Below are 114017 nucleotides of genomic sequence, written 5' to 3'. Positions count from 1 at the left end.
ACCTCGGCGTGCCGGTAACTCTCCGTCAGGAAGATTTGCGCGACGCCGCCGCAGATGCCGCTGGTTATCAGAAGCAGGGTCTGCGTCACTGTCAGCACGCTCCAGCCGAAGGGAACGCTGATGAGCGACAGCAGGGTGGCGGTGAGCGAAAAATAAAGCACGATGGTTGGCGTCTTTTCCGTTTCCACCAGTTGCCGCACCTGGATCATCGCCAGCCCGCCAAGGGCGGCACCACACAGCACGGCAATGGCGCCCAGCCCCTCACCCGCGGCAAACCCGCCTTCCCTGAGAAGCGTCATCTTCGGCCAGAGAATGACCAGCACGCCGATCATTCCCACGAAGACTGCACTCCAGCGATAAATGCGCACCTTCTCATGCAGGATAAAGGCGGCAAAAACCACGGCGAGAAGTGGCGAGGCATAACCGATGGCGATGAATTCCGGCAGCGGCAGCATGGTCAGCCCGTAAAAGCCGCAGGCCATTGAGAGGATTCCAAGAAAACCGCGCTTGAAATGGCCGAGGAGATTGTTGGTGTGCAGCGCACTTGCGAGCGCGTGAAGCCAGGCAAGATAAACGACAATCGGAATGATGGCGAAAGCCGAACGAAAGAAGGTGATCTGGCCGGCCGGCACATCCCCCGCGGCCTTTATACAGGTCTGCATGACAAGAAAAAAGCCAACCGAAATCAGCTTCATGCTGATCCCGCGGAAGGGATTCATCGGTTCGGCGTTCATTAGCAGTTACTCATATCGGCTGCGCAGACACGCCATCGGGAGGTTTCATGCGGGGGAGACGACGCGGGGAATTGGATTTGCGCAAGGCTAGAGCATTCCTCCGGCGCTTTACAACAAAAAATGTGATTTATCCCTGAATTCAGTTGATGGCGTGGAGAAATCGAAGCCTCGCAAGGCAGGCGCGAGGGCAAAAAGTGGCACGCGCTAAAATTTGAAGAAAATAAAATATAATTTCAGCAATCGTTCAACATTTGCTGCGATGGTCCGTTGGTCCGGCAGCGGGGAGGATCGTCTGCATGGCCGGCAAAGCCTTCCATGGCGGGACAGAATGTCCTCCGACGCGCACATGATCGTGACGAATATTCTACCCATTTTACATCCGGGCCTTATGACGACATGATGCCGGGAAGACCACGCAAAGTTATTCAGGGACAGTCATGCGAACAGACACGGGCCAGATCGTTCACCTGGCGGATTACCGCCCCACCGATTTCGTTCTGGAGCGGGTGGATCTCACCTTCGAACTCGACCCTAAAAATACCAAGGTCGAAGCCCGTCTGATCTTCCACCGGCGCGAAAGCGCCGACCGGCATGCACCGCTGGTTCTTGATGGCGACGAGCTGAAGCTTTCCAGCCTGCTGCTCGACCAGGTGGAGCTGCCCGCCGCTCAATATGAGGCCACACCGGACAGCCTGACCATCCGCGACCTTCCCGCTGAATCTCCCTTCGAGATTTGCGTCACCAATTACATCAACCCGCAGGTCAATACGCAGCTGATGGGGCTTTACCGCACCAACGGCGTTTATTGCACCCAATGCGAAGCGGAAGGTTTCCGCCGCATCACCTATTTCCCCGACCGTCCGGATGTTCTGGCGCCTTATACGGTGACGATCATCGCGGCAAAGGAAGGTAATCCGCTGCTGCTCTCGAACGGCAATTTCCTGGGCGGCGGCAATTACGACGAAGGCCGTCACTTCGCGGCCTGGTTCGATCCGCATCCGAAACCGAGCTACCTGTTCGCTCTCGTTGCCGGCGATCTCGGCGTGGTGGAAGATACTTTCACGACCATGTCCGGACGGGAAGTGGCGCTGAAGATTTATGTCGAGCACGGCAAGGAGCCGCGCGCTGCCTATGCCATGGATGCGCTGAAGCGTTCGATGAAATGGGACGAAGAGCGCTTCGGCCGCGAATACGACCTCGACATCTTCATGATCGTCGCCGTGTCGGATTTCAACATGGGCGCGATGGAGAACAAGGGTCTCAACGTCTTCAACGACAAATTCGTGCTGGCCGACCCGGAAACTGCCTCGGATGCGGACTATGCCAATATCGAGCGCATCATTGCGCATGAATATTTCCACAACTGGACAGGCAATCGTATCACCTGCCGTGACTGGTTCCAGCTGTGCCTGAAAGAAGGCCTGACGGTCTATCGCGATCAGGAATTTTCCTCCGACATGCGCTCGCGGCCGGTGAAGCGCATTGCCGATGTGCGCCACCTGAAGTCGGAGCAGTTCCCGGAGGATTCCGGTCCGCTGGCACATCCGCCGCGCCCGGATACCTATCGCGAAATCAACAACTTCTACACGACGACCGTGTATGAAAAGGGTGCCGAAGTCACCCGCATGATCGCCACGATCCTCGGCGCTGAAGACTTCAAAAAGGGCATGGACCTCTATTTTGAACGCCATGACGGCGAAGCGGCAACGGTTGAGGATTTTGTCAGGAGCTTTGCCAATGCCAGCGGTCGCGATCTATCGCAATTCTCGCTGTGGTACACCGAGGCCGGCACGCCGCTAGTCTCCGTTTCGTCCGCTTACGATGCCGGCAAGGCCACTTTCAGCTTGACGCTGGAACAGACGACCGCGCCGACCCCCGGCCAGCCGGTGAAGCAGCCACGCCACATTCCGCTTTCGCTGGCGCTGATCCTCGATAATGGTCAGATCGCCGAACCGCAGGCCGTCGAAGGCGGCGAGTATCGCGACGGCGTACTTCATTTGACCCAGCGCAACCAGACCTTCTCCTTCTCTGGCATTTCCTCGCGGCCGGTGCTGTCGATCAACCGCAGCTTCTCCGCGCCGATCAACCTGCATTTCGAGCAGAATGCTGCCGACCTGGTGCAGATTGCCCGGCATGAGACGGATATGTTCGCGCGTTTCCAGGCGCTGACCGATCTCGCCCTGCCCGTGCTGATCGCCGCCACCAAGGCGGTGCAGAAAGGCGAAGACGTCCGCACCGATGCCGACCTGATCGCGACGCTCATCGAAATCATCGGCGACGACGCGCTTGAACCAGCATTCCGGGCGCAGGCACTCGCCCTGCCCAGCGAGACCGATATCGCCCGCGAACTCGGCGGAAACACGGATCCCGATGCCATCCACAAGGCGCGCAACGCCACGATCATGGCGATTGCGACAGCCGGCCAGGACACACTGCGGCGGCTTGCCGACGATGCTGCCAATGGCGAGGCCTACAGCCCCGATGCCGGAAGCGCCGGGCGGCGTTCACTGCGCAACGGCGCGCTGACATTCCTCGCCTTTGCCGAGGGAACGCCGGAGCGGGCGGCGAAGGCCTATGCCGGCGCCACCAACATGACCGATCTCGCCCATGCACTCAGCGTGCTGACGCAGCGCTTCCCCGACAGCGCGGAAACGAAGGAAGCGCTTGCCGCTTTCGAAAAACGCTTCGCCGACAATGCACTGGTGCTCGACAAGTGGTTTTCGCTGCAGGCCGCCATTCCCGGCGAAGGCGCGCTTGATCGTATCAAGGCACTGATGAAATCGAAACATTTCATCGCCACCAATCCGAACCGGGTACGTTCGCTCGTCGGCACGCTCGCCTTTTCCAATCCTACCGGCTTTCACCGTGCCGATGGCGCCGCCTATCGGTTCCTCGCAGAGCAGATCATCGCCATCGACAAACGCAATCCGCAGCTTGCCGCCCGCATTCTCACGTCCATGCGCTCCTGGCGCTCACTTGAGGCAAGCCGCGCCGACCATGCGAAAGCAGCGCTTTCCACCATTGCCGAGGCGAAAGGCCTCTCGACGGATGTGAGCGATATCGTCGGGCGTATCCTGAAGGGCTGACTTTCCGCCGACGCTCCGACATTCCGACCCATTCCGCGACGCCGTCTTGATTTCCATCAAGGCGGCGTCGTGCATCATGCAGCATCTTTCGTGCGAAGGGCCGCGGTTGGCCCGGGATCAGACAGGAACCTCAGATGACGGATATGTCCAGAACAAGCGCTTCGTTTCAGCGTTTCATCAGCGATGCTCCAGACCATAAGGCGGCGTGGTTTCAGGCCGTGCAGGCTCTCGGGGCCGCGTCCACGCTCGACGTGAAGACACAGAGCCTGATCTACATCGGCATTCTTGCCGCCCTCCGCCTGGAAAGCGGCATCGGTTTTCATGTGATGGAAGCCAAGTCCCACGGTGCGAGCCGTGACGATATCATCAGCGCGGTGCTCACCGGTCTTCCTGCCGCCGGAAATGGCGTGATCAGCGCGCTTGGTCCTGCTCTCGATGCCTTCGACGGAGCCTGAAACGTTACACGCGGCATTCCCAAGCAGCCGGAATTGAAGCGCTGGCTCACTGTATTTCTTCATGAATCCCGCTTTTGCCGAAGCGGAAGCAGACTGTCCCGAAAAAATACGGAGTCGGTTCAAGGGGTTAAAATTCTTTTAACTTTTGCCTCTGGACAGGGCGAATCGCATTTGATTCATTAGAGATATTCGAGCGGCGGCGCTTCGAATCACGGGGACATCTAAAAGGCGGGACAATGACGAACGTGCGGCGGGCGACTGCGGGCGATGAGCGGCCGTATGCCAAATTTTCTGATCTGGCGGCCTGGGGCGAAAAGCTTTCCAGTGACCTGATGGGTTTGATGAGCGGCGCGGAACGGCCCATGCCGCAGGTCGAGACCCTGCTGAAGCGCCTCATTCCCATTCTCATCCTCGCATTTCTGGTGGTCGTGGCGGCCTCGCGCATGCTGGGCATCGTCGCCGAATACAGCCGCATGGAAGAAGCCGCCCGCCACTCCACGGCTTTGACGGCGCTGACCGCCAAGGCGGCCCTGCTGAACGACGGCACTGTTTTCACCTCGCAGGACCGCACCCGCGCCGAGGCAAGCCTTGTCGCCGCGTTGCCGCAGGGAAGTCTTGCCGATGGCACCATGGTGCTGCTGTCGGGCAGCAACGGTCGTATTTTTGCCGGTTCCGGCAAGGAGGCAATGCTTTACATTGGCACCTCCCTGCCTGCCCTGCTGCCGGAAATCGCCATCGTGCAGCGTTTTCCCGGCGCTCCCGGAACCATCGAGACCAATATAGACGGCCAGCAGCATTACGCGACGATGATCCCCTTCGGAAACGATGGTGCCATGGTCATCGCGGCGCGGTCGCTGCAGCCGATCCGCTCGTTCTGGCGCAGCGAAATCGCCATGAATGTCACGCTGTTCGCGGGCATTTCCTCCATCCTGCTCGTGGTGCTCTATGCCTATTACATGCAGGTGAAGCGCGCCCGCGATGCCGACGACATCTTCGCCGAATCCAACCTGCGGGTGGAGACGGCGCTCTCGCGCGGCCGTTGCGGCCTGTGGGATTTCGACCTTTCCACCCGGCGCATGTTCTGGTCCGGTTCGCTTTACGAGATTCTCGGTATGCCGCCCAGGGCGACACCGCTCTCCTTCTCCGATGCGGCGCGAATGATGCATTCCGAAGACGGCAATCTCTATGAGCTCGCCCGGGCTGTCGGCTGCGGCAACCTGCGCCAGATCGACCAGATCTTCCGCATGCGCCACACCAAGGGCCATTATGTCTGGTTGCGCGCCCGCGCCCAGGTCATCCGCACCAATAATGGGCCGCGCGTCATCGGCATTGCCATGGATGTCACCGAACAGCACCGCCTTGCGCAGCGCTATGCCGAGGCCGACCAGCGCCTCGCCGACGCCATCGAATCCACGTCCGAAGCTTTCGTGCTGTGGGACAAGAACGACCGTCTCGTCATGTGCAACACCCATTACCAGAAGGCCTATGGCCTGCCGGACAGCGTGCTGGTGGCAGGCACGGAGAAATCCACGGTTTATGCCGCAGCAGCCCGGCCGGTCGTCGAACGTCGCGTTGCCGATCCCGATCAGTCCGGCCTGTCCCGCACCACGGAGGTGCAGCTTGCCGACGATCGCTGGCTGCAGATCAACGAACGCCGCACCCGCGATGGCGGCCTCGTCTCAGTCGGCACCGACATCACGCTTCTGAAGCGCCACCAGGAACGGCTGCGCGATTCCGAGCGGCGACTGATGGCCACCATCGGCGATCTCTCCGCCTCGCAGCACAAGCTGGAGCGCCAGAAGACCGAGCTTTCTGACGCCAACGCCAACTACGTTGCCGAAAAAGAGCGCGCCCAGGCCGCCAACCGGGCGAAATCGGAATTCCTTGCCAATATGAGCCATGAGCTGCGCACGCCGCTCAACGCCATCCTCGGCTTCTCCGAAATACTGCTAAACGAGATGTTCGGCCCCGTGGGTTCTCCCAAATATTCCGAATATGCGCGCGACATCCATGACAGTGGCAAACATCTGCTCAACGTCATCAACGATATTCTCGACATGTCGAAGATTGAGGCGGGCCATATGCGCATCAACCGCGAGACCATCGATCTCGCGCCGCTGATCGAAGAAACGCTGCGTCTGACCGCCATCCAGGCCGAACAGAAGAACATCACCGTGCAGCAGAAGGTCTGCGCCGGCCTCACCATGCAGGGCGACCGCCGCGCCATGAAGCAGATCATGCTCAACCTGCTCTCCAATGCCGTGAAATTCACCGGCGACGGCGGCAGCATTGCGCTGCGCACCCATGTGCATGAGGCTGCGATGATCCTCACCATCGCCGACACCGGTATCGGCATTCCGACACAGGCGCTGGAAAAGATCGGTCAGCCCTTTGAGCAGGTGCAGAGCCAATATGCCAAGAGCCAGGGCGGCTCCGGTCTCGGGCTTGCGATTTCCCGCTCGCTGGTGAAGCTGCATGGCGGAACGATGAAAATTCGTTCCTGTGAGGGGCGTGGCACGGTGGTGACGATTATTATTCCGCATGCGGCGGGGGTTTGTGGGACGGTGCATTGAGTTGGGCGTCGGACGCGCTGAATGTGCTGCGATACGTTAAGGTCGAATGCGCGACACCCCCCTCTGTCCTGCCGGACATCTCCCCCTCAAGGGGGGAGATCGATATGAGGCCAGCTTTCGACCATCTCAACGGTCAAGGATGAAGTGGCGAGAGGGCGTCCTGCCGATCTCCCCCCTTGAGGGGGAGATGTCCGGCAGGACAGAGGGGGGTGAAGCCAGACTCACCAGCGCAAATGGCGCACGCCACACCCACCACATCACCCGTTCTTCACCACCGCCACAAACGCCTTCCGCACCGCCTTGGATAACCGCTTCACCTCTCCCTCAAGCGTGGAAATGTCAGGGCAATTACCTGCCCGGCACACAAGATCGATCAATCCCGCCGGCGCTTCCTTGGGGTTGAACGTGCCGTCGATGCACAGCCTTACGATCTGCGATATCTCGGTATAAAGCCCCATCGCCGCCATGCAGTCATCGAGGGCCTGCGGCTCCATGACCGGAGCGGCGAGCGCCTGGAGCGCTTCTGCCGTGTTGCGCCCCGGTTCGTGCGCGGCAAGCCCCTTCGCAGGCCCTACCAGCGCCAGATTTTGGGCGATGAATTCGAGGTCGATCAGGCCGCCATTGATGAGCTTGAAGTCCCAATTATTTTCCGGCGGTTTTTCCTGCTCGATGAGGCTGCGCATTTCCAGCACATCGGCCGAGACCTTGGCCACATCCCGCTTTTGCGACAGGACGGAAGCAATGATGCGGCGCGCATCTTCCATCAGCGAGGCATCGCCGCAGATCAGGCGGGCGCGCGACAGCGCCATGTGTTCCCAGGTCCAGGCCTCCTCACGCTGGTATTTTTCGAAGGCGGAAATGCGGGTCGCCACCGGCCCCTTGTTGCCGGAGGGGCGAAGCCGCATGTCGACCTCGTAAAGCACGCCTTCTGCCGTCGGGGCCGACAGGGCGGCAATCAACCGCTGGGTGACGCGGGTGAAATAACGCACCACATCGAGCGGTTTTGCGCCGGTCGATTCATGGGCGGCATCATCATAATCGTAAAGCAGGATGAGATCGACATCCGATCCGGCCGTCAGCTCGAAGGAGCCGAGCTTGCCCATTCCCATCACGGCGACACGGCCGCCGGGATAGGGCCCATGTGCCGCCTCCATCTCCGCCAGCACCGCATTCAACGCCGCCTCGATCACCAGATCGGCAAGATGGGTGAAAGCACGGGCGGCGACTTCGCCACGGATCGCGCCGGTCAGAAGCCTCACGCCGATGAGGAAGCGCTGCTCGGCGGCAAAGATACGCAGCCGGTCGAGAATATCCTCGTAATGGCGGGCATTGGAGAGGAAACTGCCCATGCGGTGAGCGAGATAATCGCGTGTCGGGATGTCGCTCATCAAAGCCGGGTCCAGCATGCCGTCAAAGACATGCGGGCGGGCGGCGATGATTTCGGCCAGACGCGGCGCGGAGGACATGATCGTTACCAGCAGGTCGAGCAGCGCCGGGTTGTTGCCGAGCAGCGAGAAAAGCTGGATGCCTGCCGGCAGGCCGGAGAGGAAATTGTCAAAGCGCAGCAGCGCCTCGTCGGCCCGCTTGCTCTCACCAAAGGCGCGCAGCAGGTCCGGCGTCAATTCCGTCAGCCGCTCGCGGGCCTCGACCGACTGCGTCGCCCGGTAACGGCCATTGTGCCAGGTGCGGATGACGCGGGAGATATCCTCCGGCCGCTCGAAACCGAGGGCGGAGAGCGTCTTTAACGTATCGGGATCGTCCTTCTGACCGGTGAACACCAGATTGCCGGCCTCGCCTGACAGTTTCACTTCCTGTTCGAACAGCGCCGAATAACGCCGCTCCACCAGCCGCAGCACCTCTTCCAGCTTTTCCGAGAAGGCCTTGGTATCCTCGAAACCCAGCATGAAGGCGATGCGCTTCAGTTCGGCTTCGGTATCGGGCAGCACATGGGTCTGCTCATCGCGCACCATCTGGATGCGATGTTCCACCTCGCGAAGGAACCAATAGGCATCCGTCAGGCTGTCACGGGTCTCGGCGTCGATCCATTTCGCCTCGGTCAGCGCCGCCAGCGCCTCCTGCGTTGCGCGCACCCGCAGCGCCGGCATTCGGCCGCCGGCGATCAGCTGCTGCGTCTGGGCGAAAAACTCGATCTCGCGGATGCCGCCGCGCCCGAGCTTGACATTGTGGCCCTTCACCGCAATCGCGCCGTGGCCCTTATGGGCGTGGATCTGCCGCTTGATGGAATGAATATCGGCAATCGCCGCATAATCGAGATATTTGCGGAAGATGAAGGGCGTGAGCTCGCGCAGGAAATTCTCACCCGCCTTGATATCACCCGCCACCGGCCGTGCCTTGATATAGGCAGCGCGCTCCCAGTTCTGGCCCCTGCCCTCGTAATAAAGCAGGGCCGCTTCCACGGGGATGGCGAGCGGTGTGGAGCCCGGGTCTGGCCGCAGCCGCAGATCGGTGCGGAAGACATAACCATCGGCCGTGCGCTCCTGCATGATGCGGACCAGACGGCGCATCATGCGTCCGAAATTCTCCGTCGCGTCATAGGGGTCGTCCATGATCCCGGCGGAGGGTTCGAAAAACACCACGGCGTCGATATCGGAGGAATAGTTGAGTTCGCGGGCACCGAGCTTACCCATGCCGAGCACGATGAGGCCCGATCCTTCGCTGGGGGCGGCAACATCCTTCAGTTTCAGCTTGCCACTCTCATGGGCCGACAGCAGAAGGTGATCGATGGCAGCGGAGAGTGCTGCATCCGCCATGTCGCTCAGCCAGCGGGTCGTGTCACGCGCAGTGAAGATACGGGCGAGATCGGCAAGTGCCGCGACGAAGGAGAGCCGCCGTTTGGCGATCCGGAGCCTCGACATTACCTCGTTTTCGCTCGGTATGCCGCCGTCCTCTCCCGGTTTCCAGCAATCGCGCGCCTGACGCACGAGATCGGCGAGCAGTGGCTCCAGAGGTTTTGAAATGGCCAGTGACAACAGCCCCTCATCGGCCGCCGCCATGTCGCGCAGGTAGGGGGAGAGCGTGAAGGCCGCGGCAACGAAGTCTTTCAGGGCGCTTTCGTCGGCAAGCAGCGCGGCCACCGCCGGCTCGATTCTGCCGATGTCTTTCAGAGTGGAGAGCACGGATTTCAGCTCGGTCTGCGTATAGGGGCGGATCACGCCCGCCAGCACGTCGTTCAGCCGCCTTTCGGCGCTTTCCGGTTTCGTCAATGCTTCTCTCCCTCTCCCGAGCCCGTTTGTCCTTCGGCCATACCGGATTTTCAGGACGGGCCGCTCTCCCCACGCTAGCCATCCTGCCGTTGCATCACCGAAGCCTGCAGGCACATATCACCTGCCTTGTAACAAATGCGGCGCGCTTTGCGATCAGGAAAACCGCTTTTGCCGAATTTTCCGAAACCCTGCTGGCGCGACCACGGTTTCGCCGGCACATCGCAATGCCGCGTAATGTCTCCGCAATTGTGCCCACGTAGCGTTCTCCTCAACGAAACCCGACTCCCCGGTTTTCAAACACGCGGTGCTGCAACGGATATGATCATGAAACAGATTTTTACAATGAAATGGCAAAAGAGCCTGTGCGCCATGGCGCTTTGCCTGACGGCGCTGCCGGTGGCACAAGCGGTCTACGCGCCGGTTTTCGCCGCCGATATGGGCAAATCGGACCGCATGGCCGATCCGCAGGCCGGTTTCGATAATTCCCGCTACAGCAGTTCCGGCGACTGGAAAATCACGCTCGGTGTCGGCGCCGCCTATGCCCCGAAATATGAGGGGTCGGACAAGCTGGAGGCCGGCGCCGTGCCGCTGGTCTCCGTCGCCTATGGGGACATGTTGAGCATTGATTTCAGCGGCGTCACCGTCAACCTGCTGAACAGCAACGGTTTCCGGCTGGGAGTGAAAGGCGGCTGGGAGCCCGGGCGCAAGGAAAAGGACGACAGGAAAAACCTGCGCGGGATGGGCGATATCAAGGCAGGCGGCGTCATTGGCGGCGTTATCGCCTATGACGCTGAACCCTTCGAAATCTACGCCAAGGTCGACAAGACCATCAATGGCAGCGAGGGCCTGACAGCCACGATCGGCGCCAGCGTTTCCCATAAGGTCGACCAGTTCATCCTCGGAGCGGACCTCTCCGCCACCTGGGCTGACGACAAGCACATGAAATCCTATTTCGGTGTGACCTCGGCGCAATCCGCCCGTTCGGGCCTGCGTCGCTTCGACGCCAAATCCGGCTTCAAGCGCGTCGACGCCAGCGCCTCCGTCACCTACCTGATGACCGAGAACTGGTCGATCACCGGCACCGGAGGCGTCGGTTTCCTGCTGGGCGATGCCAAGGACAGCCCGCTGTCCAAAAAAGATATCCAGCCGTTTGCAATGGTGGGCCTGGCCTACACGTTCTAACGCGAGGATTGTCGTCTGGCGGGGCACAACTCCCCGCCGGAATACGCTCGCCGGCTCTCTTCAGCGGCTATTGTCTGGAAAAACCATGGAGACTGTCAGCCCCGGGCAGGCGGTGTTGGAGGCGTCGGTGTCCGAAAGCTCCAGCGACCCGCCATGCAGTTCCATCACCGCCTCCACCAGCGACAGGCCAAGGCCCGTGCCGGGCTTGGAGCGGCTTTCATCCAGCCGCACGAAGCGTTTCAGCACCTCGCCGCGCTTGTCGGCAGGAATACCGGGACCATTATCGGCAACGGAAAGCAGGATTGCGCCAGGGGCCTTTGCCAGACGAACGACGAGTTTTTTGTCACCCTCGCCTTCGCAGGCATATTTCATGGCGTTGTCTATCAGGTTCGAAAGCGCCTGGCCGATCAATTCGCGGTTGCCCTTGACGATGAGGCCCTGTTCGATTTCGGTTTCCAGCGCGAGCCCCGCATCCTCGGCCACCGGCTCGTAGAGTTCGGCGCTGTCTTCGGCAATCGCCGAGACGTCCACTTCAGTCATTTCGGCGGCGATGGAACCGGCCTCGACACGGGAAATCATCAGCAGCGCATTGAAAGTGCGGATGAGCTGGTCGGACTCGGCGATAATGCCTTCAAGGGCTGCGCGGCGTTTCGTTTCATCATCATCGTCCAGTGCCGCGGCGGCCTTGTTGCGCAGGCGCGTCAGCGGCGTCTTCAGGTCATGGGCGATATTGTCGGAAACCTGCCGCAGGCCTTCATTCAGCTTCTCGATGCGGCCCAGCATGGCGTTAAGCGAGCCGGACAGCCTGTCGAACTCATCGCCGGAGCGGCCCTGCGGCAGACGCTGCGAAAGGTCGCCGGCCATGATCTTCTTGGTTGCCGCCGACATGCGGTCGATGCGTTTCAGTGCATTGCGGCCGATGCCGAACCAGATCAGCAGGGCGCCGCCGCTCATGATGGCGAGCGCCACCATCAGGGCATTACGCACCAGGGCGCGGAACTTGGTCGGCTCACCGAGGTCGCGGCCGATCAGGATGCGCAGCCCGTTGTCCAGAACGAAAACATTGGCCGTGGCAAGATGCTGCACGCTGTCGCCGCTCTCGGAATAACGCTCATAACGGAAGGGAAAGCCGGTCCAGCCTTCCTTGTCGAAAACACCGGGCTGCACGGAGGCGACGTTGCCGGCCAGAATTTCACCATTCGGCCCAGCGATGATGTAAAGGCTCGCTCCCGGCTGGCGGGCACGGCGCTCCATCATCCTCAGCAGCGGATTGATACCGCCGCGATTATAGATGCGCTGCACATCCGAGACTTCCTGCAGCACAGCGTCACGCGTCTGCTGGTTCAGCAGCCTTTCGGAAAGCGCAGTGACATAAAAAACAAGGAACGCCGCGCAGAGCGCAAACAGCAGGATATAGAGCGCCGAAAGGCGCACCGCTGTCGACCTGAACAATATTCTGAGGCGGGCCATTTTCGGCAATCAGCCCTCGTCCTTCATCATGTAGCCCGCACCGCGAATGGTCTTCAGCAGCGGCTTCTCGAAGTCCTTCTCGATCTTCGAGCGCAGGCGGGAAACATGCACGTCGATGACATTGGTCTGCGGATCGAAATGGTAATCCCAGACATTTTCGAGAAGCATCGTGCGGGTCACCACCTGACCGGCATTCTTCATCAGATACTCCAGCAGGCGAAATTCGCGCGGCTGAAGGAGGATTTCCTTGCCACCCCGGCGCACATCGTGGGACAGGCGGTCCAACTCGAGATCGCCGACGCGATAGATCATGTCCTGCTCGGGCTTGCCCTTGCGGCGGCCAAGCACTTCGATACGGGCGAGCAGTTCGGAGAAGGCATAGGGTTTCGGCAGATAATCGTCACCGCCGGCACGCAGGCCGGTCACGCGGTCATCCACCTGCCCCAGCGCCGAAAGGATAAGAACCGGCGTCTCGATGCCGCGGCGGCGCAGTTCGCTGATGACGGAAAGCCCGTCGCGGCGCGGCAACATCCGGTCGATCACCATGACGTCGTAGACATTCTCGCAGCCCATGAACAGGCCGCTTTCACCATCGCTGGCGTGGTCGGCGACGATCCCGGCTTCGCGGAACGCCTTGGTCATATAGGCCGCAGCCTCGAGGTCGTCTTCAATGACAAGAATCTTCATGTGCGGGACAATAGCGCCCTCGCCCTTTTCCGCACAACCGGAAACAGATGCGACAGACATTTCCTGAACCTTGTTTTCCATGAGGTTTCCTCCGCGATACTGCCCGGACCGGCGTTGCGGGTCCTTTCTTCTCCCCGCCGCGGAGAAGGTGGCCCGAAGGGTCGGATGAGGAGGCAAGCGCGCAGTCTATCGCTACCCTTGCCCCCTCATCCCGCCGCCGCGACCTTCTCCCCCTCGGGGAGAAGAAACAAGTGGCACGCGCTCACTCCATATGTTCTGCCTCGTCCTATAGGCGAGACACATTCCTTAGCGACGCCGGCTCCCGAAAGAACCGGCATCGCCTTTCAGCCTATCAACCCTGGTCGATATCCAGGGCGATGAAGCGGCTGCCGTCATCCGTCTGGATCTGGAACAGCGCCTTGGAGCGTCCGTCCTTTTTCGCCTGCTCGAGGATCTTCTCGATATCGGCGGCGGATGCGACCTGCTGGTTGTTGACCGAGGTGATCTTCTCACCCGTCTTCAGGCCACGGGCAGCGGCATCGCTGTCAGGGTCGACATCGGTGATGGCAAGCCCGTTGCCGTCATCGGCGGGGGCCACCGTCAGGCCGAGGCTGGACAGCACCTTCTCGCTGGAAGACTGACCGCCCTTGTCGTCGTTCTGGCTCGGGGTCGCCTTGGAGGCATCGTCGCTGGCGAGATCACCGAGCGTCACCGTGACCGACTGAGACTTGCCACCGCGCCACAGCGAGATTTCCACCTTGCTGTTCGGCGCCATGCCGCCGATGCGGCGTGACAGGTCGCGGGCATCCTTGACGGGTTCGCCGTTGACGGCGGTGATGATGTCACCCTGCTTGATGCCTGCCTTGTCGCCCGGCGAGCCGGACTGCGGCGAAACGACCAGAGCGCCCTTGGCTTCGGAAAGGCCGAGCGATTCGGCGATGTCCTTGCTGACGGGCTGGATCTGCACGCCGAGCCAGCCGCGCTCTACCTTGCCGTCCTTCTGCAGGTCGGCGATCACGTCCTTGGCGACCGATGCCGGAATGGCGAAGGCGATGCCGACATTGCCGCCCGAGGGCGAGAAGATGGCGGTGTTGATGCCAACCACTTCACCGTTGAGGTTGAAGGCGGGACCGCCCGAGTTGCCGCGGTTCACGGCGGCGTCGATCTGCAGGTAGTCGTCATAGGGGCCGGAGCCGATATCACGGCCACGGGCCGAGATAATGCCGGAAGTCACCGTGCCGCCAAGGCCGAAGGGGTTGCCAACGGCGACGACCCAGTCACCGACGCGGATCTTGCTGTCATCGGCAAACTGAACGTAGGTGAACTTGCGGTTCACATCGACCTTGAGGAGCGCCAGATCGGTGCGCGGATCGCGGCCGACGAGCTTGGCGTCGAGTTCGGTGCCGTCATTCATCACGATCGTATAGGCGGAGCCGTCATCGACGACGTGGTTGTTGGTGACGATGTAACCATCTTCGGAAATGAAGAAGCCGGAGCCCTGAGCGACGGGGCGCAGCGGACCCTTGCCGTCACGGTGGCGATTGGGGCCGCGGTCGGAGCGATCCTGGTTCGGGCCGCCGAATTCCTTGAAGAAGCGCTTGAGCGGATGGTCATCCGGAAGCTGGTCAAGGCCACGGCCACCGAAATTAAAGGAGAAATTGCTGGAATCATCGGAAGCGGGCTGCACGTTCGACTGAACGCGAACGGAGACGACGGCGGGCGACACCGCATCGACCACATTGGCGAAGCTCGGAACCTGCGGCGCAGTCACCTCGACGGGGGCGGCAAAAGAGTGGAGGATAGGTGCGGCAATGCCGGTGGAAAGCATCAGCGCCGCAAGGCCGCCAACCGTCGTGGCCTTCAGGGCTGTCTTCAGCGAGGAATGGCCGTTTTGCGAATGAGACATGGTGTACCTTCTTTCTTCATTCAGACTGGAACCCGTGTGACCGGGGAAGCGGTGGATGATGAAGATATAGGAGGCGACACCTTACGGCGAAGTGTCTGAGGAATGAAAAATCCGTAATGTTGAAAAAGAACCGTGGGAAAAAATGAAAAACAATTATTTTTCAATGAGGTTGCGAATTCTTTCTTCTTCATCCGCGCTCAGTTTTTGTGGCTGTTCAAGGGTGGCGCGGCGACGCGAAAAGACGAAGACGGCGAAAATTCCCACAAGCGTGAGGCCGATGGGTGCGCCCCACAAAAGCACGGTGCGCAGGCTGAGGCGCGGTTTGAGAAGCACGAATTCGCCATAGCGCGACACGACATAATCGATGACCGCCTTATCGCTGTCACCCTCGACCAGCCGTTCGCGCACCAGAACGCGCAGGTCACGCGCCAGTTCGGCGTTGCTGTCATCGATCGACTGGTTCTGGCATACCATGCAGCGAAGCTGAGACGTGAGGTTGCGAGCGCGCTGCTCCAGCGCGGGGTCCTTCAGCACCTCGTCCGGATTGAAGGCGGAAGCGGGAAATGCTGAGACAAGCACAGCGAAGAGAAGCAGAAAACCCGCCAGCATCCGAGGCAATCCCGAAAGAGTGCGGCGCATTTCTTCTCCCCGCCGGGGAGAAGGTGGCCCGAAGGGTCGGATGAGGGGGCCCACGCCAGCCATAACTCTCAGTGTATGCGGCTTCCCCCTCATCGCCTCGCTTTGCTCGGCACTTCTTCCCGTGGGGGAGAAGAAACCTGCCGCACGCTCCACACTCATTCCGCCGCCTCCGGCATTGCAGCCTGCGCCGGCTTCGCCTTGCGATTCGGCGCCCCCACTCTCAATCGCCTGTCCGAGAGAGAAATGAACCCGCCCGCCATCATGAACAGCGTGCCGCCCCAGATGCACAGGATGAAGGGTTTCCACCAGATGCGCACCACCATGCCGCCATCGGCCATGGGGTCACCAAGCGAGACATAGAGCTGGCTGAGACCGAAGGTCAGGATGCCGGCTTCCGTCGTCGGCATGCGCCGGGCCGTGTAAAGCCGCTTGGACGACCAGACATCCGCAACTTCCACGCCTGCCTTGCGCACGGTGAAATGGCCGCGATCCTCGGTGAAGTTCGGTCCGACGGCGTGGCGGATGCCGTCGAAGGTCAGGCTGTAGCCGCCCGCTTCCGCCGCCATGCCCTCTTTCATTTCCAGCACGGTCTCGGTCTCATAGGTGGTGACGATGACGATGCCGAGAACGGTGATTCCAAGACCCATATGCGCCAGCGCCGTGCCGAAGGCCGAGCGCGGCAGGCCTTTGAGGCGGCGAAACGCAATACCGAAAGCGAGCTTGCCGAAATTGGCGCGATACCAGAGATCGGCAAATGCGCCGAGGATCAGCCAGAAACCGGCAGCGATGCCGAGTGCGGCCAGTACCGGGCCGCCATTTTCAATGTACCAGAGCGTCAGTCCCGCCAGAGCGGCGAGCGCCGCCGCCACATAGAGCCGCTGGAATGCGCCCAGGAGATCGCCGCGTTTCCAGGCGAGCATCGGCCCAAACGGGGTGACGATCAGGATCGGGATCATCAGGAGGCCGAAGGTGAGATTGAAGAAAGGCGCGCCGACCGAGATTTTTTCGCCTGTCAGCGTTTCCAGAATGAGCGGATAGAGCGTGCCGATCAGCACGGTCGCGGTGGAGACCGTCAGGATCAGGTTGTTGAGAACCAGCGATCCCTCACGCGAAATCGGCGCAAATAGCCCGCCGGCTTTGAGCGACGGCGCACGCCATGCAAAGAGCGCGAAGGCGCCGCCGATGAAGACGGTCAGAATGCCGAGAATGAAGATGCCGCGGCTCGGATCGGTGGCGAAGGCATGCACGGAGGTGAGAACACCGGAGCGAACGAGGAAGGTGCCGAGCAGCGAGAGCGAAAAGGTCATGATCGCCAGAAGCACGGTCCAGATTTTCAGCGCCTCGCGCTTTTCCATGACCAGCGCCGAATGCAGCAGCGCGGTGCCGGCAAGCCACGGCATGAAGGAGGCGTTTTCCACCGGGTCCCAGAACCACCAGCCGCCCCAGCCGAGTTCGTAATAGGCCCAGTAGGAACCCATGGAGATGCCGGCGGTCAGGAAGGTCCAGGCGGCGAGCGTCCATGGCCGCACCCACCGCGCCCAGGCGGCATCGATACGGCCTTCCAGCAATGCGGCAACGGCGAAGGAGAAGCAGACGGAAAAGCCGACATAACCGAGGTAAAGCAGCGGCGGATGAATGGCGAGGCCGAAATCCTGAAGGATGGGGTTCAGATCCTGCCCTTCGGCCGGCACCGGCTCCAGCCGCAGAAACGGATTGGAGGTGAGCAGGATGAACAGCAGGAAGGCGACGGAAATCCATGCCTGCACGGCAAGAACATTGGCTTTGAGCGTTTCCGGCAGGTTGCGGCCGAAGGTGGCGACGAGCGCGCTGAAAAACACGAGGATGAGCAGCCAAAGCAGCATGGAGCCTTCGTGATTGCCCCATACACCGGTCAGCTTGTAGATCATCGGCATCAGCGAATGGGAGTTTTCCCAGACGTTGCGCACGGAAAAATCCGAGACGGCATAGGCCCGCGTCAGCGCCGCAAAGGACAAACCAACGAGCAGGAACATCAGCACCGAGCCGAGCGAAGCGATGTCCATTAGCGCCCGGTCGTTGCGGCGCGCGCCGATGACTGGCAGCGTGGACACGATCAGCCCCACGCCAAGCGCCAGGACCAGAACGTAATGGCCGATCTCGTTGATCATTTGGTTGCTCCGGTCTTGTCAGTCGAAGCCGTGCCGGCGGCCGGCGTTGCGGCCGCGGGTTTCTCTCCCTCTGCGCCTTGCTGCCACAGACCCTTGTCCTTCAGCCGGTCGGCAACTTCCTTCGGCATGTAGTTCTCGTCGTGTTTGGCAAGCACGCTGTCGGCCACGAAACCGTGGGTCGCGGCATCGAACATGCCTTCGGTCACCACGCCCTGCCCTTCGCGGAAGAGATCGGGCAGGATGCCGGTATAGCTGACCGGCACAGTCGCTTCGCCGTCCGTCACCGTGAAGCTCACCGTGCGGCCCTCGCCGCGCTTGATCGACCCTTCCGCCACCAGCCCGCCAAGGCGGATACGCGTGCCGGGGTTGACGGGCGTTTTTTCCAGATCGGCCGGCATGTAGAAATAGGCGATGGACTGGCCGAAGGCGAACATGACCAGCAGCACGGCCGCCACGATGAAGCTCATGCCGCCGCCGATGATCGCGAGTCGTTTCTGTTTGCGGGTCATTGTGTCACTCCCTGCGGCGCGGCATCCTGTTTCCCGTTCACACGGATCGGTCCGGCGGAAACGCCGAGTTCCTTCGCCAGCGCCAGAAGCTGCCTGCCCTGCTCACCCTCCGGCGGAAAAGCTTTCAGCCCCGCCCGCAGCGCCTCTCCGGCCTTGGCTTCGTTCTTCAGCACGGAATAGGCACGCACGAGCCGCATCCACCCTTCGAAATCGGCCGGGTTATCCTTCAGCTTGGCGTCGAGGCTCGCCACCATACCTTCAATCATCGCCTGCCGGTCGGTCGCCGTCATGTCTTTTGCCGCCGCCATGTCCTCGGTCGTCGGGCCGGGTGCGGCAGGTTTCGTTTCGCCGCCAGTCCGGGCAATATGCTCGCGCACCAGGGGCAGCCATGGCGCGCCAGCCGGGGCGTCTGCCGCCAGCTGAGTGAAGGCCGCGCGTGCTTCCTCCGCCTCGCCGGCCTGTTCCAGCGACAGCGCGAGATAGAAACGGGCACGCGGGTTGCCGGGTTTAAGCTTTTCCGCCTCGGCAAATGCATCCCGCGCCGCCTCGATGACGATACCGTCATTGCCGGCCACGAGCGTTTCGCCAAGGCCCGTCAATCGTTCGGCGCTCGGGCCCAGAATGCGAAGCGCATTGCGATAGGCGAGCTCGGCGTCGCCAAGCCGCTGCATCTTGAAATAGATCGGCGCCAGAATGTCCCAGCCCGCGCCATCATCCGGGTTCTGCGCCAGATGCCTTTCGGCCCTTGCGACCAGCAGATTCATGTCGTTGCCGGGCTTTTCAAGGCGTGCCTCGAGCGGCATGTCCGGCACCTCCGGACTGCCGTTCCAGATGTAAAGACAGAGACCCAGCGCCGGCAACAGAATGGTGATCAGGCTGGCGGCGAGATTGTGCCGGCGCGGCCGGGTTTCCTTGCCGGGTTGCTCTTCCGCTTCGGCGGCGGCAAGCAGACGGCGGCCGATTTCGGCGCGGGCATAATCCGCCTCGGTCTGCCCGATCAGGCCGGCGGCGCGCTCGCGGTCCAGTTCGGCCAGCTGGTCACGATAAACGGCAACCTCACCGTCACGGCGCGTCTGCGGCGCCTCGGTCTTCCGCATCAGCGGGTACATCAGGACGATGGCAACAGCCGCCGTCAATATCGCAACGACAATCCAGAACATAAGGCTCAATTACTCGAATGCGCGGCACATGGAAACATGAAGCGCAGGGATGACGCGAATTTGAGACATCACGCCGCACCGCAGGCCGTTCCCCCGGCTGCACCGCCATGCCTCTCTTGTCATCGCAAAGGGCCCGTGACCTTGATTTGCGTCAAACCGGTTATGTCAGCGGCGACCAGCTTCCATCGGCATTGCGGCAGGCTGCGCCACGCGCCCGGGTTTCGCGTCCGTCTACCGTCAGGGTGTGCGAATATTGCCGGCAGTTCTGGTTGCCAACCTGATAGGGCGCATTGGCGACCACCTGGCCCCTGGCGTCATCGCCCGTCCAGGTGACAGGCGTGCCGACCGGGGCCGTTTCCAGCGCCTTATATTCGGCCTCCAGCGCCTTTGTCTGGTCACCCCTGTCAAGCTGCACGCCGCTTCGCCCGACAATGCCGCCTTCCAGATTGGCAAGGAAGGGCGTGGAGGGCTGTGACGAACGGCCGAAAAGACCGCCGCCTGCCGGGCGGGTGCCGGTGGTGGTGCAGGCGCTCAGCATGGAAACGCACAGGATCGAGAGAAGTGCCGGGCGTGACACCAGCGAACGCATCGTCACGGAGCGGCAGCCATCATACACGTCAACCAAACCCTGTCCTCTTTCCTACCGCATTGCATCAATATACCAGCGTTGAATTTCTTGCCTTTTTTCTCGGCTCACGCAAGCTCTTTCGAAAGGCCGGGCAAAATCAGATCTGCCTTCAACCCGCCGATGGCGCTGCGCGACAGCGAAAAGCGGCCATGGTACTCTGACACCACCTCTGAAACGATCGACAATCCGAGGCCCGTGCCGGGGCGGCTCTCATCCAATCGCCGCCCACGCTTCATCGCTTCGCTGATCTGTTCCGGCTCAAGTCCCGGCCCATCATCCTCCACCGTCAGCTCCACCCAGGCGCGACGGGCGATTTCGGCGTCGGAGGATGGGTGCGTACCGGTCGCCAGCGTAATGACCACACGCGTCTGTGCAAAACGCGCGGCATTTTCGAGAAGATTGCCGACGACCTCTTCCAGATCCTGCTGCTCCATGCCGAGTACCGCGCCCGGTTGCTCGAAATTCAGCACGAACTGCTTGTCGGGGTTCAGGCGGCGCATGACGCGCACCAGCCGTTCCAGCGCCGGTTCGGCCTCCACGCGGGCAAGGATGGAGCCGCGCTGGGCGGCGATGCGGGCGCGGGAGAGATAGGATTGCACCTGCGCCTGCATGGCGTCCGCCTGCGCCCGCACCAGATCGCCGTGCTGCGGATCGAGCGTGCGGGCTTCGTTCAGGAGAACGGCAATCGGCGTCTTCAGTGAATGGGCGAGATTGCCGACCTGCATGCGCGCGCGCTCCACAAGCCTTCGGTTGCTATCGATCAGTGCGTTGACCTCGTTGGCGAGCGGCTGAATTTCGCGCGGGAATTCGCCTTCGAGGCTTACCGCCTCTCCGCCCCTGATCTTGCCAAGTGCGACGCGAGCCTGATCGAGCGGCCGCAGACTGTAGAGAATGGCAAGACCATTGACGACAAGACTTCCGACACCAAAAACGGCAAGCGCCAGATAGAGGCTGTTGGAGAAGTCCCGCACATCGTCTTCCACGACGTTCAGATTGCCGGAGACACGGAAACGCGCTGCACGCCCCTCGCCATCCAGCACGACTTCGGTTTCCGCCACCCGCACCTGATTGCCGGCCTCGTCGGTGACGGCATAAAAGCGCTCGTAGCGGTTGTCGAAGGGGGCGTCGAGAATGCTCGGCACCGGAAGGGTGGAAACGCCGAGCGAGGAAGAGACCAGCGGCGCGGTCTGGAAATTTCCGAGCGGCTCGACAACCCAGTACCAGCCGGTATCGGGCTGCGAAAAGCGCAGATCGCCAAGCTGCGGGCTGCCGGCCAACGTATTTTCGTTGGAAATCGTCACGGAATTGATGACGTTATAGAGCTGTGCCCTGAGAAGATCGGTGAAGCTGCGCTCCACGCCCTGGCGGTAAAGCGTCGAGATCACGACGGCGATCACCACCAGCGCCAGCACCGACCAGAGCGAGGCGAGCAGCAGGACGCGGGCGGTGAGAGAATTACTTCGCATCTGCCGGCGCTTGCATCCGGTAACCGAGACCACGGATCGTCTCGATCAGATCAACCCCGAGCTTCTTGCGAAGACGTCCGACAAATACCTCGATCGTGTTGGAATCGCGGTCGAAATCCTGATCGTACATATGCTCGACCAGCTCCGTGCGCGATACGACCTCACCCATGTGATGCATGAGATAGGACAGGAGCCGGAACTCGTGCGAGGTGAGTTTCAGCGTCGTGCCGTTGACGGTCGCCTTGGAGGACTTTGTGTCGAGCCGGACCGGGCCGCAGACGAGTTCGGAAGAAGCGTGGCCGGCCGCGCGGCGGATGAGCGCGCGCACGCGGGCAAGAACTTCCTCGACATGGAAAGGCTTCGTCACATAGTCATCGGCGCCGGCGTCGATGCCCGCCACCTTGTCGCTCCAGCGGTCGCGGGCGGTCAGGATGAGAACAGGCATGGCCTTTCCGGCCGCGCGCCATTTTTCGACGACGGTGATGCCATCGAGTTGCGGCAGGCCGATATCAAGAACGATGGCGTCATAGGGCTCGGTGTCACCGAGATAATGGCCTTCCTCGCCGTCGAATGCCTGATCGACGACATAACCGGCCTCCTTGAGAGCATCGGTCAGCTGACGATTGAGATTGGCATCGTCCTCAACAACGAGAATACGCATTGTCCGCCCTTTCCTGTTCCCGGCCCGCGTGCGTGGCCGGTCATGCTAGATGTCTCGGATCGTTTTCCGATATTTCGGCGATGCGGGCAAGCTACATCGGCACGCGCATCGTCACCTTGCGCGGGCGCTCGCCATTTCCCTGGACGAGAACGGTGACGACACAGGACTGACCGTCGCCGGAAGGATAGACAGAAAGAAGCTGGCCGCCGGTTTCGCGTACAACGCGGGCCACGGCCGCGCCGCAGTCGCTGGCAGCGAGAATGTAGTGGCCCTGCAAATCAGCCTCGGGCGCCGTGAAACCGGAAAGCCCGGCTGCAAGCGTCGCGATGATGAGAGGTGATGCCATTCTACAAACTTCCACAAAAAAAACGGGTGCGTCTTGAACCGTATTGTGACCGAATATGTAGCGCAAAGCGTCTGAATGGCAAATGAATGCCGCCCCCGCAGCGGGAAGACGGAACGGGAGCGGCGCTTGCGCGGGCTGCGTCAGCGGATCGCACGGGTCGCCGAAAGGCGGCCGTAAAGCGCGATGAGACCGCCAATTCCGCCGGCCACGGTCATCAGGCCGTCGGCCAGCTCACCGTGAAGTCCGGCGGGCAGATCAAAGCCGGCAATGGTGAAAAGCGGGGCGAAGACCGCAATCAGCGCGCCCCATATCGTGCGGGATTGATACCACGGTTTGGTACTGTCCATCTTGTCGTCCTTTGCTTTGTTTTCAGGCATTTATGAAAGCGGGAGAACGGCCTGTGCCGCCACTCCCAGGGGCACCGCGCGGCCGAGCTGGCGGACTCGCACGGAAATGTGATCCCGCAGCGCCGGAAAATCTGTGAGTTCGGCTGTTGCTGGATAAAACCAGAGGGGTTCCGAGACGTCGGCGGTACGCCGCACCTCGTCGCCGTCCAGCACCTCCACCCGATAACGTTCGAAAGCTTCATCCAGCGGAATCTCGCTTGCGTCCCAGCCATCGGCGTCCATCCGCCCCCGGCGTTTCCAGCTGATGAGAACGCCATCCGTTTTTCGCAGGCCGGCAAGATGCACCGGCGCAAGCGGCGTCAGCGCCCGAAATCCGATCTCGACGGAGAAAGGCCCGACCGGCGCACCGGCCTGTTCCGCTGCCTCGACAATCCAGTTCATTCGCCGGCCACGCTCTCCGGCGAGCAGACCGAGCGGCTGTACCGCGGTATCCAGAACAACCACGGGCGCCCCTGCCGGCGCACCGGTGGCCAACGCGTCTTCCGTGCCGGCAAGGCCGCGCAGGAGAACAGAAAGCCGCCAGCGCGACCGCGCGGTTTCCTCTGCCTTCGCGAAAGCGACGATTTCCCAGACACCATTCGCCGCCCTCACGGCGATGCGGTTCTCGCCGTTCAGCACCGAAAGCGGTTCGGCCGATGCAACTTCGCCGAAAGGCAGATCGAGCACGATGGTATTTGCACGGTCGAAGCGACCGGAGGGTCCAGGCTTCAGCGGCATTGCCAGCGTTGCGATCCTGGCCGGACGGTCGAGCACGACGCGCTGGCCGTATCCTTCCGTGCCTGATGAGGCCGAGACGACGATGTGCCGCCAGGGTTTCGCAAAGGCGGCAACTCGCGCCGACTGCTCGGCCGCCGCACCGTCCTGATACGGCAGATCGAGAAACAGCACTTCCGGCGCGAAACCCTCGCTGCCGCTTGCGCCATGGGCACGTCGCTCATCCGCCACACCGGCAAAAGTTGACAAGGCCGGAAAAAAGGCCCGCGCCTCCACCTGCCGCACTGCGCCATCCTCGATACGGCTGACCATGAACCGACCTGCGGGCGCCTGCGGAAAGGCGTTCGTGGAGAGACGGATGCAGTCGCCCGGTTCCAGCGCAATCTGCCCCGGCGGCAGGGCAAAACGCAGGCTGCGCCGTGCCTGGCGGCTGTCGCGCAAGGCCGCCTCGATCGCCGCTTGCGCCGTTTCCGAAGATAGAGCGGCGTTGAGATCGAGGCGCATGACACGGCTGCCGGCATTCTCCACGCGCCGCGAACGCACGCTCGCCTGCTCGTAGTCCAGAGCCGGGTTGAACGAGGTCAGAACGGCTTCCGCGGGGAAATCGCTGTCGTGGCCGCGATTTTCCGACCACAGCGGTTCACCCTCCAGATCGGCGAGAATGGAAATATCCCGAACGGGCGTGACAGCTCCGTTGCGGGAGCGGAAACGCAGGGTGCCGGCATCCTCCACCACATCCAGCTGAAATGCCGCGATCAGCGGCTCCAGCAGGCTGCGGGCCGAAGTTACCTCGCCTTGCACATAACCGATCAGATCGCCGCTGATGGCGGAGACGTCGAAAGCGGAAAAGCCGTGATCCGTCAAAATGGCGGCGACGGTGTCGGCAAGCGTCGCCGTTCCCAGCCGGCCGTTAAGCCAGTGGCCCGTGCGCCAGTAGTTTTCACTTATTGATCTAATAGGTGTGATGTGGTTCAAAGTGTAGAAGAGCTGGTAGGCATGGCTTTTTAAGCCATACGAGGTCGAAGTATGCGCACTCCTATAAGAGCGGCACCTAATCGCATACCGAGTTGGTCAAATCTCGAAAAACTTTACGGCGTAACATTTTGCGCTGATGCTCGGACTGTTGCATCCGACGTGGCAGATTCCCGTTTCAGGAGATTCCTGACTTGGGCGGGGACAGCGCCCGCTGAACTGCGGGATCCGTTCATCTCCCTAATTCGCTATGGTCGATATCCGGAAAACTCACCTGACGCAGCGACATCTCAGCTTTCTATGACTATCTCGCGGTACTTAGAATCGAACGCTGCTTACTTCGGAAAAGACTGGCCGAGGCGAACTCAGGTTCACATTAGCGAGGTTTTTACAGCCCTCGGAAATTTGCCGGACCGGCCCTATCCTCAGTTTCACAGAAAGATAATGCCAACACCTAACGCACCCCCACAGGTCGGGATATCGTTGGGAGATTTGGACCTTCAAAAACTTCGAGGGGTACCAGCGGCCAAGCGAGATGAGGCCGCTTTACAGTTGCTCCGTGACGACGCGCTCTTGGTTTTCCAGAAATGGGAGTCGGTGTTTAAAATCGGGCAGACCATTCTTCGAGACGAGCAAACGCCTAGAGCGATAGGCAAATCGTGGAGCCTTGTTCGAAACCTGCTTTTTTCACTGAAACGAGAGATTGATTGCGGTGCAGCACCAACTCACCGACATCCTCACCACGGCTTGCACTTTCCCGCTGTCTGGCGGGAAGCTGGATTCCCGGTTGTGACAAACGATAGAGCCTTTACCACCAAAGAGCTTTATCAACACGCATATGGTTGCCTCGGCGCGAGCGTACCGTGCACAATCGCGGTCAAGATACTTTTCTGCATAGCAACCGGCTGGAACAAGGAGCAAATCGATCTGCTTCCTGCGGAGCCATACGCGTTTAGAACTGGCAGCAAAAGCGCAATGGGTGACCAAGCATTTCTTGCAGCGTTCAAAAATCGCGCGGACCATTACGTGGCCGCCCATTTGGAACGAGGCTTCAGGCGTTTTGACCTTGACCAAGACAAATTGGATTTCTTGTGGGAAGCGCAAATATCAGATGAGCAAACTTCTGAAAGCGCAAATTCCTGTGTGATCGAAGATAATACGACTCTTGCCATTTTCGACCGATATCAAGAATTAGTAGCTCCTTTGCGCAGATTTGACTTGGGGCGTATCCAGGACCGTTTCTTTTTAGCGATTTCGCAGAGTGGGATAACTTCAGCGGAGGGAGATATTGCTGGCTATAAGCTAGGCGAAAGCTTGAGCACCAAAGGCATAGGCTATCAGACCATCAGACAGTCATATATCAACTCCAAGAGGCGGAGCCTCCGGTCCGTCAGTCTAGCCAGCTACGCCTCAAACCACTCTTCGTCGCGTACAATCTTAACTCACTACGACGACAAGGTGCAGCAACAAGAGCTAAACGAGGCACAAGCATTCTGGCAAAACTGCATCCAAGCTGAGTTGGTCGCAAAATCACCTGAACTCGCAGTTAAATTTCGTGTACCGGCTGGTGACCTAGAATGGTTTTCATACATGTCAGTCGTGTCTGGGATCTCAGCTTCGCTAACCATCGCCCGCAAATCTCAGACGGTTACCGACACAGAATACCTTACCTTTGAGCCTTCTTTAGAACGGCTGATAGAAATATATTGTATAAAACTCTCTTTGATAAAATCGAGGAAATTTATCGGCCCGCAGCGCTGGCAAGTCCAGGGCGTTCCTCTACTGGCATCCATAAAAGCGATCAGGAAGCACGCGTTCGACAGCGGATTTGGTGACGTTTATCGAGAAGGGGTAAGGCAAACGCGCTGCAAACTCAAAAGCGGCGCGATTTTGCTTCCTCGAATCTTGGATATATTCCGATGAGCGCCTTTGATTTGAATTTTTTTATCCGCGTCTATGAGGATGCGCTGTCCCGGACATTGATTCCAAGCTGCATTGTCGGGACGTCGTCGGAGACAATGTACTTTGAAGGTAATGCTGCGGCTGGCAGAAGGGACCTGTTGCAGGTGAATTGGCTGGTACGGGATGCCGACCCACTTTTAGTTCGTGGAGCCGAAATTCCAGTCAGCTTTTCGGACTCCCTCGCCTTCATCCTAGACCGCACTTATGAGTCGGAGTATCTCACAGCGCTCAGGCGCCGGTTTTTTTGTTTAGAGGTACTTTCCGGGACAGGAATGATGAGGAAGGCGTCTCCGAAGAGCGCTCTTCGAAGAATGGATCGCGTCGATGACCTCCTACGGTGGTGCAACGCCAACGCTGTGCAAAGTTTCGCAGCCTTAACGACAAATCACTTCGATCAGTTCGCACACGACGTCAGGTCTGGCGACATTGTCGACTTTCTCCCGGTAATATCGTGGCTTGATGAACTTCTTGAACTTCCGGGTTTTGAGCTACCGAAACTCACACACGGGCGTAAATTTCGCCTTCAATGGGCAAAAATCGCGTCAATCCTAGGTGTCACAGCGAAATCACTCGCTCATTCCTCGCGCTTTGAAAATGCATTCAAAAAGCGTTTCCCGTTGTTCATGGAAAAAGAGGGTATCGATCCGGAGATTGTCGCGATACGGGTTAACGACCTTCGCCATACTAACGGGCCGGCAAATTCTGGTGACAGGTTTCGGGGATGGGAGACACTAGACAGGCTTACTGTTAAGAATATTCTTCTCGAACCGGGACTGAATTTCCACCCGGAATTCCCGGTGTTCAAATTTAGCAGCAAGGGAAAACGAACGTCCGCGTTATACCCGCACGACATGATGCGTCTACTTTCCGCTGCCGCCCAGTGGGTGATTACTTTCAGCCCGTATATCTTGAGAGCGCTCGAGCTTCGGTCAAAGTCGGTAAGTAACGCTAAGGACTACGCGTCCCGCATCGCTTCGTTACATCGACAGCTAGACATCGACTGGCCGGAAGAGTTGCCAAAACTCAGCCTAGTACTCAGTTCTAAGATTGACGTTGGTGAACGCTTGCCTCTTAGCACTGCAGTGTCCATGCTGTACGTCGCTTGTGCAATGGTCATCGGTATCTTTACGGCCAGGCGCCGTGGTGAAGTAGAATCGCTGACCGCTAATTGTCTTTCGACCGGTCCGACTGGGCTTATGTTCTCTATCTATATCGAGAAAACTATCCGCGCGGTCGACGCGATCCCCGTCCCTGATGCTGTACGATGCGCGATCGAACTACTTGAGAAGCTATCTGAACCTGTCCGAATGGCGTCTAACAGCCCCTTCCTTTTCAGATTTAAGAGCGACATGGGCGACGGCAAGACCATGCTCGTGGATACTAGATTTGCCAACCGTCTCGTTGAATTCACGACCATTGCGGGCGTCCCTCCTCCTGCTGACAGCCATGTGTGGCAGTTGAATTTCCATATGTACCGAAAAGGCTTTGTCATAAGTTTCTATCACGGCAATCTCTGGCGGTCGTTCGATGCAACAAGCTGGATGCTTAGGCATAGCTCGGCCGATATGACCGGCATCTACATGGATGACGATGAAAACGGTGCCGTTCTTTGGCTCAGGACTGAAGTGCAGCGGCGCACGGCCAAGACAATTGCCGAAATGTCCGAACAGGAACGAAAATATTTGGAAGACGCGCAAACGGCGCTCAAAGACCGAGACGAACTCTCAAATCTCTGGAACGAAGTCAGGCAAGAGTTTTTCGTCAAAACGATGATGGACATTTACGACGGCTTCGAAAAACCCATCGGTAGAGGCGCAGCTCGCTTGCTCGACGCCCTCTCTGACATGGAAAGTACCGCATATGCACGAATCCGGATGTCGGCCATTCCTACTAATGGCGAAGAAGGGGCGCGCGCCGACGTCATCGCTCAAGTCACCAAGTTCGTCGCATCCAATTTCTTAGAGCCGGTACCGGGCGTACCCGTGTATTGCAACTTCAAGCGCGGCTCCGCCGTAGACGCGGCGGCAGCGAACTGTCTTGCTGCATCTTCCCTACACCCCCAGAACAAGGGGCACGAGAGCACGCATCAGGAAAAAAAGCCGAACTACGCCTTTAGTGGAGCCCATCCATGCATTGGCTGTCCCCTCGCGATTCTTTTGAGCGCAAACCAGGCTGAAGTAAAAATCAAGATCGAGGAGATGCAAAGCGAGGTCAAATTTGCTGCGACACCTGGTCTCGCAGCAGGGGCAAGCAAGATCGTTGACGATATTCTTACGTCCTTGAAGCAAGCGGAGGCAGCCGTCGATGGCAAGCAGCGTTATAATTAAAAGGTACGAATTCATACCATATCCGACCGGTGAGCGCTGGGATCGCGATATGACGGAGGATGAGTTCGACACCCTAAGCGGCCCTGAGAAAAAGCAACGGTGCTTAGTATCGCTGACCCGCAAAGTTGCGCTGGCTCAATCTGCGGCCGAGAACCCTGGCAAACTTCCGAATAACCTGTCCATACCACCTGACCGCAAGCGACTTCGGGAGTGGTACGCCCCCTCGCTTGGACTATGGACATGGTCATACGTAAAACTAGACTACGAACACGGTGTCAACAAAGACCTTATTACAGCTTTCTACCAAGCATTGTCAGACATCAATGATCTTACATCGACTAATAACTCACAACTCAAGCGCCAGATAAAGGAGCAGAGCCTTATCATCGAGCGGCTCGAATTACGAACCGTACACTTGCTTCAGCGGATCAGCCGGATCCATGTCGCGTTGAAAGAAGCTGGCTTCCGTGATGAAGACATACGTAACCTCTGACTTCAAGCTCACGTTTGCTGATGAGAATCTCAATTGGGCATCCGCTCCGCGACCTGGTCTTCCCATACTAAGGTGGCCTGACCGAACGATATGCGAGCCAGCCATGTACTATTTTGGCTACTCTGCCGAAAACAAGCGGGTCAAGATAAGCTCTATGAAGCCAGAGGCCTATGCTCTCCGGGAGTGGCTTACCTTCCTCGCAAATAACGGACTTTGTCTCTTCGACGTAAGCGACGATATACTAGAAAGATGGCGGACCAGCCAAGGGTGGGTTGTAATAGAGAAGAACGGACGGCGAAAAATCCATCCGGCTCAACGGGCGACTAATCATCGAATATCGAAAAAAATTCATTGCGTTTTCGAGTTTTACCGGGTCATTCACAGGGCAATGCCTTTCGGAGCAGACGGCGATAAGACACCAAATTTTGTGAGCCCTTCAGGTAATACCCCTTTATCCAGTAAAACCGCGTGGAATGGCCGGCTGAAGAGAGAATACCCTGTTTGGAGTAGAGCCGAAGGTTTCAAGCCATCTCCCAAGGCGCCTCGCTCTCCACAGGAAAGCGAAGTTTTGAGACTGTATTCTTTTCTCCGCGGTAAGGCCTTCAGAACGCAACAGAAGCTCAAACTTTCCTCCCCACCAGAACACGAAAAGCAGGTCGCTGATCGCAACTGGCTGATCGCTCGCACAATGGCTTTAGGAGGTCTGCGATGCGACGAAGTAGGAAATGTCAACGTTGACCAAATTGCTCATGCTCTTCTTGAAAACGGCATCACCAGAGAGTTGATCGACCTTGATAGCATCGCTGATGTCAGGCCACTTCAACAGTCGATAGTTGGCAAAGTCCTTTCTTTAAAGAAAGGTACAGAATATGCATTCATGCGCGTGCTCGTAAAGGGCAAGGGTGACAAGGAAAGGTGGGCGCCTTTTGATCCGCAACTGGTGTGCGATATCTTAGAGAACGGTATTTGGGGTATTCGCGCGAGCTATCTAAAACAACATGAGGCTTCCCGCGCGGGTCTCGAACCAAGCCGGCATCTCTTTCTGTCCGAGAAAAAATCAGGTGAACGCTTAACGGCCAAAGCAATCGGCGACATTATTGGCGCTGGATTTAGATGCCTCGGGATCAAAAGCAGCGCACACAAGCTCAGGGCTTACTACGCCACGAATACTGCTGCGTCATTGTGGCGCGAGTACTTTTCAAATAACCGATATAATTTCGACGCCTCTCTAGTAAACAATGTCCTTCAAAATTTGGCTAGCGCCCTTGGGCACAACAATGTGACTACTTCGATTAAATACTACGTAAACGCGCCTCTATTTAAGCACTTGACGAAAGTTGGCACTCCAGAAGCGGAATTATTCCGAAAGCTCTACGACATTCTAATTCTTAAAACGAACAGTCTTAGTGTAATGCGACAGGGGCTTCTCCTTGAAACTGCAGAACTCCTTGTCAAGCATCAGGATAACTCGATGGTTGTCAAAGCACTCCAATTGCTTCTCAACCATCCGGATATCAGTCCAAAACAAAAATCATCAGGCCCAACCCTCGTAGCTGACAGCACAGACTGAGCCATCGGAGTTACCCAAGGCGTGCTGTGACAGAGATGCGAAAAACTCAGCGGTATTTTCTGCAATTATTCATGATATCAGACATTTAATCTGGCTGCGGTTCGGACGCAATTGATAAGAACGTTAGCCGCCATCGATCAAGCGTGGCATCCTCGCCACTGCGGCGTCCGCGCCTTTCAATAATGTCTTCGACATAATCGGGTATATGTTCTGACACCAGCGGCACGTGGTCGAGTGAGACGAATTCGTCCTCTTCTTGACGAGATTTCGTTTCAGATACAACACCTCGAGCAGCCATGTCGGATATCAACAAAACGCGCCTTCGGACAGTATGCGGATCAGGCGGCATTGGAACGCCCACACTCGGGCGACCGCCGATTTGTTGTACCAAGAACACCGTTGGTGATGTTCCGAGATATGCCGCAGGTGAAAGCGGTAGTGTGACAGGCGGGCAAAACAACAGCGAAAGCGGATTTAGGACCGGCGCGATCGCCTTTAGGCTTCTGTTGCGAGTACGGAGCCGCTGCCCGTTTGCAGTCCTAACCAAGTGCTCTATGAAGAAGCCGTCTGCTATGTTGACACCTTGGATATTCATAACGCCGGCTTTCTGCGCCAGCGATATTGTCGAACTCGGATGATAAAAGAGGTACAGAGGGTAGCTGGACGTTCCTGACGTCCGAGCAGCGTTGCACAGGGTGTGTGCTTGCGGCTTCGATCCGGACACGTGATACAATTCGCGGTAGTTGTGGCGCGACCAGACTGTGCCCGTACCATAGGCCTGTTTCGCCTGAACGAGAATCTGGAAGAACGTTCGCGACCGGCGGTCGACAAAGTTCCATTCCATGTCGGCGCCTGTCGCTGGCTCGTCCGGAAATTCCACGATGAGCTTGCCTCCCGAAGCGGCCATAAGGTTGCCCATCATGAGATCGGTGATTGTCTCTTCACGAAAGCGGCGCCGGAGGCTGCGTCCCTGATCAAGGAATGCCGCCACGAATTCTGGAAACGTTGTCGAAAAATTGCAGAGCATTCAACTACACGAGGCTTTCTATAGGGATTGGATTTGCAATCAGGTCATCGAGAAGAAAGCGCACTTGGCTCTCTAAATCCTCTAGGTCTTAGGAGCGGAATTGCCGAATTGGCCATCGCAGGCGCGCTGCTCGGAAAACCTTGTGCTTGCTACCAAAGATTCCGACATCATAGGGCGTCTTCGCCGATGATGTTCTCCATGGCAAAAAAGCCTTTAGCAGCGACCGCATCGCGTGCAGCCGAGACATCCGGAACGAACAGAACGACCGCCAGGTCCTGAACCGCGCGGGAGCAGCAGACATAGAACAGGCGCCGTGTTCGACTGACGACCGAGTCCTTCCCATCGGCGATGTTCGCCTTGTCCGTTGGCGATAGCTCCGTGATACCAAAGTACTTGCCATAGGAAAACAAGGTCTGGCCTCTGCCTTCTTCGTCATCCAACAGCACCATGACCCTATCGAACTCTGCTCCTTTGACGCCCTGCTGCGTCGCAAACGGTGACAAGTCCTCGATATATTTCTTGTATTCCCAAAGCTGTATCGCAGGACTTTCAAGGAATGCAGCAAGTGCCGGCCGCTCCGGGTCCATCTCATCCTGCGGTGCTGCGGGAACGGCGAGATGCCGTGACAGTCTTTCATCTGCGACCATCAATGTGGCCGCGATCGCGAACGTGATCACCTGCCTCACAGTGGTCGCAGGATTTGAAAGAAGCCTGTTGAGTTCGATCGTCGCCGCCTGAAGCCCCACCAAAATATTTGCGACGTCCTGAAGGCCGGCCGGATTGGAAAGCGGACCTCGATCGCGAAGAACCGCCACCACTTCGAAATCGTCTTCAGCCCGAACGGCAGCCGCCAGCGGAAGAAGGTACGTCATGAACGGTCGAAGGGGCCAGGCGGTGCCATCGACGACGCCGTCTTTAAGGCTCTCGGGGGCGTCGTCGTTGAGAGCTGCGTATAGATCTGGGAATCCAAGCCGCGAGGCAGCCATCCGATGAACGACGACGAGCATTCGGACGTCTGCAGCCTCGGCATCACTCTCCCAGAGCGGGTCGTCATTGTTCCGGCTTAAATATCGTCGCACTTGGCCCACACGTTCCGTCCGCTTCCCGTCAGCCGGCAGTAGGAATAATCTAGCAGTTCCCTCGACGGGTACATCTCGTCCATCCTGACGTATTGTGCGGCCCCGTATCTGTTCCAATCGATCGTCTTCGGCTCGGATGTTATTGATAACCCTCAGAACACTCTGCGGGCACCGGAAATTCTCAGGCTTCTTCAACTCACGCCAGCCTTCCTCAAGGGCGATAGCTCCCGCGCCGGCGGTGTAGATCTTCTGCATGGGGTCCCCGAAGAAGCCCAGGCAGAAGTCATGACCTACAGTCCTAGCCACCATGCGAAGCGCTTCGATGAAAGCCGGGGTGGTATCCTGGCTTTCGTCCACGAACAGGACCGGATACCGGGCTGCAAGGAGATCCCGCAGAAGCTGCTTCTCCTGAAGCAGCGCTGGCACCAGCTTCAGAATATCGGAATGCCCCAGAATCCCGTGCGAGTAGTCACTGCCGGTTCCATAGGTGAACCTTTCGAGCCCGGCCACGATTTCCTTTTGGTGGTTGTACCTGACCAGCGATGCTTCGATCTTGGGCCGTGACGCCGCTCTTGTCCTGGGATTGTCGAGCCGCGCAGATTCCTCCAGAATTTTCTCGCCAATGCGGGTGATCACCCAATCCCGGATGTCTGTCTGGAAAGGTTGGATCAAGGACCAGAGGAAGCTATGGATGGTGGAGACATGGCACAGGGCGTCATCGCCTACATCGCCCCGTATCTCGGTCACGGCTACGTCCGTATACGTGATGCACGCGACCTGCTGCCCTCGCATCAGCAGCTCCCGCCCTCGTGTCCGCGTGAGGTGGGAAAGCGCCTTGATCAAGGACGTTGTTTTGCCAGAACCTGCTCCAGCCACGACGACAAAGTTTTCCGGCGGACGCTGGTCAAGCAGCTCTTTCAGATCGACATCGGCTTGTGTATCGGGCTTACCTAACCGGCTGGTCATCCAAATAAGCCCTCGAGTGCAGCGTGCCTCCCTGCGACGTCGTCCGCCATCACAACTTCGTCCGGGGGTGTCACCTCAGCCTCGAGCCAGCGCAAGCCGTCCGCGATATAGCGAGGCACGACCCAGGCTGCCGGCTCCTGTTCGAGCAGCGCAAGAGCGAAGTCTGTCTTGTGGAAGTTCGCGCCGGCCACCTTCCGGTGAACCCTCGCAGCGACTTCCGCCAGACCAAGCTTCGTGGCGCCGCGTACGCGAAGTTTGAGGCTCTTTCGCCTGATATCTTGGCACCAAATTAGGTTCTCAAGTGCGAATGCCTCCTCCAGCGTCCGGCCGGCGAGCACTGCGTTTTCAGTCTTCCAGACAACGTCCACCGCCGTCTGATAGGACACGCGAACAAGCGCGCCGCGAGCATGCACTCGCTGTTGGATGCGGTCAGCCTCCTCGCAAGCCAGGAGATCGGAAATCGCTCGTCGACGAGGCAGCCAACGGACAAGCGTCTGGTTCGAGGTCACGGCGCCGTCGATAGACACCATGCATGCCGTGCCTGGCTTGGGCTCGTCGTCCCCGTCGTCCGGGTCTTCGTCATGATCCTCGTTGTCGGCAGGCGCCTCGTCGGCTACGAGTCCTTCCTCATCGTTGCCAACCAGGTCCTCGTCGACGTCGGCCGCCACATCGCCGGCGCTCGGCAGGACGCTGTCGATGTCAGTAATGATGAGCGTCGTAATCCCAAGAAATTCGATCAGCGTCTTGAAACGATGCCCGAATGCACCGCCGATTTCGAGCACGCTGAGATAGGCCGAGCGAAGCCTCGGCGCTGCAGACGCAATCATCTGCGGCAATAGAAGGCGCTCGACGTTGCCTTCGACCAATACCGCGGCGTCGGCGAAGAACAGGTCGCAATGGGTCAGCTTGAGGTATCGCTCTAGGAAATTCCGTGTCGGTGCAGAAGTAGTATGATAGAAAGAAGACAGGTTTAGAACATCGGACGATTGCGACGCGGCACCGGCAACTCTCCGGAAATAGCGGATCGGTCTGAACCCCCGTTCGTAGAGAATGTGCGACGAATGCGTCGAGATCACGAGCTGGCTCGTGTAGTGCTGCGCGTCGGCACCTTCAATCCGGAGAATGTCCAGCACCTTGCGGACGAAAACCTGCTGAAGCTGGACGTGCAGGTGGGCTTCAGGTTCCTCGATGAAGACCAGGTGCAGAGGCGGCCGGCTCTCCTCGACCTCCAGCCACCTTGCATGAAGGTCCAGCAGTTCCACTACCATGTAGATCAGGTTCTTGAAGCCGAGACCGTTGTATCGGTCCGGCAGCGTCGGCAGGACGCCGTTCTGGTCGACGTCACCTAGCGCGTAGTGGACCCTCGTACCATCCTGTGAGCTCAAGATCGTCGCAGGATTTAACGCGGTCTTGATAAGCAGGCGCGGGTTGCCAAGCCCTGGATATCCGAGCTCCGACAGCCGGTCGAGTGTCGGGCCGAAGACCCGGCTGAGGTGGTCGTTCAGCATCGCTTCGGAATCTGCCAGGGCCTGCTGGGCGCCGAAGTCGGCAGATCGCTGTTCAAGATTGCGCTGATAGAACCGCCCGAGCACACGAGAAAGCTCCTCGGCGCGGGTGCCTCCGGATGAGTCGGACAGGTGACGTTGGGCGTGGAGGAAATCGACCTTAACAAGGCTGGCCAGAATATCCTTCCCACCGCGGCCCTTGTCTGGCGAGATCAGCCGAGGGACATATCCGCCCAGCTCGCGCAGCTCAGCGTCGAAACGAGAGCGATCGAGCACGTAGTACCGAAGCTCGAATCCTTGTCGAAGTCGAATCCCGCTCTCGTCACGAAGGTAGTCGCAGAGGGTTCTAGGTGACGGATGGTAGTCGGGTGCTCCATCGACACCAGCCCGCACGTTCGCCCGCGCGATGGCATTCGCAGCCCGGAAGGATTCGAGAAGCACGGAAGGGTCAGAGGCGCCGTACTCTACTCGGATCCCTACGGTACTTCCCGTGAAAGCCAGGCTCGGAAGCAGGTCCACGATACGATGCAGGTTCGCTGGCTCGACGTTGAACCAGATGTCCATGGAGATCACCGGCAGGGTCGCACCATCTATTCCAGCTCCGAAGCTGTCGATTGCCTCCCAGCAATCGGAGCTGAAGTCATGGATCGAAAAGCGATCTCTCGAGGCCGAAGTGAAAAGCTGCAGCGCATGCGTTGCTGACGTCTTGCCGCTGTTGTTGGCGCCCACGAAGATCGAGATATCAGATGCCAAGTCGATGAGGACATCCTTGAGACGACGGAAATTGCGGATTCGAATGGATTCGATATGCATTATGCTATCCGGACTAAGTGCTCTCAAAGATTGCATCTAAACACCGCAGCAGCGATTCGTCATTCTATTCCGTCGCTTTCGAGCGGACGTCTGGCACTACAGACAGCCGTTGTGCGCCGGCATGCCGTTGCAAGTCTATGAGGACGGCGACGAAAAGCGCGAGATCACGCCGAGCGATTCAGCGGGACGTCACCCGGTGCGAGACAGGACGCCGGTCATCGGCGAAAGCCTCCCTCTCCGATATTGCCCTGAGCGACCTGACCGGCCATGCGAAATCCGGAGTGCTCGGCCTCCACGTCGCTGGTTTCGAAGACTCAAAATTGTCTGCTAGATACTGTCTTCGCGATGAGAGGCGTGTAAAAACGCCAAGTATGGGTTGAAGCGCCGTGTCTGTGACGAGAAACAATCACTATGTGCCCCAATGGCATCAGACACGTTTTCTCCAGGGTGGGAGCAATACGCTCTCATATCTCGATTTGAAGCCGACTATGCACACCCGAGGCGACGGTACTCTGGTTCCTGGAAAATCGCTGTTTCAGACGCCTCCAGTGAGGGCATTTTGTACGCGAGATCTATACTCGACGTTCTTTGGAACCGACGTCAACGATGAGATAGAGCGGCGACTGTTCGGGGATATCGATGCTCGCGGTGCCGAGGCTATCCGGGCGTTTTCCGGCACGGATCAGACGGCCTGGCACGACAATTTCGAAAGCCTATTCCAGTATCTCGATATTCAGAAACTACGCACGCCCAAAGGATTGGCGTGGCTGCAAACACAGTATCCCGAACTGTCGCAGAATGAGTTGATGCTGGAGATGCAAAGTATCCGAATGCTTAACGTCGCCACTTGGACTACCGGCGTCCGCGAGATTGTTTCGGCGGAGAACTCACCGACAAAATTCATACTTACGGACCATCCCGTCACAGTCTACAACCACGCGGCGCCCCTCAGAGATCGTCGCAATGATTTCCCTGCCGACCCCTCTATCGCGCTAAAGGCGTCTCAGACGATTTATCCGATGGGACCGGATCACTGCTTGATCCTGACGAATCTTGAGTATGCGAAGGATCCTACCACCAATCCTTTGGAAAAGAGGACGTTCGCCAGGAGTTTCCAGCGCGCTCTGGTAAACACCATCAACTTCATCCGGACACGCCAGCTAACCGAGACGCAGGTGATCGAGATCAATTTCATCGCCAAGTCGCGGGCCAACCGATACATCGCCGCCGGTCAGAAGGAATGGCTCTATCCAGAAGCGTCGGTTACAAAATCTTGGCAGGATCTCCGCACTACTTTGCTGCCTCCTGAAGACGAACTTTTCCATTTTGGCGGGGAAATGTTCGTCGGTTACGAAGGCGGTCGGGTGCACTATCAAGATGAATTCGGCCGAGAAGAGGAGCCGCGCCCCTGGTTGACCAAGACCTTGCCGGAGGCGTCTCCGAAAAACAGGGACATCTGCCCTTGCGGTAGTGGTCTTAAGTTCTTGCAATGCTGCAAATTCAAACCAGCCCATCTCAGAACAAGCTGGAGCGAAAAGAGCATCCGAGAGCGGAACCTGATGCTCATGAGGGGCATCGAGAACCTGCTGGAGCTGGACGGCAAGGATTGGGATGATGTCCGATCCGAGATGACCGACGAGAAGATTTCAACGCTTTATAAGATCTATGCATCTCTCTGGCCTCGCGAAACCGATCTTCTATCGCTACTGCCCAAACCCGATGGCACGTTCAGATCGGTCTACACGGGCTCGCTGCACCCCAAGCTTATCGGCGAATTTGCCCTCGGATCGGCACTGTATTTTGGCGAGATCATCATCCAGCACCCGTTTACCAATCCCATGTCGCTCCGCGAGGAAAGACGACCCACCAACGATCCGAGCGCATACCGTGGTGAAGTCTTGAAGTCGCTTTTGACCTTCATCAGTATCTTCCCATTGGTGGAGCGCGGTTTGGTGCACCTCGTCCCCGATCCATGGGATTTCGACCTTCACCTTCGCGACCAGACGATGAATATGGCTGAGAGGCGCCGCGGAGATATCCGGTTCGACCGCGGCCTCGACCCGCGCATGGATGCGGTCTTCAAGGAAGATGCGCAGCGCATGATCATGGGGTTGCCGGACGAAGCTCTTTTGTCGCAATTCGCGAAAGTGCCAAGTTTGGATTCGTCGATCAATCCCGAAGATCTCATTATGCACGTGAGAGAGATGCGCAGGCGGGATCCACTAGGGGTACTCCAAGAGAATACCGTCGGCGACGGCGGTCAGCTCAACATGTTAAAGATGGCGCCGAACTTTGAAATGGCGATGTATCTTGCCCAGGCTACGGGCGCACAAATTCTCACCGACAGCGCCTTCAGATGGCTGGAGCTGCAAGGCGCATTGAACCGCCGCCATCTCGGCATCGCCCCGGCATTAGAGGAACTGCGAACCATGATACGCTCCAGTGCGATCCGGTTTCCGGTCGGCTTTTCTCCGATCGTTGAACTCCAGAGCGGAGGAGCATTTAACGGAGTCTCCTCGGCTCTCAGCAGTGCTTATCGATATCTCTTTAAAATTATGCCCGGTGCCTCTAAGCCCAATTTCGAATCTCAGCTCGCGGCTCGGTTTGAACGCGGCAGACGTCAGGCTGATGCCGCGATCGATAGCGCTAAAGTTCCGTATGCACTTGGGCGGGTGAGCAGCATCTTCCGGCTTGGCGGCCTTCAGGACAACACCATCAATCGCCTGCTTCTCATGTCGAGCTCGGAGCATCATCTTCAGTCTGTACCTATGGCCACCTACATCAGCCGTTGGCCGCAGGGAGATCAGAGATGACGTCAGGTGTTTCACAATCAAGCCACCGATTGCAGGAAGGGTCGTCTCGGATTCCAAATAACGGCTTCACGAATCCTAGTGAAATTCTGCTTTCTCGTAGCAGCTAGCTCCGATCAACTGCCAGATCTGGCGACGAAACGCTTAAGTTCCACCCTGTCCTCCGCGAGTGCGTGAAACCACCGGCTTGGATATTCTGTGCCGTATTCGTCGCCCACGCGCCCACTATCGATCAGCGGTATAATCTGCGCTATGGCCGGGTTGAAGCGTCTGAGAGGCCAGCCAGTTTCCGCATGAAGGGCGCCGACGTCGACAGCATCCGGACCAGCAAGGATACTCTCGGCCAATTTTGCAGCGTCCGCCACGGGGTCGTGCTGCTGTGTATGTGGGTCGAATGTTGCGAACAGGTCGGCAGTCGTCCGGACGCGTGGAACGTTGCTGCTGTAGTGTGTCGACGTAACGTACCCGTCTGCCGCAAGTTCTGCGATAGCCAGTTCCAGGTCGGCGACGGACTGGTCCTGAAACGCCTCACGGATGTCATCTCCTTCGATGATCGTGTCGTATCCGGTTTCGGACTGGCTTGATATCCATAGGCCAACATCGACTGCAAGTGGGCCGAGACCGGCTACCTGCAACGCTGGAGGATGAGATACCTCTGGCAAGGCGTCAATGATTGGTAGGCTCCCCGCTGGTCGGGGCGCATGGCCGTTGGCAAGCCAGCCGTCGGTACTGTCCACGACCATTTGGCAGACGGCACCGAACTGGAGGATATCCCGAGCAACCAGAGTTATGGTCTCGCCCAGCTTCGCATCGGCAGCGTGCTGAGCGAAGCTGGCGTCGGCGACACCGAGATTGTGTCCGATCACGTGACGCTTTTGGATGTTGAGCGTGAGAACTGCCAAGGTTGCCGTGTCCAGCGCGGAGAATGGATCAAAGCCGAATTCAGCAAACCGTTTCTGCGCCTTCTCAATATTTTGGAATGCATTGCCAACCGACTTCATAGGAGGCGAGCCGGCCGGACGACCAGATACCTCGTGGAGATAGGCCGTCTTGAGGCTCGCCTCGAATGCGGTCAGGACATCCTCATGGGCATTGCCTAGCAATCGATAGGCAAGCTCACCTTGCTCCGGCTCGAGGCGCTCTGCCAGTTCGACTTGTTGCCTCACGAGGTCAATTTCACGTGCGAAATGCAGGTGCAGGTTGGGCGCGCCGCAGTCAGGACAAAACAGCGAGATTGCGAAGACGCCGTAATCACGGCCGCACTCGTCGCAGACTATTTCACGCAGAAGATCCTTTCGTGCAAAGCGGGGCTTGGGACGGGGAGATTTCCGTGGACCAGCCTTTATCCCTACATGCTTACTGTTGGCGAATTTGCGCCCGAGGTTCGAGAACATGTCGTGGAAGGCCGCAGTGACGTCTTCCATTGCCGCATGGCGGACGGTGTCGATCGCCGCAGCCTTGTCGTCAGGGTGTGTGAATGCGTCGTCGTCCTCAATCACGCCGCTGTAGGGGCAGACCGTTCCGGGCTGGCCCGGCATATGCGTCATGCGAGCGGACATGGTCTCAGGAACCGGGAAGCCCGGCAGCCTGTTGCCCAAAACGAAGTGTCGTGGGAAAGCCCGCTCGTTTGGCGAGTATCGGTAGGCGCGGCCATCAGGCGTCAGCGGAACTGGGATGCCGAGCTGCATTTTCGCCGACGTGCCCCCGGTTCGGTAAATCTCAAGGTTCTTCATTCGCATCGATTTGCTCTGTCCCTCTACGGCAGCCGCTTGAAACGGCGTGAAAGTATCCGTGAATTTTTTAGGCAAATAGACTGTGACCCATAAGGTGCCCCCGGCTCCCGCGTCGAGAGCATCATAGCCCGGAGCACCACGAAGGAGCACTCGTTTGGTAAGGATTGTTGTGGATATTTGATGCCAGCAGCGGCGCCGGCTCCGTCATGTCGGTGGATGCGTAGGCCTTCTCGTCAATTACCCCCCTTCGGCGCCGAGAATTTGGAAATCCTCCAGCGTTACGCCGTAGACCTGTCTGAAGCTATCGTTACCCCATTTGTTCGCGCGGTCCTGATCGTAGCGCTCCGCGAGCCATCTGAAATCGCAAACGAATGGTCCGTCCTCGAGAATCCACTGGCGCGTCAGGTCGTACAGCGCCATGGATCCGTAGAACCTGTTGAAGGTCTCCATGACCGCTTTCTCGCTGCGGTCAGGCCATTTTCTAGGATAGACCCCGTTCCGATCGCCACGATCGCTGAATAGCGAGAGGTGCCTGAGCCACAAGGTTCGTGCTTCTGGCTTGTGCCGTTGTCCGGACATGTAGATGCCAGGCCAACAGAAGAACTCCGGATGGGCGAACTTGTCCTGACAAAATGCCACAAAATGCGACAGGAATACCCGGATAGGCACATTCACGGGAGAATATTCAAAGGTGCGGTATTCCTCCATCAGCGCAGCTAGGTCGGGCAGCTTTCCTGACCAGCCGCGAATGGCGTCCAAGGCTGACATCGGATGGTCGTAGCCGGTCAATTCCGTCAGCTCGTCTGCGACTGATAGATATTGTTCTCTGGAGAATTCGGTGATCGCCGTCTGTAGGTGCGGAAGTTCCCTCACTGCCTGGCAGATGCGGGTAAACCTGAGGCCTACATCCACGTCTGTGATGAATTCCTCGAAGTTTTCGATCTCTATCGGCATCCCGCGTGTCGGGTTTATGGCTAGATCGCAGACTAACAGAAACAGAGCGACCAAGGGATCATCGAGTCTTTCCGGCCACTCGGCGCCCGAAAGTTTCAGAAATGCGTCGAACGCCTCCACGTAGACGCCCGACAGGTAGCCTCGTTCCCGCCAGTCGCTCATGGTGAGCCGTTCTGATGAGCTAGCGCCGTCCAGAAATTGAAGCTGAACAAATCGAGCCTGGCCCTCATATACCGCCCGCATCCCCACGGCAGGGAGCTTCACCCGTGAGCGCCAATAGTATCCCTCGACCTTTTCTTCGCTAAGACGCGCGATCTCAGCATCCCAGCTATCGATGTCGGGCAGGACGCTGAATTCCTGATCGATCGTGCTGGCCAGAAGACCGACAAGCTGGCCGTAAACGATGAAGTAGCCATGACCTACGCACTGGAAATGCTTCTCCTCGATCATCCATCTGATGTTTTCGCGCGGGGACAAAGCATAGTGCTTGTAATATTCCACATCCAGGGCGTTGTTCACGGCAGTGTTTGCGGAGGCGAGCTTGGCCTGCGCGGCGTCGCCTTCCTGCATCAGCACTCGATCCGTGTAGGCCTTCAAAGGCTTGATCGGTCCGTTGGTCGCCAAGACCTTGCGCAAGTCTTCGATGCTGGAATGCGACTGGGCTAGATAGCTCAGGCTCAGAAGAAGCCCGGACGTCGATCCGACGTGCTGCCACCAGTGGATCGTCTCATGGATGTAGGTGGAGTAAGCCTGGATCGCTTCGGACGAGACGGGCACGGATATCGACTGATCCGTTTCGAACTGTTCAATCAGCGAATGGTTGAGCGGGCTTAGTCGCAGCACAAACCTCATGGTTTCGTACATGCCGTGGGCGTTCAGGCATGCAGCGAAGGCCGGCGTCAGTTCCCGCTTATCCGCGTTGGAATCCAGAAGCTCATGACGTAAAGCCATCGTATCGAGCAAAATCTTGTCCTCCGGCGGTCAGTGGTCACACCCTGGCGCCATCATGTAACATCTGCAACCGAAAATGGAGGCTAATCTCCATCAGGGAACAGGTGCCTTGAATTACCGGCCACTGAAACGGTTATCAGCAAAGTCGTAAGCAATCCAAACCGGCGGGCCGCGAGCGCCCTTAGCCTTGATCGCCCGCTCTGCAGAGTTTTCGCGCTTCTGCTGCACATAATCCGCATAGGTTCAGAGGCAGTTGACTTCAACCATATATCCATTATTCTGGATATATGGAAAGTAACACTGCGATAGCGGCCCTTGCGGCCTTGGCACAAAACACTCGCCTCGAGACGTTTCGGTTGCTCGTACGGCATGAACCGGATGGCATTCCGGCTGGCGAGCTCGCTCGGCTCCTCGATGTCCCGCAGAACACGATGTCGGCGCATCTTGCGACGCTGTCCCGTGCGGGGTTGGTTAAGAGCGAGCGCCAAAGCCGATCAATCATCTACCGGGCCGACCTGGACGGCCTGCGCGACCTGACACTATTCCTGCTGAAGGACTGCTGCGGCGGATCGACGGAGCTTTGCGCTCCCCTGATCGCAGAACTGACGCCATGCTGCGCGCCGGGGGCGAGCCCATGTTGAGCGCGATCGCATTGCACGAAGTGGGCGGGAGCGACGCTCGTCTCCGCGAAGCGCTCCGTGCAGCGGATCTCCCGACCGATGACATTGAAGACGATGGCCGCACTTTCTTTGAAGCAGTCGCAGGCGACGGCCAAACGATCGGATATGCCGGCCTCGAACGCTGCGCCGGCGATTATCTGCTGCGGTCTGTTGTCGTTCTGCCGGCACATCGGAGTCATGGGGTCGGACGAGCCATCGTCGAGGCAACCCTGCGTGACGTCGATGGCAATGTCTTCCTCGCGACCACAAGCGCCGCCCCGTTCTTCTCGGCCATCGGGTTTTCCGAGGTTCCGCGGGCCGAAGTGCCGGCTGCGGTGCTCGCGACCCGTCAACTATCATCCATTTGCCCATCGTCGGCGACCATCATGAAGCTCAACAGGCCTCCGACTTAACCACGGACCACGACCATGACTGACAAGACCTATAACGTGCTGTTCCTCTGCACGGGCAATTCCGCTCGCTCTATTCTCGCCGAGTCCATCCTCAACAAAGAGGGCAGCGGCCGGTTCAAAGCCTATTCCGCCGGCAGCCAGCCGAAGGGCGAAGTCAATCCGCACGCGCTGAAGGAACTGGAAACGCTCGGCTATCCATCGACGGGTTTCTCGTCGAAGAGTTGGGACGTGTTCGCCGAGGCAGGTAGCCCGGAGATGGATTTCATCTTTACCGTCTGCGACAGCGCAGCCGGCGAAGCGTGCCCGATATGGATCGGCCATCCGATGACCGCACATTGGGGCGTCGAGGATCCCGCGGCCGTCGTCGGATCTGAAGTTGAGATCCAGCGTGCTTTCGCCCAAGCCGCACGGTTTCTGAAGAATCGGATCACCGCCTTCATCAACCTGCCCATAGCTTCGATCGACCGCCTGGCCCTCGAACAGCACGTTCGCCAGATCGGTTCATTGGAAGGCGCATCGGTCAAATCCCCGAGGGCCGAGTAAGATGTCAACATTTGAACGATACCTGACCGTCTGGGTTTTCCTTTGCATCGCCGTCGGCGTCGCCCTCGGTCACGTGATGCCCGGCGTCTTCCAGATCATCGGGGGCGCCGAGATCGCCAAGGTCAACATCCCCGTCGCGATCCTTATTTGGCTAATGATCATCCCGATGCTGCTGAAGATCGATTTCCGGTCGTTGGCGCAGGTCGGCTCCTATTGGCGCGGGATCGGCGTCACGCTGATCATCAACTGGGCGATCAAACCGTTCTCCATGGCTTTGCTGGGATGGCTGTTCGTCGGCTGGCTCTTCCGGCCATATCTGCCCTCGGATCAGATCGACTCTTATATCGCAGGGCTGATCATCCTTGCCGCAGCACCCTGCACGGCCATGGTCTTTGTATGGTCGAACCTGACGCGAGGCGAGCCGCTGTTCACTCTGTCGCAGGTCGCCTTGAACGACGCCATCATGGTCGTCGCCTTCGCACCGATCGTCGGCCTGCTGCTCGGTCTCTCAGCCATCACCGTTCCCTGGGCAACGCTTGCCCTGTCGGTCGCGCTCTACATCGTGGTTCCGGTCATCATCGCCCAGGTGCTGCGGAGCTACTTGACGGCCGACGGCACAACAGGCGCGCTTGATCGCTTGCTTGCGAAGCTGCAGCCGGTATCGCTTGTCGCGCTGCTCGCCACGCTCGTGCTTCTCTTCGCCTTCCAGGGCGAGCAGATCATCGCCCAGCCGGCCATCATAGCGTTGTTGGCTGTGCCGATCCTGATCCAGGTCTACCTAAACTCTGGACTGGCCTACCTCTTGAATCGCATGGCAGGCGAGCGCCACTGCGTCGCCGGGCCGTCAGCGCTCATCGGCGCCAGCAACTTCTTCGAACTTGCAGTTGCCGCCGCCATCAGCCTGTTCGGGTTTCAGTCGGGCGCGGCACTCGCCACCGTCGTCGGTGTCCTGATCGAGGTGCCCGTAATGCTGTCGGTCGTCTGGATCGTGAACCGCTCGAAGCATTGGTACGAGACATCCCCGGCCGTTTCCCGCAATACCATCATCGAAAGGCCCTGACCATGGACGCCACCATCTATCACAATCCCGCCTGCGGCACGTCTCGCAATACGCTGGCGCTGATCCGCGCCGCCGGGATCGAACCCACCGTCATCGAGTATCTGCAGGACCCGCCTTCGCGCGAGCAGCTCTCGAAGATGATCGCAGATGCCGGCCTGACGGTCCGCGAAGCGATCCGTGAGAAGGGCACGCCCTATGCAGAACTCGGCCTCGACAATCCGGGCCTGATGGAAGAGCAATTGCTGGACGCGATGATCGCCATCCCGATCCTGATCAACCGACCACTCGTCGTCACGCCGCTCGGCACCAGACTTGCCCGCCCCTCGGAGGTCGTCCTCGACATTCTGCCGGCAGACGCCTTCAAAGGACCGTTCACCAAGGAAGACGGCGAACAGGTCCTCGACCAGTATAGCGCGGCGATTAGGATGAGACGCGGGCGACAATCTGGATGAGATTCTTAGGTCGCGGTCGGGGTCAGATTATCATGCTGATTGTCGCTGACAAGTTCTTCGTCATTTTCTGATTGCCGCTCCGCGACAGACAGCGTTGAGGTCCTGATTGTCGCAAACGAAGCGGGTCGGCCTCGCTGGCGCTTTTCCTCAAGTGCTGCTCTGCGGCGATAGCTTTCGACATTCATCTCGAAGATCGTGGCATGGTGCACGAGCCGGTCGACTGCGGCGAGTGTCATGGCAGGATCGGGAAAGACCCTGTTCCACTCTCCGAACGGCTGATTGGCGGTGATCAGGATCGACCTGTGCTCGTATCGGGCCGAGATCAGTTCGAAGAGCACACTTGTTTCCGCCTGGTCCTTGGTGACGTAGGCGAGGTCATCGAGGATGAGCAGGTCGTATTTGTTGAGTTTGTCGATGGCTGATTCAAGCTGGAGTTCTCGACGGGCAACCTGAAGCTTCTGCACAAGATCGGTGGTTCGGGTGAACAGGACCCGCCATCCGTTCTCAATCAGCGCGAGACCGATGGCAGCAGCAAGATGGCTCTTTCCTCCGCCGGGCGGACCGAACATGAGGATGTTCGCTCCCTTGGCGAGCCAACTGTCGCCGGCGGTAATTGCCATGACCTGGGCCTTCGAGATCATAGGTACAGCGTCAAAGGCGAAGCTGTCCAAGGTCTTTCCAGGCGGCAGGTGCGCTTCGGCGAGATGCCGTTCAATCCTGCGATTTGCATGTCAATCGGCGTCGTAACGGGACCCCTTATCGGCTCCCAAAAGGGACCCCTGCCTCTAGTTGCATCGGGTCAGCGCGCGTAGGCCCGGGGCTCTCCATTTAGCGCAAGGGCCTGCGGGCGCGGGTTGTTTGTCTTTTCGGCTTTAGCTTTGAGAGCGGTTTTTAAAGCGCCAGGATTCGTTCCCGGTTTCCACGATCTCGCAATGGTGGGTGAGCCTGTCGAGCAGAGCGGCGGTCATCTTGGCGTCGCCGAATACGGCCGGCCACTCGCCGAAGGCCAGGTTCGTCGTGACGATGATGGACGTCCGCTCGTAGAGCCTGCTGATGAGGTGGAAGAGGAGCTGGCCGCCCGCCTGGGCAAATGGGAGATAGCCCAGTTCGTCCATGATGACGAAGTCGAGCCTGGTGATGAAGTCGGCCAGCCGTCCCTGTTTGCCGCTACGTGCCTCCGTCTCGAGCCGATTGACGAGGTCGACGACGTTGAAGAAGCGGCCGCGTGCGCCATTGCGGATCAGAGCACGAGCAAGGGCGATGGACAGGTGAGACTTTCCCGTGCCGGTTCCGCCGACCAGAACGATATTGTGCTGCTCGGCGAGGAAGGCCCCGGTTGCGAGTTGGCGCACCAGGCCTTCGTTGACCGGCGTGTCGGTGAAGTCGAAGTCGTCGATGTCCTTGGCCAGCGGCAGCTTGGCGACGGTGATCTGGTATTTGATGGAGCGCGCTTGCTTCTCGGCGATCTCCGACTGAAGCAGGTCACCGACGATGCGCGGCGGTTCGTGCTGTCGCTTGATGCCGGAGGCCATGATCTCGTCATAGGCGCTACGCATGCCGAACAGCTTCAGCGTGCCCATCATGTCGAGGATTTGGGATCGTTCCATATCAGCTTGCCCTCCTCAGGCTGTCGTAACGGGCGCAGTCGGCCAGAGGCTCATGGGTCAGGCGAAGCGCATCGGGGATGGAAAGGATGGCGGCCGGCTGCGGATCACGCTTGCGGGCCAGAATGTTGATGATGACGGCGGCCGAGAACACGCCCTGATCGATCGCCTCCTGGCAGGCCGCTTCGACGGCGGGGAGCCCGTCCAGGCCCACGCATTCGAGGATCGACACCATCTGCCGGTCGCCGTCATGCATTGCCTTCAGCCGGCGGCGCACCTTCTCCATGGCGGCGGGCAAAACCCAGTCGTGGAACGGCGCACCGTTGCGCAGTGCTCCCGGTTTGCGGGTCAGGACCGGCACGTAATGCCAGGGATTATAGATCGTCTCGCCACGGCCGAAGCAGCGATCGTGTTGGCCGATTTCCACGCCATCCTGCCGGATGACGATGCGATCTGCATAGGCATGTATCTCGGCAGGGCGGCCGACTGCCGTAGACAGTACCGAGTATTTGTTGTTGTCGAAACGCACGAGGCAGGTCTTGCCGATCGAGGCCTGCACAGCGTGGAAGCCGTCGAATTTGCCGGGATAGCCGACCAGGTGCGGCCGCTCCGCATCGAACACCTCCCAGATCGTGCGCTCCGTCTGATCGACGTGCTTATGAGCGCGGGCGTAACTGATGCACTTGTCCAGCAACCAGCCATTCAGTTCATCGTAGGATTTGAAGCGCAGTCGCGGCGTGAAGAAGCGTTCGCGCACCAGATTGACCTGGTTCTCGACCTGGCCTTTCTCCCACCCCGACGCCGGCGTGCAGGCCACCGGTTCGATCAGGTAATGGCTGCACATCTGTAGGAAGCGGCGATTGTATTGCCGTTCCTTGCCGACGAAGACCGTCTCCACCGCGGTCTTCATATTATCATAGATGCCGCGCGTGCAGGCCCCGCCGAAGAAAGCGAACGCCCTGTCATGGGCGTCGAAGACCATCTCTTGCGTCTCGCGCGGATAGGCTCTCACATACATCATCCGGCTGTGGCAGAGCCGGATATGCGCAACCTTCACCGTCGTCGTCACGCCGTTCAGCACGACAATCTCGTGGCTCCAGTCGAACTGGTAGGCCTCGCCCGGCGCGTAATAGAGCGGCACATAGGCTTGCGCCGTCACGGACCCGCGCTCCTTCGCCCATGTTCGGGCGTAACGCCGGACTGTGTCGTAACCGCCCTCGTAGCCGAGGTCGCGCAAGTCCTCGAATATCCGGATCAGTGTCAGCCGTTCGCGAGAAGATTTGGCCTCATTGGCGAGGAGCATTCCATCGAGCTGACCGCGCCAGGGGCCGAGCTTCGGCTGAGGTTGACGGGTCCGTTCGTATTTGAACTCCGTCTCATCGGTGCGCAAAACCTTCCGCACCACTTTCCGCGATATGCCCAACTCCCGGCAGATCGCCTTGATCGACTTGCCCTGAACATGGGCTAGCCGCCGTATCTTCAGAATTGTTTCCACAATAAGCATCCGAACAAAAAGCCTCCGATGAAACCGGAGGCTGTTGTAACCCCATTGCAAATGGGGGTCCCGTTTGGACGCCGATCACCCCATGTGCGGGGTCCTTATTCCATGCCTAATCACACTTCGAATCCTTCGTAGCGCCTGTCGTTCTGGCAGCGATCTTGGCGACGTCGTCCTCGCCAAGCTGTTCCTTTTCCAGCAGTTCGTCAGCGAGTTCGTCAAGGAATGCTGAGTGTTCGACGAGGATAGCGTAGGCGCGCGCATACTGCTCCTGCAGGATTTCGTTGATCTCTTCCATGAACTCCACGGGCAGTCGAGACAACCGCTTCGCGTCTACATGCCGGGATTCCATCAAGAACTGAAGCCGCTTCCCCATTCCATACGATGCGACCATTCGGGACGCGACGACGGTTGCGAACTCCAAGTCGCTTCCCACGGACACGGCGAAGCCGTTGGATCGAGACCCAAGCCTAAATTCTTCCGCCGCTCCGCCGGCCAGCGCGCGGCATATTAAATCCCTGAAATCGGCGGGCGTCGATGGCGGATCTTCGTCCCCTGGGTAATCGTACTCCGCCAAGCCGGGCGGCATATCTCGCCTACTGATATCGCGAACCCTCCGCCGTATGCGGACTTTAACTCTGCACGTTGGATTGAGAGCGGTGGCGACAACGGCATGACCAGCTTCGTGGAAGGCGACACGACGGGCATAGGCTGATGACATCTCTCGTACAGGCGGAAGAGAGTCGATCAGATCGGCAATCGCCAACGCTTGGCCTCGTGCTCTGCTTCGTGCCTTCGCTTCTCTCGAAAGCATTTCCAGGTCCGCACCTGTCCAACCGCCGAGGTCAGCAGCAATGTCGCTGAGTTCAGCCTCGGCGTCCGCTAGTCCCAAATGGAACTGGAGGATATCGGCTCGTTCTCTGCTATCTGGGAGGTCGATCTTGATGTGGCGTTCTATGCGACCGCTGCGTAGAAGGGCAGGATCGATTGCCTCCCGGAAATTGGTTGCTCCGATCACGAAAATCCTGTCTCGCCCTTCTGCTCCATCGATCAACTCCAACAGGAAATTTACGACCTGTCGGCTGTATCCGACATGCTCTCCCGTAAACTTCTCCCGATCACCGATCGAATCGAGCTCGTCGAGAAAGATGATCGACGGCTGCTGCGCTCGTGCTCTCTCGAAAGTTTCGCGCATTGCTTTCAGCAGATCGCCGAGATGACCGGCCGACTGCCAGCGCGAGACCGACGCCGAGATCAGTGGCAGGGATGCGGACCGGGCGAAAGCCTGGGCAAAAAGCGTCTTGCCGGTGCCGGGCGGGCCATAGAGAAGGACACCACGCGGGATAGTCGACCAGTCAATCCCGCCCGTCTGAAAATGGCGAATGTCGGAGATGAACCTTTGGGCCCAGATCTTAGCTGACGTGTAGCCTGGCAGTTCCTCCAGCCGGGGCCCGGCGCCCACCGATCCCTGGGCTGAGGCTGACAGCAAGTTCCGGACGTCAATTTCGGAAATGCTATGTTTGCACGCGACCGGCACGAGCAGTTGGAAGTCCAAATTGATGATCGCCCGCGCCGTGTTTTCGCTGACTGGAACGCGCCGGAGCATCCGCCTCACTGCGTGAACGTGTTCAACGGTGGGGGGCGCAAGGTCGACGGTCGCATCAGCGACCAGCGCCAAGTCGGAGGTTATCTCGGACCGGCTGCGAGCCAGGATGACGATGACATCGCGCTTGCCGAATTCTTCCATCAACGAGTTGTCGTCTTTGGACTTCTTCTTGTCGGTAGTGTCCAAGATATGAACAAGTGCCTTTCGTTCAAATCGGCGAAGCCTTGATCTGACATCCAGCGTCCCGGCAGCAAGCATTTCCGCTGCCTTGCGATGACTATCAGTCGCGGCGCTGCCACCCATGACTACGATGATGGTTGCAGGAGCGCCTTGCATGAAGCCATGCTGCGACCGCAACGATCGACGAAGGGCCGCATACGCCAGGACGAGCGCAGGCGATTTGCGTATGATCTCGAGTGCACTCTCTTTCCTCAGTCCGACCAGGGTGCGAAGCGCCGCGGCCCTACCTGTCATCTGGATGGCTCCAGGCCTTCAAGGTGTCTGCAGCCCATTCGCTCGGATTTCCGAGCCGATACCAACGAAGCATGGAACGAGCGACATTTTCCTCGACGGACAGGAGCTCCAGCGGCGCGGTGAAGCTGAGCCATTCCGAGGATCTCGGGTCAGGGTTCTTTGGATCGTGTATGTAGCCCGTCAGCATGGGTGCCGGGTAATTCTCGATCGCCCACTCTTCGATGATCGGCGTCTCGAACGGGTCAAGCACCGGCATGCAACGCTCTTTCAGTATCCGGCGCAAGTCGGATGAAAGCAGATTCGCGGCGTCCGCGCGGCGCCTTATCGACCGCAAGGTGGAGTTCGCGTCTTTCTCCCCAAAACGAAGTATTCGCATCCCGCTATCCTTCAAAACCGGAGCCAGTGGGCTCCTTGCGCTGTTTAGTGATCTGGTTCGGAGAGCCAAGTCGATACCAGCGGCTACGGGTCCGCACGAAATGCTCGTCCTCGGAATGAAAGTGAGCGAAGAGTTCGCTGGTCATAATCCTATCGCCATTTGGAAGGGATGGATGCCCTTCGACATTGCCATCGAGGCTCGGGACCTTTCTGAAGCTGTAAGCCCAGAGGTCAAGAATGGGGACAGCCATAATGGACGGCGCCGACATTGAGCCACTCTGCAGGCGTCCGAGATCGGCCACCAGCCGTATCAGTTGGGAAATATGTTCTTTCATTTTTGAATGCATGATTCGCTCTGCTCCCGACCGTGGCGCGAAACCGCAAGGATTCGCGACTCATTTGGCGACATTTTGACGCCAATAGCGCCATGTAGAGCGGAATATCTGTTGGGCGTCAACATTTGTTGACAACAGCTTTTGCCTAAGCTGCGGAAGCGTGCTTATGAATCCTTATGCCGCAAGTCCCCGCGATTATGATGAAAGCAGCCAGGGAGTTTCTCGGCCTCAGTCAGGACGACGTCGAGGCAGTTTTTGGCATGTCCCGAAAGACGATCCAGCGAATGGAGAAGCGCATGGAGGTAAGCGAACAATACGTCGCCGCTCTTCAGCGTTTCTATGAGGAGCAGGGCATAACTTTCGTTCCACCCACTGATGAAAGAGGGTGGGGAATGTACAATGCGAACTTGAACGGCGTAGAGCAATCGTTGAACAAGCTCGAAAGCGTCCCGATGCCGAAGCGCAAAAAGGCGCACGTATCGTCGGCCACAACACACGCCCAGTCAGCTACAGATAATGAAGCGGGCGGGACGCCTGAAGACCCCCCTTACGTCAAATCTTAGTGCAGAGTGTCAAAGCCTACCTCCGCTGCGCGTCGGCAGGTACATGAAGCGGACGGGCTTCGCCCGACATTTGTTTTGTATCCAAGCCCGTCCGGCTCTTAGCGATTGATGGCTGAGCCTGGGCTTGGATACGAACAAGGACATAAGGAATCTGCCTGCGGCAGATACTTCTTTTTTTGGTGCGCATATGCATGCGCCAGCGCATTGCAACGGGAATGCCTGCTAAAAAGACAATGGATTCTCCTGCTCCTAATTTGCCCGAATTTCGAAAATAAGTGAAAACAGTTAGCGCCATCGCTCCACGTCGCACCGTGTTGCGGAAAAGCCGGGAAAGGTCGCGCATCCCAGGTCCACAGATAGATCCGGCTCGTATCCACCATCGCGGTATCGCCATTTTCCCAGTGCCCCAGATGCGCCTCCAGAAAACGCCGCTGCTGGCTGTCCGCCCTGCCTTTGCGGGAAAAATGGGGAAAGGCGTTTTCCGTCGATTTCGGATCGGGAAAGACATTGGGGCGTGTCGCGCTCTTGTCCACCGCCGGGCAGCCGAGTTCCGTAAACCAGATGGGCTTCGAGCCCGGCCTCCATGCGGTCGGCGTGGTGCTCTCCTTCCCGCCGGGCCGATCGTAATGGAGATTTTCCCACCAGTTTCGAAGGTCCTTGTAGCGGAATACCCCTGGCTTTGCCGTTGTGCCATCGGCAATGGGGGTTCGCCGCCGGGCCGTGCGGTCGGCTTCGCTTGCATAAAACCAGTCGAAACCCTCGCCAGCCGTAACGGCGCGGCGGAAGGCCACAGCGTCATCCGGGCCGGTCATGCCATCAGGATTGCCGTTTGCGGCATCTTCGTCGCGCCAGTCGGAGAGCGGCATGTAGTTGTCGATGCCAATGGCGTCGATGTCGGGGCTCGCCCAGAGCGGATCGAGATGGAAGAACACGTCCCCAGAGCCGTCGGCCGGCTGGTAACCGAAATATTCGCTCCAGTCCGCAGCATAGGTGAGCTTCGTCGCCCTTCCGACGACAGCCCGTACATCGCGCGCGAGCCGCACCAGCGCCTCCACGAAGGGAAAGGCGCCGTTGTCGTCGCGCAACCCCGTCAGCCCCCGCAGTTCGGAACCGATCAGGAAGGCGTCGACGCCTCCCGCTTTTACCGAGAGGTCGGCGTAATGCAGCACCATGCGTCGATAGCCCTCGGCGCGGGAACAGAAACGATCGATCTCCAGCCGCGCACCCGCGGTACGATCGGCCGATCCGGGCCTCCCGGGTGCGGGAAAGCAGGTGATGCGCCCCCGCCAGGCATAGGCGTCCTGTTCGGCCTTGCCATAGGGATCCGGCAGCCCGTTGCCCGCCGGCACGTCCATCATCACAAAGGGATAAAGGCAGACCTTCAGGCCCCGCGCCTTAAGGTCGGCTATCGCCTGCAGCACGCCTTCATCATTCGGCGTGCCGCCATAGGCGGGACCGCCATGATGATGGCTGACCGGATGCGCCCCGGCGCGTGTGAGGCCGGCAACGGACCACGGCGCCGTCTCCCCCTCCCGGTCCCCCACTTCAACACCCGGCAGGATGCGGCATTCGCCCGCCCGCATATCCGTGCCGAACCAGCTCACCACCAGCGCCACGCTTTGAAGAGCGGGGCAAAGCGCCTGCAATTCATCGATGGCAGCGCGCCAGTCCGTCTCGGCCGTCAGGCCGTTACGGTTCATCACGCGGCTTTCACCCATGCCCGTATGCTCGGAAACCGGCACGGTTGCGTAACCATGTTCGGTTGCGCCCGGAATGACGGTCACGGCGCGGATCGATTTCTCCAGCCCGCCGACCGGCCGCACCACCTCGAACTGCATGAGCGGAATGCGGTTGCCATAGGCTTCAAGCGGCAGGCGCTCGATGACGACATAAGCGAGGCCGCGAAAGGCGGGAGCATTGCCGCTCCCCTGTTTCGCCTCGATCAGCGGATCGGGCAATTGCGTTGCGCTGCCGGGATAAAAGCGCATCTCGATGCCGGTCAGGTCAATTTCGCGCCCATCGGCCCAGACGCGCCGCACGAGGGCCGCCTCCCCCTCGCAGAGACCGATGGCGAGATTGGCGAAATATCGATAGGTCTCCGTCCTTGGGCCGCGGTTGCCTTTGCCACCACGTCTCTGCACGACACGGCTTTCTTCGAAACGTGTCGCCCAGATCAGGGTGCCGCCGATCCTCGCCGTACCGTAAAGCCGGTTTATCGCGGCGCCTTCATCCGCACCGGGAATACGCGCGGCCGAGAGCCGTGCCCCGGACACGGTGCGACCGTCTGAAAGCAAGGCGCGATCCACGGCGTTGCCAGCCAGCGCGCCGGCCGCACGCCCGATGATCGCTCCCACGGGCCCGAAAATACCGCCGAGCGCCGCACCTGCTGCCTGAAATAGTATGGTTGCCATGCCTGCCTCAAAAAATCTCAGGGATCGGGAAAGCGGAAAATGCCGGCGATGCGCCGTTTCCAGCATGGCACCAAGGCGGAACGCACCACCGCCGCCTGCTCATAAGCGTGGATGAAATGCCGGGATTCCGCGAGGATGCCGAGATGTTTGGCCGCCGCATCGGCCCGCCAGCGGAACAGCAGCAGGTCTCCAGGCTTTGCCTCGTCCAGGCCCGAAACGCCGGGAAAATGCCGTTGCACGGCCGCCATCAGCCGGTCCTCACCACAGCGCTCGGCCCAGTCAGGCGCATAGGGCGGCGGAAGTTCCGGTTCGCTGCCGTAGAGTTCGCGCCAGACGCCTCGGATCAGGCCGAGACAATCGCAGCCAACGCCCTTTAGCGACGCCTGATGCCGATAGGGTGTGCCGATCCACGGCTCGGCCAGCGCCAGCACCTTGTCTCCCGTCTCGCTCATGGGAACAAGGCCCCGCCGTCGTGGGTGTGACCGCCGCTGGCATAAGAATAGGCGAAATCCGCCCCTGGAAGATGGGGAAAGCCCCTGAAATTCAGCTGATTGGCGAATGTATGCCTGCATGTGGCGAAGCTCTTGTCGCAACCGGCCGTGACGGAAAAGCTGTCTCCCGGCAACGGCGCCTCATCCGGTGGAAGCTAGAAAGAAAGAAGCACGCCGCCATTGCGCTGCTCATGGCCATCGAGATCGAACCCGCGCCCTGCAAGCGGACCGGTGAGAAAACGCACCTTTCCCCCGTTGAAAAAACCATCCGGGAAAGCATCGAGCCCGGTTGCGACGAGATTGCCGGCCGCGTCCACCGCCACCACCCGGCCATTGCCGGTGAACCGCGCCAGAGCAACGCCGCAGCGTGCGTCTCCCAGCGCGGCATCGCAGCGCCGTCCATAAACCCGCCCCTGCGGCTGGTTGAGGCGATGGGCGAAACTGCGCAGCTCGGCGCGAAAGGACCCGCCCGCCCGGGCTACGTCGCCGATCTCGCGCAGGGAGAGAAGCACATGCTCTTCCGGAGCCTGCCAGTTGACGAGGTAAAGCTCCACTCTCGCTCCGTCGAAACGGCCGGCGGCAAGATCCTCTTCCGAAATCGCCTCGCTGGAAAAACCGCCTGCCACTTCACCTGCGCCGGCGCCGAGCCCGGTTTCGCTGTCATTATCGCTGGCCGAAAAACCGCTGGCGGCCAGAAAGGCCGTGCCGGCGAAGAAAAGCGCCTCGTCATGATCGGTGAAGCCGATTTCGGCGCCATCCTTCAACGTCACTTTCCAGCAATGGCAAGTGGTCGTGGCATCGCTTTCAAGATGCCCGGCAAGGGCGGGAGCGATCGTTTTCATGGCAGGATTTCCATCAGCGGAATGGCGGGAATTCGCCCGGCTTCGAAGGCGGTGAGGTTGATGTCGATGCGGTCGGTCGCGAACCGTACCGGTACATCGAATTCATATCCGGCACGGACCACCGCACCGGCGGGCGGAACCTTTCCGGAACCGAATGTCACCATACCGGTCGCGTAATCGCAGGACACATCCGAAGCGGATACGGGCACACCCTCGACCGATACGAGGACGGAGCCCTCGGCAGGCTTTTCCACCCGGCGGGTGAAGAAGCCACCCGCATCGGCATAGGTCTTGACCAGTTGAAACCGCACCGTGACGCCATCACCCACGCCGATCCTCTGATCGGTCGATGCCGGCGTGTCTCCCGGCGGGCAGGATTTGAAGTCCACGGGATCGCGAAAACGAAAGCCGTAAAGCTCGCCGCGCCGCGCTTCGAAAAAGGCCAGCACCTCATAGAGATCGGTGAGCGAGCGGATGCCCGAGCCGGCGTCATAGGCACGCCTGGCATTTCGCCAGCGCTGATTGCGGCTTTCCCGCCCATTGGAAAGATTGACGATGTCGGTCCGTCTCACCGGGCCGCCGCTCACACCGAGCGCCAGCCGCAGCGGAAACCGCACTTCATGAAATGCCACCATGTCGTTGTTCCTGGATTCATTTCGCTGTTCGGGGTGTGCCGGCCGCAGGCCCTCATCCTTCGCGGTTTGTCCACGCTCGGCAGGCTGGTCGGGACAGGGACAAGGTCTGCATATTACAGTCCACGCTGGCCGCGCCCGACGCTGCGCGCCAGCATTGCGGCAATCTGGCCTTCGCTTTTGCGGAAGCTTGCCGCATCCGTCGCCGTGACGTTGAAAATGATCTGGGACCCGCCGCCGGCGGAAGGCGCCGCGACACCGAGTGCACCATCCGGGCCGCGCTTCAGAGGCAATATGGCTTCCGCCCCTGCTTCTCCCATCAGGCCAAGCCCGCCGCCCATGGGAAAAAACGCCGGGCTGGAGACGACACCACCCTCGGCGAAAGGCGTGACGCTGCGCCCCGGCATCCCGCCGTCGGCGAAGGCGAAGAGCGAGCCGCCGCCGTTCAACAACCCGCCGACGGCATTGTCAATCATGGCCTCAAAGGGTTTGAGCCCGGCGGAGAGCGCGATGCCCGACAGCCGCTGCCCAAGGCCGCGCAGCACATCGTCCAGCCCTTTGCCGCCTGTCGTTGCCGCCTGCAGTGCAGACGTCAGCGCCGCTCCGAACCGTTCGGAGCGGCGTTCGAGATCGCCCATCACTTCGGACAGGGCTTCCGCCTCCTCCCGATTTTCCGCGATCGATCCTTCACCCGCCATCGTACCTGCCTTTCCGATTCAAACTGGAGCTTCAAGTATCTGAACTAAAAGATCTTCGCGAAACGATGATCGGATGCGTCCCTGTCGGGAAAACGCCGCATCATCGCTTCCATCTCCTGTCGATCCGGGCCGTGTGAACCGGAGCGCACGCCGCCCGTCATGGCGAAAAACTCTCTGGGCGTCAGCCGCCAGAAGACTTCGGAAGAAAGCCGCAGCAGGCAGAAACCCGCATGGAGAACCGCATCCCAGGGAAAGGGGCGCGGCGTCGCATCGCCTGCTGCGGCATTCAGGGGTCCCGCGGCGTCTCCCCTTTCAAACCGCCAAAGGTGGCGGTCAGAAGTTCGGCGACGATGGCGGCATGGCCGGCAATGCCGCCCTCCACCGTGGCGCTGGCAACATCCTCATCCGAAAAAACATTGCCGGCGCCCCGCAACCCCGCGCCGATCACCCGGATCATGTCGGTGGCCTTCATGCGTCCGCTCGCAAAACGTTCGGCGAGCGCTGTCAGGTCATCGACTTCGAAGGCGGTTTCGAGCTCGGCAAGCGCGCCGAGCGTCAGGCACAATATGCGCCTTTCGCCGTCGAACAGCGCTTCGATCTCGCCGCGATGGCGGTTCGCCCGCCCGTAACGCAACCCTTGCGGCATCACAGCGCTCCAAAGGTCAAAAGACCGGCCGATTCCAGCGCGATCTCAAATTGCACTTCGCCATCGTGACGGCCGGAATACTCCAGCGCCACGATCTGGAACGGCCCGATAATCGTGCCGAAATCGGGTATGACGATCTGCCAGCCGGGAATGGTGCCCGCGAAAAACGCGCCGCGCACGAGCGCATCGCTCGCCGCATCCTTGAATATGCCTGACGCCGTCAGCGCGGCCCTTTGCACGCCGGCACCCGCCAGCAACTCGCGCCAGCGCCCGACGCTTTCCCCATCGGTAACGTCCACCGCCTGGGCGTTAAAGGCCAGCCGCCGCGTTCTGAGCCCGGCAACAGTGACATATGTTCCGGCATTGTTGAATTTCAGCAGAAAATCCTTGCCCTTCTGCGCCACCATCCTGTTTCCTTCCGTTTCGATTGCGGTTGCAGGGTGTTGCGGGCCTGCGACCAAAAATGTTCCTTGCCCTCGCATTGTGCGATCTTGCCATGTCCGATGCTGCTTCCCCGACGTTCCGTACACGCCTTATCGGCGTGCTGGCGCTTGGGCAGGTCGTCAGCTGGGGTTCCGGTTTCGACATGCTGGCCATTCTCGGTCCACGAATGGGCAGCGAACTCGCCATCGCCAACGAAGTCGTTTTTGCGGGCCTGACCGTGATGATGACCATCAGTGCGCTTTGCGGGCCGCTGCTCGGGCGGATGCTTGTGCGCCACGGCGCAGCGCCGGTGCTGGTCAGCGGCACCCTGCTTTTTGCCTGCGGCTTTGCGCTGCTTGCTTTTGCAGGCGGCGTGACAAGCTATCTGCTGGGCTGGGCGGTGATGGGCTTTGCCGGCGCGTGCGGGCTGACAACGGCGGCACACACCGCCGTGGTGGAGCGCGTCGGGGCGGAAAGCGGTCGATCCCTGACGCTGCTGATGGTCTTTACCGGCCTTTCGGCGGCCGTGTTCCTGCCCGTTACAGCCTTTGCGGAGCAGCATCTCGGCTGGCGCGGCACCCTCATCCTCTACGGCTGTCTGCAGCTGTTCCTGCTTCTGCCGCTTTACCTCTTCGTTCTTCCGAAGAGAAAGGGCGGCAATCCAGGCCAGCGCCCGCATCCTGGTGAAATCCCGGCCTCGCCGTTGGATACGCGGCGCGCCTTCCTGCTTCTGGCGGCAATGACCACGCTCAGTGCCTTCACCGCCTTTGGCTTCTCGCCGCTTCTGCCTTTGCTTCTCGTGCATTCAGGCGCATCGCAAGCGCTCGCAATCCAGCTGGCATCGGTGCGCAGCGTGCTGGCGATTACCGCGCGCGGGCTAGATTTCCTGCTGGGAAAACGCGGCAATCCCTTCATCACCTGCCTGATCGGCCTCTGTCTTCTGCTGACATCCTTTCTGGTCTTGCTCGTCTTTTCTCCGGCCATACCAGCCTTTGCCGGCTTCATCGCCCTGTTCGGGTTTGGCGCGGGTGTGCTGACGGTCAGCCGCGCCGTTCTGCCGCTTGCAGTGTTTTCTCCGCAGCAATACGGCCTTCAGGCCGCACGGATTTCGCTTCCGCAAAATCTCGCCATCGCCTTTGCACCTGTCATTTTCAGCATGGCGCTCGATCGCGGCGGTGTGGCGGCGATGCTTGGCATCGCTTCCATCCTGATCACCCTTTCGCTGCTGCTGCTGATCCTGCTGTGGAAAACCGTGGCCGGCCAGAAAGCGTAAGGCCCTTCATTCCGTTACCGCCCTGAACCGCATTTCAAGGACGAAGTTCCGTGACTTCGCCTCACGGCGGGAGCGGCTGGACAGCATGTGCATGTTGACGAGCGAAAAGCCGACGAGCGGCAGTGCGGCGTCATCAAGCAGCGCTTTTACCCTTGCGGCGATCTCACCCGTGGATCTGCGACGATTGGCATCACCCCAGATTTGCAGCGTCAGAAAATGCTCCTCCGCGCTTTCCGTCGCCGTCGAATAATCGCGGGTCTCGACCTCGTCGAAGACAATACATGGCAAAAGGCCACGCGTCAGAAGCCGGTCGACGATGCCGCCGGGGTTGAGGTCTGCCAATTCGGCATCGCCAGCGAGCTTTGCGACGATCGCCTGAAGAAGCGGGTTCGCGGCGCTCATCGGTCTTCCTCTTCGCAACGGCAGACGATGAAGCGGCGGGTTTCGTCGGGATCCATCGCCGTTCGGATGTTGAGGATGCGCGACCCCTTGCGAAAGCGCATCCCGGTGCCGATGTCGATGTCGTTGCGCCAGGCGAGCCAGACACGATGGGTAATCGTCGCCCCCTCGGCCGAAGCCCGCTCGTGCGAGGCTTCGGAAACCGGTTCGATGGCGCCCCACAACGCGCGCACGGCCTTCCAGCTTTCGGCGGCGCCGCCCTGTCCATCGGGCGTTTCCGACCGCACTTCCAGTTCCAGTCGCGCCGTCAGCCTGCCGGGATCAAGAAAGACGAGGTTCATGGCCTAAAGCCCCAGACGGCAGAAAGGAGACACCAGCCGCTCGTAACCAGCCGGAACGGCGGCCGGCTGGTTTTCCGGCGCGACGGCGCCGCGAAAGGCGAACATCTGCGCCACATGCATCAGCATGGCGCGTTTCAGCGTATCGGGCACATCCGTCGCGGCCTCGCCATGACCGGCGGTGAAATCGATCTCGATGCCATTCAGCTCCCGTTCCGGGGCCGGCGGTTCGCGCAGCCAGAGCCGTGCCGGCCGCGCCGCGCCGTCGAGCAGCTTTTCGGTGGCGGTGATGTCTGCCGCGTGCCCCTGCCCGTCGAAAACCAGAATCGTTTCGATGGCTTGCACCGGCGTCTTGCCAATCAGAATCACGCCCGTTTCGGGCCACCGATCAAGATAAAGCCGCCAGGTCTGGCGCAGGAGGCACAGCCCGGTGGTGCGTTCCAGATGCTCGCGGGCCGCGCGTATCAACGCGGCAAGCAAGGTGTCCTCGTCACCGCTGTCGAGACGCAGATGCGCCTTGACGTCGGCAAGGGTCAACGGCTCCGCCTGCGGCGGATGGATGAGGGCATAGGTCATGGGGTCTCCGGAGATTAGGGCGAGCGGCTGCGTCTTTCGCCTTCTTCCCGCCGGGAGAAGGTCGCGGCAGCGGGTTGAGGGGGCATGGGTGGGGGTAAACCGTGAGCTTGCCCCCTCATCTGCCCTGTCGGGCATTGGCGGGAAGAAGAAACGCGCGGCACCGTCAAGGTTCAATTCACCCCGAACTTCACCAGCTTGATCGCCTCGAAATTCTGCACGCCGCCGCCCACGCGTTTGGTGGTGTAGAAAAGCACATAGGGTTTGGCCGAATAGGGATCGCGCAGGATGCGGACACCGGTTCGGTCAACAACGAGGTAACCGGCGCGGAAATCCCCGAAGGCGATGGCGAAGCTGTTGGCCGCCACATTGGGCATGTCCTCGGCTTCCGTCACCGGAAAGCCCATCAGCGAGGCGGGCTGACCGACGGCAGCCGGCGGATGCCAAAGATAGGCGCCGGTCGTGTCCTTGAAGCGTCGAAGCGCGCCCTGCGTCTTGCGGTTCATCAGGAAGGTGCCGTTCTGGCGATGGCCGGCTTTCAACGCATAGATGGCGTCGAGCAGCACGTCCATGGGACCGGCGGAGGAAAAGCCCGCCGATACGCCGGTCGCGACATAACCGATATTGCCCCAGCTCCAGTCGTTATTGGCAACGGTCGTATAGGCGAGGAACCCCCTGGGCTTGTTGATGCCGTCGCCGCCAACGAAAGCCGCCGCCTCCTGTTCGGCGAATGCGATGTCCACCTCGGATGCGATCCACGCCTCGATATCGACCGCCGCGTCGTCCAGCAGGCCCTGGGTGGCGGCAGGCATGGCATAAAGCTCCATGGTCGGGAAAGAAAGCTCCGACAGTTTCGGCGTCGCCGTTTCCGGCCGCGCCGCCGTTTCCGAAACCCAGCCGGTGGCGAGCCCGCCGGCGGCGAAGGGTTTTTTCAGCACGGCAGCGGACACCTGTCGCACCGTGGCGAGCGCCCGGACAGGCGAAATCGCCGTCATGCGCCGGCCGATCTCGCCATCCGTCTCGGTCGGAAGAAGAAAGCCGCCGTCCGCCCCGGCCGAGCCGGCAAAGGCCTTTGCCTCGAGATCGCGCAGCGCGGCTTCCTCGCCCCGGCGGATATAGGCCTCGAAAGCGGTCTTGTGCTCTTCGGCATCCTGCGACAGCGTGTCCTTCCGGCCGAGCGCGGGCCGCGCCTTCTTCAAAGCCAGATCGTCCATGAGCCTGCGGTTGTCGTCGAGCGCCCTGTCGATGCGGTCGAGCTTGTCGCGGGTCACGACATCAGCCCCCATCTTGCGCTCGATATCGGCAAGCCGCTGATCGTTGGTCTCACGGAAGGCTTCGAAGGCCTCCATGAACTCGTCGAAGGCGGCCGTCATCGTATCAGGGACGGCCTTCAGCTGCGGCGCAACCGTCATCGGGGCCGGTGTCGTTGTCTGCTCTGTCATGTGGTTTTCCTTGTTGCGGTTTGTCCGGAAATCAGCGTTTGAAGGCGGTATCGAAAAGCGAACGGGCGGCGCGGCGCATGCTGCGCACCAGTTCGGTGTCGCGGTCGCGGAAGAAGCGGGCATGCTTGACATCGGAGACGCGAGCCGAGGGAAGCATCGGAAAAGTCACGACGGAGATCTCCCAGAGATCGGCCTCCAGAATGCGCCGGACGCCGGCGCGGGCCGCCTTGCCGGAACGCCCTTCCCTACTCGAACGAACCGTGCGGAAACCGATGGACAGCCCGTCCAGAGCGCCGGCCTTCATCAGCGAATGGACCTCCCTCGACCGGGCGACGCCGGGCGAGAGGATACCCTCGACATAAAGGCCACGCTCATCCTCGCGGATGGTGCGCCAGGCGCCGATAGGCTGGGCCGGATCGTGCTGGTAGAGCATGCGGATACCGGACGCACCGCGCTCCTCGATGGAGCGGCGGAAGGCGCCGCGCTCGATCACATCGCGGCCGAGATCGATCTCGCCAAAAACGCTGGCGTAACCGGAAAAAGTGCCGTCGCCGGCAATGCCGCGCAGTTCCAGATTGGCGAATTTACGCGTGGCGGGACGCGGCCCGCGATAGGCGTGCATGGGTAACTCCTGCAATGTGAGGGGAATATCAGGCGCGCGGGCGGGCGCTGTAACGGTCGGCGATGCGCACCAGCACGCCCAACCCCCACCAGGCCCCCATGCTGGCGGCGGCGGAACCCGCCACCATGATTTCGCGACCGGAGAGCGCACCGGCAATATCAAGCTGCTGCACGATCCACAGGCCGATAGGCCCGCCGAAGATCATGCCGCAGGAGACGCCGGTGATAAAACGGCTCGCGGCCTCGCGTTTGCTTTTCGGCAGGAGATAAACGAGCGATACACCCGCGCCCGCCACGGCGCCGGTGATGCGGGCGGCCCAGATGCCAGCCTCATTGGCGAATTCAGACATGGGTAATCACTCCGTTCTAGGATGTTGTCATCGGGCGGACGCGCCGCGTCGCACGCAGCCGCTTCCTGCGCGCCTGCACCGGGTGATTTTACGAATCTTCGGAATCGCTTGGACGGATGAGCTCACAAAGAGAATCCGCTTCTTCAGACAATGCTTGAACCGTCAAAGCGAAAGAAACGCCGTCCCTTCAATAACCGACGGCCTCGCGTTTTTCCTCGTCGCTCAGGAACGAGGCTGCGCCGATGCGTGTCCAGAGCGCGTCCCGCTCGCCGGCGAGCCCGGCAATCCGATCGAGATCGGCTTCCAGTCGCAGGCCCACGCCGAAGATCGGCGCAAGCCAGCCGCAAAGCCTCGCCGCCGTGCGGTTGACGAGCGGCAGCACGGTGAGGCGATAGAAGGCGCGGTTTGCTTCCTGGTAATTCGCATAGGTATTGTCGCCGGGAATGCCGATCAGCATTGGCGGTACTCCGAGTGAGAGCGCGATATCGCGGGCCGCGCCGTTGCGGGCTTCCAGAAAGTCCATGTCGCGCGGCGATAGTCCCATCGCCTTCCAGTCCAGCCCGCCCTCCAGAAGCAGCGGCCGGCCGGCATTCATGGCGCCCTGATAGCCCTCCTCCAGCTCGCGCTTCAGCCGTTCATATTGTTCGGCGGAAAGATTGCCGCCTTCCCGCGGCTGATAGACCAGCGCGCCGGAAGGCCGGGCGGAATTATCGAGCAGGCGCTTGTTCCACTGGCTGGCCGCGTTGTGGAGATCAAGCGCCGCGCCGGCGGAGGCGAGCGGCGCGAACCCCACCCGGTCATCCAGCGGATGGAACAGTTTGAGATGCAGCAGCCCCAGCCCGTCCCGCTCGGCGGCGATGCGCCGCGCGGCCCGGCCTTCGGCGCGGTAATCATAAGCCGCCGGCCAGCCATCCGGCCCTTCGACAATGCTGAGCCGGTCAGGCCGGAGAAGATGCAGTTCACGCAGCCGCCCGCCGATCACAAGCGGCTCGACATAGGCATTTCCGGCCAGCATGAGGTGGCCATAAAGCGCCTCGAAGAAATCCGGTCCGCCCATATGGGCGCCCGGCCTCGCCAGAAGCGCCAGCAGCGGATGATCGCCTATCTCGTCATCGCCGTCGTAAAGCAGCCAGTTCACCGACGCGGCCGCTTCCGCCACCATGCGGGCAGCCCGGTGGGCTACGGGATTCTTCATGAAACCCTCACGGGCAAGCGCGGCATAGGACCGGCCGGACCAGAAGGCCTGCCCGCCCTGCATGGCCACGGCCATGAAGCCGCCAGCCATTTTCCGGTTTTCGGGCATGGCGTTGCCATCCGCCGGGCGCTTGCGCGGCAGGGAAAAGGGAAATCGCATGACGGTGTCCTTGTTTGTGATGTTCCTCATCCCTGGCTTGTCACAGGGAACCAGCCAGCCCAGCTCTTTGGGCCGAAGAGAGTCTTGTCGTCGCGCAGACACGCGTCGGCTGGTTTCCTGCGACAGGCACAGAAATAAGGGATACCGGGACTCAAAGCCCAAACGGAAAAAGATTTTTTTCGCCGGCTCTCGGCAGACGACGGGCAGATGCCCGTCACTTGCGCAGCTGAACCGAACCGTTACCGGATCGGTGCTTTTACTGCCGTATCGCTGTCGAAATCGGCGGCGACGCGGGTTTCCCGCAGCGGCTTCACCGTGCGGGTGGAAAGATCATAGGCGGGATCGGCCTTGTAGGCCGCCAGCGCCGCCTCGTTTTCGAACTCGCCATAAACGATGAAATCGACGGAATTGCCCCATTGGTCCTTCTTCACATTCTCGCCGATTTCCAGCTTCAGCGCATGCGGAATCGCGGTAAGGCCGGAAAGGCCCTTGCGGACGGCGTCGCGGTTTTCCTCGGGAACGGTGAAAAAGACGATATGGCGGATCACGGTGTCACCTGTCATGCGAAATTCGAAGGCGGCCTTCTCGGCGCTGCGTAACGGGTTATCACCTGGGCCGCGCCGGTTCAATCCGCGCCGCAAGAAGCGCCCGATGAAATGCGCGCCCATAATTGCCCACCAGGCTGGCCCGGTCGCTGCCATTGATGATGGCGCGCGCCGCATCCCAGTCTTCGCGCTCTGCACCGAAGAAATCCGCAAGACGTCTGCCGGTGAAGCTGCCGGCCACCATCCCCTGGATCAGGATAGCCGTCGCCACGTCCGCTTCCATGGCGCGCTCGGGGCGGCCGGTTAGATCCACCCCGGTCAGCACCGACATGGTCTCATAATTGCGGCGATGGGTCAGCTGAACGAAGCCACGTCCCAGCCAGCTTTTCCCTTCCGCATCACGCCGCCAGTAGGGTCTGCGGACCATCGGCAGACCGCCGGCGGCAAAGGCGCGGTCGAGCCGTGCGATCGCTTCGGCATCGGTTGTCGCCAAAGTCTCGCGCACCGGCTGCATGGTTGCCGCGGTCTCGTGGAAAGCAGTCGCCAGCATATAAGCCAGCCACCGGGGATCGCCGCCGGGCAGCGCCGTCGCAAAGCCCGACAGGATCGTCTTCATCCCTGCAAGCTGCGCCGTGCGCAGCCGCCCGCCGAACAGGGATTTCCGCACCGACGCGACGAATCGCGCCTCGTCAAAGACCATGGCCTGCTCCTGATATGACACTTGATATGACTTGGGGTTCATGACCCCTGACGTCCGTCAGGACTAAATCGATTTGAAAAAACCTTAATCGATTTTAATCCTCGGACCGGGGTTTTGGAGTAAAAAATTCCTTGAATTCCGGAACCTTAGCGCGCTAATTCCATTTACCGCGCAATCCTGCAGCGTTAACCATTCAAGGAGGAATGCCACCATGACAGCGACAATCCCCCAGACCGTTTATGACCGTCTCGAAAACGAGTGGCGCCAGATGCGTGAAACCGGCTCCCAGCCGAAGCCGGCGCAATCTCCGAAGAAATAATATTTGCCCGACGCCCGAAATCGGGCGGGTCCTCCACTTTTTCTTCTCCCCGCCGGGGAGAAGATGGCCCCAAGGGTCAGATGACGGGGCAAGGTCCTGACATCCATGCTCTCGCGGCACATCTTGACCGTTGCCTCTTCATCCCGCGCTGCGGTCCTTCTGCCCAACGGGAGAAGAAACAGGCGGCACGCTTGAGGCGTTATTGGCTCTAGGTCCCTGGAGCCACTAAATCACCGTCTCACATCCCCCGCACCTTCGGTTCGCTGGTCACCATCGTCGTCAGCGCAGTGATCGCCCAGACGAGTGCGTCCAGCCTGTCCGGCGAGCGCCCGGTCGACAGGCCTTCCGGTCCGAAATCCGTCATCTGGTCCTCCAGCTTTTCAAATCGCGCAGCGTGGCTCACCCTTCCCTGCTCATAGAGCGCGGCGACCGGTTCGGCGCGGGCGAACTTTCCGCGGCTTGCCCGCACCAGCGTCAGCGGCAGGTTGGCGTCTACGCTCTGCAGCATGGCGCGCACCATCTCGCCGCCCTGATTGACCTCTGCCACGACGCGGTCAGCCTCGTGGCGGCGGAAGGCGGCGACGACGGCGCGAGCCCAGCCGGCCGGCGTCTCGCCTTCCACCGAACAATCCGCAAGCACCGTGAGACGCCCGGCCATGCCCAGTCCCGCCACGACGATGCCGCAGCAGGAATTTTCACCACTGCCGGCCGGCGGATCGACCGACACCACGATCCGCGAAAGCGGCGCAGCCGCAACCTCAACGATCGCTTCCAGATCGGCGCGTTTCCATAACGCGCCCTCGCGCTCATCGATCAGCTCGCCGCCAATTTCCTGACGGCCGAGCCGCGTGCCGCCGTAGCGGTCCTGCATGGCTTTCAGAAAACCGGGCGAAAGGTTCCGCGCGTTCATGGCCGTCGGCATCCGGGCCACCCGGCTCGAAGGATCGGCCAGAAGCGCCTTCAGCAATGGAATGGGCCGTGGCGTGGTCGTCACCAGCTGTCGTGGCAATTCACCCAGACGCAGGCCGAACTGCAGCATGTCCCAGGTTTCCTGTGGATATTTCCATTTGCCCAGCTCATCCGCCCAGGCCATGTGGAACTGCGGCCCGCGCAGGCTTTCCGGGTCTTCCGATGAGAACACCTGCGCCATCGCCCCGTTGGGCCAAAGCAGCCGCCGACGCGACACCTCGAAGGCGGGACGATGGCGGCGGGCAATACGGCAAATCCCGGAAATGCCGTCGATCATAACCTCCCGGGCGTCACCCAGCGTTTCGGCAACCAGCGCGATGCGCAAATCCGATTGCCTGCCGGCGGAAGCGACGGCGTGAACCCACTCCGACCCGGCGCGGGTCTTGCCGGATCCGCGTCCGCCGATCAGAAGCCATGTCCGCCAGTCGCCCTCCGGCGGCTGCTGCGGCAGGTTGCCAATGAAACGCCAGTCGCGCAGAAGATTGAAAACCTGCGCCGGCAGATGGGGTCCGGTCGACATATCCGTCATGTGTCGGTTTCTGCGAAGGGGCTGCAAGCGGGATCGGTTGCCATCTTTGCGCGGCATTTCTGTTCAGCCAGTTCATCGATGCGATTGAGGAAATGCGCCACCGCCGCTTCGTAATCCGCGACCTCTGTTTCGTCTTCGCTGAAAAGAGCTTCCCTTTCTTCCGCCAGCACCCGTTGCAAAGCGTCGATCCGCTCCAGCGTGCGAACGATCAGCGACAGCTGGTCCGTCGCAGCCTTCACATCGGCGCGCGCGAGCTTGCCCGAAGCATCCTCCGCTGTCGCCAGAAATGCCGCTTCGCTCACTTGGCGGAGATTGCGGTACAGGCAGAACTGCTCGCGCATCTCCTCCGTAAGCTCATTCAGCAATTGCCGCAGGCTGCCGTTGCGCGCCGCATCTTCGGCGGCCAGCCTGTCGGCCCGCGACTTCGTCTCGGGCGCGGCTTCCGGCATGTCGTCAGCCGCATAGGCGGGCGTTTCCGGCCAGACGCTGTAGAGCGCCGGATCGCAATTGCTGGACGTTGTCATGGGATTGGCCTGCGAGAGAAAGAACAAATAAAGAGGGGCCGCGAACAAGGCAAGTTTGCTTGCACCTCACTCACCCTCATTCCTGTGACAAGCACAGGAACACGGTGGTGAGGAAAGCGCTACGGGCGGTCCCAAGGACAACCATTGCCGTTCAGCCGCAAATCTCCGACTATAGCCAAACACTATCAAACCACCGTCACGGTGTAAAGGATTATTTTCCTATTTCTGTGATTTTTATCCTGATCACGGGATTTGCACCCTCGTCCGTCACATATTACACTTAGCACCAGGCGGTGAGCAGAAGGGACAAGTCAAGTTGGTAAAACAATGGGTTGAGCGGTTGTTTGCGGGTCTTTCGGCAACCGGCATCGTCTTTGGCACGGTTCTCTTCTGCGCTTCTCTCACACCATCGCTCCTGCCGCGAACATGGCTGATGCAAGGTGTGCTGTGCGGGTTTTCTTTCGCGATCGGTTACATGATCGGCGTCGCCCTTCATGCGATCTGGGCTTATCTGGAGCTGCCTGAACCCTCGCGTCATAACGTCCGCGGCGTTCGGTTTCTCATTGCGCTTGCCGCCGCGATTACGGCGATTGCGTTTCTGTGGCAGGCGAAAGACTGGCAGAACTCCATTCGCGTGCTGATGGAGCTCGATCCGCTCCCCAGCGCGCACCCCACCAAGACAGGCGCCATCGCCATACTGGTGGCTGCCATTCTCATCGGCGCCGGCCGGCTGTTCCAGCTGATCCGCCGTTTCTTTGCGACGCGCAGCCGGCATTTCCTGCCGCGCCGGCTGGCCAATGTGCTCGGCATCGCCGCGGCCATCATTCTGTCCTGGATGCTGCTCAACGGGCTGATCTTCGACATCGGCCTCAGATTTGCCGATTCCTCGCTGAAACAGGTGGATGCGCTGATCGAACCCGATGTGCCGCGCCCGTCCGATCCGCTCAAGACCGGCAGCAGCGCCTCGCTGATGACATGGGAATCGCTCGGCCGTCGCGGCCGCGAATTTGTCGCTGAAAGCCCTCGTGGCGCAGACATCTCCGCCTTCACCCACCGCCCGGCCAAGGAGCCGCTCCGGGTCTATGCAGGCCTGAACTCCGCCTCGACCCCGGATGAAAGGGCATCTCTGGCGCTTGAGGAACTGAAACGTGTCGGCGGCTTCGAACGCAAGGTGCTCCTGGTGGTCATCCCCACCGGCACCGGCTGGATCGATCCGGAAGCGCTCGATACCGTCGAGTATCTGCATGACGGCGATATCGCCAGCGTTGCCGTGCAATATTCCTATCTCTCAAGCTGGATAGCCTTGCTGACGGAGCCGGATTACGGCGTCGAGACGGCGCGCGCTCTGTTTGAAGCCGTTTATGGCTACTGGACCACCTTGCCGAAGGAAAAGCGGCCGAGGCTTTATCTGCACGGCTTGAGCCTCGGTTCGCTCAACTCGCAGAAGTCCTCCGATCTTTACGATGTGCTCTCCGATCCCTTCCAGGGCGCGCTGTGGAGCGGCCCTCCCTTCTCCAGCCCGACATGGCGCATGGCCACCAATGGCCGGGTGAAAGGCACGCCGGAATGGCTGCCGCGTTTCCGCGATTCCTCCGTCATCCGCTTCGCCAACCAATATACCACCGCGCATATGCCTGATGCGACCTGGGGGCCGATGCGGATCGTTTATCTGCAATATGCCAGCGACCCCATCACCTTCTTCGAGGCCGCCTCGCTTTACCGGCGGCCGCAATGGATGGTGCATCACGGGCCAGACGTTTCCACATCCTTCCGCTGGTTCCCGGTCGTCACCCTGCTGCAGCTCGGCCTTGATGTTGCTGCCGCCACCACGGCGCCCATCGGTTATGGCCACGTCTATGCGCCGGAACATTATATCGATGCATGGACGGAAGTAACTGCACCAAGCGGCTGGAACGCGGAGGATATCCAGCGGCTGAAGATGTTCTTCAAGGCCCGCCGCGGCTCCACCGATCCGGCGTGAGCGCGGCGGACTTACTTTGACCCTCAGCCCTTCAGCCGTTCCAGATTGTCGGCGATATAGGTCTCCAGTGAACGCGGTGCATGGCCGGTCAGCGTCTCGACATCGCCGGTCACCACCGCTGTCCAGCCTTCGCGCACGGGATAAAAGATCGAGGCGAGGAACGAGGCATAGTCCTGCGGCACGCCCGCACCGGTGAGGATGCCGATGAAGACCTCGTCCGAAACGGCAGCGTAGGACACTGGCTTGCCGATCGCCTGCGATATCAGCGCGGCCGCTTCGCCGTAACCGAAGGCCTTCGGACCCGTCAGGTTGAAAGCCTTGCCGTTAAAGGCGTCAGAAGTCAGGGCTGCGGCGGCGCTGTCGGCGATATCGCGCACATCGATGAAGCTCGACTTGCCCTCGCCGGCCGGCACGGCGATCTGGCCGTGGTCGATGCCGGCCTTCCAGTAGCTGTGGAAATTATCGGCGAACCAGTTGGGGCGCAGGATGACGTAAGGCGTGCCCGAAGCGATGATCTTCAACTCGATCTGGCGATAGGGAATGGAATCGTCGGCATCGACGCCGAGGACGCTGAGGAACACGATCTTCACCTTCCGGCGTGCGGCCTCCTCGACTACGGGCGTCAGCGCGTCGATGGCATCCAGACGTCCGCCGGAAAGAAGCAGGAACAGGCGGTCAACACCGTCGAAGGCATCCGCATAAGTCGATGCGTCGGTATAATCAAAACGCACCCCTTCCGCGCCGTCCGACGCCCTGCCGCTGCGCGACGCCGCCTTCACGCTTTCGCCCTTGGCCACCAGTGCCCTGACCAGCGGCGTGCCGATGGTGCCGGTTGAACCGATTACGAGTATCTTGCCTGCCATCTCAAATCTCCTTAGTATCTAATGGAAACCATGTTTCGAAAACACAGATACTGCGTTAGAGAAATCATGAAAAGAGAGCACTTTTCGGTTAGCTGGTTTCCTCGCGGAAACCGGTATGGCCTTGAAACAACAGGGTGAAATCGATGGCAAATATCTATGACGTTTATGAGGACCGCTGCCCCACCCGCATGGTGCTGGACAGGATCGCCGACAAATGGGCGCTGCTGATCCTCGACAAGCTGCGGCGTGATGCCGCTCGCTTCAACCTGTTACGGCGCGAGATCAAGGGCATATCGCAGAAGGTGCTGTCGCAGACGCTGAAGAAGCTGGAGCGTGACGGGCTGATTTCGCGGCAGGCCTTTCCAACGGTTCCTGTCACAGTCGAATATTCACTGACGCCGCTGGGGCGCACGCTGACGGACACCGTGGCGGCGCTTGCCCATTGGGCGGAGGGCAATATGGACGCGGTTATGGCGGCACAGAGGGCTTATGATGAGCGGACGGTGGTTTAGACGGCTTCGCTTTCGCGTAGCGAGAGAAACATAGGAGTGGCAAGCTCCTTTGTTGTTTCGTTTTGCAGACCATCGTTTCCGTCATACCGGACTTGATCCGGTATCCAGCCAGCCCAAGTCCATGGGCCGAAAAGACTCTGTTCGCCGCGCAGACGCGCATCGACTGGATGCCGGATCAAGTCCGGCATGACGGAAGTGGGTTTCGCTTATCTTCCACTCTTTCAAACGCTTCTTACCGCGAGATCCGCGTCGACAGAATGATCGATGACAGCGTGCGCTCTACTCCGTCGAGCGCGCCGATACGGTCGATCAGCCGGTCGAGATCGAGAATCGAAGGGGCGGCCAGAATGGCGATGAGGTCAAATGTGCCGCTCACCGAATGCAGCGTCGTCACTTCCTTGATGGCGGCAAGCGCCGCAGTCACCGCTGGCAGAGCCTTCGGCCCGATGGTGATGAGCACATGCGCGCGCACCAACCCGGAAAGATAACTTTCCGAAAGCCTGAGGCCATAACCCGCGATCACGCCGTCTGCCTCCAGGCGCTCGATGCGGGCCTGCACCGTGGTGCGCGAAAGGCCGAGCCTGCGCGCCAGTTCCGCCACCGGCATGCGGGCATTCTCGGAAAGCAGCGCCAGCAGCGCCCGGTCCTTGTCAGTGATCGTCATAGTGATCAATCCTGTCGTCTTATCGTTCAATAATAACGAGCGATCTGCACATAGTGAAGCTCCGAATCGCAGTGAAACCGCAATATGATTGTGCCCTAAGAATTTTTCTGCGGGGAACAAAACATGAAAAACATCGTCGTCATAGGTGCGGGCAACATCGGCTCGGCCATCGCCTGGATGCTGGCCGCCACAGGCGATTATCGCATCACGGTTGCCGATCGCTCGGCCGACCAGCTGGCCAATGTGCCTGCTCACGAACGCGTCGACACCGAGATCGTCGACATCACCGATCGTCCGGCGCTGGAAGCACTGCTAAAAGGCAAATTCGCCGTGCTGTCCGCCGCCCCCTTCCACCTGACGGCGGGCATTGCCGAAGCGGCCGTTGCCGTCGGCACGCATTATCTCGATCTGACCGAGGACGTGGAATCCACCCGCAAGGTCAAGGCATTGGCGCAAACGGCGGAGACGGCGCTCATCCCGCAATGCGGCCTCGCGCCCGGCTTCATTTCCATCGTCGCCGCCGATCTTGCCGGCAAGTTCGACAAGCTGGACAGCGTGCGTATGCGCGTCGGCGCTCTGCCGCAATATCCGTCCAATGCGCTCAACTACAACCTCACCTGGAGCACGGACGGGCTGATCAACGAATATATCGAGCCCTGCGAAGCGATCGTCGAAGGCCGCCTCACCGCCGTTCCGGCGCTTGAGGAGCGTGAAGAATTCTCGCTCGATGGCGTCACCTATGAGGCTTTCAACACGTCAGGCGGTCTCGGCACGCTTTGCGCCACGCTGGAAGGCAAGGTGCGGACGATGAATTACCGCACCATCCGTTATCCCGGCCATGTCGCGATCATGAAGGCGCTGCTGAACGATCTCAACCTGCGCAATCGCCGCGATGTGCTGAAGGACCTGTTCGAGAACGCCCTTCCCGGCACCATGCAGGATGTGGTCATCGTCTTCGTCACCGTCTGCGGCACCCGTAACGGCCGCTTCCTGCAGGAAACCTACGCCAACAAGGTCTATGCCGGTCCCGTTTCCGGCCGGATGATGAGCGCCATCCAGATCACAACCGCCTCAGGCATCTGCACGGTTCTCGATCTGCTTGCCGAAGGCACGCTGCCGCAGAAGGGCTTCGTGCGCCAGGAGGAAGTGGACCTGCCCAAGTTCCTCAATAACCGGTTCGGCCGGTATTATGGTGCACATGAGCCGCTGGCTCGGGTGGGGTGAGTTACCGGCCTCAGTTTATTCCGTCATCCCGGCCTTGAGCCGGTATCCAGCCAGCCCAAGTCCTTGGGCTGGAAATACTCTATTCGCCGCGCAGACGCGCGTCGGCTGGATGCCGGATCAAGTCCGGCATGACGGTGAGGTCGTCACGTCCCGCAAAACGTCCTGAACACCCGCTCATGGCTCATCGGCGGCTGCATATAGACGAAATTGTCCGGCCGCTCCTCGAAGGGCGTCGCAATCGCCTTCAGCATGGCGTGAAAGGGCTCGAAATCATCCTCCTCCACTGCCGCCTCGATCAGTTCCTCGATGCGGTGGTTGCGTGGGATGATGGCGGGATTAACTGACAGCATCGCCGCCGATCTTTCGGAATCGGAAATCCCCTCCCGACCGGCTCTTTCCCGCCAACGGGCGAGAAATTCGTCCGCGCCCGCAATATCGATGAACATGCCGCGGAATGGCTCGGCGTCGCCATTGACGGCATGCGAAAGACGACGGAAGGTCAGCGTATAGTCCGCCTCCGATGCCTGCATCAGCGCCAGCAGCCCCTGCACCAGATCCATATCGCCCTCTTCCTCCGCCGTCAGGCCAAGTTTTGCGCGCATGCCGGTAAGCCAGCGTTTGGGAAAGGCGGCAGCGAAATCGGCGAGAACCCCATTGGCGAGTTCAGCGGCCTTTTCCACCTGCGGATCGAGCAGCGGCAGCAGGCATTCCGCCAGCCTTGCGATGTTCCACTGGGCGATGCCGGGCTGGTTGTTATAGGCGTAACGGCCCTGCGCATCGATGGAGGAAAAAACCTTGTTGGGGTGATATTCATCAAGGAAGGCGCAGGGGCCGAAATCGATGGTCTCCCCGGAGACCGCCATATTGTCGGTATTCATCACGCCATGGATGAAGCCCACCATCATCCAGCGGGCGATGAGGTCGCATTGCCGTTGCGCAATGCCCTGCAGCAGGGCGAGATAAGGATTGCCTGCCTCTTTCGCCTCGGGATAATGCCGATCAATGATGTAATCCGCGAGGTTTCTGATCGCCTCATTGTCTTCCCGCGCGGCGAAAAACTGGAACGTGCCGACACGGATGTGGCTTGCCGCGACACGGGTGAAGACGCCGCCCGGCAGGCCGACTTCACGCTGCACCCTTTCGCCGGAGAGAACAGCCGCCAGGGCCCGGGTGGCGGGAATGCCCAGGGCAAACATCGCTTCCGAAACGATATATTCGCGCAGCACAGGGCCAAGCGCGGCGCGCCCGTCACCCCTGCGCGAGAACGGCGTCGGGCCGGAGCCTTTCAGCTGGATATCACGCCGTTTGCCGTTCCTGTCGATCACCTCGCCCAGAAGAATCGCGCGGCCATCGCCCAGCTGCGGCACGAAACCGCCGAACTGGTGGCCGGCATAGGCCATGGCCAGCGGTTCGGCTCCCTGAGGCACGACATTGCCCGAAAAGATCGCCGCCAGCCTTTCATCGTCAAGGCCGGTGACGTCGAGACGAAGCTCGTCGGCAAGCCCACGGTTGAAGGCGATGAGGCGCGGTGCCTTTACCGGCGTCGGCAGCACCGCGGCGCTGAAACGCTCCGGCAGGCGGGCATAGGAATTGTCAAATTTCATCACGGATAAACTCCCTGCTTTGCCTCTATATGGGGCCGGAGGGCGGCGGATGCGAGCGATAAATGCCGAAGCTCCGCTCCTTCGCCTCATTCAATTTTGCGCAATGAACTTTCCATCGCCATCATCGTTCCTATGCTTGACCCGCAGAATGCCGAAAGGAAAGGAAAAGCAATGACCGTCGTTGAAGCCGTAACCGCCGAACCGGAAAGCGCCATCCGTACCATTCACACCGATCTGCCCGTCAACGCCACCTTTCATGTCTGGCTGAAGGCAAAAAAAGCCGGCGAGCCGGGTGCGGTTTCCTTCTCCAATCAAAACGGAAAATTCGCCGAAGTTTCAAGCGTCAACACCGAAGAGTACGGGTTTCGGATCTATCAGGTTTTTGGCGGCGGCCATGTGGAGCTGAGTTACGACACGGTCACCACCGCCGTTTCGGTGATTTATTGGTTCACGGCATCGGATGTACTCGAAACCGGCATCACGGTTGTCCATACCAAGCCTGACAATGCCGCGCCGGAACTTCCCGGCAGCTACCACTTCCGCCCGCCCTTCGGCTGGATGAATGATCCGAACGGCTTTGGCCGCTTCGAGGGCCGTCCGCATCTGTTTTATCAGCATTATTCGCACGGGCTGCGGTGGAACACCATGCATTGGGGACATGCTGTCTCCTCAGATTATCTTCGCTGGCGGCATCTGCCGATCTTCCTTTTTCCGTCAGAAGACCTGACCACCCGGCCGGACAAGCGCGGCGGCGCCTATTCCGGCTCCACCATTCCGCTGGTGGAAGGCACCGGCATCCGCGTGTTCTTCACCGAGCAGGTGCAGGACCGCATTCCCGAACAGCAGATACAGCTCACCGCCACCTCTTCCGATCTCATCATGGCAGGGCAGGCAGACGTCATTCTGGGCCATCGTCCGGACGGACAGGGGCTGACGCCGGATTTCCGCGATCCCTACGTCTTTCGCGGTCCCGATGGCTTATGGAAAATGGTGCTCGGCAGCCAGAGCGAGGGCGGCGGTGTTATCCTGCTTTACGAAACGCTCGACCCCACGGCTGCTTCCGGCTGGACCTATGTGGGCAAGCTGTGGGTGGAAACGCGTTATAAAACCACAGCCATCGAATGCCCCTGCCTGCTGCCGCTCGATGGCCCCGCCAATGCCCGTTCCACGCGCTGGGTGCTGATCTACGGACTGATGCACTCGGAAGACCCCCAGACAGGCCGCAAGAACCTGACAATGGCCGATGTGGGCTGGTTCGACGGCAAGGTCTTCACCAAGGAATCCGGTCAGGAGCTCGATTTCGGCACCGATAATTATGCGTTTCAGGCCTTTCTGGACGGGGATAGCATCATCGGCATCGGCTGGCTGGCCAATTGGGCCGACGCCAATCCCGAGATCGATTTCCCCACCTCCATGACGTTACCGCGCCGGATCACTTATGTGAATGGCGAGCTTCTGACCCCACCCATCGGCGCGGCCGAAAGCCTGCGCAGCCACATTCTCGACCGCACCCGGCTTGCGGCCGGCGAGCGCGTCACCTTCATCAACGGCGCAGTGGAGATATTGCTCGAGCTTGCGTCGCCGGGGGTGCCCTTCGAACTCGCGCTTGATCACCCGACGGTGACGCTCGGTCTCGTCAGCGACGAAACGGGCCTCTGGATCCGCCACGAGGATGGGCGGGAGGGCCCCTCCCCACATTACATTGCCAAAGGTGCAAGGGCCTCGCGCGTCCGTATCTTTCTGGATTACGGCTCCATGGAGGTTTTTGCCAATCGCGGACGGTATGTCGGCACGAAACGCATCGAGGGCTTCGAGCCCGTGCGCGCCGCTCTTTTGAAGGCCGAGGCCGGGGCGGTGGTCCACGCCACGACCTGGGCGCTGCGTCCCTAAGGAACCTTTTGGCGGATTGGGTGGTTGATAGACCAGAAACGCCCGAAAAATTCCGCCGAAAGGAGAAACGGCATGACCAAAATCCGCGACACCAGCGATCCCATCCTGTTTCCGACGGAAGCCAACGAGAACAAGACCGAGAAGAAGCGCGCCGGAAAGGGTATCGTCATCGTCATCGGCGCGATCGCCGTCATGGCCTTTGTGGTCTATCTGACGGCGATCACCATCGCCACTACCCAGTCCTGACCAGGCCGCGGCGCGGGCGCTAGCGCTCGCCGCGCAGCCCCCTTGCCGTGAAGATCGCCAGCAGCGACACCACGACACCAAGCCCGTAAAGATACATCATCGGCATCGTCACGTCTGCCCGATCGATTTGCGTCACGAGATCGGTTGCAGCGGCCACGGTTCCGCTTGCACCCGCACCGGCGGCGGCTCCCAGTGTCGCGACCGTGGGGAGCAGAGCGCCCGTCATCTTGCGTTCCTCCTCCGGTGCGGCTTCCATGGCCGCCTGGCTGATACCGGCCCATGACATGCCGAAAGCCGATCCTATCAGGATTTGCCCAAGCAGCATTTCGACCGAACTGCCGGTCGAAAGCCCGAGCCCGAGCAAAATGCAGCCCGGCACCATCTGATAAGGGCCGTAATGCAGGCAAACCTCGCGCAGGCGATCGGAGCGCAGGCTACCAATCAGCATTGCCACCAGGCTCCAGGCGAGCGGCATGGTCACCACGATAAAACCGGCGAAGGTGGGTTCATGGCGCCAGAGATTGATGGCGACATAGGCCAGATAGACACTGCCGAGAGCGTGGGCGTAGGACATCAGGAACAGCACCCAGAAGCCGCTGCCGAGCACCGTCTTCAACCGAAACGAATCCTTCGGAAACAATCCAACGGAAGGCCGTGTACCGGCGCGGAGCGAGGCCCACAGGAGTGCTGCACCCGCCAGCAGGGACAGGGCGCGCAGGCTCGCATCCTCGAAGGCAGAGGGAGCGGAAAACGCCAATGCGCCGACCAGGCATAGCGCCAGCGGCACCAGCGGCCTGCGCGTCGTCACCACCGGTCGCTCGGCGGAGACGGCAATGGCGGTATAGGCCACGAGCAACAGAATCAGGGGTGCCGACAACAGGAAGGTGGCGCGCCAAGAGATATGTTCGGTTGCGAAACCGCCTGTGAGCGGGCCGATGAACGAGGCGACCGCCCAGATCGCCGCCTCGATGGCGAAGACCTTCGGCAACAGGCCGGAGCGGAAACCGGCGGGAATGAGGCTGTAGCACACGGCAACGATCAACCCGTCCGCCAGACCCTGCAAGGCGCGACCGACGACGACCCACAAGAAGTCGTCGGCGATTGCCGAAAGGAGGGAACCCATAGAAAAGATCAGGCAGCACAGCAGCAGGACCGTGCGCGCGCCGAAACGTTCGCGAAACAGCACGGCGGTGACGCCGCCAGCGACGGAACCCACGAAATAGAGACTGTAGGCCCAGCTATAAAAGGCCGCTCCGCCGATTTCATTCACGGCCACCGGCAAGGCCGTGACGACCGCGAACTGGTTGAAAGCGTGCAGGCCGATACCGGAGGAGATGACGGTTAAAAGCGAGAGATTGGTCCCGCTCAACAATTCACCCCAGCCGTTTTTCTCCGTCATTTCCATACTCGTCAAAGCCGCATCCTTTCGATTTTCGCGATACGGCGGGCAAACTAGAACCTCAAGCGCCATTGAGGTCAAGACAGCTTTTTCGCGCCATTCAATCCGAGGGAATTCGCAGGCGACAGGAACCCTGCGCGTTTCCGCTCGTTTGCCGAATAACCGATAGAAAGGATACCGTCATGGACCGCAAAAAAATCCTGCCCTCGAACGAAGACGCCATGGATGAAGACCTGCTCGACCTCGACATCGACGCCCTCCCCGCCAAGGGAGAAATTCCTCAATTCATCGAGCAGGAAATCGAGGAAGAAGAGGCCGAGAGCGAGGACGACGCCTATCAGGAAAGCGACGAGGCCCTGCCCGACGATGCGGAGGAACGGGTGATCAACCGCAATCCCTCGCGCGAGGGCGGGGCGTTCGACGAGGTTTAACCGCTTGTCAGGCCGGATACGAGGCGTTTCAACATGTGGCGCTGATGATCCTGCCCACCGAAGAAGATGGCGAGAACACGCAATGTCTTCTCGCCGTCATCAACATCGAAATGAAAGATCGCCTGATTTTTTGCGACCCGACGAAGGCCGGGCAAAAGTTCAGGCATCAATGTCCCGCGAAACGGTGCCTTGCCGAGGGTTTGCATATCCGCCTCAATAGCGCCGATGCGCAGGACCGCCCGCTCGAATGCCTCCGGCAGCGTGTCGCCAAGGCCGCGATAGGATTGAATGAGATGGTCGAGACGGACATTGGAGTTCTGCCTTCAAAGGAAAAATGATGCTACTCAGTAGCATATCTTTCCTTTTCATTCCAGGAACGACGTGCGTCAGCCCGCCCGTTCAGGCGAGTAACCGGCCTCGCGGATTGCTTCCTCCGCGGTTGCGGCGTCACCCGTTACCGTGAGCCTATGCGTGGAAAGATCGATATTGACGGCGGCGTCGGGAAGGACGTCCGAAAGTGCGCCGCGCAGGGTCTTTTCGCAATGGCCGCAGGTCATGTCCGGGATGAGGAAGGTGGTTGGGGTCATAATTTCTCCTATTGGTCGGCGCCGATATTTTCGCACCGGCTTTCTTTCAGTGGGTTCTGGCGGGCTTGCTGTCTGTCTTGTCGGCACCCGCGAGATCGTCGAGGATGGGGCAATCGGGCCGGTGGTCGCCGCCGCAGCAATGGGCGAGATGGGAGAGGGTTTTCACCATGCTCTTCATTTCGGCGATCTTCTGTTCGAGATCGGCGATGTGGACAAGCGCGATTTCCTTTACCGCCGAACTCTCACGGCTCTTGTCCTGCCAGAGTTTCAGCAGCGTCTCGGTTTCTTCCAATGAAAAACCGAGCGTTCTCGCACGTTTGATGAAGCGCAGGTTATGGACATCCTGCTCTCCATAGACGCGGTAATTATTACCGGTGCGCGCGGCGGGGGTGATGAGGCCGATCTGCTCATAATAACGGATCATCTTGGCGGAAACGCCCGATGCCTCCGATGCCTGGCCGATATTCACGATTTCACCTCCCGATGAGCGACCTTCGCCCGTTTCAACCGCAGCGCATTGGCGAGAACAAAGACGCTGGACAGCGCCATCGCCCCCGCACCGATCATCGGCGACAGCGTGATGCCGAAAGACGGGTAAAGCACGCCCGCCGCAACCGGTATCAGCGCCACGTTGTAACCAAAGGCCCAGAACAGGTTTTCCTTGATGTTGCGCATGGTCGCGCGGCTCATCTCGATGGCGTTGACCGCGCCAAGAAGATCGCCGCCAACCAGCACCACATCGGCGCTTTCGATGGCGACATCCGTGCCGGTGCCGACGGCAATGCCGATATCGGCCTCTGCCAGTGCCGGCGCATCATTGATGCCATCGCCGACGAAAGCCAGCACCTTGCCGCCTGCCCGCATCTCATGGATTGCCTTCACCTTGCCATCAGGCAGCACTTCCGCAACCACACGGGAAATGCCGACCTGCCGGGCTATGGCGTTTGCCGTACGCTCATTGTCGCCCGTCACCATCGCCACTTCGATGCCCATCGCCTGCAACGCCTTGATGGCGGTGACACTTGACGGTTTCAGCGGATCGGCGACGGCGATTGCAGCCGCCAGCCTGCCGTCGATCGCGGCATAAAGCGGCGTCTTGCCTTCATCGCCCAGCCTTGCGGCGGTTTCGGCGAAGACATCAACCGAATGACCCAGTTTGGCCATGTAACGATCCGCACCGACCTCGACCTTGCGGCCATTGACGGTGGCGGCGATACCGTAACCCGTCACGCTTTCGAAGTTCGCGATAGTTGCAGCTTCGAGTCCTGCATGGGTCGCCACCTTCTTTTCCTCCGCAGCCCGGACGATGGCTTCGGCGATCGGATGTTCCGAGCGACCCTCGACGGCGGCGACCAGCGCCAGCACGTCGTTATCGACAAATCCTTCCGCAACCACGAGATCGGTCAGTTCCGGGCGGCCCTTGGTGACGGTGCCGGTCTTGTCGACCACGACGATCTCAGCCGAGCGCAGTTCCTGCAGGGCCTGTCCCTTGCGGAACAGTACGCCCAGCTCCGCTGCCCGACCGGTGCCGACCATGATGGAAGTCGGCGTGGCAAGACCCATGGCACATGGGCAGGCGATGATGAGCACCGCCACCGCATTGACCAGCGCGAATGTATAGGCAGGTTCGGGACCGAAAATCGCCCAGACGATAAAGGTCAGCACCGCAATCGCAATGACGACGGGCACGAACAGCGCGGTAACCCGGTCGACCAGCAGCTGGATCGGCAGCTTGGAGCCCTGCGCCTCCTCTACCATGCGGATGATCTGCGACAGCATGGTATCGGCGCCCACCTTGGTCGCCTTGAACTTGAAGGCCCCGGTCTTGTTGATGGTGCCGCCAACGACCGCAGCGCCGACCGTCTTTTCAACCGGCACCGGTTCGCCTGAAATCATGGATTCATCGACATAGGACGAGCCTTCAACAACTTCGCCATCCACCGCCAGCCTCTCGCCGGGACGGATGACGACGATATCGCCCATCACCAGATCGTCAGGAGAAATATCGATGGTGGCACCATCGCGCTCTACGCGGGCGGTCTTCGCCTGCAGGCTCATCAGCTTACGGATGGCGTCTCCGGTGCGGCCGCTGGCGCGGGCTTCGAGAAGCCGTCCGGTCAGGATCAGCGTCACGATGACCGTTGCCGCTTCATAATAGACGAATTGCGCCTCTGCCGGCAGCAGGTCGGGCGCGAAGGTCGCCACGACGGAATAGAGATAGGCGGCAGTAACGCCCAACGCCACCAGCGAGTTCATTTCCGGCGCGCCGCGCAGCAGGGCCGGAAAACCGGTCTTGAGGAAGCGCAGACCCGGTCCGAAAATCACCAAAGTCGCCAGCACGAAATAGATATAATAGAGGTTCTGCGTGTCGATGATGCCCATCAGCCAGTGGTGCATCGGCTCATAGAGATGGCCGCCCATTTCCAGCACGAAAAGCGGTGCCGTCAGGATGGCGGCGATCGTCAGGTCGCGTTTCAGCGCGCCCTCTTCGCCCGCATGGTGCATATGGTCATGGCCGCCACTTTCACCGGCCGTCGCCATCTGGCTGTGGCCGTGGTGATGCCCCTCGTGCCTGTTGTGGGATTGATGGGAGGAATGGTCGTGCGGCTTTGGCGTCGCCAATGCAAAGCCGGCAAGTTTTGCCGTTTCCACCAGCGCGTCCCGTTCACGCCGGCCGCCGATCGTCTCCACGGCGGCCTTGCCGGCTGCGGTATCGACAGTGGCGTTAATGGTGGTTGCGACGGCTTCCAGAACAGCCTTCAATCGCGCCGCATCCGCGTCGCTGTGCAGACCTTCGACGGTAAATTCATGCCGATCCGGTGCAATATCGTAACCCACCTTCTTGATGGCAGCGCCAAGCGTTTTGGCTGAGAAACCTTCAGCCGGCTCGACCGTAAGCTTCTTCGTGGCGAAGTTCACGGAACTCGACATGACGCCGGGCACCTTGGCCGCGGCCGTTTCCACCCGCCGCACGCAGGAAGCGCAGGTCATGCCTTCCACGGGAATGGAAACCGGTTGATTTGGATGGGCGTGTCTGACTGTCTCGTTCATGGGAAATCCCCTTTCGAGACCCTATGTAGGGCTTCCCATGATGGGAAGGTCAAGGGAAGAAGAAATTTTTTGCCGCGAACAAAATCGTGAACGACGCCGCCAGCCACAGGGCGATGAATATGGCAGCAGCCACGCGGCTGACGGGACGGGATTGCGCGGCCGCGGCCGTCAATCGATGTTCCGCCAGCAGTGGCGGCGGCACAAGACGCACCGCAAGGAGGATGCCGAGCGGGACGATGACCAGATCGTCGAGATAACCGATGACGGGAATGAAATCCGGGATGAGATCGATCGGTGAAAGCGCATAGGCGGCGACCAGCATCGCCACCACTTTGGCCAGAAGCGGCGTGCGGGGATCGCGTGCGGCAAGATAAAGGGCGTGAACGTCACGCTTGATGGATTTCGCCCATCGCTTGAGCTTTTCGAGCATGGGAAAGTCCCTGAAACATCCGGCCTGTCGATCCTATGCGTGATCCCCGGGGACTATGCAATGGTCTCTATGATACGATCCGCCTGGCGAGATAAATCGTTGCCCCGCCGCATTGCGGATCGTTGACGACCTGATCCAGAAGCCGGAATCCATGCGTGGCCAAAAGGCCTTCGTAATCTTCACGCGCGAGGCTGGCGTGATAAAGTGGCTTGCCCTGAAGGGTACCGATTGCTTCGCCTTGCACTGGCCCGGCAGTGAACATCAGGGCCGCACCTTCATTGGCATGCTGGCGGAAGATACCGAACATCCGGCGCTGATCCTCGGGACACAGGTGAAAAAAGCTGTGCCAGGCAATCAGCCCATCGAAACGGCGGCCGAGGGCCAGTTCGCGCATATCGGCAACCACCCAGAGCTTTTCCGGAAAGCGGCTGCGGCAAAGTTCGATCAGCGGCAGCGACGCATCGATGCCCGTGAGATCATAACCGTTGGAGATGAAATAGCCAGCGATCGGCTCACCCGAACCGCAGCCGATATCGAGAATGGAGCCGCCATCGGGCAATAGCGAGGTGAACCTGTCCAGCCAGGGTTTTTCAACAAGGGAACGACCGCGCTGATTGTCAAAATCAGCACCGTGCTTGGTATAGAGCTTGATGACATCGCGAGAGGCATCCGACATATGCTGATGTCCTTTCCCGTGTGAGGGCCGTCGCCTACCTGTGCACGGCGAGCCGCGGGATATCGCGCAGGAAGGCATCGCGCACGGCGGGGCCGAGCGGCTCGTTTGACGGCTTGTCGGAAACACGCAGCCTTGCGAAGACGATGTGCTGGCCTTCACGCTCCGCCCAGCCGACGAACCAGCCGAAGGGGCGGTTGCGGTCGGGATTGCCCTTTTCGTCACGCATGTAGCCGGTTCCGGTCTTGCCGTGCACGGCCCAGCTTTCCGGCGCATCGAAGACCGGTACGATGGCGCGCGTCTTGGCCTGCGCATCGCGGGAGAAAGGAAGATTGCCGGCAAGCAACCGGCGAAGGAAACCGACCTGCTCTACCGGCGAGATGGTGAGCGACGCCCCCAGCCAGGAATGGGTGAGTCCATTGTTCTTGCCAGGCTCGCCCGACACGTCGGCATTACCGTAACCGAGACGCTTCACATAGGCGGCGAATTTTTCCGGGCCGAGGCGGCGGGTGATTTCGCGCGAATACCACAGCACCGAATCCTGCTCCCAGATGGTCGGGTCGACCGTCTTGCGGTCGGCGGCGCGCGCCTCCGTGCCAGGTTTCCAGTCCCAGGCGGGCGATTTTTCATCCTGGAGAATACCGGCATCGTAACCGATCAGCGCCAGCGGCACCTTGAAGGTGGAGGCTGGCGCCACCCGCTGGTCGCAGGCGCCCTGCTGGTTGATGATGGCGCCGGTCTCGATTGATGTAACCAGCGTGCATTCGAAGGCCTGGGGCTGTTGCTGGGCGTCAGCGGAAAACGGCAGGAGCCCCGGAAGGGCAAGGCATGAAAGAAAGATGGCGGGCAGCCGGTAGCGCATGCGTTTTGATGTCCCTCGTCCGCTTTTGCGGATCAATTGCCGGAATGGCCGGAAGCTGTCTTTGATTTCAGACAAGTCATAGCCCGAAACCGTGACACGTTTTCGGATGACATGCCTTTAGGAGGCTGATGGGGCAGGAATAGGACCAAACCGAAAATTGCCGTTTTTCATCACGTCCGCTCCTTTTCTTCCGCCCTTTCGCCGACCGTCAGCGGCCAGTCGACCACATAATCCTCGAAGTCGTCAACATCCACATCGGCCTCGCTGACGGTGCGGCCGCGCGCGGAAATGCCGGCCTGATGCACTGTTTCGGTATCGCCGGAGACGAGATAATGCCACCAGTAGAGATCCTTGCCATCGCGCACCAGCGCATAGGCGCAGGTGGGCGGCAGCCAGCCGATCTCGTGAACCTTCTTCAGGTCAAGCTGGATACAATCAGGCACGGTGGCACGGCGGTTCTCGTAATCCGAGCATCGACAGCTCTCGCCGTCGAGCAGCACGCAGCGGACGGAGGTGAACACCACTTCGCCGGTGTCCCAGTCCTCCAGCTTGTTGAGACAGCACAATCCGCAGCCGTCGCACAGGCTTTCCCATTCCTCGCCGGTCATCTCGGTCAGCGATTTGGTTTTCCAGAACGGCGCGTCATTCATCGTTAACATTTCCGTTTCATTTTGATCTCTTGGACGGGAGTGTTTAACCGGTCCCTAATCCTTTATATCGTATCGCCAAGGGCTGGTTTGTACGATATTTTAGCATATTGGCAGGCGGCGAAGGGGTCATTGGCCCGCGAAAGGCCGCCACGTCAAGCACTTCCGACATAACCATGCCACGGTTTTGCGTCGGGAATGGGTTGAAGCGCAGAATATCGACGGTCGCATTGCCTTAAACAGGAAATATCGCCAGGTGCAGGAAGAAAAAGACGATAAAAAAGGCCGCAAAAAACGGCATATCCTGCTCCGGATCGATAGCTTCATCGACTCCGGCCTGTGGACGGCTGCGGCAAGGCTGGTGGATTTCTGGGAAGATGTCACCATCGCCTCGCGCAAGCTGCATGTCCGCGGCTGGAAGAAGCTCCTCGTCAATCTCACCTGCGACGCGCTGACCTTTGGAACGGCGGGATCGGTCGTGCTTCTGGCGCTTGCCATGCCCGCTTTCGAGGAAACCAAGAAGGACTGGCGTTATCGCGGTGACTTCGCAGTCACCTTCCTCGACCGATACGGCAACACCATCGGTCATCGCGGCATCATCCATGAAGACAGCGTGCCGATCGACCAGATGCCTGATCATTTCATCAAGGCGGTGCTGGCGACCGAGGACCGGCGCTTTTTCGACCATTTCGGTATCGATTTCATCGGCCTTGCCCGCGCCATGAGCGAAAACGCCCGCGCCGGCGGCGTGGTGCAGGGCGGCTCGACGCTGACGCAGCAGCTCGCCAAGAACCTCTTCCTCACCAATGAACGCTCGCTGGAGCGCAAGATCAAGGAAGCCTTCCTCGCGCTGTGGCTCGAGACCAACATGTCGAAGAAGGAAATTTTGAGCCTTTATCTCGACCGCGCCTATATGGGCGGCGGCACCTTTGGTGCTGCTGCGGCCGCGCAGTTTTATTTCGGCAAGAACCTCACCGACGTGACGCTTTCGGAATCCGCCATTCTGGCCGGGCTTTTCAAGGCGCCAGCGAAATATGCACCGCATGTCAACCTTCCGGCGGCGCGTGCCCGCGCGAACACCGTGCTTTCCAACCTCGTGCAGAGCGGGCTGATGACGGAGGGGCAGGTGGTCGGCGCGCGCCGCAACCCCGCCACCGTCATCGACCGCGAAGACGTGAAGGCGCCGGATTATTTCCTCGACTGGGCTTTTGACGAAGTGCAGCGGCTGGCCGCCGCGGGCAAGTTCAAGGATCACACCGTCGTCGTCCGCACCACCATCGACACCGGCCTGCAACAGGCGGCCGAACAGGCGATGGAAATGGGCCTACGCGAACTGGGCGAAGGGTATCGCGTCAAGCAGGGCGCGATGGTGATGATCGAAAATGGCGGTGGCGTGCGCGCCATGGTGGGCGGCCGCGACTATGGCGAAAGCCAGTTCAACCGCGCCACGGCGGCGCTGCGCCAGCCGGGTTCCTCCTTCAAGGTCTATACCTATTCGGCCGCCATGGAAAAAGGCATGAAGCCGGAAACGCTGATTTCCGACGCGCCGGTAACCTGGCGCGGCTGGTCGCCGCAGAATTACGGCCGCTCCTATGCGGGTAAGGTGACGCTGCAGATGGCGCTCGCCAAGTCCTACAATACCGTGCCGGTCCGCCTCGCCAAGGACGTGCTCGGCACGCAGGTCATCGTCGATACCGCCAAGGCGATGGGTGTCGCCACGCCGCTGCGCAGCGACAAGACCATCCCGCTCGGCACATCGGAAGTGACGGTACTGGATCAGGCCACCGCCTATGCCGTTTTCCCGGCTGACGGCATGCAGTCGCGCCGCCACGGCATCGAGCAGGTGCTGGATTACGAGGGCAATGTTCTCTACGATTTCAGCCATGACGAGCCGCCCGCCAAACGCGTGCTGTCCGTAGACGCCAATTCGAAGATGAACCAGATGCTGGTGACCATTCCCGTGATGGGTACGGCGCGGCGCGGTGCGCTTGACAATGGCATCGTCTCCGGCGGCAAGACCGGCACTTCACAGGCCTATCGCGATGCCTGGTATGTGGGCTTTACCGGCAATTACACCACCGCCGTCTGGTTCGGTAACGACGATTTCACGCCGATGAACAACATGACCGGCGGTGCGCTGCCCGCCATGACCTTCAAGCGGCTGATGGATTATGCCCATCAGGGCATGGAGCTGCGCCCCATCCCCGGCATCCAGAACCCGCTGCCGACCGGCGCCCGACCGCAGCCTTCTGCGGAAGTGGCAGCCGCAGCCAGCAGCACACCCGCCCTGCCGGCCCTCACCCGTCCCCGCTCGCTCTCGGCCGAGGCGACCCGTGTAATCCGCTCCATCGGGCGGAAGATGAAGGAAGCCACGGCGCTGAATGTGACGACGCAGAAGGTGGCGGATGCCGCCATCCGCGATAGCAAAGACGAAGCCGCGCGGCGTTAGGGTGTTTCAGTATCCCTATAAGGTATCATGAGACTTTAGAAGGAATAACAGGCGGAATCCTGCACGTTTAAACAATCCCTGATTGCCTCCATGACCGGGATGGTCGATCTGCCATCGACGAAAATGAGGTGCGAAACCAATCCAGGCTTCTCCTGCCTGCGAATAATATAATAGTATTTTACGGAAACTCTACGCAAACTGCCTTTATCCGAGCCTTTCAAGACGTAATATTCCGCAATATTGTTTTTACACTTCAAGATTGAATGGACCTAGCCAGTCAATTCATGTCTAAGTGGATGCGGTTATCTCTTGTGCGATAACAGCGCGCCCCGGAGGACGGCATGAATGATGCGGCGGAAACGCGCGCGGCGGCGGTTGCTCTCCTCGCCGGACTGTGGCTTGCAGCGGATGCGGCACATGCGCAGGACCCCATGCTGCTGATCGACGAGCCGGGTTTTGAATTGCGCCTGTATTTTCAAGCCGGCATCAATGCCGTTGCCGAACAGAACCTGTTCTGGAACTTTTCCGATCGATTTGCGCCGGACGCCGGCTTCGACAGCGACACGCGCTGGCTTGAGGGCTATTTGATGCCCGGCATCGGTTTTACCGCCGACGCCGGCGACCGGCTTCAGGTCTATGGAAAAATCTCGGCCGTTGCCTCCGGCACGCTCGGCACCGACGCCTTCGATGCCGGTGGCACGGGCGCCGTGACACTCGAAGACGGCTATCTCGGCCTGCGCTCGAAGGCGGAGAGCGGCCCGTTCTTCGATATTTCCCTGGGGCCGCGTCCGTTCAAGACGGGAACGGGCATGCTGATTGCCAATGGCGGATCAAGCGGTTTTGAGCGTGGCGCGTTGAAACTAGGGCCGAGAAAGGCTTGGGAGCAGGCGGCGATCCTCCGGCTCGGCAAGGATGACCTGACGGCCACGGCCTTTTTCATCGACGCGAATGAATTATCCGACAAGGACAGCGGAACGAAGATCGTGGGAGCGGATCTGCGTTATGAACCGCAAGAGGGTCGATATGTCGGCGTTACCTTCGGCCATGTGCCGGAATCCGGCTCGCCTTACCCTCGGGCCGCGGCTGGCGGCATCGGCGCGCCGGTCATCATGCCGGCTGCGCGCGAGGGCTTGAGCTTCATCAACGCCTATACCCGTACCAATCCGTTCGACGCGCCATTGCCGGGATTTTTCATCGGCGGCGATATCGCCTATCAATGGAATCCCGACATCGACCTTGCAGCCTGGGGCGGCCGCGCCCAGATCGGCTATGCTTTCGAAGATGTTTCATGGATGCCGACCATCGCCTACAGCTTTCAGACCTTCTCCGGCGACGATCCTTCAACCTCGCGTCTCGAACGCTTCGATCCGCTGTATTACGAGGGCAATCCGAGTGCATGGTCGACGGGCACGAAGTCCTCGATGATGTTTATCAATTCCAACGTCAATGCCCATCAGATCAGCCTGCAGGTGAAGCCAACGCAGGCCGATACATGGACGCTGCGTTACGCGCATATCCGCGCCAACGAGTTGGATAGCCCTATCCAGTTTGGACAGGGCACGCGGCTCGACGACATCGACGGCACGCCCACCCCCGTTGCGGGCGTCGGCAACCGCCATCTCGCCGATGATCTCTATCTGGAATATTCGCGCATCATCAATGCCAATACCTATCTCACCGCCGGCGTCAGCATTTCATTCCCTGGCAAGGGCATGGATTCCCTGACGGCAGAGCATTCGCCGAACTGGCTTGGAGGTTTCGTCAATGTCATCGTCAATTTCTAGAACCCTGCCCGTCCTTCTTGCAGCCATGGTGCCTGTTCTGGCTTACCCCTATGCCGCTGCCAGTCAGCAAGCCGTGCCGCTTTCAGCCGAGCAGTCGGACCCGCTGAAGCTCGGCTGGATGGAGGGCTTTCCGCCGCCGGAAGACAAGATCATCCGCTTTTCGGACAGCGACTATTTCAATTTTCCGAAATTGCGCTGGACAGTGTGCCACTTCCGCCAGCTGATGCCGACGGTCAATGTCAGCCGTGGGCTCGGCGCGCCAGCGGCCCTTGAGCGCAAGCCCGACCCCGCCATCGACGCCGTGACCTTCCGCCCGACCGGCGGTGAGCAGGACATGACCTGGCTGCAATCGCTTTCGGCCAACTATACCGATGGCATCGTCGTGCTGCACAAGGGAGTGCTTGTCTATGAGCGCTACTCCGGCTGCCTCAACGATACGGGGCAGCACGGGGCGATGTCGGTAACGAAATCGCTGACAGGGCTTCTGGGCGAGATGCTGGTTGCCGAAGGGACGCTGGACGAAAATGCCAAAGTCGCGACCGTCGTTCCCGAACTTGAAAAATGCGCGTTCGGCGATGCGACGATCCGGCAGGTGCTGGATATGACGACCGGCCTGCGTTACAGCGAGGACTACGCCGATCCCAATGCCGACGTATGGATATATTCCGCCGCCGGCAATCCGCTTCCCAAGCCCGAGGGTTACGAAGGCCCTCGCAGCTACTTCGACTATCTGAAGACGGTGGTGAAGCAGGGAGAACACGGTTCCGCCTTCGGGTACAAGACCATCAACAGCGATGCGCTTGGCTGGATCATTGCCCGCGCCTCGGGAAAATCGGTTGCAAAGCTGCTTTCCGAGCGCATCTGGAGCCGGATGGGCGCCGAACAGGACGCCTATTACACCGTCGATTCCACCGGCACGCCTTTTGCCGGCGGCGGGCTGAATGCCGGCCTGCGCGACATGGCGCGCATCGGCCAGCTGCTACTCGACGGCGGTATGATGGGCGGCGAGCGGCTCATTCCCCAAAAGGCGATCGACGCCATCCGTCAAGGCGGCGACAAGGCGGTTTTCGCAAAAGGCGGATATCCGGCGCTGCAGGGTTGGAGCTATCGCGCCATGTGGTGGATCACCCACAATGCCAACGGCGCTTTCATGGCGCGTGGGGTGCACGGCCAGGCGATCTATGTCGATCCCGCGGCCGACATGGTCATCGCACGGTTCTCGTCGCATCCTGTTGCCAGCAACGCCGCCAACGATGCGACATCCTTGCCAGCTTATGAGGCTGTGGCCCGTTATTTGATGGAACGGGCGGGGAAGCAGTGAGGGCAGAGCGGTGAAGTCGGGGCGAATCGACTGAAGTTTTCCGTCGGAGTGTGTGGCTCACCCCCCTCTGTCCTGCCGGACATCTCCCCCACAAGGAGGGAGATCGGCAAGACGCTCTACCGCCACTTCAATCTCAAACGTTGAGATGGGCGAGACCTGGCCTCGGGTCGATCTCCCTCCTTGTGGGGGAGATGTCCGGCAGGACAAAGGGGTAAGCCGCAAGCTCCACGCTCCGCGATGCCTCACACCAACAACGTCGCCCTAGCCGTCCCCACCACCATATCTGTCAACCCCGCCAGCCTTTCCGCCGCAAGCCGGTTAACCTGCCAATAGAGCGGGATATCGAGCGGCGTGCCGGGAACGACCTCCATCAGCCGCCCTGCCTGCAAATGCTCCCCCACCAATTGAACCGGATTGAGCCCCCAGCCCATGCCGGCAAGGCTCGCCTTCACAAATCCATCGGTCGAAGGCAACCAGTGCGTCGGGTAGACAATGTCTTCACCCAGCACCTCCCTTACCCAGCTCGCCTGTAGCCGGTCCTTCTGGTTGAAGGTCAAGCCCGGCGCGCAGGCGAGCGTTGCTGATGTTACCCCTTCGGCAAAATGGCGGGTCATGAAATCCGGGCTGGCGGTCGCGTGATATCTGAGTACACCGAGCGGCGTTACCCGGCACCCCTGCACCGGCTTGTCATGGGCGGTCACGGCGGCGAGCACCCTGCCCGCGCGCAGCCATTCCACCGTGTGATCCTGATCGTCGACGGCGATATTAACGAGATAATCGCTGCTACAGGTGAATTTCGACACCGCATCCAGAAACCATGTGCCCAGGCTGTCGGCATTGGTGGCGATGTTGAGCGTCACCCGCTCCTGCGCCGCTCCCGCTTCCGCCAAGGCCGGTAGCTGGCGGAACAATTCGCTTTCCAGCATGCCGACGTGATCCATGTGACGGCAGAGCCACTCACCCTTTTCCGTTGCAACGCAGGGGTTACCGCGCACGATCAACACCACGCCCAGCCGCTCCTCCAGTTGCTTGACACGCTGGGAAACGGCCGATGGCGTGACATGCAGTGCCTGCGCCGCCTTTTCAAAGCTGCCGGTCTGAACAACCAGCGCCGCAGCGCGCATTGCGGGATAGTCCAGCATTAGTAGCTCTTATTCTGACTGAGATCGTTTAATTTGATTAATCCGTCATGGAGAAATATCCAAGCCCTGCTTCATATCATTTCGACAAAAAGCGGTAGCGGGCGTGGACATCCAGATCTTCTTTACCGGCCTCACCATGGGCCTCAGTCTCATCGTCGCCATCGGCGCGCAGAATGCCTTTGTGCTGAAACAGGGGCTGGCGCGCTCGCATGTGTTTGCCGTCTGCGCCACCTGTGCGATATCGGACGCGCTGCTGATCACCGTCGGCGTGTTCGGTTTCCAGCGGATCAGCGCCATCATGCCGGCGCTTGATCCCATCATGCGTTATGCCGGCGCCGCCTTCCTCATCTGGTATGGTGCCAAAAGCCTGCACTCGGCTTTGCGTTCGTCGGAAGCGCTGTCAGTGGCCGAGCGACGGGAAGCGAGCCTGTGGCAGACGCTGGCCATCTGCCTGGCCCTCACCTTCCTCAATCCGCATGTCTATCTCGACACGGTCGTGCTGCTCGGCACGATTTCCACGCAGTTTCCCGGCTTTGAAAAGACCTTTGCCGCAGGGGCGGCCACCGGCTCGCTGCTGTTCTTCTTTTCGCTGGGCTACGGAGCGCGCTGGCTGCGACCGATCTTCGAAAAACCTTCCGCCTGGCGCATCCTCGAAGGCGTCATCGCCATCACCATGTGGGCCATCGCCTTCAAGCTCGTCATGGGCGCATAGTCCAGGAATTTCGCGCTCCAGTCACTTTCACGAGGACTAAACAAGCCGCGCCATTTTCCAAACAGGGAATCAGTGATAGTCCTCGACCTGTTCATAAACGGGAAAACAGCGTGTTCCGAGTTCCATTCCTTGTCGGCATCGCCCTTCTGATCGCCTTTGGCGGCGGTATTGCCGCAACGCTCGCGGCGCTTGAAGCGACCTCCGGTTTCGGTTCGATCCGTATCGGTTCCTGGGACGCGTTTCCGGAAGCGCAGACGATCGAGGCCGATCCTTATGCCAAGTCGCACCGCGCTGACGCCGGCAAGCTGCTTTACGGAACGGCGGAGGGGCTGGCCTTCACCGCGTCCGTCGACAGCGAGGGCCAGCGCCTGAGCGGCGAATGCCGCTACCGGCTGGCCGGGGCTGTGCCACCAGCACGTTTCTGGACGCTTTACACCGCCGATCAGCAGGGCAATGTGCTGGCTGAGGATGCCGGACGGCCATTCGCGCTCAATTCCCGCACGCTGCTGCGCAGCGCCGATGGCGGCATAGACATCACCATTGCTTCGGATGCCCAGACCTATAACTGGCTCGCGGTGCCTCAGGGACAGACCTTCAAGCTCGTCCTGACCCTGCTCGACACGCCTGTGGCCGGCAGTTCCGGCCTGATCGACATTTCCATGCCGCAGATCCGCAAGCTGGGGTGTGGCAATGCTTAGGGTCCTGCTCGCCATCGTCACCGGTCTCGTCGGCGCGGCCGTGCTGCATGTCATCATTCTCCTGGCGATACCGCACTTCAGCAATCGCGACGCCTATACGCGGGCAGTGGCGGAAGGAAAACCGCACCTGTTCCATCTGCTTGAAGAAACGACGGAAAAAAAGACGCTGGGCAGCGGCGATCCCTTCATGCGGGTGGCCGTATGCACCTTCAATATTGAGGAACAGCCGATCCGGCTGACCGCCATCGGGGCCGTGCCCTTCTGGTCCGTGGCGGTTTACGACAAGGCCTCGAACGAGGTGTTCAGCATGAATGACCGCACATCCGCCGCCGGCGTCATGGATATTCTGGTGGCAGATGCGGTGCAGATCGCCGCCATCCGCAAGGCGCAACCGCCCGCGCTTTCACAGGCAATTCTGGCGGAATCGGATCAGACGGAAGGATATGTGGTTTTGAGGACCCTCGTACCGCAGCCGAGTTTCGGCGAAGAGGCGGAACGGTTCCTGAACGAGGCAAAGTGCCAGCCGACGCCGTGGAAATAACGGCGGCTTATTTTTATTAATCAGGATTTCAAGGCGGTTTCCGGTGCGGATTTGCCCTTGCGCGCAACCTTGCCTGCCGGCTCGCTGTCGCGTTTCTCATAACGAACGCCGGTGAACAGAACCACTTTCGCGGGGCCGATCATCGTGCTGACCACGCCTGCGGGACGCAGGCTTCGTCGGGCGTCAACAAGTGGAATAATGTCTGCCATGCTCTTCTCCTCTTCGGGAGTCAATGTTGCCCATGGGAACCGCGCAAGCCTCGTCTTGCGTCGGGAATTTCATCACCATCACATTGCGCATAATCCAGCCCACAGGCTGGTTTTCGCATATCCCTGAAAACCATCGCGGGTTTTAACGCTGGGCTATGCGGACATTCAGGCATCAGACGCCGGTTCGGCTCTTATTCCGGATTTCAGAATAACATGGAATCCTAATACTGCCCATGAAATTACAAACAGACAGAGGTTAATGATCCGTTAACCCTAATGACCGGGTGGCGTTTTCTCCTTTGCCGAGCCACACCCGTTGAAAACAAAGGCGAGGCCGCAAAGTTCCGCGGCATTTTCCCCACCACACGATTTTAAAATTTGCCTGTTGATATTGGCGGTTTCTCTCTTGGCGGCACCCATAGTTAACAGGACGTCAACGGATTTGCTCTAAATTGAACCGATATTGTGTTTGCGTTTGTTGGGTAGTGCGTTGACCGACCGGTTTCGAGAACTTGAGAGGCCAAGAGCCGTGAGGAAGAAAGATGTGGTGCTGATGGCCACCGTGACGAATTTCGAGAATGTTCCTCTTCCGTCAAAAACGGATCTCCGGCAATTCGCCGAACTTTTCATGCCGCTTTTTAATGCCTCCACCGATGAAGCTAAGCGGGAGGCAATTGCCGCCCTTTCGCAGCACCCGAACGTGCCTTCCGCGGTTGCCTTCTTCATTGCCTGCCAGCCGATTTCGCTTGCGGCTCCTTTCCTCATTGCCTCGAAGTGCCTCGACGACGACACGCTCATCACCATTGCCCGCACGCAAGGGGCCGCCCACGCACGCGCCATCGTCCGGCGGGAGGACCTCTCCCCCACCGTCATCGACGCGCTCGTGGGCCTGCGGCACATCGAAGACCTCAAGCGACCGCAAGAGGAAACCCCTGCCACTGAACCGCCGGCAGCGGTGAGCATCGAAGCGCCGAAGGCGGAAGTGAAGACGGACAACATCGCCGCGGCTTCCGCGCTCGAAGAAGAAATGCGCCAGCGGATCAAGCAGATGGCGCGCCATCTCAACCGCCCGGAAAGCGATGTCCTCGGCCTTCGCCGCCTCAGCGAGGTGCAGGACGCGCTGCTGGTACGTTTTGCCCGCGAACGCAATGCGCGGCAGTTCGCGGTGGCGCTGGCGGATTCCCTCTCCTCCAGCTACTGGCTGTCGGAGCGCATCATGCTCGATATATCGGGCGCGCAGCTTGCCACCACGCTGACCGGCCTCGGCATGGAATTTTCCGAGGCCGCCTTCGTCTTGCAGTGCTTTTATCCGCATCTTTCCGCCGCGGAAGGCGATATGAGCCGGGCGGAAGCCCTGCTTGACCGTCTCAACACCGTGGAATGCGAAGAGCGGCTGGAAAGCTGGCGGCGCGCCGACAGCTACACCCATGGCCGCGAGCGGCCGGGCCGTAGCGCACCGGCTGCGCAGAGAACCGGGACGCAGGGTTAAGCGGGCTGGCCTTGCATCTTCAGTAGTGCGAGGTCATTCGCGGATGGAGAACCGGATTCCACTTTCCCTGGTTCTAGGCTTTGGGCTGATCCACCAGCGTCAGCAACGTTCCGATGTCATCGGTTTCGATCTCCACGACCCACAGGTCGCTGTCGAACCGCCGTTCCCTTTCCAGCAGGGCAGCACTTTCCTCGCCCTCGACACCGGCCAGACGCGTTTCGAAACGGCGCTCGGCGTGGATGATGTCCTCGTCCTCAGCGAAACTTTGCGGGGCGGGTCCATAGAGGTTCTCGCGGCCGTCACGCAGCCGCTGGCGAACGAAGATAGCGCCCGCCTCCTCCGCACCCTTCTTTTCGACAGCGGCAAATCCACCGGCAGCGAAGACGCGGCGGATGAGGGCTGAGACGAACATTTCGGATTTGAGGCGCATGGGTTTGCTTTCGATTTTTGCGCTGCCTAGGTGGGTGGGGTTTCGATGTTGATTTTTAAGCTGACGAAGGTGTGCGTGGCTTTACCCCCCTCTGCCCTGCCGGGCATCTCCCCCTCAAGGGGGGAGATCGGCAAGCGGATAAGTCTCACCCATCTCAACACTTGCGAATGAAGTGGTGGTAGCGCCTCCTGCCGATCTCCCCCCTTGAGGGGGAGATGCCCGGCAGGGCAGAGGCGGGTAGAGCCACACACGCCCCACGCTGCCGTCAAAACCTAAAGCGCCCCGATCGACTTCAACTTCTTCAGCACGGCCTCACTCGGCTCGCCGGTTTCCGGCAGACGGTAGTGTTTTTCGAACGCCCTGATGGCATTGCGGGTCTGCTGGCCGGCCACGCCGTCCACCTTCACGTCGGCATAGGCGATATTGATCAGCCCCTGCTGAATCTTGGCGATGAGATCGCGGCTTGCGGGTTTCGCGGCGCTGTTGAGGGAGACCGGTTCGGCCTTGGGATGCGGCGCTTCCGCCTTGCGAATGGCGGCGGCAACGGGGTCGATTTCGACACCGCCGCTGCTATCGGCAGGCCGGTCCTTCGGGATCGCGGCAACCGTTGCGCCATCGATCCTGAGCGCCGCCAGCACCCGGCTTGTCGGCTCGCCGGTCTGTTCCATGCCGAGCGTTTCTTCAAAGAACATAATGGCGGCGGCCGTCTTCGGTCCCATGCGACCGTCCGCCTCGCCCTCATAAAGCCCGCGCTTCTTCAGTTCGCCCTGAATGTCGGCGACGATCTGCTGCGGTTTCTGGCTTTCGGCGACGGGTTGCGCCGGCGTTTCGGCCGCAGGCTGCTGTTGTGCCGTTTCCGTTTCTTCCGGGCGCTCTATGCGGAATGTGGTGACGTTGCCATGGGTGCCGAGTGGTTCGGCCGGGCGATAACCGGCAATGCCGTTCGGGTTTTCCGCATCGCGCGTGCGCAGGAAGGGCGACGGGTGCACACCAGGCTGGTACCAGAGCGCGTTGGCGGCGACAAAACCGAAGACGACCGCGAAGGCACCGCAGCCGCCCACCAGTTTCGGATGGCGCAGGATTTCGCGCCCGATGGCCGAAACCACCAAGGAAACAATCCCGGCGCCAATCTGGGCCGTTGTTTTCTTAGGCGATTTTCGCTTTCGCGGAGCCATCGTCACCGTCCTTTCTCATTTTCGCGGCCATGTCGCCAAGCTGCCGTATGCGCGGTGGGAACTCCACCATGCTTTCGGCGTCAGCGCTTTCGCCGCCACCCGCCATGCCGGAACCATCGGCAGGCAAAGTGATCGTTACGACCGTCCCCTCGCCGGGCTTGCTGGCGATGGCGAATGTGCCGCCATGCAGAGCCACGAGCCCCTTGACCAGGGACAATCCCAGACCCGTGCCTTCATAGCGACGGGTATATTCATTCTGAACCTGCATGAAGGGCTGGCCCAGCAGTTCAATCTTGTCAGACGCGATGCCGATGCCGGTGTCGCTCACCGTCAATTTCAGCATTGCGCCTTCGCGCGCAGCGTCGATCGATACCACACCACCGGCATCGGTGAATTTTATGGCATTGCCGGCGAGGTTAATGAGAACCTGACGGATGGCGCGCTGATCGGCCGAGATTTCACCGATGCCGCGCTGGATGCGGCTGGTCAGGGTCAGGCCCTTTTCTTTCGCCTGAAGGCCGAGCATCGCTTCGCACGACGAGATGGTTTCCGCAATCGGGAAGCTTTCCATCATCAGCTCGTAACGGCCGGCCTCCAGCTTGCTCATATCGAGCATTGTGTTGACGACGGACAGAAGATGGGCGCCAGACTGGCGAATGAGGCCGACATATTCCCGCTGACGGTCGTTCTCCAGCCGTCCGAAATACTCGCCGGCGAGAATATCGGAGAAACCGAGGACGGCATTGAGCGGCGTGCGCAGTTCATGGCTGACGGCAGCGAGGAAACGCGACTTGGCGTCATTGGCGGATTCCGCCTCGGCTGCCTTGCGGGCGACATCGCGGCGCAGACGCTCCATCTCGGTAATATCGGTGAGCTGGGCGACGATGCGGCGCAGGCGACCTGTCGCGCCGCGAATGGCGGTCATCTCGATACGGGCGTGCATGAATTGCGCCTGGCGCGATTTCGCACCGGTCTCGAAGCGGAGTTCGGCGGTTGCCCTGTCCTCACCCTGCCGCAGGACGTCGAAAGCCTGCATCAGTTCGATACGATCGGAGACATAGACATATTCAACGAGGATATGTCCTTTGCTGGCTTGAAGGTCGGCCGGGAATGCCGCGCAATCGCGACCGGACACGTGTTCGACGAAGCCGGTTTCACCGATCACCAGCACCAGGCCCGGCACCTGCGATGCCGCGATCAGATCGTCGTTCACCGAGGAAACCGAATGAGCGGATGCGCCGTGCGCAGAATGGGAGAAGGCGATCAGCAGGGCGGCGGCGGCCAGAAACAGCGCCAGCACCAGGGCCGCACCGATGGGCAGCGCGATGGCGGGGCTGACGACGAGGCTGAAAATGGCTGGTACAACCACAAGGCCGACGGCGCTGAAGGCAATCAGCCAGCGCAGGCGCGCAACGGTCCCGGCGCGCCTTTCGGCGTCCTCTTCCATGCGCGCAAGCCATCTGCCCGCTGCATGGTCGACCAGTGCGACCGCTTTTTCTCTCATATTGCGCAATACCAAACCCGAATCCTGAAGGCGGTTCCAACGGCTCCGACAATAGAAGGCGGCGGCTTAAGGAATGGATAAAAAGAATGGGCTGAAAAGCCCGTCAAATGCGTGACAGTCCCATTACGGGGCATTTCCAGGAAGCTTTGCCAATCATGGTTAATGACGGGTAAGCGACGGATTTCGCTTCATTTTTGCCATCGCGTTAACTTTTGCGGCAGAGCTTTTCGCCGCTTTCGCCCGGAACGCGCGGCCTCTGTCGCAATTATGCTTAACATGGACCGTTAAAATGCGAGTGAATTGATGGCCGCCGTCCCGATCCGAGGAGAATAGATACAATTTGAATTAAATTGCGCCGCTTTTTGCAATCGGCTGTTCGCCGGTCGTCTGTAGGTTGTTCACAAGCCCGAAAAACGGGACAAAGGCCGATGACCCGAAACCGGGCGGGGCTTTCGAAAACAAAGATCATCTGGCAGGGTGTCTGACAATGTGGTTTCTGATCAAAGGAACATTCTGGTTTTCGCTGGTACTGGTGGCGCTGTCCTATTTCGGCAGCAGCAACGATCCGGCCAAGGAACCTTCGGCCTTCGATATTCCCAGCGCCGTTTCGGCTGCCGGCGAGGCCTATCGTTATGTCAGCGCCATCTGCATCGAAAAGCCCGATGTCTGCATCAAGGGCGCCGAAACCTTCCATGCGCTGGGCGAAAGGGCAAAGGAAGGCGCAAAGGTTGCCTATGAACTGCTGGACAAGCAGCTTGCCTCCGGGGACAAGCCCGCCGATGTTGCCGACGTTGCGGCAGAAGCCGAAAAGCTTGCAGCGGCACCCGTTGTCAGCGTCGAGTTTCCCGCAGATGCCGACATGCTGAAGACCGGCACCGTCATTCCCCTGCCGCAGAAGCGCCCTGCTCCCTGATCCTGCCGGCCACCGCGCCCGCCTTTATTGCGGATGGAGATTTCCTTCCGCCACTGCCTGCCAAACTTGCCCACGGAACCTGTTTTCCGTGGGCTTTTTCGTGGGCTATGGTTCAAAACCGACCGCACTTCACCTATATCGTGACGCAGACCTGCAATAACGGATGATACGGCGCACAAATGGCCTCTCTCGAAACGATCCTTGACGACTTCGCTTTCCTCGATGACTGGGAGGATCGCTATCGTTATGTCATCGAACTCGGCAAGGCGCTGCCCGATCTGCCGGAAGACAAGCGCACGGCTGAAAACAAGGTTCAGGGGTGCGCCAGCCAGGTTTGGCTCGTCAGCCATAGCGACGGCGCCGAAGACCCTCTCCTGACCTTCGAGGGCGATTCGGATGCGCATATCGTGCGCGGCCTCGTCGCCATCGTGCTTGCGGTCTATTCCGGCAAAAGGGCCTCTGAAATCGCCGGTCTCGACGCGATCGAGGTATTCGACAAAATAGGGCTCGTGGAACATCTGTCGTCGCAGCGCGCCAACGGCCTGCGCTCGATGATCAAGCGTATCCGCGAGGAAGCCCGGCTGCTTGCCGCCTGAGATTTATCGCGTCATCGATGGGCGATAATTAGCATCGCCCCAATGGTGTTCTTTCCTGCCTGCACGGGTTGCAGGCGGCGCGTAGTGGCGCGCCAGCGCCAGCAATGCGGCACGCAGCAGCAATTTTGCCGAACGCGCCGGCCATTGCCTCTCGCGTTCCACCGTCTCCAATCCCTTTTCGAAACAGCAGATATCGATAGCGACGCCAGATAATTCAGGCCCCATCGCCTCGGCTGCGCGGGAAAACCGTGTTCTTGCGGCCATTGCTGCCTCGGTGAGTTCGAGCGCGCCTCCCGCCTCACCCTTTGTGCGGCTCGCCGTTCTGGGTTCCCATGTCGCCGTCACCCTGGGATTGAGGTGGCCGCGATGAAAATCGGCGGCCAGTCGCTCCCCCGCCTCCAGCGCATCCGGTGGAAAGAATGCCGCGCCGTCGCGCTCCTTCAGCCTTGAAAGGCTGATCAGCTGCGAGGTGTTGAGGTTACGCCTGGCCGACTGCTTCGCATCGCCGATATCCACGACAACCGTCTGCATATCGCGATGCTGCTCCTGAAAAATCTCGTCGCGGTCTTTTGCCATTGCGCGTTTCAGGTAGGAGGCGAGCGGCGGCGCCGCATGAAGGGTGTTTTCCCGCTGCTCGACCAGCCCGGACGAAACGGCAAGCCGCACCGCCGCGGCCGAAAGCCGTAGCGCGGGATGCCCTGCCCGCCTCCGGCGCAGCACAATGTCGCCCCCCTCCGGGGACATCTCGGCTGCGCCGGCGGCGATGCACCGCAGCAGCCGCAATAGATGAGGATCGGAGAAGGCAGCCGGCATAGGTTTCGTCTCAGTCATCCCGGCCCCCTGTCATCACGTTGACGATACTGCCGGTAAGCCGCTCGAGCGTGGCGACAAACTCGTCAAATGCCGGTTCGTCCCGTCGGTCCTCGACCACCTGGCAGGCATGGCCGACCGTCGTCCTGTCCCGGCCGAAGCAGGGTCCAATATCCGACATGGGAATGCCAAGCTGCACATGGCACACATACATCGCGATCTGGCGGACGTGGCACTCCATGCGCCTGATATCGCGGCGCACCGGCGTTCGCTCACCCGTCAATCGCACCATCTCCCCGGTGAGTTGCCGCACCAGACGGCAAAGACGGGAAATGTCATCCCGCCCGCCCGCAGACGGCCACGAACGAATGGGACGATCACGCACCCGCAGGCAAGGCCGCGCGGCAGCAGACAGAAACATGGTATCCGACGGCATATGCAACTCCTCTACGAATAGGAATTAATTCATACACCTGAGGAAAGGCTTGGGGAAGCGCAAATTTTGCGATGGAGTTCAGGCCATTGACATAGCTTGATTTTCTCGAAAGTGATGGACGTAATTGAGGATTTTTTTCCTCATCCGATATTGCGCGAGACGATAAAAAGCCGATCTCCACGCTGGCTGAGGGGTGATGATTTTCCGTGGAGAGTGGATGATGGCAAGCAGCGGCGCCCGCAGGCTTTCGCCGCGTAGCATCCGGCGTGCAGCGCAATAAGGTTCCCTATCGCGAAAGGGTTGTTTCTCACGGCGCGGATACGACGTTGATGGCGGCCTTATGATGCTCGGCTTCGTTCCGGAACCGCACGCCAAGGCATGGTCTTCAATCCCGAAAACAAAATCGGCCGGTCTAAGGACCGGCCGTATTAACTTGCGACTTCCGGCTTTCACTGCAAGCCGGATTGTCTTCGAAAATCAGCGGTTGGCCTTGCGGCGCTGACCGAGACCCATTTCCTTGGCGAGCCGCGAGCGGGCTTCGGCATAGGCGGGCGCAACCATCGGATAATCGACCTGCAGGTCCCATTTCTCGCGGTATTCTTCCGGCGTCATGCTGTGATGCGTCGTGAGATGGCGCTTGAGCGACTTGAAGGAGCCGCCGCATTCCAAACAGACGATATGATCGTCCTGAACCGACTTGCGGACAGAGACGGCCGGCTTCTGCTTTTCAACATTGACCGCTACCGATGCCGGCGCGGACGTTCCGCTGAGCGCCGTGTGAACATCCGAAATAAGGCCGGGAAGCTCCGTTACCGGGACGACGTGGTTGCTAACATAGGCAGCCACAATATCCGCCGTCAGTTCGACCAGCAGATCCTGGGCGTTACCGTATGCAGTTTCCGTCATTTAAGTATCTCCTGTTAGTGATCCCCTGACGCGGGCGAACGCCGCATCGAGCGATGTGAAGTTACCGGTGCCCCCACCTTCGCCCTGTTGAAACCAACGTGAAATCTACCCCTAGATTTCAAGCGAAAACCGGAAACGTATTGGTCCGAGATTCAACTTATGACCCGCGACATGGGCAGCAATGGTCCTGAGACCCGTAGATTAGACATTAATAAAATGCCTATGCCGACTATGAAGAGGCTAGATGCAAATCGCGATTAGCAACTTTACACTTAATTTGGATAACAGCAAAACAGCAAAAGTCAAATTCCTGCTGTGAATTTTTTAGTTCAAAACAGTCTAATCGGAATACAAAAAATTACGGGTAATAAAATACTATGCCTAGTAGTAATTGAAAACGCGCACCCCCTATTATTAGGGGGTAATTCAACTTCAAATTTTCTTGAGGTCATCAACTACCGATTTAACGGAAAGCGGATAACCTGCCTTGTGCGCAGCCATTGCAAGAAGATGCGCGGAAACCGGCGCCGTCAGAACGAAAAAGAAGAAACCGGCGAGCGCCCGAGCCAGCGTCGATATATCCATAGAGTGGATGCCCACCGCCAGAAGCAGCAGGCCGGAGCCGACCGTCCCCGCCTTGGATGCGGCATGCATGCGGGTGTAAACATCAGGCAGGCGATTGAGCCCGATTGCGGCGATCAGTGAAAAGGCGGCACCCGAGATCATCAGCGCCGCAACCAGGATAGCAACGATCCAACCCATTACCGCCTTCCCTTTTCTTTTCCGCTATTCACCTGAATTTTCGAGGGGTTCTCAGCGAATTCAGACCGGCGTGCGCCATCCAGAACCCCTTTCGGGCCGCGCCCGCCATCCGGTCCGCGCGACAGCACGAAGCGCGCGAACGCCACCGTGGCCAGAAAACCGACGAGCCCGAGGGCAATGGCAATGTCGACATAGAGATTGAAGCCGGTGCGGATGGCAATGACCGCAATGAAGCCGATGGCGATGCCGACCAGCATGTCCAGCGCGACGATACGGTCCGGCAAGGTGGGACCAACGACAACGCGGTAGACTGTCAGCAAAAAGGCCACCGAGAGAACAACCAGCGCAAGTATATTTGCAGATGAGACTATCTGTTCCGGCGTCATTGCTGAAACGCCTCCATGATCTTCTTTTCGAAGCCGTTCTTAATGTCGTTTTTTGCGGTTTCGATATCGCTGCAATCGATTGCGTGCACGTAGAGCACCTTTCTGTCAGGGGAAACATCGACGGAAAGCGTGCCGGGCGTGAGCGTGATGAGATTGGCGAGCAGCGTGATTTCGAAATCCGTGGTTACGGTCAGCGGATAGGCAAAAATGCCGGGTTGAACGTCCAGTTTCGGGCGTGTCACCATCACGGCAACCTTCCAGGCGGAAAGCGCAAGCTCCTTGAAGAACAACAGCACCAGCGACAACACGCGGCCAAGACGCAGCCAGTGGTTGCGCCCGCCGGGAAGCTGGTGGCGGATAAGCCAGAGCGCCAGCGTGGAGACGATGAGGGCGAAGATGATGTTTGCCAGCGTCAGGCTGCCCGTTACCGCAAGCCATACCGCCACGAACAGCAATTGTACGACATAGAGGCTCATGGCTTGCCTCCTTCTGGAAAGACCGAATGAATATAGGCTTGCGGGTTCCCGAGCCCGGCTGCGGCATCCTGGCTGAGATCAAGCAGGCTTTCGGGAAACAGGCCGAAGAACACGACCAGCAGCGTCAGCGCGACCAGCGGAGCGACGGAGGGCGCCGCGGCGGGCAAGGCGGGTTGCGGCAATGGCTTTGCCGCCGGACGCCAGAAACACAAAAGGAAGACGCGTCCGAAGGCGATGGTGGCGATGAAACCGGAGAGGAGAATGGCGGCGGCCAGCCACCATGCGCCGATATCGATCGCCGATTTGACCAGGACCGCCTTCGGCCAGAAGCCGGAAAAGGGCGGCAGGCCGGAACCGGCGAAAAACAGCGCGAGCGCAAGCGCCGAAAACCACGGAGCCTGCCGGTAAAGGCCGCCAAGCACGGTGAGGCTGAAACCGCCGCCGAGACGGGCGGCGTGGCCTGCGGCAAGGTAGAGCGCCGTCATCAGCACCATGGAATGCAGCGCGTAGAAGATCGCGCCTGAGACGCCTGACGGCGTGCCGATGGCGATGCCCGCCATCATGTAGCCGATGCCGGATATGACGATATAACCGAGCATCCGGCGAATATCGTTCTGGGCGAGCGCACCCATGGCGCCGAGCACCATTGTCAGCGCGGCGGAAGCGGCGATGACGATGCTGAGTTCCTCCCGCTCGACCGGGAACAGCATGACCATGACGCGCAGCAGCGAATAGATGCCGACCTTGGTTAGCAGTCCACCGAACAGGGCGGAGACGACGATGCGCGGCGTGTGATAGGAAGCGGGAAGCCAGAAATTCACCGGAAAAGCCGCCGCCTTCATGGCGAAGGCAAGCGTGAAGAGGCTGGCAAGCGTCATCAGCGGCGCGGTTTCGCGCAGTCCGTTTGCCTTCAACGCGATATCGGCCATGTTGAGCGTGCCGAAGATGGCGTAGAGATAACCCACCGTGATCAGGAAAAGCGTCGTGCCGATGAGGTTCAGGACGGCATATTTCAACGCGCCGTCGATCTGCTCCCGCGTCGAGCCGAGCACGATGAGGCCGAAGGACGAGATCAGCAGCACTTCGAACCAGACATAGAGGTTGAAGATGTCTCCGGTCAGGAACGCGCCGGTAACGCCGGCCATCAGCAGCATCAGGAAGGGATAGAAGCCGTAACGTCTGCCGCTGGCGTCAATATCGCTGCCAGCGTGAATGGCGCCGGCCAGCGCGACGATGGCGGCCGCGAGTGACAGCAACCCGCCGGTGAGATCGGCCGTGAAGGCGATGCCGAAGGGCGGCAGCCAGCGGCCCATGACCATGGTGAACGGCCCTTGCGTGGCAACCTTCCATAAGAAGGCGGCATCGAGAACCACGAGGAGGGCCAGTGCGGCGATGGCGACCGGCGCATGGTAGCGAATGGCGTGGCGCATCATCATCAGCACCGCGCCCGCGCCGATGCACAGCGCGATCGGAAGAATGATCAGCCAGTCCGGCAGCGGCACGGGCGCCATGACGAGCGCGGCGGAAAGATCGGTAACAGCGGAGGTGGGGGATGAAGCCATGTCGTTTCAGCCTCGCCGCTCAATAACCGAGCGGCGGCAGGGGCTCGCCTGCCGGTTCTGCGGTGCGCATTTCATCGGTATCGTCGGTCTGCAACTCCTGAAACGCGCGCCATGTCAGGACCAGCAGGAAACAAAAGAATGAAAAGGAAATCACGATCGCCGTCAGGATGAGCGCCTGCGGCAGCGGATTGGCAGCCCCTGCGGGCAGCGTGTCCATGCCCGCCGGAATGATCGGCGGCACCTCCCGGGTGAGCCGCCCCGCCGTGAAGAGCAGCAGGTTGACCGCATTGCCGAGAATGGCGATGCCCAGCAGCACGCGGATGCTGTGACGTGACAGCATGAGGTAGATCGCGACCGAGAAGAAGATGCCGACGAGAATGGAGAAGATCGCTTCCATCAGTCGCTTTCCCTTTCTTCCAGCGCCAGCGCAATGGATGTGATGGCACCGACCACGACCAGATAGACACCGATATCGAAGGACATGACGGTGGAGAGCGCCAGTTCGACGCCGAAGAGGTTCGGATAGACCCAAAGCCCGGTCATGAAGGGCACGCCGGCGACAATGGAAACGAGGCCGGAGAGCATCGAAAGCAGGAGCCCTGCCCCGGCAATCGCCAGCGGGTGAAAGAAGATTGCGCGCCGCACCGCCGCCACGCCATAGGCGATGCCGTAGATCGCCAGCGCCGAGACCGCGATCAGGCCGCCGATGAAGCCGCCGCCCGGCTCGTTATGGCCGCGCAGCAGGACGAAGATGGAAAACAGCACCATCAGGCTGGTGACGACGGGCGCCACGGTGCGCAGAATGAGCGTGTTCATGCCCGCGCTCCCTTCTTTTTGAACCTTTTCGCCGGCTCCTTGACCGCGGCAGGGCGGATACGGATCAGCGCCAGGATGGCAAGGCCCGTTATCATCACGACAGCGATTTCTCCCAGCGTATCCGTGCCGCGGAAATCGACGATGATGACGTTGACGACGTTCGCTCCATGGGCGATGACCTTGGAATAGCTGTTGTAGAAATCGGTCAGGCGATTGTCGAAGCTCACCTGCGTCGCGCGCATCAGGTAAAGCGCAAAGCCAGTCCCGCAGGCAATTGCAATGCTGCTGTCCAAGAGCTTCTGGCCAAGGCCGCGATGGTCGGATGGCGACAGGCGCAACCGCGTCATCACCAGCGTCAATATGACGACGGACAGCGTTTCCACCATGAACTGCGTGAAGGACAGGTCCGGGGCGCCGAACAGCAGGAAGATGACTGCCACCGCGAAGCCCTGGATGCCGAGCGCGATGATCGCCGTCAGGCGGCTCGACGCCGTCAGCACAGCGATGAGCCCCGCCACGGCAATGGCGATGAAGGTCAGTTCATGGATCGGCGCATCCCGCGGCCATGACGGCATGGACGGCAATTCGCCATAGAGGAACAGCGGCACGAGCAGCACGGCGGCGATGACAGCGAAAGTGGCGGTAACGTAAAATTCGAGACGGCCCGGCTGGATCAGCCGGGTGATGTGGAACGACATTTTCACCAGCATTTCGATGAAGACGTCAAAGCCTCGGTCCGGCCCTGCCCCCAGCGCCCTGAAGGTGCGGTCGATCAGGCCACGGACAGCGGAAAGCTGCGTATAAAGGACGATGCCGAGTGCGATGGTGAGCAGCGACAGGCCGAGCGGCACGCCGATATGCGGAATGAGCGAGATTTCCACCGGTCGCGCCTCACCGGCAATGGCGCTTGCCATGGGTGTCGAGATGTAGAAATGCGCGATGCCGGAGAACAGAGCGATGGTGAGCCCCTTCAGCGCCAGAAGCGCCGGGCCGAGCCAGAGCAGCAGCGGGCCTTCATGTGCCTGTTTCGGGGTCTTTACCGGCTTGCCGAGAAAGGGTTTCAGCGCCACTGCAAAGGCGACGGCAAACATCAGCCCGTTGCCGAGAATGGCAATGCCGGTGAACAGCACGGCACGCGGATTGCCATGCGCGAGCGCATAATAAATCTCTTCCTTGGCAAGAAAACCAAAGAAGGGCGGCAGGCCGGCCATGGAAATCGCGGCCGCCAGCGCCGCCGCAAAGGTGACGGGCATGGCTCTTCGCAGGCCGCCAAGCTTCGTGACGTCGCGTGTGCCGGTCTCATGGTCGATGATACCGGCGACCATGAACAGTGCGCCCTTGAACAGGGAATGCGCCACCAGATAGAGCACCGCCGCCTCGATGGCATGGTCGGAGCCGAAACCCGTCAGCATGACCAGCAGGCCGAGCGACGACACCGTGGTATAGGCGAGCATCAGCTTGAGATCGGTCTGGCGTATGGCAAGCAGCGCGCCGGTGAGCATGGTCAGCCCGCCGAAGAAGGGCAGCAGTATCTGCCAGGCGGCGGTATCGCCCAGAACCGGATTGAGCCGCATCAGCAGATAGACGCCGGCCTTCACCATGGTCGCGGAGTGCAGATAGGCCGAAACGGGGGTAGGCGCCTCCATGGCGTTGGGCAGCCAGAAATGAAAGGGAAACTGCGCCGATTTGGTGAAGGCACCGCCGAGCACCAGCAGCAGCGCGGCCAGATAAAAAGGGCTGTCACGCAGGATGTCGCCGCTGCGCACCAGCATCGACAGCTGCGTCATCCCGCTCATGTCCCAGATGAAGATCAGCCCGGCAAGCAGCAGCAGTCCGCCGCCGCCGGTCACCACCAGTGCCTGCAATGCGGCGCGGCGCGAGGCGGCACGTTCATGGTCGAAACCGATCAGCAGGAAGGAGGTGATGGAGGTCAGCTCCCAGTAGACGAACAGCATCAGCAGACTGTCCGAGACGACGACGCCCAGCATCGCGCCCATGAACAGCAGCAGGAAAGACAGGAATCGGCCCTGCTGCGGATGCCCCTTCATGTAGCCGCCGGCATAAAGCACGATCAGCAGGCCGATGCCGGTGATCAGCAGCGCAAAGGTGAGCGACAGGCCGTCGATGAACCAGGAAAAGCTGAGATTGAAACTTGGGACCCAGGCATAACCGCCCGTCACCACGCCGCCAGCCGCCACCTGCGGCAACATCAGTGCGAAATGGACAAAGGAAAGCGCCGGCGCAATCGCCAGTATCCAGGCGGCATTGTGCCCGAATCTCTTCACCAGCGCCGGTGCGGCGAGCGCCGCGAGAAACGGCAGAAATAGCGACAGAAATGTCATCGGCGTGACATCGGACGTCATTCATATCTCCCGGGGTGTCCCCCACCCCTGCGCGCCATGGCTGGCGTTCTTGTTTCAAATCGGATTTTTCAGTTAAGGCATAGGCAATGCCTTCTCAACCCAAATCGACACCCGGTCCCGTTTCATAACGGAGTCGTTATGGGATATGTCCTCTTTCAATCCGCCATGGCGATGATTATCTGAGGCATGAACAGAAAGGATCATTCCATGAGCGATCTGACATCCCCAAAAGTGAAGAAGACCGACGCCGAATGGCGTGAGCAGCTGACGCCGGAGCAATATCGCATCCTGCGCGAGCACGGCACCGAGCGCGCCTTTACCGGGCCCTATTGGGACACATTCCAAAAAGGCCTCTACCGCTGTGCGGCGTGCGACGAGCCGCTGTTCCTCTCCGACACGAAATTCGACGCCGGCTGCGGCTGGCCAAGCTATTTCGAACCGGTGAAGCCCGGCGCAGTGACGGAACATCGCGACGCCAGCCATGGCATGGTGCGCACTGAAATCCGCTGCGCCAATTGCGGCGGTCATCTCGGCCACGTCTTCCCCGATGGCCCGCCGCCCACCGGTCTGCGTTATTGCATCAACGGCCATTCGATGGTGTTCGAGCCGGTCTGAGCCATTCCGCGTATTTCTTCTCCCCGGGGGGGGGGAGAAGGTGGCCCGAAGGGTCGGATGAGGGGCTACGTTAGCAATATTCGGAGAGCTTGCCCCTCATCCCGCTGCCGCGGACTTCTCCCCCTCGGGGAGAAGAGACTCGTGACACTCGACCGATCAAAAGATGGCTTAAGCTTCTTGGCTTAACCTAATTTCAGTTCCATACACGTCAGATCCAGCCAGCGCCCGAACTTGGTGCCGACTTCCGAGAACCGGCCCGCGACCGTGAAACCAAGGCTTTCATGCAGGCGGATGGAAGCGGTGTTTTCCGACTCGATGGCGGCGATCAGTACGTGCACGTCGTTGCCGGCGGCATGATCGATGAGCGCCTGCATCAGTTTTTTGCCGATGCCGTGGCCGCGGGCGTCCTTATGCACATAGACGGAATGTTCGCGGGTGTGGCGATAACCGTCAAAAGCGCGCCAGTCACCATAGGAAGCGTAGCCCGCGACCTTGCCGTCCAGAACCGCGACGATGACGGGAAAGCCGCGCGACTTGCGGGCGACGAACCAGTCCTTGCGATTGTCGAGATCGACCACCACCTCGTTCCAGATCGCCGTCGTGTTCACGACAGCGTCATTGTATATCTCCATGATGCCGGAGAGGTCATCAACGGTCGCGTCGCGAAGTTCCACGGTCATTTTCTTAGCTCCGCCTGGTTTGCGAATACGCGGCTTTGCCGCGCCTGCGCCGAGCCTTAAGCGATGAGACGGAGGCATGTCCAGCGCCGCGCTCTCACGATCTTTACGAAGCCAGGGGAACGAGGCTGAAGGCGGTGACCACGGCAAAATAGTGAACCGCAGCGGCTGCGACCACAAAACCGTGCCAGATCGCATTCTGGAAGCGCAGCTTTTCCCAGACATGGAAAATGACGCCGAGCGAATATATGACGCCGCCGGCGACGATCAGCCAGAGCGTGACCGGCGCGAGATGCGACGACAGCGGCTCGACCACCATGACGCCGCTCCAGCCCATGGCGAGATAAAGGCCGATGGCGACCCGGTCATAACGGCCAGGGAACAGGCATTTCAGAAGGATGCCGCAGATCGCAGCGAGCCAGATCAGCCCCAGCATGACCGCGATCATGGGATCGTGGATACCGCGCATCAGAAACGGCGTATAGGTGGCTGCGATGAGAATGAAGATCGCCGAGTGATCCAGCCGACGCAGGAACCATTTCACGTTCGAGTGCGGCCAGATATTATAGGTGAAGGAGACGGATAGGCAGACGACGAGACCGAGGCCGTAAATCCACGCCGCTGCAATGGCGCTGAGCGTACCCCATACCATCGCGTAGAAAATCAGCGCCGTGGCACCGATAAGCGCCAGCACGATGCCGACCCCGTGGACGATGCCATCGGCGACAATCTCGTGAAAATCATACTGGCGTCCGAACCGCCACAAATCGCTCATAGTCCAATCCTGTCTGCGTGCTTTCACCAAAGCATGAAGACAATATTAGACAGGAACAAGACAGCAGCCGGTTAATGGCGATCAAATTGCGTTCGGTGCTGTTGCGAAAGGAGAGGTCCTGGGTTGCCCTGCGGCCAGACCAATTGCCTGTGAAGCGAGCGGTATACACTTGTTTCTTCTCCCCGCCGGGGAGAAGTCCGCGGCAGCGGGATGAGGCGGCAGGGTAGATGTGTTCGGAGAGCTTGCCCCCTCATCCGGCCCTTCGGGCCACCTTCTTCCCAGCGGGGGGAAGAAACCCAGCCACGCTTTCCCTGCCCTCACAACGCCGCAGCACATTCCTGACAGAACGGCGTATAGGGAACAGCCTTCAACCGATCCTCCGAAATCTCGCTTCCGCATTTGACGCAGGTGCCGAAAGTGCCCTTGGCGATACGCTCGAGGGCGGCGTCGATAGCGCGCAACTCATCCTGCCCCAGCTCGTCCAGCACCTCGTCATTGCTGCGTTCGGCGGCCCTGTCATCGTCATCAGGATTGCGCGGCTCTTCGAAGTCGGCCTCGATCTTATGCAGGCGACGATAAAGCTCGCGCTGCCGGTCACGCAGGATTTTCTCGTAACTTTCTGTATTCATGGACTTTTCCTCCAGCCGATCGTCTTGTTTTGTCGCATTTCCGGATGGAAAACCGGATTCCACTTTTCCTGGAAATGCTTGGAGGGGCGGGAAACCCGCCCGCAACCCTAAAACGTCAAACCTTAGCGATCCACCAGCACCGAGCATTTGGCGTGGCGCACCACGCGGTCGGCGGTGGCGCCGATGAAATAGTTGCTGAAGTCAGGCGTGTGCGACGCGATGATGATGAGATCAGCCTTGTGTTCCTCTGCCGCAGCGATGATTTCCCGCGCCGGCGCGCCGCTTCTGATTTCATGGCTGCCGTTGAAACCGACCCTGGCCTTGAGGTCCGAGAGTTTTGCCTTGGCGTCCTTGATGGCGTTTTCGATGAGGTCGACAGGAAGGTCGATCGCCATATAGCCCGGCAGTTCCTCGACAACGTTGATGAGAACGATCTCGCCGTCGGGGTCCAGCAGTGCCTTGGCCTTTTCGAGAATCTTTTCTCCCTTGTCAGTGGCGCTGAGGTCTACCGGTACGATGATCTTCTTGTACATGGCTGTCTCCTTTGACGTGATCCGCCGTTGTGTCGGGCTCAAGCTCATATTTGCCGGCCGGCGCAGCCTTCACCTTGATCGAAGTCAAAGCCGAAGCCATGCCGGAACAGGGCATTGTCAACGAACAGTGGACAGTCAATCGCCAGCTGGTGATCTTTGCTGAACGACGAAACCAGCCCATATTCGTCTTCGACAAACGCCGCAAAGCGGCGAAGCCGACCTCGTCGGCAACCGGCCCACCCCTTGGCGCGTCGGAATCAATATGGAGATGATGATGAGTGAAATCAAACAATTCGCCCTGACGCGGCCGGCCTATGTCGGCCAGGCCCATCTCGTCGTTCACGATCTGCCGCGCGTTTCGGATTTCTATCAAAAGATCATCGGTCTTTCCGTTCTTGAAAAGAACCCGAGCGGTGAGGTGCTTGGCGTCGGAGTCCAGCCGCTGCTCACACTTTCCACCTCCAGCACGGCGGAACGCGCGCCGCGCAATGCCGCAGGCCTGTTCCACACCGCATTCCTGATGCCGAGCCGCGATGACCTCGCGCACTGGCTGGCACATGCCGCTCAGAACAATGTTCAGCTTCAGGGTGCGTCTGACCATCTGGTCAGCGAGGCCATCTATCTCGCAGATCCGGAAGGCAACGGCATAGAGGTCTATCGCGACCGGTTGCCGGAAGAATGGACCTACCAGCCGGATGGCACGGTGGAGATGGCGACAATCGGCCTCAATCTTCAGGCGCTTTACGACAGCGCCCCGAAGGCGGCCTTCACCGGTGCAGCGGAGGGAACCGCCATTGGCCACATTCACCTGCAGGTCGGCAGTATTCCGCAGGCCGATGAGTTTTATCAGGATGTGCTGGGGCTTAAGATCATGGCGCGATATCCCGGAGCAAGCTTCTTCGGATCGGGCGCGTATCACCACCACGTGGCCGCCAATATCTGGAACAGCCGTGGCGCCGTGGCCCGCAGGGAGAACATGACGGGGCTTTCCGGTTACTCGCTGAAATTCAACGAGCCGGCCGCGCTTGAGACGGCTCTTGCCGCACTCGACCGGCTGGAAATCTCCACCGAAAGGCAAAGTGACGGCATCTTTTTGAAGGATCCGTGGGGCATAGGGCTAAAGCTTTCCGCATAAACGCTGAACGGGGCGGCAGAAATTTCAGCCGCCCCGGAACCGCCGGATTTGTCGGACGTTAACCTCGTTATTGGGGGATAGTCCGATGAATGAGAATGCCAAGCCGGATCTTTCCGGCACCGCGGCCTTGCCAGTAGACAAGGCCGATCCGCTTGCGACACCCGCCTCTGTTTCACAGCGGGATGACGCGCGCAGTCAGCAACCGCTGGGGCGGGAGGCGCTTGACGTTTTCGTTGCCTGGTCGGTCATCGGCATTTTCCTGATCATGTCCATGGCGGTGATTCACGAATTA

Annotated in this window: 106 protein-coding genes and 4 pseudogenes (2 of these 110 cut by a window edge); 35 read left to right on the top strand and 75 right to left on the bottom strand. The window is 60.0% G+C overall.

All coding sequences use genetic code 11. The features are described from left to right. Positions 1 to 734, bottom strand: partial view of a DMT family transporter gene (locus EGT36_RS11670; RefSeq protein WP_004440828.1) — the 5' portion only. It extends 202 nt beyond the left edge of the window; the window shows 734 of its 936 coding nt (coding positions 1–734); the start codon lies at positions 732 to 734; its stop codon lies beyond the left edge, outside the window. 437 nt (positions 735 to 1171) lie between these two features. Here EGT36_RS11670 and pepN point away from each other — a divergent pair, with 437 nt between their 5' ends. The 3 genes from pepN (at position 1172) to EGT36_RS11655 (ending at position 6848) form a co-directional block, all read left to right on the top strand. Then, the gene (gene pepN / locus EGT36_RS11665; protein ID WP_037091511.1) at positions 1172 to 3820 is read left to right on the top strand and encodes an aminopeptidase N; all 2649 of its coding nucleotides are present in this window, start codon (positions 1172 to 1174) and stop codon (positions 3818 to 3820) included. Positions 3821 to 3954: 134 nt separating this feature from the next. Then, positions 3955 to 4275: a carboxymuconolactone decarboxylase family protein gene (locus EGT36_RS11660; protein ID WP_004440823.1), complete on the top strand. Its 321-nt coding sequence runs from the start codon at positions 3955 to 3957 to the stop codon at positions 4273 to 4275. Positions 4276 to 4511: 236 nt separating this feature from the next. After that, positions 4512 to 6848 carry a PAS domain-containing sensor histidine kinase gene (locus EGT36_RS11655; protein WP_125270433.1) on the top strand — a complete coding sequence of 779 codons (2337 nt, stop codon included), beginning with the start codon at positions 4512 to 4514 and terminating at the stop codon, positions 6846 to 6848. 257 nt (positions 6849 to 7105) lie between these two features. Here EGT36_RS11655 and EGT36_RS11645 read toward each other — a convergent pair whose 3' ends face one another. After that, complete coding sequence (locus EGT36_RS11645) at positions 7106 to 10072, bottom strand: bifunctional [glutamine synthetase] adenylyltransferase/[glutamine synthetase]-adenylyl-L-tyrosine phosphorylase (protein WP_125270432.1); 2967 nt, start codon at positions 10070 to 10072, stop codon at positions 7106 to 7108. A gap of 318 nt (positions 10073 to 10390) precedes the next feature. Between EGT36_RS11645 and EGT36_RS11640 the strand changes: the two genes are divergently transcribed. Continuing rightward, positions 10391 to 11254: a MipA/OmpV family protein gene (locus tag EGT36_RS11640; protein WP_037091519.1), complete on the top strand. Its 864-nt coding sequence runs from the start codon at positions 10391 to 10393 to the stop codon at positions 11252 to 11254. A gap of 60 nt (positions 11255 to 11314) precedes the next feature. On the opposite strand, the gene EGT36_RS11635 is transcribed toward EGT36_RS11640, so the two are convergent. From EGT36_RS11635 to EGT36_RS11575, 13 genes and pseudogenes are all read right to left on the bottom strand, one after another. Then, the gene (locus EGT36_RS11635) at positions 11315 to 12724 is read right to left on the bottom strand and encodes a sensor histidine kinase (protein WP_037091522.1); all 1410 of its coding nucleotides are present in this window, start codon (positions 12722 to 12724) and stop codon (positions 11315 to 11317) included. A 9-nt stretch (positions 12725 to 12733) separates the two neighbouring features. Further along, entirely contained in the window at positions 12734 to 13492 is a 759-nt protein-coding gene (locus EGT36_RS11630; protein WP_004440811.1) for a response regulator transcription factor, read from the bottom strand. Between the two features lie 271 nt (positions 13493 to 13763). Continuing rightward, positions 13764 to 15317 (bottom strand): Do family serine endopeptidase, encoded by a 1554-nt coding sequence (locus tag EGT36_RS11625; protein WP_022555870.1) that lies wholly within the window; start codon positions 15315 to 15317, stop codon positions 13764 to 13766. 153 nt (positions 15318 to 15470) lie between these two features. Next, positions 15471 to 15926 (bottom strand): cytochrome c-type biogenesis protein, encoded by a 456-nt coding sequence (locus EGT36_RS11620; protein WP_037091525.1) that lies wholly within the window; start codon positions 15924 to 15926, stop codon positions 15471 to 15473. A 185-nt stretch (positions 15927 to 16111) separates the two neighbouring features. Further along, positions 16112 to 18103, bottom strand: a complete 1992-nt coding sequence (locus EGT36_RS11615) for a heme lyase CcmF/NrfE family subunit (protein ID WP_037091527.1) — start codon at positions 18101 to 18103, stop codon at positions 16112 to 16114. Continuing rightward, positions 18100 to 18612 (bottom strand): cytochrome c maturation protein CcmE, encoded by a 513-nt coding sequence (gene ccmE, locus EGT36_RS11610; RefSeq protein WP_004440798.1) that lies wholly within the window; start codon positions 18610 to 18612, stop codon positions 18100 to 18102. Before ccmE ends, EGT36_RS11615 begins: the two co-directional genes overlap by 4 nt. Next, entirely contained in the window at positions 18609 to 19772 is a 1164-nt protein-coding gene (ccmI, locus tag EGT36_RS11605) for a c-type cytochrome biogenesis protein CcmI (RefSeq protein WP_037091530.1), read from the bottom strand. Before ccmI ends, ccmE begins: the two co-directional genes overlap by 4 nt. 160 nt (positions 19773 to 19932) lie before the next feature. Next, positions 19933 to 20361 carry an RT0821/Lpp0805 family surface protein gene (locus tag EGT36_RS11600; protein WP_037091716.1) on the bottom strand — a complete coding sequence of 143 codons (429 nt, stop codon included), beginning with the start codon at positions 20359 to 20361 and terminating at the stop codon, positions 19933 to 19935. Between the two features lie 104 nt (positions 20362 to 20465). Further along, complete coding sequence (locus EGT36_RS11595) at positions 20466 to 21866, bottom strand: ATP-binding protein (RefSeq protein ID WP_125270431.1); 1401 nt, start codon at positions 21864 to 21866, stop codon at positions 20466 to 20468. Further along, on the bottom strand, positions 21856 to 22527 hold the full coding sequence (locus tag EGT36_RS11590) for a response regulator transcription factor (RefSeq protein WP_003509815.1): 672 nt from the start codon (positions 22525 to 22527) through the stop codon (positions 21856 to 21858). Before EGT36_RS11590 ends, EGT36_RS11595 begins: the two co-directional genes overlap by 11 nt. A gap of 91 nt (positions 22528 to 22618) precedes the next feature. Further along, positions 22619 to 22873: a hypothetical protein gene (locus EGT36_RS11585; protein ID WP_003497070.1), complete on the bottom strand. Its 255-nt coding sequence runs from the start codon at positions 22871 to 22873 to the stop codon at positions 22619 to 22621. Between the two features lie 140 nt (positions 22874 to 23013). Then, entirely contained in the window at positions 23014 to 23220 is a 207-nt protein-coding gene (locus tag EGT36_RS11580; RefSeq protein WP_004440775.1) for a hypothetical protein, read from the bottom strand. A 30-nt stretch (positions 23221 to 23250) separates the two neighbouring features. Next, positions 23251 to 24927 (bottom strand): annotated as a pseudogene (locus tag EGT36_RS11575) (phage tail protein); the annotation flags it as partial. A 531-nt stretch (positions 24928 to 25458) separates the two neighbouring features. On the opposite strand from EGT36_RS11575, the gene EGT36_RS11570 reads away from it, so the two are divergent. From EGT36_RS11570 to EGT36_RS11555, 4 genes are all read left to right on the top strand, one after another. After that, a complete protein-coding gene (locus EGT36_RS11570) occupies positions 25459 to 26889 on the top strand; it encodes a hypothetical protein (protein WP_125270429.1) in 1431 nt (476 codons plus the stop codon). Further along, entirely contained in the window at positions 26886 to 29255 is a 2370-nt protein-coding gene (locus tag EGT36_RS11565) for a hypothetical protein (RefSeq protein ID WP_125270428.1), read from the top strand. The genes EGT36_RS11570 and EGT36_RS11565 overlap by 4 nt, the downstream gene beginning before the upstream one ends. Positions 29256 to 29304: 49 nt before the next feature. Continuing rightward, entirely contained in the window at positions 29305 to 29748 is a 444-nt protein-coding gene (locus EGT36_RS11560) for a hypothetical protein (protein WP_099057173.1), read from the top strand. A gap of 103 nt (positions 29749 to 29851) precedes the next feature. Continuing rightward, entirely contained in the window at positions 29852 to 31318 is a 1467-nt protein-coding gene (locus tag EGT36_RS11555) for a site-specific integrase (RefSeq protein WP_125270427.1), read from the top strand. An 85-nt stretch (positions 31319 to 31403) separates the two neighbouring features. On the opposite strand, the gene EGT36_RS11550 is transcribed toward EGT36_RS11555, so the two are convergent. The 3 genes from EGT36_RS11550 to EGT36_RS11540 all read right to left on the bottom strand — a co-directional run bounded on the left by EGT36_RS11550 (position 31404) and on the right by EGT36_RS11540 (position 36708). Beyond that, entirely contained in the window at positions 31404 to 32345 is a 942-nt protein-coding gene (locus EGT36_RS11550) for a DUF6615 family protein (protein WP_099057171.1), read from the bottom strand. A 167-nt stretch (positions 32346 to 32512) separates the two neighbouring features. After that, on the bottom strand, positions 32513 to 34390 hold the full coding sequence (locus tag EGT36_RS11545) for a UvrD-helicase domain-containing protein (RefSeq protein ID WP_125270426.1): 1878 nt from the start codon (positions 34388 to 34390) through the stop codon (positions 32513 to 32515). Continuing rightward, positions 34387 to 36708 (bottom strand): ATP-dependent nuclease, encoded by a 2322-nt coding sequence (locus EGT36_RS11540; protein ID WP_125270425.1) that lies wholly within the window; start codon positions 36706 to 36708, stop codon positions 34387 to 34389. The genes EGT36_RS11545 and EGT36_RS11540 overlap by 4 nt, the downstream gene beginning before the upstream one ends. Positions 36709 to 37094: 386 nt before the next feature. On the opposite strand from EGT36_RS11540, the gene EGT36_RS11535 reads away from it, so the two are divergent. Beyond that, complete coding sequence (locus EGT36_RS11535) at positions 37095 to 39521, top strand: DUF4238 domain-containing protein (RefSeq protein ID WP_125270424.1); 2427 nt, start codon at positions 37095 to 37097, stop codon at positions 39519 to 39521. A gap of 113 nt (positions 39522 to 39634) precedes the next feature. Here the strand turns inward: EGT36_RS11535 and EGT36_RS11530 are convergent, their stop codons facing one another. Beyond that, complete coding sequence (locus EGT36_RS11530; RefSeq protein WP_125270423.1) at positions 39635 to 41251, bottom strand: hypothetical protein; 1617 nt, start codon at positions 41249 to 41251, stop codon at positions 39635 to 39637. A gap of 237 nt (positions 41252 to 41488) precedes the next feature. After that, the gene (locus tag EGT36_RS11525) at positions 41489 to 43168 is read right to left on the bottom strand and encodes a hypothetical protein (RefSeq protein WP_210211227.1); all 1680 of its coding nucleotides are present in this window, start codon (positions 43166 to 43168) and stop codon (positions 41489 to 41491) included. 275 nt (positions 43169 to 43443) lie between these two features. Between EGT36_RS11525 and EGT36_RS11520 the strand changes: the two genes are divergently transcribed. From EGT36_RS11520 to arsC, 5 genes are read left to right on the top strand one after another with little or no spacing between them, the layout of a single operon-like run. After that, positions 43444 to 43797, top strand: a complete 354-nt coding sequence (locus EGT36_RS11520) for an ArsR/SmtB family transcription factor (RefSeq protein WP_099057166.1) — start codon at positions 43444 to 43446, stop codon at positions 43795 to 43797. Continuing rightward, the gene (gene arsN2 / locus EGT36_RS11515) at positions 43791 to 44228 is read left to right on the top strand and encodes an arsenic resistance N-acetyltransferase ArsN2 (protein ID WP_125270422.1); all 438 of its coding nucleotides are present in this window, start codon (positions 43791 to 43793) and stop codon (positions 44226 to 44228) included. Before EGT36_RS11520 ends, arsN2 begins: the two co-directional genes overlap by 7 nt. 15 nt (positions 44229 to 44243) lie before the next feature. Beyond that, on the top strand, positions 44244 to 44771 hold the full coding sequence (locus tag EGT36_RS11510; protein ID WP_125270421.1) for an arsenate reductase ArsC: 528 nt from the start codon (positions 44244 to 44246) through the stop codon (positions 44769 to 44771). A 1-nt stretch (position 44772) separates the two neighbouring features. Next, positions 44773 to 45831, top strand: a complete 1059-nt coding sequence (arsB, locus tag EGT36_RS11505) for an ACR3 family arsenite efflux transporter (RefSeq protein WP_125270420.1) — start codon at positions 44773 to 44775, stop codon at positions 45829 to 45831. Between the two features lie 2 nt (positions 45832 to 45833). Further along, entirely contained in the window at positions 45834 to 46283 is a 450-nt protein-coding gene (gene arsC / locus EGT36_RS11500) for an arsenate reductase (glutaredoxin) (RefSeq protein WP_125270419.1), read from the top strand. 5 nt (positions 46284 to 46288) lie between these two features. On the opposite strand, the pseudogene istB (EGT36_RS11495) reads toward arsC, so the two are convergent. From istB (EGT36_RS11495) to EGT36_RS11470, 6 genes and pseudogenes are all read right to left on the bottom strand, one after another. Further along, positions 46289 to 47011, bottom strand: a pseudogene (gene istB, locus EGT36_RS11495) (IS21-like element ISRel5 family helper ATPase IstB); the annotation flags it as partial. A gap of 144 nt (positions 47012 to 47155) precedes the next feature. After that, positions 47156 to 47890 (bottom strand): IS21-like element helper ATPase IstB, encoded by a 735-nt coding sequence (gene istB / locus EGT36_RS11490; protein WP_003501246.1) that lies wholly within the window; start codon positions 47888 to 47890, stop codon positions 47156 to 47158. A 1-nt stretch (position 47891) separates the two neighbouring features. Next, entirely contained in the window at positions 47892 to 49391 is a 1500-nt protein-coding gene (istA, locus tag EGT36_RS11485) for an IS21 family transposase (protein WP_052821263.1), read from the bottom strand. A gap of 106 nt (positions 49392 to 49497) precedes the next feature. Beyond that, positions 49498 to 51465, bottom strand: a complete 1968-nt coding sequence (locus EGT36_RS11480) for an AAA family ATPase (protein ID WP_125270418.1) — start codon at positions 51463 to 51465, stop codon at positions 49498 to 49500. Further along, complete coding sequence (locus tag EGT36_RS11475) at positions 51455 to 51721, bottom strand: hypothetical protein (protein WP_125270417.1); 267 nt, start codon at positions 51719 to 51721, stop codon at positions 51455 to 51457. The genes EGT36_RS11480 and EGT36_RS11475 overlap by 11 nt, the downstream gene beginning before the upstream one ends. Positions 51722 to 51845: 124 nt before the next feature. Next, positions 51846 to 52187: a hypothetical protein gene (locus EGT36_RS11470; protein ID WP_125270416.1), complete on the bottom strand. Its 342-nt coding sequence runs from the start codon at positions 52185 to 52187 to the stop codon at positions 51846 to 51848. 185 nt (positions 52188 to 52372) lie between these two features. Here EGT36_RS11470 and EGT36_RS11465 point away from each other — a divergent pair, with 185 nt between their 5' ends. Next, positions 52373 to 52738 (top strand): helix-turn-helix domain-containing protein, encoded by a 366-nt coding sequence (locus EGT36_RS11465; RefSeq protein ID WP_208759497.1) that lies wholly within the window; start codon positions 52373 to 52375, stop codon positions 52736 to 52738. A 284-nt stretch (positions 52739 to 53022) separates the two neighbouring features. Here EGT36_RS11465 and EGT36_RS11460 read toward each other — a convergent pair. From EGT36_RS11460 to EGT36_RS11425, 8 genes and pseudogenes are all read right to left on the bottom strand, one after another. Further along, a pseudogene (locus EGT36_RS11460) lies at positions 53023 to 55149 on the bottom strand (baseplate multidomain protein megatron); the annotation flags it as partial. A gap of 17 nt (positions 55150 to 55166) precedes the next feature. Beyond that, positions 55167 to 55601, bottom strand: coding sequence for a C40 family peptidase (locus EGT36_RS11455; RefSeq protein ID WP_037091532.1), 435 nt, complete (start codon positions 55599 to 55601; stop codon positions 55167 to 55169). Next, positions 55598 to 56482 (bottom strand): annotated as a pseudogene (locus EGT36_RS11450) (phage/gene transfer agent baseplate hub protein). The gene EGT36_RS11455 and the pseudogene EGT36_RS11450 overlap by 4 nt, the downstream one beginning before the upstream one ends. Beyond that, positions 56479 to 57117, bottom strand: coding sequence for a TIGR02217 family protein (locus tag EGT36_RS11445; RefSeq protein ID WP_037091534.1), 639 nt, complete (start codon positions 57115 to 57117; stop codon positions 56479 to 56481). Before EGT36_RS11445 ends, EGT36_RS11450 begins: the two are co-directional and overlap by 4 nt. Before the next feature lie 113 nt (positions 57118 to 57230). Then, positions 57231 to 57812: a phage tail tape measure protein gene (locus tag EGT36_RS11440; RefSeq protein WP_037091537.1), complete on the bottom strand. Its 582-nt coding sequence runs from the start codon at positions 57810 to 57812 to the stop codon at positions 57231 to 57233. 44 nt (positions 57813 to 57856) lie between these two features. After that, complete coding sequence (locus EGT36_RS11435; protein WP_081950612.1) at positions 57857 to 58102, bottom strand: rcc01693 family protein; 246 nt, start codon at positions 58100 to 58102, stop codon at positions 57857 to 57859. Then, a complete protein-coding gene (locus EGT36_RS11430; protein WP_004440758.1) occupies positions 58099 to 58458 on the bottom strand; it encodes a gene transfer agent family protein in 360 nt (119 codons plus the stop codon). Before EGT36_RS11430 ends, EGT36_RS11435 begins: the two co-directional genes overlap by 4 nt. After that, positions 58458 to 58865: a phage major tail protein, TP901-1 family gene (locus EGT36_RS11425; protein WP_004440755.1), complete on the bottom strand. Its 408-nt coding sequence runs from the start codon at positions 58863 to 58865 to the stop codon at positions 58458 to 58460. Before EGT36_RS11425 ends, EGT36_RS11430 begins: the two co-directional genes overlap by 1 nt. Positions 58866 to 58954: 89 nt before the next feature. On the opposite strand from EGT36_RS11425, the gene EGT36_RS11420 reads away from it, so the two are divergent. Then, on the top strand, positions 58955 to 60154 hold the full coding sequence (locus tag EGT36_RS11420; RefSeq protein WP_037091718.1) for an MFS transporter: 1200 nt from the start codon (positions 58955 to 58957) through the stop codon (positions 60152 to 60154). Between the two features lie 6 nt (positions 60155 to 60160). On the opposite strand, the gene EGT36_RS11415 is transcribed toward EGT36_RS11420, so the two are convergent. From EGT36_RS11415 to EGT36_RS11365, 11 genes are all read right to left on the bottom strand, one after another. Further along, on the bottom strand, positions 60161 to 60556 hold the full coding sequence (locus EGT36_RS11415) for a DUF3168 domain-containing protein (protein ID WP_004440751.1): 396 nt from the start codon (positions 60554 to 60556) through the stop codon (positions 60161 to 60163). Continuing rightward, on the bottom strand, positions 60553 to 60894 hold the full coding sequence (locus tag EGT36_RS11410) for a phage head closure protein (protein WP_006700095.1): 342 nt from the start codon (positions 60892 to 60894) through the stop codon (positions 60553 to 60555). Before EGT36_RS11410 ends, EGT36_RS11415 begins: the two co-directional genes overlap by 4 nt. Positions 60895 to 60897: 3 nt before the next feature. Next, complete coding sequence (locus tag EGT36_RS11405) at positions 60898 to 61467, bottom strand: head-tail connector protein (RefSeq protein WP_037091540.1); 570 nt, start codon at positions 61465 to 61467, stop codon at positions 60898 to 60900. A 170-nt stretch (positions 61468 to 61637) separates the two neighbouring features. After that, positions 61638 to 62906 carry a phage major capsid protein gene (locus tag EGT36_RS11400; RefSeq protein ID WP_125270415.1) on the bottom strand — a complete coding sequence of 423 codons (1269 nt, stop codon included), beginning with the start codon at positions 62904 to 62906 and terminating at the stop codon, positions 61638 to 61640. 31 nt (positions 62907 to 62937) lie between these two features. Then, positions 62938 to 63528, bottom strand: coding sequence for an HK97 family phage prohead protease (locus tag EGT36_RS11395; protein ID WP_037091542.1), 591 nt, complete (start codon positions 63526 to 63528; stop codon positions 62938 to 62940). Positions 63529 to 63556: 28 nt separating this feature from the next. Next, positions 63557 to 63877 (bottom strand): DUF6107 family protein, encoded by a 321-nt coding sequence (locus EGT36_RS11390; RefSeq protein WP_003509186.1) that lies wholly within the window; start codon positions 63875 to 63877, stop codon positions 63557 to 63559. 187 nt (positions 63878 to 64064) lie between these two features. Further along, on the bottom strand, positions 64065 to 65231 hold the full coding sequence (locus EGT36_RS11385) for a phage portal protein (RefSeq protein WP_037091720.1): 1167 nt from the start codon (positions 65229 to 65231) through the stop codon (positions 64065 to 64067). Positions 65232 to 65470: 239 nt separating this feature from the next. Continuing rightward, positions 65471 to 65779, bottom strand: coding sequence for a Dabb family protein (locus EGT36_RS11380; protein WP_006700091.1), 309 nt, complete (start codon positions 65777 to 65779; stop codon positions 65471 to 65473). A gap of 58 nt (positions 65780 to 65837) precedes the next feature. Next, positions 65838 to 66476 (bottom strand): lysozyme family protein, encoded by a 639-nt coding sequence (locus EGT36_RS11375; protein ID WP_037091545.1) that lies wholly within the window; start codon positions 66474 to 66476, stop codon positions 65838 to 65840. A 557-nt stretch (positions 66477 to 67033) separates the two neighbouring features. After that, complete coding sequence (locus EGT36_RS11370) at positions 67034 to 68293, bottom strand: DNA-packaging protein (RefSeq protein ID WP_037091547.1); 1260 nt, start codon at positions 68291 to 68293, stop codon at positions 67034 to 67036. Continuing rightward, positions 68290 to 68817, bottom strand: coding sequence for a hypothetical protein (locus tag EGT36_RS11365; RefSeq protein WP_125270414.1), 528 nt, complete (start codon positions 68815 to 68817; stop codon positions 68290 to 68292). Before EGT36_RS11365 ends, EGT36_RS11370 begins: the two co-directional genes overlap by 4 nt. A 340-nt stretch (positions 68818 to 69157) precedes the next feature. Between EGT36_RS11365 and EGT36_RS11360 the strand changes: the two genes are divergently transcribed. Continuing rightward, positions 69158 to 70798 (top strand): alpha/beta hydrolase, encoded by a 1641-nt coding sequence (locus EGT36_RS11360; protein WP_172965656.1) that lies wholly within the window; start codon positions 69158 to 69160, stop codon positions 70796 to 70798. A 23-nt stretch (positions 70799 to 70821) separates the two neighbouring features. Here the strand turns inward: EGT36_RS11360 and EGT36_RS11355 are convergent, their stop codons facing one another. Further along, positions 70822 to 71661 (bottom strand): SDR family oxidoreductase, encoded by an 840-nt coding sequence (locus EGT36_RS11355; protein WP_037091554.1) that lies wholly within the window; start codon positions 71659 to 71661, stop codon positions 70822 to 70824. 143 nt (positions 71662 to 71804) lie between these two features. Here EGT36_RS11355 and EGT36_RS11350 point away from each other — a divergent pair, with 143 nt between their 5' ends. After that, complete coding sequence (locus EGT36_RS11350; RefSeq protein WP_125270412.1) at positions 71805 to 72173, top strand: winged helix-turn-helix transcriptional regulator; 369 nt, start codon at positions 71805 to 71807, stop codon at positions 72171 to 72173. A gap of 232 nt (positions 72174 to 72405) precedes the next feature. On the opposite strand, the gene EGT36_RS11340 is transcribed toward EGT36_RS11350, so the two are convergent. Continuing rightward, entirely contained in the window at positions 72406 to 72837 is a 432-nt protein-coding gene (locus EGT36_RS11340) for an Lrp/AsnC family transcriptional regulator (RefSeq protein WP_004440719.1), read from the bottom strand. Positions 72838 to 72960: 123 nt separating this feature from the next. Here EGT36_RS11340 and EGT36_RS11335 point away from each other — a divergent pair, with 123 nt between their 5' ends. After that, positions 72961 to 74061 (top strand): saccharopine dehydrogenase family protein, encoded by a 1101-nt coding sequence (locus tag EGT36_RS11335; RefSeq protein ID WP_125270410.1) that lies wholly within the window; start codon positions 72961 to 72963, stop codon positions 74059 to 74061. Positions 74062 to 74204: 143 nt separating this feature from the next. Here the strand turns inward: EGT36_RS11335 and EGT36_RS11330 are convergent, their stop codons facing one another. Beyond that, a complete protein-coding gene (locus tag EGT36_RS11330) occupies positions 74205 to 75665 on the bottom strand; it encodes a protein adenylyltransferase SelO (protein ID WP_037091562.1) in 1461 nt (486 codons plus the stop codon). A gap of 171 nt (positions 75666 to 75836) precedes the next feature. On the opposite strand from EGT36_RS11330, the gene EGT36_RS11325 reads away from it, so the two are divergent. Together EGT36_RS11325 and EGT36_RS11320 are read left to right on the top strand one after the other, a co-directional pair. Next, on the top strand, positions 75837 to 77555 hold the full coding sequence (locus EGT36_RS11325) for a glycoside hydrolase family 32 protein (RefSeq protein WP_037091722.1): 1719 nt from the start codon (positions 75837 to 75839) through the stop codon (positions 77553 to 77555). A gap of 72 nt (positions 77556 to 77627) precedes the next feature. Beyond that, positions 77628 to 77801: a hypothetical protein gene (locus EGT36_RS11320; protein WP_004440709.1), complete on the top strand. Its 174-nt coding sequence runs from the start codon at positions 77628 to 77630 to the stop codon at positions 77799 to 77801. A 19-nt stretch (positions 77802 to 77820) separates the two neighbouring features. Here the strand turns inward: EGT36_RS11320 and EGT36_RS11315 are convergent, their stop codons facing one another. After that, complete coding sequence (locus EGT36_RS11315; protein ID WP_169692050.1) at positions 77821 to 79206, bottom strand: MFS transporter; 1386 nt, start codon at positions 79204 to 79206, stop codon at positions 77821 to 77823. 176 nt (positions 79207 to 79382) lie between these two features. On the opposite strand from EGT36_RS11315, the gene EGT36_RS11310 reads away from it, so the two are divergent. Beyond that, on the top strand, positions 79383 to 79631 hold the full coding sequence (locus EGT36_RS11310; RefSeq protein WP_037091564.1) for a hypothetical protein: 249 nt from the start codon (positions 79383 to 79385) through the stop codon (positions 79629 to 79631). A 35-nt stretch (positions 79632 to 79666) separates the two neighbouring features. After that, on the top strand, positions 79667 to 79969 hold the full coding sequence (locus EGT36_RS30485; protein WP_156779252.1) for a hypothetical protein: 303 nt from the start codon (positions 79667 to 79669) through the stop codon (positions 79967 to 79969). 48 nt (positions 79970 to 80017) lie between these two features. Here the strand turns inward: EGT36_RS30485 and EGT36_RS11300 are convergent, their stop codons facing one another. The 7 genes from EGT36_RS11300 to EGT36_RS11270 all read right to left on the bottom strand — a co-directional run bounded on the left by EGT36_RS11300 (position 80018) and on the right by EGT36_RS11270 (position 85884). Beyond that, positions 80018 to 80218 (bottom strand): heavy-metal-associated domain-containing protein, encoded by a 201-nt coding sequence (locus EGT36_RS11300; RefSeq protein ID WP_006700082.1) that lies wholly within the window; start codon positions 80216 to 80218, stop codon positions 80018 to 80020. Positions 80219 to 80264: 46 nt separating this feature from the next. Beyond that, a complete protein-coding gene (gene cueR, locus EGT36_RS11295) occupies positions 80265 to 80687 on the bottom strand; it encodes a Cu(I)-responsive transcriptional regulator (protein WP_004440702.1) in 423 nt (140 codons plus the stop codon). After that, positions 80684 to 83269 carry a heavy metal translocating P-type ATPase gene (locus EGT36_RS11290; RefSeq protein ID WP_037091569.1) on the bottom strand — a complete coding sequence of 862 codons (2586 nt, stop codon included), beginning with the start codon at positions 83267 to 83269 and terminating at the stop codon, positions 80684 to 80686. The genes cueR and EGT36_RS11290 overlap by 4 nt, the downstream gene beginning before the upstream one ends. 49 nt (positions 83270 to 83318) lie before the next feature. Next, positions 83319 to 83699 carry a YkvA family protein gene (locus EGT36_RS11285; protein ID WP_004440697.1) on the bottom strand — a complete coding sequence of 127 codons (381 nt, stop codon included), beginning with the start codon at positions 83697 to 83699 and terminating at the stop codon, positions 83319 to 83321. Between the two features lie 67 nt (positions 83700 to 83766). Then, positions 83767 to 84375: a class I SAM-dependent DNA methyltransferase gene (locus tag EGT36_RS11280; protein ID WP_022555844.1), complete on the bottom strand. Its 609-nt coding sequence runs from the start codon at positions 84373 to 84375 to the stop codon at positions 83767 to 83769. Positions 84376 to 84409: 34 nt separating this feature from the next. Beyond that, complete coding sequence (gene blaOXA / locus EGT36_RS11275; protein WP_037091572.1) at positions 84410 to 85234, bottom strand: class D beta-lactamase; 825 nt, start codon at positions 85232 to 85234, stop codon at positions 84410 to 84412. A gap of 170 nt (positions 85235 to 85404) precedes the next feature. Further along, positions 85405 to 85884, bottom strand: a complete 480-nt coding sequence (locus EGT36_RS11270) for a YcgN family cysteine cluster protein (RefSeq protein WP_037091575.1) — start codon at positions 85882 to 85884, stop codon at positions 85405 to 85407. A 253-nt stretch (positions 85885 to 86137) separates the two neighbouring features. Between EGT36_RS11270 and EGT36_RS11265 the strand changes: the two genes are divergently transcribed. The 3 genes from EGT36_RS11265 to EGT36_RS11255 all read left to right on the top strand — a co-directional run bounded on the left by EGT36_RS11265 (position 86138) and on the right by EGT36_RS11255 (position 91435). Beyond that, a complete protein-coding gene (locus tag EGT36_RS11265) occupies positions 86138 to 88330 on the top strand; it encodes a transglycosylase domain-containing protein (protein ID WP_035210867.1) in 2193 nt (730 codons plus the stop codon). Between the two features lie 341 nt (positions 88331 to 88671). Beyond that, positions 88672 to 90114, top strand: coding sequence for an alginate export family protein (locus EGT36_RS11260; protein ID WP_037091577.1), 1443 nt, complete (start codon positions 88672 to 88674; stop codon positions 90112 to 90114). Continuing rightward, positions 90095 to 91435: a serine hydrolase domain-containing protein gene (locus tag EGT36_RS11255; protein ID WP_081950615.1), complete on the top strand. Its 1341-nt coding sequence runs from the start codon at positions 90095 to 90097 to the stop codon at positions 91433 to 91435. The genes EGT36_RS11260 and EGT36_RS11255 overlap by 20 nt, the downstream gene beginning before the upstream one ends. A 242-nt stretch (positions 91436 to 91677) precedes the next feature. Here EGT36_RS11255 and EGT36_RS11250 read toward each other — a convergent pair whose 3' ends face one another. Beyond that, complete coding sequence (locus tag EGT36_RS11250) at positions 91678 to 92577, bottom strand: LysR family transcriptional regulator ArgP (protein WP_037091584.1); 900 nt, start codon at positions 92575 to 92577, stop codon at positions 91678 to 91680. A 103-nt stretch (positions 92578 to 92680) separates the two neighbouring features. On the opposite strand from EGT36_RS11250, the gene EGT36_RS11245 reads away from it, so the two are divergent. The 3 genes from EGT36_RS11245 (at position 92681) to EGT36_RS11235 (ending at position 94528) form a co-directional block, all read left to right on the top strand. Further along, complete coding sequence (locus EGT36_RS11245; protein ID WP_004440685.1) at positions 92681 to 93289, top strand: LysE/ArgO family amino acid transporter; 609 nt, start codon at positions 92681 to 92683, stop codon at positions 93287 to 93289. Between the two features lie 110 nt (positions 93290 to 93399). Beyond that, positions 93400 to 93987: a DUF1214 domain-containing protein gene (locus tag EGT36_RS11240; protein ID WP_037091587.1), complete on the top strand. Its 588-nt coding sequence runs from the start codon at positions 93400 to 93402 to the stop codon at positions 93985 to 93987. Further along, positions 93980 to 94528, top strand: a complete 549-nt coding sequence (locus EGT36_RS11235; RefSeq protein ID WP_004440682.1) for a DUF1254 domain-containing protein — start codon at positions 93980 to 93982, stop codon at positions 94526 to 94528. Before EGT36_RS11240 ends, EGT36_RS11235 begins: the two co-directional genes overlap by 8 nt. 20 nt (positions 94529 to 94548) lie before the next feature. Here EGT36_RS11235 and EGT36_RS11230 read toward each other — a convergent pair whose 3' ends face one another. Then, the gene (locus tag EGT36_RS11230; RefSeq protein ID WP_004440680.1) at positions 94549 to 94737 is read right to left on the bottom strand and encodes a hypothetical protein; all 189 of its coding nucleotides are present in this window, start codon (positions 94735 to 94737) and stop codon (positions 94549 to 94551) included. A gap of 553 nt (positions 94738 to 95290) precedes the next feature. Here EGT36_RS11230 and EGT36_RS11225 point away from each other — a divergent pair. Further along, a complete protein-coding gene (locus EGT36_RS11225) occupies positions 95291 to 96226 on the top strand; it encodes a DUF2336 domain-containing protein (RefSeq protein WP_202049000.1) in 936 nt (311 codons plus the stop codon). Between the two features lie 73 nt (positions 96227 to 96299). Here the strand turns inward: EGT36_RS11225 and EGT36_RS11220 are convergent, their stop codons facing one another. The 3 genes from EGT36_RS11220 to EGT36_RS11205 form a co-directional block, all read right to left on the bottom strand. Further along, on the bottom strand, positions 96300 to 96656 hold the full coding sequence (locus tag EGT36_RS11220) for a DUF1491 family protein (protein WP_037091593.1): 357 nt from the start codon (positions 96654 to 96656) through the stop codon (positions 96300 to 96302). Positions 96657 to 96928: 272 nt separating this feature from the next. Beyond that, complete coding sequence (locus EGT36_RS11210; RefSeq protein WP_125270409.1) at positions 96929 to 97831, bottom strand: peptidoglycan-binding domain-containing protein; 903 nt, start codon at positions 97829 to 97831, stop codon at positions 96929 to 96931. Continuing rightward, a complete protein-coding gene (locus EGT36_RS11205) occupies positions 97803 to 99335 on the bottom strand; it encodes a sensor histidine kinase (RefSeq protein ID WP_037091596.1) in 1533 nt (510 codons plus the stop codon). The genes EGT36_RS11210 and EGT36_RS11205 overlap by 29 nt, the downstream gene beginning before the upstream one ends. Before the next feature lie 487 nt (positions 99336 to 99822). Between EGT36_RS11205 and EGT36_RS11200 the strand changes: the two genes are divergently transcribed. Both EGT36_RS11200 and EGT36_RS11195 read left to right on the top strand, forming a co-directional pair. Continuing rightward, on the top strand, positions 99823 to 100248 hold the full coding sequence (locus EGT36_RS11200; RefSeq protein WP_004440675.1) for a DUF5330 domain-containing protein: 426 nt from the start codon (positions 99823 to 99825) through the stop codon (positions 100246 to 100248). A gap of 179 nt (positions 100249 to 100427) precedes the next feature. Further along, on the top strand, positions 100428 to 100844 hold the full coding sequence (locus tag EGT36_RS11195; protein ID WP_037091598.1) for a SufE family protein: 417 nt from the start codon (positions 100428 to 100430) through the stop codon (positions 100842 to 100844). A 3-nt stretch (positions 100845 to 100847) separates the two neighbouring features. Here the strand turns inward: EGT36_RS11195 and EGT36_RS11190 are convergent, their stop codons facing one another. The 10 genes from EGT36_RS11190 to EGT36_RS11145 form a co-directional block, all read right to left on the bottom strand. Then, on the bottom strand, positions 100848 to 101675 hold the full coding sequence (locus EGT36_RS11190; RefSeq protein ID WP_037091601.1) for a DUF6456 domain-containing protein: 828 nt from the start codon (positions 101673 to 101675) through the stop codon (positions 100848 to 100850). Continuing rightward, positions 101668 to 102090 (bottom strand): helix-turn-helix domain-containing protein, encoded by a 423-nt coding sequence (locus EGT36_RS11185; protein WP_037091604.1) that lies wholly within the window; start codon positions 102088 to 102090, stop codon positions 101668 to 101670. Before EGT36_RS11185 ends, EGT36_RS11190 begins: the two co-directional genes overlap by 8 nt. Positions 102091 to 102567: 477 nt before the next feature. After that, entirely contained in the window at positions 102568 to 102996 is a 429-nt protein-coding gene (ros, locus tag EGT36_RS11180) for a MucR family transcriptional regulator Ros (protein ID WP_004440665.1), read from the bottom strand. A gap of 432 nt (positions 102997 to 103428) precedes the next feature. Next, on the bottom strand, positions 103429 to 103758 hold the full coding sequence (mnhG, locus tag EGT36_RS11175; protein ID WP_004440653.1) for a monovalent cation/H(+) antiporter subunit G: 330 nt from the start codon (positions 103756 to 103758) through the stop codon (positions 103429 to 103431). Further along, a complete protein-coding gene (locus tag EGT36_RS11170) occupies positions 103758 to 104144 on the bottom strand; it encodes a cation:proton antiporter (protein WP_037091607.1) in 387 nt (128 codons plus the stop codon). Before EGT36_RS11170 ends, mnhG begins: the two co-directional genes overlap by 1 nt. Next, on the bottom strand, positions 104141 to 104620 hold the full coding sequence (locus EGT36_RS11165; protein WP_037091609.1) for a Na+/H+ antiporter subunit E: 480 nt from the start codon (positions 104618 to 104620) through the stop codon (positions 104141 to 104143). Before EGT36_RS11165 ends, EGT36_RS11170 begins: the two co-directional genes overlap by 4 nt. Beyond that, positions 104617 to 106182, bottom strand: coding sequence for a Na+/H+ antiporter subunit D (locus EGT36_RS11160; protein WP_037091612.1), 1566 nt, complete (start codon positions 106180 to 106182; stop codon positions 104617 to 104619). Before EGT36_RS11160 ends, EGT36_RS11165 begins: the two co-directional genes overlap by 4 nt. 19 nt (positions 106183 to 106201) lie before the next feature. Further along, entirely contained in the window at positions 106202 to 106579 is a 378-nt protein-coding gene (locus EGT36_RS11155; RefSeq protein ID WP_006700064.1) for a Na+/H+ antiporter subunit C, read from the bottom strand. Next, positions 106579 to 106998 (bottom strand): Na(+)/H(+) antiporter subunit B, encoded by a 420-nt coding sequence (locus EGT36_RS11150; RefSeq protein WP_004440637.1) that lies wholly within the window; start codon positions 106996 to 106998, stop codon positions 106579 to 106581. Before EGT36_RS11150 ends, EGT36_RS11155 begins: the two co-directional genes overlap by 1 nt. Beyond that, a complete protein-coding gene (locus EGT36_RS11145; RefSeq protein WP_006700063.1) occupies positions 106995 to 109361 on the bottom strand; it encodes a putative monovalent cation/H+ antiporter subunit A in 2367 nt (788 codons plus the stop codon). The genes EGT36_RS11150 and EGT36_RS11145 overlap by 4 nt, the downstream gene beginning before the upstream one ends. 207 nt (positions 109362 to 109568) lie before the next feature. Between EGT36_RS11145 and msrB the strand changes: the two genes are divergently transcribed. Continuing rightward, positions 109569 to 109976 carry a peptide-methionine (R)-S-oxide reductase MsrB gene (msrB, locus tag EGT36_RS11140; RefSeq protein WP_004440632.1) on the top strand — a complete coding sequence of 136 codons (408 nt, stop codon included), beginning with the start codon at positions 109569 to 109571 and terminating at the stop codon, positions 109974 to 109976. A 182-nt stretch (positions 109977 to 110158) separates the two neighbouring features. On the opposite strand, the gene EGT36_RS11135 is transcribed toward msrB, so the two are convergent. The 4 genes from EGT36_RS11135 to EGT36_RS11120 form a co-directional block, all read right to left on the bottom strand. Then, entirely contained in the window at positions 110159 to 110656 is a 498-nt protein-coding gene (locus EGT36_RS11135) for a GNAT family N-acetyltransferase (RefSeq protein ID WP_037091616.1), read from the bottom strand. 103 nt (positions 110657 to 110759) lie between these two features. Further along, on the bottom strand, positions 110760 to 111428 hold the full coding sequence (gene trhA / locus EGT36_RS11130) for a PAQR family membrane homeostasis protein TrhA (RefSeq protein ID WP_004440627.1): 669 nt from the start codon (positions 111426 to 111428) through the stop codon (positions 110760 to 110762). 317 nt (positions 111429 to 111745) lie between these two features. Beyond that, on the bottom strand, positions 111746 to 112057 hold the full coding sequence (locus EGT36_RS11125) for a TraR/DksA family transcriptional regulator (RefSeq protein ID WP_125270408.1): 312 nt from the start codon (positions 112055 to 112057) through the stop codon (positions 111746 to 111748). A gap of 122 nt (positions 112058 to 112179) precedes the next feature. Next, positions 112180 to 112590: a universal stress protein gene (locus tag EGT36_RS11120; RefSeq protein WP_004440622.1), complete on the bottom strand. Its 411-nt coding sequence runs from the start codon at positions 112588 to 112590 to the stop codon at positions 112180 to 112182. Between the two features lie 274 nt (positions 112591 to 112864). Between EGT36_RS11120 and EGT36_RS11110 the strand changes: the two genes are divergently transcribed. Then, a complete protein-coding gene (locus tag EGT36_RS11110; protein WP_125270407.1) occupies positions 112865 to 113725 on the top strand; it encodes a VOC family protein in 861 nt (286 codons plus the stop codon). A gap of 85 nt (positions 113726 to 113810) precedes the next feature. After that, a protein-coding gene (locus tag EGT36_RS11105; protein WP_004440617.1) for an AI-2E family transporter crosses the window boundary here: on the top strand, positions 113811 to 114017 show its 5' end (the start). It continues 954 nt past the right edge of the window; the window shows 207 of its 1161 coding nt (coding positions 1–207); its start codon is at positions 113811 to 113813; the stop codon falls past the right edge of the window.

The organism is Agrobacterium sp. FDAARGOS_525, assembly GCF_003938925.1.
Lineage (GTDB): Bacteria > Pseudomonadota > Alphaproteobacteria > Rhizobiales > Rhizobiaceae > Agrobacterium > Agrobacterium pusense.
The sequence above is the reverse complement of the archived record's forward strand: the minus strand, read 5'-3'. Positions and strand labels throughout refer to the sequence as shown.

Excerpts from the sequence above, each read along its gene's own strand:
- ccmI (WP_037091530.1), bottom strand. The coding sequence starts at position 19,772 with ATGTTCTGGATTGTCGTTGCGATATTGACGGCGGCTGTTGCCATCGTC.
- EGT36_RS11205 (WP_037091596.1), bottom strand. The coding sequence starts at position 99,335 with ATGAGAGAAAAAGCGGTCGCACTGGTCGACCATGCAGCGGGCAGATGG.
- arsC (WP_125270419.1), top strand. The coding sequence starts at position 45,834 with ATGGACGCCACCATCTATCACAATCCCGCCTGCGGCACGTCTCGCAAT.
- EGT36_RS11440 (WP_037091537.1), bottom strand. The coding sequence starts at position 57,812 with ATGGCGGGTGAAGGATCGATCGCGGAAAATCGGGAGGAGGCGGAAGCC.
- blaOXA (WP_037091572.1), bottom strand. The coding sequence starts at position 85,234 with ATGCGCTACCGGCTGCCCGCCATCTTTCTTTCATGCCTTGCCCTTCCG.
- EGT36_RS11120 (WP_004440622.1), bottom strand. The coding sequence starts at position 112,590 with ATGTACAAGAAGATCATCGTACCGGTAGACCTCAGCGCCACTGACAAG.
- EGT36_RS11660 (WP_004440823.1), top strand. The coding sequence starts at position 3,955 with ATGACGGATATGTCCAGAACAAGCGCTTCGTTTCAGCGTTTCATCAGC.
- EGT36_RS11520 (WP_099057166.1), top strand. The coding sequence starts at position 43,444 with ATGGAAAGTAACACTGCGATAGCGGCCCTTGCGGCCTTGGCACAAAAC.
- EGT36_RS11150 (WP_004440637.1), bottom strand. The coding sequence starts at position 106,998 with ATGAACACGCTCATTCTGCGCACCGTGGCGCCCGTCGTCACCAGCCTG.
- EGT36_RS11365 (WP_125270414.1), bottom strand. The coding sequence starts at position 68,817 with ATGACAACGTCCAGCAATTGCGATCCGGCGCTCTACAGCGTCTGGCCG.
- EGT36_RS11285 (WP_004440697.1), bottom strand. The coding sequence starts at position 83,699 with ATGCTCGAAAAGCTCAAGCGATGGGCGAAATCCATCAAGCGTGACGTT.
- EGT36_RS11595 (WP_125270431.1), bottom strand. The coding sequence starts at position 21,866 with ATGCGAAGTAATTCTCTCACCGCCCGCGTCCTGCTGCTCGCCTCGCTC.
- EGT36_RS11315 (WP_169692050.1), bottom strand. The coding sequence starts at position 79,206 with ATGGAAATGACGGAGAAAAACGGCTGGGGTGAATTGTTGAGCGGGACC.
- EGT36_RS11385 (WP_037091720.1), bottom strand. The coding sequence starts at position 65,231 with ATGCGATTTCCCTTTTCCCTGCCGCGCAAGCGCCCGGCGGATGGCAAC.
- arsN2 (WP_125270422.1), top strand. The coding sequence starts at position 43,791 with ATGTTGAGCGCGATCGCATTGCACGAAGTGGGCGGGAGCGACGCTCGT.
- EGT36_RS11405 (WP_037091540.1), bottom strand. The coding sequence starts at position 61,467 with ATGACCTATGCCCTCATCCATCCGCCGCAGGCGGAGCCGTTGACCCTT.
- EGT36_RS11635 (WP_037091522.1), bottom strand. The coding sequence starts at position 12,724 with ATGGCCCGCCTCAGAATATTGTTCAGGTCGACAGCGGTGCGCCTTTCG.
- EGT36_RS11585 (WP_003497070.1), bottom strand. The coding sequence starts at position 22,873 with ATGGCATCACCTCTCATCATCGCGACGCTTGCAGCCGGGCTTTCCGGT.
- EGT36_RS11640 (WP_037091519.1), top strand. The coding sequence starts at position 10,391 with ATGATCATGAAACAGATTTTTACAATGAAATGGCAAAAGAGCCTGTGC.
- EGT36_RS11565 (WP_125270428.1), top strand. The coding sequence starts at position 26,886 with ATGAGCGCCTTTGATTTGAATTTTTTTATCCGCGTCTATGAGGATGCG.
- EGT36_RS11310 (WP_037091564.1), top strand. The coding sequence starts at position 79,383 with ATGGACCGCAAAAAAATCCTGCCCTCGAACGAAGACGCCATGGATGAA.
- EGT36_RS11335 (WP_125270410.1), top strand. The coding sequence starts at position 72,961 with ATGAAAAACATCGTCGTCATAGGTGCGGGCAACATCGGCTCGGCCATC.
- EGT36_RS11625 (WP_022555870.1), bottom strand. The coding sequence starts at position 15,317 with ATGTCTCATTCGCAAAACGGCCATTCCTCGCTGAAGACAGCCCTGAAG.
- EGT36_RS11200 (WP_004440675.1), top strand. The coding sequence starts at position 99,823 with ATGTGGTTTCTGATCAAAGGAACATTCTGGTTTTCGCTGGTACTGGTG.
- msrB (WP_004440632.1), top strand. The coding sequence starts at position 109,569 with ATGAGCGATCTGACATCCCCAAAAGTGAAGAAGACCGACGCCGAATGG.
- EGT36_RS11300 (WP_006700082.1), bottom strand. The coding sequence starts at position 80,218 with ATGACCCCAACCACCTTCCTCATCCCGGACATGACCTGCGGCCATTGC.
- EGT36_RS11340 (WP_004440719.1), bottom strand. The coding sequence starts at position 72,837 with ATGACGATCACTGACAAGGACCGGGCGCTGCTGGCGCTGCTTTCCGAG.
- EGT36_RS11270 (WP_037091575.1), bottom strand. The coding sequence starts at position 85,884 with ATGAATGACGCGCCGTTCTGGAAAACCAAATCGCTGACCGAGATGACC.
- arsB (WP_125270420.1), top strand. The coding sequence starts at position 44,773 with ATGTCAACATTTGAACGATACCTGACCGTCTGGGTTTTCCTTTGCATC.
- EGT36_RS11170 (WP_037091607.1), bottom strand. The coding sequence starts at position 104,144 with ATGACGCCGGAACAGATAGTCTCATCTGCAAATATACTTGCGCTGGTT.
- EGT36_RS11455 (WP_037091532.1), bottom strand. The coding sequence starts at position 55,601 with ATGAGCGAGACGGGAGACAAGGTGCTGGCGCTGGCCGAGCCGTGGATC.
- EGT36_RS11480 (WP_125270418.1), bottom strand. The coding sequence starts at position 51,465 with ATGACAGGTAGGGCCGCGGCGCTTCGCACCCTGGTCGGACTGAGGAAA.
- EGT36_RS11145 (WP_006700063.1), bottom strand. The coding sequence starts at position 109,361 with ATGACGTCCGATGTCACGCCGATGACATTTCTGTCGCTATTTCTGCCG.
- EGT36_RS11355 (WP_037091554.1), bottom strand. The coding sequence starts at position 71,661 with ATGGCAGGCAAGATACTCGTAATCGGTTCAACCGGCACCATCGGCACG.
- EGT36_RS11550 (WP_099057171.1), bottom strand. The coding sequence starts at position 32,345 with ATGCTCTGCAATTTTTCGACAACGTTTCCAGAATTCGTGGCGGCATTC.
- EGT36_RS11185 (WP_037091604.1), bottom strand. The coding sequence starts at position 102,090 with ATGCCGTCGGATACCATGTTTCTGTCTGCTGCCGCGCGGCCTTGCCTG.
- EGT36_RS11395 (WP_037091542.1), bottom strand. The coding sequence starts at position 63,528 with ATGCACGCCTATCGCGGGCCGCGTCCCGCCACGCGTAAATTCGCCAAT.
- EGT36_RS11400 (WP_125270415.1), bottom strand. The coding sequence starts at position 62,906 with ATGACAGAGCAGACAACGACACCGGCCCCGATGACGGTTGCGCCGCAG.
- EGT36_RS11230 (WP_004440680.1), bottom strand. The coding sequence starts at position 94,737 with ATGGCAGACATTATTCCACTTGTTGACGCCCGACGAAGCCTGCGTCCC.
- EGT36_RS11320 (WP_004440709.1), top strand. The coding sequence starts at position 77,628 with ATGACCAAAATCCGCGACACCAGCGATCCCATCCTGTTTCCGACGGAA.
- EGT36_RS11615 (WP_037091527.1), bottom strand. The coding sequence starts at position 18,103 with ATGATCAACGAGATCGGCCATTACGTTCTGGTCCTGGCGCTTGGCGTG.
- EGT36_RS11325 (WP_037091722.1), top strand. The coding sequence starts at position 75,837 with ATGACCGTCGTTGAAGCCGTAACCGCCGAACCGGAAAGCGCCATCCGT.
- EGT36_RS11330 (WP_037091562.1), bottom strand. The coding sequence starts at position 75,665 with ATGAAATTTGACAATTCCTATGCCCGCCTGCCGGAGCGTTTCAGCGCC.
- ccmE (WP_004440798.1), bottom strand. The coding sequence starts at position 18,612 with ATGACCCGCAAACAGAAACGACTCGCGATCATCGGCGGCGGCATGAGC.
- EGT36_RS11260 (WP_037091577.1), top strand. The coding sequence starts at position 88,672 with ATGAATGATGCGGCGGAAACGCGCGCGGCGGCGGTTGCTCTCCTCGCC.
- EGT36_RS11165 (WP_037091609.1), bottom strand. The coding sequence starts at position 104,620 with ATGAGCCTCTATGTCGTACAATTGCTGTTCGTGGCGGTATGGCTTGCG.
- EGT36_RS11195 (WP_037091598.1), top strand. The coding sequence starts at position 100,428 with ATGGCCTCTCTCGAAACGATCCTTGACGACTTCGCTTTCCTCGATGAC.
- EGT36_RS11250 (WP_037091584.1), bottom strand. The coding sequence starts at position 92,577 with ATGCTGGACTATCCCGCAATGCGCGCTGCGGCGCTGGTTGTTCAGACC.
- EGT36_RS11475 (WP_125270417.1), bottom strand. The coding sequence starts at position 51,721 with ATGCCGGTGCTTGACCCGTTCGAGACGCCGATCATCGAAGAGTGGGCG.
- EGT36_RS11630 (WP_004440811.1), bottom strand. The coding sequence starts at position 13,492 with ATGGAAAACAAGGTTCAGGAAATGTCTGTCGCATCTGTTTCCGGTTGT.
- EGT36_RS11545 (WP_125270426.1), bottom strand. The coding sequence starts at position 34,390 with ATGACCAGCCGGTTAGGTAAGCCCGATACACAAGCCGATGTCGATCTG.
- trhA (WP_004440627.1), bottom strand. The coding sequence starts at position 111,428 with ATGAGCGATTTGTGGCGGTTCGGACGCCAGTATGATTTTCACGAGATT.
- EGT36_RS11560 (WP_099057173.1), top strand. The coding sequence starts at position 29,305 with ATGACGGAGGATGAGTTCGACACCCTAAGCGGCCCTGAGAAAAAGCAA.
- EGT36_RS11590 (WP_003509815.1), bottom strand. The coding sequence starts at position 22,527 with ATGCGTATTCTCGTTGTTGAGGACGATGCCAATCTCAATCGTCAGCTG.
- EGT36_RS11530 (WP_125270423.1), bottom strand. The coding sequence starts at position 41,251 with ATGAAGAACCTTGAGATTTACCGAACCGGGGGCACGTCGGCGAAAATG.
- EGT36_RS11110 (WP_125270407.1), top strand. The coding sequence starts at position 112,865 with ATGAGTGAAATCAAACAATTCGCCCTGACGCGGCCGGCCTATGTCGGC.
- pepN (WP_037091511.1), top strand. The coding sequence starts at position 1,172 with ATGCGAACAGACACGGGCCAGATCGTTCACCTGGCGGATTACCGCCCC.
- ros (WP_004440665.1), bottom strand. The coding sequence starts at position 102,996 with ATGACGGAAACTGCATACGGTAACGCCCAGGATCTGCTGGTCGAACTG.
- istB (WP_003501246.1), bottom strand. The coding sequence starts at position 47,890 with ATGGAACGATCCCAAATCCTCGACATGATGGGCACGCTGAAGCTGTTC.
- EGT36_RS11420 (WP_037091718.1), top strand. The coding sequence starts at position 58,955 with ATGTCCGATGCTGCTTCCCCGACGTTCCGTACACGCCTTATCGGCGTG.
- EGT36_RS11350 (WP_125270412.1), top strand. The coding sequence starts at position 71,805 with ATGGCAAATATCTATGACGTTTATGAGGACCGCTGCCCCACCCGCATG.
- EGT36_RS11580 (WP_004440775.1), bottom strand. The coding sequence starts at position 23,220 with ATGGACAGTACCAAACCGTGGTATCAATCCCGCACGATATGGGGCGCG.
- EGT36_RS11425 (WP_004440755.1), bottom strand. The coding sequence starts at position 58,865 with ATGGTGGCGCAGAAGGGCAAGGATTTTCTGCTGAAATTCAACAATGCC.
- EGT36_RS11155 (WP_006700064.1), bottom strand. The coding sequence starts at position 106,579 with ATGGAAGCGATCTTCTCCATTCTCGTCGGCATCTTCTTCTCGGTCGCG.
- EGT36_RS11470 (WP_125270416.1), bottom strand. The coding sequence starts at position 52,187 with ATGCATTCAAAAATGAAAGAACATATTTCCCAACTGATACGGCTGGTG.
- EGT36_RS11255 (WP_081950615.1), top strand. The coding sequence starts at position 90,095 with ATGTCATCGTCAATTTCTAGAACCCTGCCCGTCCTTCTTGCAGCCATG.
- EGT36_RS11210 (WP_125270409.1), bottom strand. The coding sequence starts at position 97,831 with ATGGCTCCGCGAAAGCGAAAATCGCCTAAGAAAACAACGGCCCAGATT.
- EGT36_RS11225 (WP_202049000.1), top strand. The coding sequence starts at position 95,291 with ATGGCCACCGTGACGAATTTCGAGAATGTTCCTCTTCCGTCAAAAACG.
- EGT36_RS11125 (WP_125270408.1), bottom strand. The coding sequence starts at position 112,057 with ATGAATACAGAAAGTTACGAGAAAATCCTGCGTGACCGGCAGCGCGAG.
- EGT36_RS11220 (WP_037091593.1), bottom strand. The coding sequence starts at position 96,656 with ATGCGCCTCAAATCCGAAATGTTCGTCTCAGCCCTCATCCGCCGCGTC.
- EGT36_RS11415 (WP_004440751.1), bottom strand. The coding sequence starts at position 60,556 with ATGAGCGCCGCGAACCCGCTTCTTCAGGCGATCGTCGCAAAGCTCGCT.
- EGT36_RS11430 (WP_004440758.1), bottom strand. The coding sequence starts at position 58,458 with ATGCCGCAAGGGTTGCGTTACGGGCGGGCGAACCGCCATCGCGGCGAG.
- EGT36_RS11235 (WP_004440682.1), top strand. The coding sequence starts at position 93,980 with ATGCTTAGGGTCCTGCTCGCCATCGTCACCGGTCTCGTCGGCGCGGCC.
- EGT36_RS11445 (WP_037091534.1), bottom strand. The coding sequence starts at position 57,117 with ATGGTGGCATTTCATGAAGTGCGGTTTCCGCTGCGGCTGGCGCTCGGT.
- EGT36_RS11465 (WP_208759497.1), top strand. The coding sequence starts at position 52,373 with ATGATGAAAGCAGCCAGGGAGTTTCTCGGCCTCAGTCAGGACGACGTC.
- EGT36_RS11290 (WP_037091569.1), bottom strand. The coding sequence starts at position 83,269 with ATGAACGAGACAGTCAGACACGCCCATCCAAATCAACCGGTTTCCATT.
- EGT36_RS11510 (WP_125270421.1), top strand. The coding sequence starts at position 44,244 with ATGACTGACAAGACCTATAACGTGCTGTTCCTCTGCACGGGCAATTCC.
- EGT36_RS11370 (WP_037091547.1), bottom strand. The coding sequence starts at position 68,293 with ATGACGGATATGTCGACCGGACCCCATCTGCCGGCGCAGGTTTTCAAT.
- EGT36_RS11160 (WP_037091612.1), bottom strand. The coding sequence starts at position 106,182 with ATGGCTTCATCCCCCACCTCCGCTGTTACCGATCTTTCCGCCGCGCTC.
- EGT36_RS11390 (WP_003509186.1), bottom strand. The coding sequence starts at position 63,877 with ATGTCTGAATTCGCCAATGAGGCTGGCATCTGGGCCGCCCGCATCACC.
- istA (WP_052821263.1), bottom strand. The coding sequence starts at position 49,391 with ATGCTTATTGTGGAAACAATTCTGAAGATACGGCGGCTAGCCCATGTT.
- EGT36_RS11280 (WP_022555844.1), bottom strand. The coding sequence starts at position 84,375 with ATGTCGGATGCCTCTCGCGATGTCATCAAGCTCTATACCAAGCACGGT.
- EGT36_RS11410 (WP_006700095.1), bottom strand. The coding sequence starts at position 60,894 with ATGAACCTCGTCTTTCTTGATCCCGGCAGGCTGACGGCGCGACTGGAA.
- EGT36_RS11555 (WP_125270427.1), top strand. The coding sequence starts at position 29,852 with ATGTACTATTTTGGCTACTCTGCCGAAAACAAGCGGGTCAAGATAAGC.
- EGT36_RS11540 (WP_125270425.1), bottom strand. The coding sequence starts at position 36,708 with ATGCATATCGAATCCATTCGAATCCGCAATTTCCGTCGTCTCAAGGAT.
- EGT36_RS11190 (WP_037091601.1), bottom strand. The coding sequence starts at position 101,675 with ATGACTGAGACGAAACCTATGCCGGCTGCCTTCTCCGATCCTCATCTA.
- mnhG (WP_004440653.1), bottom strand. The coding sequence starts at position 103,758 with ATGGGTTGGATCGTTGCTATCCTGGTTGCGGCGCTGATGATCTCGGGT.
- EGT36_RS11655 (WP_125270433.1), top strand. The coding sequence starts at position 4,512 with ATGACGAACGTGCGGCGGGCGACTGCGGGCGATGAGCGGCCGTATGCC.
- EGT36_RS11375 (WP_037091545.1), bottom strand. The coding sequence starts at position 66,476 with ATGGTCTTTGACGAGGCGCGATTCGTCGCGTCGGTGCGGAAATCCCTG.
- EGT36_RS11600 (WP_037091716.1), bottom strand. The coding sequence starts at position 20,361 with ATGCGTTCGCTGGTGTCACGCCCGGCACTTCTCTCGATCCTGTGCGTT.
- EGT36_RS11620 (WP_037091525.1), bottom strand. The coding sequence starts at position 15,926 with ATGCTGGCGGGTTTTCTGCTTCTCTTCGCTGTGCTTGTCTCAGCATTT.
- EGT36_RS11135 (WP_037091616.1), bottom strand. The coding sequence starts at position 110,656 with ATGACCGTGGAACTTCGCGACGCGACCGTTGATGACCTCTCCGGCATC.